This is a genomic window from Verrucosispora sp. NA02020, from assembly GCF_013364215.1.
Taxonomy (GTDB): Bacteria; Actinomycetota; Actinomycetes; order Mycobacteriales; family Micromonosporaceae; genus Micromonospora.
In genome coordinates, this window is the sequence record NZ_CP054923.1 from 455,105 (window position 1) to 570,447 (window position 115,343).

The window sequence follows — 115,343 nt, forward strand, 5'->3', positions numbered from 1 at the left end:
GCCCCGTCCGGCGGATCTGGAGTTCGTCCTGCCGGCCGGCGCGACGATGGTCTTCTACACCGACGGGTTGATCGAACGGCGGGACGCCACCATCGACGACGGACTGGCCGCCCTGTCGGTCAGTGCGTCCCGGGTGGACGACGACCTGGACCGCTTCTGCGAGCGCCTGCTCGTCGAACTCGCCCCGCACGAGATCCAGGACGACGTCGCCGTCGTCGCCCTCCGCCGCCGCTGAGGCGTCGATCTACCCCTGCTCGTCGTCGTCCGCCTGGCGTGGCTGGCGGTACCGGCGGATGTACTCCTCGACGTCAGCGCGTAGCCAGATCTTGCCGACCGACAGGACCTGGTACGGCTGCGGGAAGTTCGGATGCGCGGCGATCTGGCGGAAGCGGGATCGGCCTACACCGAGCATCGCCAGGATCTCGCCAGCGGCCACCAGAGGCCCTGGCCCACGGTCCTTGCCCATGCCAAGGAAGGTAGGCGCACGGTAGCCTGTCAATAGGGTCGCGCATGAGTGGGTACACCTTTGGGGGCGCGCCAATGTTGACAGGGGGGTCGGTGTTGGGTTGGGATCGGGGTAGGCCCCTCGGCTGCTGGAGGCCGAGCCCGGCGGCCGAGGGCTTGCCGCCCGTCCCACCCCCGGGAGGAGCCCCGAATGGCGCAACGGCACGCCCCCGTCAGACCCCTCTGGTTCTGTGCCGCCTGTGCGCACGGTTGGCCGTGTGCGCCGGCCCGAGTCGAGTTGGCGGCCGACTACGGTCCAGGTCGACTGCTCGCGCTGGACATGGCCGACCTGCTCACCGAGGCGACCGCCGACCTGACCCGGCTCGGAGCGCCACCCGAGCCGCTGTACTTCTACGTCCGGTTCCTCGGCTGGGTCCGCAATCCGCCCCGATGACCGCTCACGCCGCCGACCAAGACCCCCTGGCGGGCCTCCGTCGGCGGCGAGTGGCGACGCGGTCAGTGTCGCCGGGAAGATGGCCGAGCGCGATCCTGGTCGGCGTACGCGCCGGGGGAGACGCCGGTGACGGCGGTGAAGTCGCGGATCAGGTGTGCCTGGTCGCTGTAGCCGAGTTCGGCGGCGAGGGCGGCCCAGTCGGGTGTGTTGCCCGCCGCTCGCTCGATCGCCTCGTGCAGCCGGTAGCGGCGGATCATCCACGTCGGGCCGACACCGATCTGGCTGAGGAAGAGGCGTTGCAGTCGGCGGACTGAGAGACCGTTGTCGCGGGCGAACCCGTCGACCCGCCGTACGTTCCGGTCGGTCCGGATCGCCTCGGCCAGCCGCATCGCCTCGTCGGTGACCGGGGCGGGCCGGGGTTCCCAGCCGGTCAGAAGGTCGTCGAGGGCGCGGCAGCGGGCGGCATCCGTACCGGCGCAGATCGCCGGGCTCGGTGCGGCGGCCGGCGGCCAGTGGTCGGCCAAGTCCGCGAACGACCGGCGTCGGCCCGTCAACTCCACCATCGGGCGACGCCAGAACGGGTGGAAGCCGCCCGGCCGGAACTGGATACCGCAGACCTGCCCGGTGTCGGCGAGTGTGGTCGAGAAGAGGCTCAGGCCGGGCCCGGCCACCTCGGCGTGTTCCGGACCGTCACCCTCGCGTGCGAACACCACGTTGACCGCTGGGTGCGCCACTACCCGCTGCTCGAACGGCTCGGTCAGAGCCCAGTCGACGAGCCAGTAGTGCTCGACCCATGGGCGTAGCGGTGCGGCGGGCAGGTGCCGACGGAAGCGGACCCGTCGCATCAGCCCGGCCGGTTCGAGAATGCCCCGGCTGTCCCCGCGCAGCTGTCGCATTTCTTCAAGACCACCCTCATACGCTGCCCATATGGCGACTCAGACTAGCGATCTCCTGGCGCTGGCGGCGCCGCGTACGGTGGCGGTGGTGCGGGCGGTCCGGGACGACCAACTGCACCTGCCGACGCCCTGCCGGGACTACGCCGTCCGCGATCTGCTCAACCATCTGTACGACGTGGTGGTCGCCTTCCAGGCGCTCGCCGCCCGGGAGCAGGTGACCTTCGCCGCCAAGCCCGATCACCTGGGTCAGGGCTGGCGGGACCGGTTCGAGGCGGAGACCCGTCGACTGGTCGCGGCATGGTCGGACCCGGCCAGCGAGGAGGGTGTCTCGCCGGGGATGGGGATGCCGCAGCCCGTGGTCGGCGGCATGGCGCTGCTCGACCTCACCGTGCACGGTTGGGACCTGGCGGTCGCCACCGGCCAGCCGTACGAGGCGGCCCCGCAGACGGTACCGGTGTTGCGCGAGTTGGTCGCACAGCTCGGCGCGCAGGGCCGCCAGATGGGTGTCTTCGCCGAGGAAGTGACCGCTGGCCCCGCCCTGCCGGAGCTGTCCCGGCTACTTGGAGCGACCGGACGGGACTCGGCGTGGAGTGCTTGACGGCAGCTATTCGCTGAGTGAATAGTGGGCTGGTGTCCACGCCGCACGTTCTGCTCGGGCTGCTCGCCACCGGCACCATGCACGGATACGAGCTGAAGCGGGCGTACGACGAGCGGTTGCCGCAGGCCCGCCCGTTGGCGTTCGGGCAGGTCTACGCGACGATCAACCGGCTGCTCCGCGACGGTCTGGTGGTCCCGGCGGGGCAGGAACGCCTCGCCGGACCGGACCGCACCGCCTACGCGCTGACCGACGAGGGACGGGCGGCACTGGACCAGTGGCTGGGCAGCGTCGAGCCACCCATGCCGCACGTCAACAGCGCGCTGTTCGCCAAGGTGGTGGTGGCGCTCCTGGACGCCGACGCGGACCGGGCCCGGACATACCTCGTCGCGCAGCGGCGGGCCCACACCGATCGGCTGCGCGAGCTGACCGCGCTCAAAACGGCACCGGAGGCCACCGTCGACGACGTCGTGGCAGCCGACTACGCCATCGCCCATCTCGACGCCGACCTGCGCTGGCTGCGCACCACCCTGGAGCGGGTCGCCGACTGGCACCGGGAGGTGCACTCGTGACGCAACTTCAGGCACGCGCGCTGGTCAAGTCGTACGGGCCGACACCCGCACTGCGGGGCCTCACCCTCGACGTCGCCGAGGGCGAGATCGTCGCGGTGACCGGGCCGAGCGGCTGCGGCAAGTCGACCCTGCTGCACTGCCTGGCGGGCATCCTGCGGCCCGACGCCGGTGAGGTGACCTGGCGGGACCACCGCATCGACACCTGGTCCGAGGCGGCCCGGTCGCGCCTGCGGCGTACCGAGTTCGGAGTGTTGTTCCAGTTCGGTCAGCTCGTCCCGGAGCTGACCGCGGCGGAGAACGTCGCGCTTCCGCTGCTGCTCGCCGGCACGGGGCGGCGAGCAGCGCGGACGGCGGCGCTCACCTGGCTCGACCGGTTGGGCGTGGCGGACTGCGCCGACGTGCGGCCGGGCGAGATGTCCGGCGGGCAACAGCAGCGCTGCGCCACCGCACGAGCCCTCGTCACCGAGCCACGGGTGCTCTTCGCCGACGAGCCGACCGGGGCGCTGGACTCGCTCACCGGCGAGCAGGTGCTCACCACACTCGTCCGGCTCACCCGCGAGCAGGGCACGGCGGTGGTGCTGGTGACCCACGAGCCCAGGATCGCCGCGTACGCCGACCGCGAGATCGTGATGCGCGACGGCGTCATCGACCACACCGGTCTGGGGCTGGACGCGCCGCTGACCGGCGGCGCGCGGTGAGACCGGGGACGCTGGCCCGGCTGGCCCTGGCCGGCAACCGCACCGACGCCGCCCGGGTGGTCCTGACCGCGCTGAGCGCCACCCTGGCCGCCCTCGCCGGGCTGGCGGCGATGACCGTGCTGGCCATCGAGAAGCCACCGGGCCACGACTGGGAGCAGTCCCAGCAGTACGCGAACGCGCTGCTGCGCGAGCCGGGGCTGCGCGGCGGCACCGCCTTCGCGCTGCTGCTGCTGGCCGTACCCGTGCTGGCCCTGGCGGGGCAGAGTGCCCGGCTCGGCGCCCCGGCCCGGGACCGCCGCCTGGCCGCCCTGCGGTTGGCCGGCGCGACCCCGGGTCAGGTCACCCGGGTCGCGATGCTGGAGACCGGCCTCGCCGCGCTGGTCGGGACGCTTGTCGGCCTGGCGGTGTACCTCGGCGGGCGGGAACTGCTGCACCGCCCGGACGCCCAGGGTCAGCTCACCCTGCCCACCGACGTCCTGCCCTCGGTGCCGGCGATCGCGGCGGTGACGCTGGGGCTGCCGCTGCTCGCGGCGGTGGGCACCGCGTTGCTGCTGCGCCGGGTCGCCACCACACCGCTGGGCGTGTTCCGGCGGGCCGGTCGGACCCGGTCACCCCAACCCTGGCCGGCACTGTTCATCGGCGGTGGTGTGGTGGTGACCGCGTTGGCCGAGCCGCTGCGGGAGGCAGTCGAGGGCGTCGACACGGACTGGATCGCGATCCTGTTGGCCCTCGGTCTCCTCGCCGTCGTGACGGGGGTGGTGCTCGGGACCGGATGGCTGTCGCACGCCGCCGGGCGGCTGCTGCACCGCCTCGCCCGAGGTCCGGCGACGCTGCTGGCCGCGCGACGGCTGACCGACGACCCGTGGACCAGCAGCCGCACCTTCGCGGCGCTGCTGGCCAGCGTCCTCATCGGTGCCGGTGCGGCGGCGTTCCGGGCCTACTTCCAGCTCCGGCAACGGATCGAACAGGAGGAGAGCCTGGCCGCCGGATACGTCGGCGACGACCGGTCCTTCTATCTGAACACCATGGACCTGGTCGACCTGGCGGTCCTCGTGGCGGTCGTCATCGCCACGGCGGGCCTGCTGGTCACGCTGGTGGAGGGCATCGTCTCCCGCCGCCGGGCGTACGCCGCGCTGGTGGCCACCGGGGTGCCCCGGACCACCATCGGCACCTCGATCCTGGTCCAGGTGCTCGCGCCGGTGGTGCCCGCCGTGCTGCTCACGGTCGGCGTCGGGTACGCGATCGGGCGGCTGTTCACCGGCGACGTGGTCAGCGGCGGCTACACCCAGGAGGTGTGCCGGGCGCGCGCGGAACTGTGTGACGACCCGGCCACCCGCCCGCTGCACGTCGAACTCGTGCCGGTCGAGAGCGTGGTCCGCACGCCGGACGTACCCCTGGAGCAGCTCGCGCTGGTCGGCGGCGGTGCGCTGCTCGCGGTGCTGGTCACGGTCGGGCTGGGGCTGCTGTTCCTGCGGGCCAACACCGCGATGGAGGAACTACGAACCACCTGAGACGGCGTCCGCCATGGCCCAGGGCAGGCGCGCCCTGGGCCATGAGCGGCCGGTGGCCGGATGACGGGACGGTCAGGCGCGGCCGAGTCGGTCCAGGGTCCAGGCGTTGACGAACGCCTCCTCCCGCCAGGCGTCGTAGCGACCGCTGGGCCCGCCGTGGCCCGCCTCCATCTCGGTCTTGAGCAGGTATTCGCCCTGCGGCGCGACGGCCCGCAGCCGGGCGATCCACTTCGCCGGCTCGTGATAGAGCACCCGGGTGTCGTTGAGGCTGGTCATCGCCAGGATCGCGGGGTAGTCGCGGTCGGCCACGTTCTCGTACGGGGTGTACGACTTCATGTAGGCGTACACCTCCGGGTCGGCGAGCGGGTTGCCCCACTCCTCCCACTCGGTGACGGTCAACGGCAGCGACGGGTCGAGGATCGTGCTGAGCGCGTCCACGAACGGCACCTGCGCGACGATGGCGGTGAACGCGTCCGGCGCCAGGTTGGCCACCGCGCCCATCAGCAGCCCGCCAGCCGATCCGCCCCGGGCGAGCAGCCGGTCCGACGACGTCCAGCCCGCCTTGGCCAGGTGCCGGGCGCAGGCGACGAAATCGGTGAAGGTGTTCTTCTTGGCCAGCAGTTTGCCGTGTTCGTACCAGCTCCGGCCCAGCTCGCCGCCGCCCCGGATGTGGGCCACCGCGAAGATCACTCCACGGTCCAGCAGGGACAGCCGGCCGACCGAGAACCAGGGGTCCATGCTGGCCTCGTACGAGCCGTACCCGTAGATCACGCAGGGTGCGGAGCCGTCGCGGGGGGTGTCCCGGCGGCAGACCAGCGAGATCGGCACCTTGGTGCCGTCGTCGGCCAGCGCCCAGTCCCGGTGCTGCTCGTAGTCCTCTGGGCGGTACTCCCGCCCGTCCGGTCCGGGCAGCACCGGTCGCCGCCGCAGCAGCGTCATCTCGCGGGTCACCAGGTCGTAGTCGTACACCGAGTCCGGGGTGACCAGCGAGGTGTAGCGCAGGCGTACCCGCCCGGTGCGGTACTCCGGGTTCGAGTCCAGCCCGACCGTGTGCAGCAGCTCCGGGAACGCGATGTCGTGCCCGTCGCCGCCGCCGACCGGCAGCACCCGCAACCCGGTGAGCCCGTTGGCGCGCAGCGTCACGACCAGGTGGTCGGCGAAGGCGTCGACGGCCTCCAGCCGGGTGCCGGGGGAGTGCGCGATCAGCGGCACCCAGTCGCCCGGGGCGTCGGCCGAGGTGTACGCCAGCGCGAAGTCCTCCGCGCCGTCGTTGTGCAGGATCAGGAACCGGTGCCCGTGGTGTTCCACCGAGTACTCGACGCCCTGCCGGCGGGGGGCGATCACGGCCGGCTCGCCGGTGGGGTTGCCGGCCGGGATGACGCGTACCTCGCTGGTGAGCTTGCTGGCGATGTCGATCAGGATGAAGCGCTCCGAGCGGGTCAGCTCGACCCCGACCCAGAACCGCTCGTCGTCCTCGGAGTGCACCACCACGTCGTCGGCGGCGGCCGTACCGAGCACGTGCCGCCAGACCCGGTGCGGACGCCAGGCGTCGTCCACCGTCACGTAGAACAGCACCGAGGCGTCGGCGGCCCAGGCGGTGCCGTAGAAGGTGTCCGGGATCTCGTCGGGCAGCAGCTCGCCGGTGGTGAGGTCCTTGATCCGGAGGGTGAAGCGTTCCTTGCCGGAGAAGTCGGTCGAGTACGCCAGGAAGCGGCCGTCCGGGCTGACGTCGAAGGCGCCCAGCGAGAAGAAGTCGTGGCCCTCGGCGAGCAGGTTGCCGTCGAGCAGCACCTCCTCGCCCTCCAGCGGGGCACCGGCAGGGCTGATCGGCGGCGTGGTCTCGCCGTCACGGACCGCCCGACGGCAGTGCACGCCGTACTGCTTGCCCTCGACCGTCCGGGAGTAGTACCAGTGCCCGCCCTTGCGGGTCGGCACCGACAGGTCGGTCTCCTGGGTGCGCCGACGGATCTCCTCGAACAGTTCCGTGCGCAGGTCGGCGAGGTGCGCCGTACGTGATTCGGTCCAGGCGTTCTCGGCCTTGAGGTAGCCGATCGTCTCAGGGTCGTCCTTGGTGGCCAGCCAGGCGTACTCGTCGACGACGACGTCGCCGTGGTGGACGCGTTCGCTCGGCACCTGCCTGGCTACGGGTACGGGGGTCTCGGTGGTCACGGCGCCACGTTACCGGCAGGCCGGGCGTCTCGGGCGGCGCAAATGCCCACTTCGTCGTTCGAACACATGTACGATCGCTGCCATGGTGCCAGCGCGTTCCACCGGCGGGTCCGGTGCCCTCGACATCGCCCGTCGCCTTACCGACATCTGCGGCTCCCGCTTCGCCCGGTTCGCCGGCCCGGCCGACGAGGTGGCCGGGCGAGCGGCCCGCTGGGTCGCGGTGCCCGGCGGCGCCCACGCGGCGGCGGAGGTGCTGCGGCTCGCCGCGCGGCACGACCTGACGGTGGTGGCGCGCGGCGCCGGCACCAAGATCGATTGGGGTGCCGTGCCGGAACGGGTCGACATCATGCTCGACACCGGTCGGCTCGCCGGCATCGGTCACCAGCCGTCCGAGCGGGGCACCGCCGAGGTCGGTGCCGGCACGCCACTGCGCGCGGTGCAGGCCAGCCTGGAACGCACCGGTCAACGGCTCGCGCTCGACGCGCCCTCGCCCGGCGCCACGGTCGGCGGGGTGCTCGCCGCGGACGAGGCCGGTCCACTGCGCCACCGGCACGGCACCGCCTGCGACCAGCTCGTCGGCCTGCGCTACCTGGCCGCCGACGGTGACCTGGCCGAGGCCGGTGGCGGGGCTGCCGGGCTGGCCCAGGCCCGGCTGCTGTGCGGGTCGGAGGGCGCGCTCGGCGTGCTGGTCAGCGCCACCCTGCGGGTGCAGCCCCTGCCGGCCAGCCGGGTCTGGGTGACCCGCCCGGTGTGGACGCCGCTGGAGGTGCACGACCTGGTCCGGGCGGTGCTCGCCGCCCGGCTCGACCCGGCTGCCATCGAGGTGGACCTGCCGGCCGGCACGGGACCCCGGCCGAGGGACCGCCGGGCCGAGTCGATGGCGCGCCATCCGTCCATGACGGGGCGCCCGTCGACCGGCCCGGCGGGGGCCGGCTCGCTGGTGGTGCTGCTCGAAGGCGGGCCGTCCGACGTGGCGGAGCGCGCCGACCGGCTCCGGTCGATGCTCGGCTCCCGGGCCGTCGTCGCCCGATCGGCACCGTCCTGGTGGCGCAGCTACCCGTTCGCCCCCGGTGACACCGCGCTCCGGCTGGAGGTGCCGATCAGTGACCTGCACGCCGCCGTCTACGCGCTGCGGGACGCGGCCGGCTCGCCGGTGCCGGTCCGTGGCTCCGCCGGTCTCGGCGTGGTGCACGCCGCACTGCCCGGCACGATGGCACCCGACCGGGTGGCGTCGATCCTGGTCGCGGTGCGCGGCGTGCTGCTCGCCCGACAGGGGCGTTGCCTGGTGCTCTCCGCGCCGCCCGCCGTCCGGCGAGCCGTCGACCTGTGGGGCGAGCTGACCGGCGTGGCCCGGATGCGCGCCGTCAAGCAGCACCTCGACCCGGGTCACCGGCTGGCCCCAGGTCGCCTCCCCGGCGGCCTCTGAGCCACGCCGGCCGTGGCGCTGCGCAGCCCTGGGGAGACGAAGCGCAGCTCCGTCGGTCAGACCGCGTCGTTGCGCAGGACCAGGATGGCGATGTCGTCCCGGGGTGCCTCGACCGAGAAGTTGATCGCGGTGGCGCGCAGCCGGGCCGCCACCACGTCCGCCGAGTAGCCGGCGAGCGGCCCGGCGGCGTCCCGGAGCCGACCGGTGCCGAACAGTTCCCGGCCCCGGCGTCGCTCGGTCACGCCGTCGGTGTAGAAGACCAGGCAGTCGCCGGGATCGAGGGCGATGTCCAGGGTCGGCGAGGTGATCGTGTCGAGCAGGCCGAGCGCGGTGCCGCCGGTGCCGACGAACGCGGCCGGGCCACCGGACGCGCGCACCAGCACCGGCCGGTCGTGGCCGGCCAGGTGCAGCCCCACGTCGAGTTGCCCGTTCTCACCCTGCCCGACCGCCGCCAGCGCCAACGTGCAGTACCGTCCGGCACCCCGCTCGACGAGCGTCTCGTTGAGCCGGGACAGCACCTCGGGCAGCGGCTTGCCGTCCCCGGCCAGCACCCGGATCACGTCCCGGACCAGCCCGGTGACCGCAGCGGCCTGCACCCCCTTGCCGGAGACGTCGCCGATCACCACCAGCCAACGGCCGTCCGGCATCGGCACCACGTCGTAGAAGTCGCCGCCGACCTCGGCGTCGTCGCCGGTCGGCACGTACTCGGCGGCGAAGCCGATGCCCTCCACCACCGGAAGCACCGGTGGCAGCAGCGACTGCTGCAACGTCTGTGCCACCCGCCGACGCTCGGCGTGGATGCGGGCGTTCTCGATCGCCAGGGCGGCACGCCGGGCCACGTCCTCCAGCACCGCGATCTCGTCGGGATCGTGCCGGTGCCGCTGATGCCGGCCGACGGCCAGTGTGCCGAGGCGCTGACCTCGGGCGATCAGCGGCACGGCGAAGCCCTCCATCGGCGCGCCCAACGGCGTCTGGGTGCCGTTGCGACTCGCCTCGCGCAGCCGGGCCTGGACCGAGTCCGGTCCCGCCTCGCGCAGCGTCGCGTGCAGATGCGGCAGCATCGACTCGTCGGCGTGACTGGCCGCGGCCAGCTTGAGTCGACCCCACTCGTCGGTGGTGTGCACGGCACACCACTGACCGAGCCGGGGCACCACGAGCTGCGGGACGAGCGCCATCGTCAGCTCCACGTCCAGGGACTGGGCGAGCAGCTCGCTGGCCTCGGCGAGGAAGGTCAACCAGGCCTGTCGCCGGACGTCGGCGCGGCGCAGCCGGTCGTTCTCCAGGTGCAGCGACAGCCGCTCGGCGGTCAGCAGGGCCAACGGCCGGGCGTACGCGGTGGGGGCGGCGTCGAGTTCCAGCTCACCGGCGTACGGGCGGTGCACCGCCAGCGGCACCCGGAGCAGGTCGTTGCCGGGGCGGGGCTGTCGGCCGTACCGGGCGAGGACCTGTGGGCCGTGCCCGTCGCCCCGGTCCAGGCGCACCACCCCGCCGGCCGCGCCGACCATCTCCGCCACCCGGGTGAGCAGGCTGGTGGCGAAGTCCGGCAGCGGATCGTCCGCGTACGGGTCGGGGGTGGGCTGCATCAGGGCGCTCATCGCCCCGGCGCTCGGCACCGAGGAGTGGCCGCCGTCCGAACGGCCGATCGGCGGGGCGAAGTCGTCCGGGCGTCCGGGCTGCGGCCCGTCGCGCTCCAACCGGAACCACACGCCCTTGCCGCTGGGCAGGTAGGTGGTGCCCCAACGGCTCGCGAAGTGGTCGACCAGCAGCAGGCCGCGCCCGCGCTCGGCGACCTCGGTGATGTCGGTCTCCACGTTCCGCACGCCGACGGTCAGCTCGTCGACCGGCCCGGAGGCGAAGTCCGACACGGTCACGGTCAGCCCGGTCGAGTCGGCGCTGACCTCGATGTCGAGTTCGGTGCGGGCGTGCTCGACCGCGTTGGTGGAGAGCTCCGTGGTGAGCAGGAGCGCCTCGTTGAGAAGTTCGTCCAGGTTCGCCTCGGCAAGTACGGACCGGACGACGGCTCGCGCGGCGGCCGGCGTACGCCGATCGGCGGGCAGCCGGACCCGCCGGACGTGCTCCTCCGGGCCCCCGTCCGTCGTTGGCCCCACCGCCGCTGACACTCTCGTATCCTGCCCCGGCACCCGGCCCGTGCCAAGCCGATCACGGGTCGGGTCCGGAATACGGACGGCGGTGCGCCGTGGCGGTTTCGAGGTCACGGGGACAATGATGGGGTGGCCGGCGCGAGCCGGTGTACCCCGATGCGAGTGCGAGGAATGATGACCACGGCGAAACAGTCGGCGATCGCGGACACCTCCGCCGCCGACCACGAGGCGGTCCTCACCGAGCTGGCCGAGGCGCTGCGGCGGGTCCGCGGAGGCGATCTGAAGGTCAGGCTGCCCCGGCGTTCGGGCGCGGCCGGTGAGGTGGCCGACGCCTTCAACGACGTGGTGTCGCTCCAGGAGCGGCAGCATCTGGACCTGCGCCGGATCAGCCGCGTCGTGGGTCGCGACGGTCGGCTGACCGAACGCCTGGACGAGGAGGGGCTGGACGGCTCCTGGGCGGAGGGGCAGCGCGCGGTCAACTCGTTGATCGACGACCTGGGTCGGCCCACCACCGAGATCGCCCGGGTCATCGTGGCCGTCGCCGACGGCGACCTCTCCCAGCACATGGCGCTGGAGATCGACGGTCGCCCGCTGCGCGGCGAGTACCTGCGCATCGGCCGCACGGTCAACACCATGGTCGACCAGCTCTCGTCCTTCTCCAACGAGGTGACCCGGGTGGCCCGGGAGGTGGGCACCGAGGGCAAGCTCGGCGGTCAGGCCGACGTCCGCGGGGTGGCCGGCACCTGGAAGGACCTCACCGACTCGGTGAACACCATGGCCTCGAACCTGACCGGCCAGGTGCGGTCGATCTCCCAGGTCGCGACGGCGGTGGCGAAGGGCGACCTGTCGCAGAAGATCACGGTCAGCGCGCGCGGCGAGGTGGCGGCGCTGGCCGACACCATGAACTCTCTGACCGACACGCTGCGTCTCTTCGCCGAGCAGGTGACCCGGGTGGCCCGCGAGGTGGGCACCGAGGGCAAACTCGGCGGTCAGGCGGAGGTGCCCGGGGTGGCCGGCACCTGGAAGGACCTGACCGACAGCGTCAACTCGATGGCGTCGAACCTGACCGCCCAGGTCCGCAACATCGCCCAGGTCTCCACGGCGGTGGCCCGGGGTGACCTGTCGCAGAAGATCACGGTGGCCGCCCAGGGCGAGATCCTGGAACTCAAGGACACCGTGAACACGATGGTGGACCAGTTGTCGTCGTTCGCCGACGAGGTGACCCGGGTGGCCCGCGAGGTGGGCACCGAGGGCAAGCTCGGCGGTCAGGCCCAGGTGCGCGGTGTCTCCGGCACCTGGCGGGACCTGACCGAGAACGTCAACCAGCTCGCCGGCAACCTGACCAGCCAGGTGCGGAACATCTCCCAGGTGTCCACGGCGGTGGCCCGGGGTGACCTGTCGCAGAAGATCACGGTGGATGCCCGGGGCGAGATCCTGGAGTTGAAGTCGACGGTCAACACGATGGTGGACCAGCTCTCGTCCTTCGCCGACGAGGTCACGCGGGTGGCCCGCGAGGTCGGCAGCGAGGGCAAGCTCGGTGGTCAGGCGCAGGTCAAGGGCGTCTCGGGCACCTGGCGGGACCTGACCGAGAACGTCAACCAGCTCGCCTCGACCCTGACCACCCAGCTCCGTGCCATCGCCCGGGTCTCCACCTCGGTGACCCGAGGTGACCTGACCCAGCGGATCACCGTCGAGGCGCAGGGCGAGGTCGCCGAGCTCAAGGACAACATCAACCAGATGATCGTCACCCTGCGGGAGACCACCCACAAGAACGCGGAGCAGGGCTGGCTCGACTCCAACCTGGCCCGCATCGGTGGTCTGTTGCAGGGCCAGCGCGACCTCGGTGAGGTCTGCCGGATGATCATGCAGGAGGTGACCCCGCTGGTCGACGCGCAGCTCGGCGCGTTCTTCCTGGCGGACAACTCCGAAGGGGTGATGCGGCTGCGGTTGACCGCCTCGTACGGCTACGTCTCGCGGGGACACGACGTCACCTTCGGGCCCGGTGAGGGACTCGTCGGTCAGGCGGCGATCTCGCGGCGCACGATCCGGGTCGGCGCGGTGCCGGACGGCCGCATCACGCTCCGCTCCGGGCTCGCCGACACCCCGCCGGCCGACCTGGTCGTGCTGCCCGTCCTCTTCGAGGGCGAACTGCTCGGCGTGATCGAGTTCGCCACCGTCACCCCCTTCTCCGAACTGCACCTGGCGTTCCTGGAGCGGCTGGTCGCCACCATCGGCATCGCGGTCAACACCATCCAGGCGAACCGGCGAACCGAGGAGTTGCTGGCCCAGTCGCAGCGGCTGGCCCACGAGTTGCAGGAGCAGTCGGCGGAGTTGCAGCGCACCAACGCCGAGCTGGAGGAGAAGGCGACGCTGCTCTCCGAGCAGAAGGGCAACATCGAGACCAAGAACCGGGAGATCGAACTGGCCCGGCTCGGCCTGGAGGAGAAGGCGCAGCAGCTCACCCGGGCCTCGGCGTACAAGTCGGAGTTCCTGGCGAACATGAGCCACGAGCTGCGGACGCCGCTGAACTCGCTGCTGCTGCTGGCCCGGCTGCTCGCCGAGAACTCGGAGCAGAACCTCAGCCCGAAGCAGATCGAGTTCGCCCGGACCATCCACGGCGCCGGGTCCGACCTGCTCTCGTTGATCGACGACATTCTCGACCTGTCCAAGATCGAGGCGGGCCGGATGGACGTCGAGCCGACCGAGATCCAGTTCGCGGAGATCCGCAACTACGTGGAGCAGGCGTTCGCGCCGCAGGCCGACGAGAAGGGCCTGGACTTCCAGGTACGCGTCGGCAAGGACCTGCCGGCAGCGGTGGTCACCGACGCCCAGCGGCTCCAGCAGATCCTGCGCAACCTGCTCTCGAACGCGGTCAAGTTCACCGACAACGGCGCGGTGACGCTGCGCATCGCGCGTGCCCCGGAGCACGCGGTGTTCGACGTTCCGGCACTGACCAACGCCCGGCAGGTGCTCGCGTTCACGGTGATCGACACCGGCATCGGCATCTCCGACGACAAGCTGTCGCTCATCTTCGAGGCGTTCCAGCAGGCGGACGGCACCACCAGCCGTCGCTACGGCGGCACCGGTCTGGGGCTGTCGATCAGCCGGGACCTGGCCCGCCTGATCGGCGGCACGATCACCGTCACCTCGGCGCCGGGCCAGGGCTCGACGTTCACGCTGTACCTGCCCGACGTGCTGGCGCCGGACGCGGTGGTGGCGCCGTCGCCGCCGTCGCCACAGCGGGCAGGTCTGCCGTCGTCGCTGCTGATGCCGCCGGTGGAGCTGCTGCCGCAGCGGCCGGAGGCACCGAAGACCCGTCAGCTCGACGGTGCCACCGTGCTGATCGTCGACGACGACGTCCGCAACGTCTTCGCCCTGACCAGCGCGCTCGAACTGCACGGCATGACCGTCCTGTACGCCGACAACGGCACCGACGGGGTACGCCTGCTGGCGGAGCACCCGGAGGTGGACATCGTCCTGATGGACGCGATGATGCCCGACCAGGACGGGTACGAGACGACCCGGCAGATCCGCCGGAACCACCGCTTCGTGGACCTGCCGATCGTCTTCCTGACCGCCAAGGCGATGCCCGGTGACCGGGAGTCGGCGATCGCGGCCGGGGCCAGCGACTACATCACCAAGCCGGTCGACCTGGACGAGCTGATCGAACTCATGACCAGCTCCATCAGTGGCAGCCGCACCGAGGAGGGCTCGTGACGCAGGTGGCGAAGGCGCTGCTGGTCGATGACCGCAGGGAGAACCTGATGGCCCTGGAGGCGATCCTCCAGGGTCTGCCGGTGCAGACGGTCGCGGTGGAGAGCGGCGAGGCGGCGCTGAAGCAGTTGTTGGTGGACGACTTCGCGGTGATCCTGCTGGACGCCCAGATGCCGGACATGGACGGCTTCGAGACGGCGAGTCACATCAAGCGGCGGGAACGGACCCGGCACGTACCGATCATCTTCCTGACCGCCGCCGACCGCGACGCCCAACTGGCGCTGCGCGGCTACGCCGTCGGCGCGGTGGACTACCTGACCAAGCCCTTCGACCCCTGGGTGCTGCGGGCCAAGGTCTCGGTCTTCGTGGAGCTGTGGACGAAGACCCGGCAGTTGGCCGCGCAGTCCGAGATGGTGCGGGAGCGCGACGCCCAGTGGCGACTGCTGACCGACGCGGTCGACGAGGCGAGCACCCTGCTGCGGACCGCCGACAAGGACCCTGACGCCGTCTCGCAGGCGGTGGCCCTGCTGGAGCAGGCCCGCTGGGGCACCACCTCCTGACACCGCCCGGTCGTGACGTCGCCGTGGACTGCCGCCCGGTGGTCCACGACAGCGTCACGATCGACCCGGCGGCCCGTGATCGGGACCGGGGTGAGCGGTGTCTTAGCTGGTAGGGGCGTCGTTACGGATCATCAGGGCACTGCGCAGGCCCGTGATGTCGAGTACGCGTATCAGGAACTCGCCCACGTTGGTCAGCAGGAGCAGGCTCTGCGCGTGGCTGGCCTTGCGGCTGAGGACCACGAGCGTCCCCAACCCCTGCGAGTCGCAGAAGGTGACCCCGCCGAGATCGAGCACGATCCGGGGCGGGGGTTCGGTGAGCACTTCGTTGACGACGGTCGACAGCTGGGCGGCCGTGAGCATGTCGATCTCACCGGCCAGGCGAAGCACTGCTTCGTCACCAGTCCGGTGTACGGTGATGGACAGTTCGGCACGATCCACCGGGTCAGCCTAGCGCGATCTCGGGCACCCGGCCCGTCGAGGCGAACCGCCTCCGCCCAGCGTGCCGCAGGTGAGCCGGATAACCCTGAACTGGGGTGCCTGCCGATCCGCCGTCGGGCGCTGACACAATGGCGGCATCGTGACCGAGGTGTTTCCCGCCGGAACCGACCGCTATCCGGTCGACGCGCCGGCCTCAGAGGCCCTGTTCGACCGCGCCCGCGCCATCGTGCCGGGCGGGGTGAACTCCCCCGTGCGTGCCTTCCGAGCGGTCGGCGGCACCCCACGCTTCATGGTCCGTGGCGAGGGACCATGGCTCCACGACGCGGACGGGCGACGCTACGTCGACCTGGTCTGCTCCTGGGGCCCGCTGATCCTCGGCCACGCCCATCCCGAGGTGGTGGCGGCCGTGCAGGCCGCCGCCGCGCAGGGCACCAGCTTCGGCACGCCCACCCCGGGCGAGGTCGACCTGGCCGCCGAGATCGTCGCACGCACCCCGGTCGAGCAGGTCCGGCTGGTCAACTCGGGCACCGAGGCGACCATGTCGGCGATCCGGCTGGCCCGGGGCTACACCGGGCGCTCGAAGATCATCAAGTTCGCCGGCTGCTACCACGGGCACGTGGACGCGCTGCTGGCCGCCGCCGGCTCCGGCGTGGCCACCCTCGGCCTGCCCGACTCGCCCGGCGTCACCGGCGCGGCGGCCAGCGAGACCATCGTGCTGCCGTACAACGACCTCGCCGCGGTGCAGGAGGCGTTCGCCGCCGAGGGCGAGCACATCGCCGCCGTGATCACCGAGGCGGCGCCGGGCAACATGGGCGTGGTGGCGCCCCGGGACGACTTCAACGGCCAGTTGGCGGGGATCGCGCACGCGCACGGCGCGCTGCTCATCATCGACGAGGTGATGACCGGGTTCCGGGTCTCCCGCTCCGGCTGGCACGGCCTCGATCCGGTCGACGCGGACCTGTGGACGTACGGCAAGGTCATGGGTGGTGGGCTGCCCGCGGCGGCGTTCGGCGGGCGCACGGAGATCATGTCGCGACTGGCTCCGGCCGGTCCGGTCTACCAGGCCGGCACCCTCTCCGGTAACCCGCTGGCCTGCGCCGCCGGCCTGACCACGCTGCGGCTCGCCGACGAGGCGCTGTACCGCCGGCTGGACGACACCGCCGCCGTGGTGGGCAAGCTCGCCGGCGACGCGTTGGCCGCCGCCGGGGTCCCGCACCGGCTGTCGTACGCGGGCAACATGTTCTCGATCTTCTTCACGGACGCCGACGTGGTCGACTACGACAGCGCCCGCACCCAGCAGGTGCCCGCGTTCAAGGCGTTCTTCCACGCGATGCTCGCGGCCGGGGTCTACCTGCCGCCGAGCGCGTTCGAATCCTGGTTCGTGTCGGCGGCGATCGACGACGCCGCCCTGGAACAGATCGCCGCCGCCCTGCCGGTGGCGGCCAACGCGGCGGCAGCGACGACAGGGGTGTAGACCAATGAGCAAGACGGTGGTCCACGTGCTACGGCACGGAGAGGTGTACAACCCGGACGGCATCCTCTACGGCCGGCTGCCCGGGTTCCGCCTCAGTGAGCTCGGTGTCCAGATGGCCAAGGCCGCCGCGCAGGGGCTCGCCGAACGCGAGGTCGTGCACGTGGTCGCCAGCCCTCTGGAGCGCGCCCAACAGACCGCCGAACCGATCGCCGCGCAGTTCGGGCTCCCCGTCGGGGTCGACGAACGGCTCATCGAGAGCGCCAACTGGTTCGAGGGCAAGAAGGTCTCGCCCGGCGACGGCTCCTTCCGTGACCCGCGTAACTGGTGGGTGCTGCGGGACCCGGTGACCCCCTCCTGGGGTGAGGCGTACCGGGTGATCGCCGAGCGGATGTTCGCCGCGCTGCACGCGGCCCGGGTCGCCGCCGAGGGGCGGGAGGCCGTCCTGGTCTCGCACCAGCTCCCGATCTGGACGCTGCGTCGGCACGTCGAGCGCAAGCGGCTCTGGCACGACCCGCGCCGTCGGCAGTGCGGTCTGGCCTCGCTGACCACGTTCCACTTCGACGGCGCCAAGATCGTCGGGATCGGCTACTCCGAGCCGGCCGCGCACCTGGTGGCGATCTCGCCGACCGCGCGGACGGCCAAGGGGGCCTGAGATGCGTACCCGCAGGTGGGCCGTTGGTCTGCTCGCCGCTGTCACCGCGACGACGGTGCTGAGCGGCTGCACCGGCGGTGGCCGGGAGGCGGCCTGCGACAACACGGGCGGCATCGTGGAATGCGCCCCGGACCAACGGTCCGACGCGCCGCGCCTCGCCGGTGACCTGCTCGACGGCGGTTCCTACGACGTGACGCAGCAGCGGGGCCAGGTCGTCGTGGTCAACTTCTGGGGCTCCTGGTGCGCGCCGTGCCGGGCCGAGGCCGACGACCTGGAGAACACCTACCAGGCGACCAAGGACTCCGGGGTGACCTTCCTCGGCATCAACGTGCAGGACAGCCGGGACAAGGCGATCGCCTTCGAGGAGGGCTTCGGGATCAGCTACCCGAGCATCTTCGACCCGGGCAGCCGCCTCGCCCTCGACCTGGACATCCCGCCGAACACGATTCCCGCCACCGTAGTCCTGGACCGGGAGGGCCGGATCGCGACCGTGATCCGGGCGGCGGTACGCCAGGAGGGCCTGCAACCCATCGTCGAGCGGATCGCCGCAGAGTCGACCGCGGCGTCCGGCCCGCGCTGATGGGCGAGACCTTCGGTCAACTCGCCGTCTCGGGGCCACTGCTACTGGCGATCGGCGCGGCGGCGCTGGCGGGACTGGTCAGCTTCCTCTCCCCGTGCGTCCTGCCCCTGATGCCGGGCTACCTGTCGTACGTGACCGGCTTGGCCGGCGCCGACCTCGAGGGCCGAGATGAAAGGAAGGGCCCCCTACTAACGCCTGGTGTAGAGGAGGGGTCCCCTCCTAACACCTCCGGCGGGGGGACGGCGCTGCGGGAGCGCACCCGGGTCAGCCCGGCGGTCAAGGGGCGCGTACTCGCCGGGACGCTGCTCTTCATCGCCGGTTTCACCGTGGTGTTCACCGCCACCGCGATCCTGTTCAGCAGCATCGGCCGGGTCTTCTTCGACTACGAGCGGGCGCTGGAGATCGTCGTCGGCGCGTTGATCGTGGTGCTCGGGCTGGGCTACCTCGGGGCGCTGCCCGGCTTCCAACGCGAGTTCCGGATCAACCGTCTGCCCAACGCCGGCCTGCTCGGCGCACCCGTCCTCGGTGCCGTGTTCGCCCTGAGCTGGGTTCCCTGCACCGGCCCGACGCTGGCTGCGGTGCTCGGCATGGCCACCACCAGCGGGCAGACCGACCGCGCGGTCATCCTCGCGGTGGCGTACTGCCTCGGGCTGGGCATCCCGTTCATCGTCTTCGGGCTCGGCTTCAACCGACTGCTCGGGGTCTTCCGCACGATCCGGCGGCACAGCCGCTGGGTCACCCGGATCGGCGGCGTACTGCTGATCCTGATCGGGCTGGCCCTGCTCACCGGCGGTTGGACCAACGTCGTGATCTGGTTGCAGACCACCGTCGGGGTGGGCGATTTCGAGGTGAGCATCTGATGACCGCGGTGGACGACCGGCCCGCCACGCCAGCCCAGTCACCCCGGCGCCGCCCCCACGCGCTGCTCGCGCTGCTGCGCAACTCGTGGCGGCAGCTGACCAGCATGCGTACCGCGCTGGTGTTGCTCTTCCTGCTCGCGATCGCCGCGATCCCGGGTTCGGTGCTGCCGCAGCGTGGCGTCAACCCGGAGGACGTCCGGGACTTCTACACCGCGAACCCGCAACTCGCGCCGGTGCTGGATCGGATCGGCGCGTTCGAGGCGTTCAGCTCGGTCTGGTTCTCCGCGATCTATCTGCTGCTGTTCACCTCGCTGATCGGGTGCATCACGCCCCGGCTGCGCGATCACGTCCGGGCGATGCGGGCCAGGCCGCCGGCCGTACCGAAGCGGTTGGAGCGGTTGCCCCAGCACGCGGTGGTGCCGGCGCCCGCCGGTGGCGCGGCCGCGGTCGCCGAGACCCTGCGCCGCCGCCGGTGGCGGGTCGCGGTACGCGGCGACGAGATCTCCGCCGAGAAGGGCTACCTCAAGGAGACCGGCAACCTGATCTTCCACAGCGCGATGGTGCTGCTGCTGGTCGGTGTCGCGCTCGGTTCCTGGTACGGCTGGCACGGCAACCGGCTGCTCGTCTCCGGCCCGGACGGCGTCTTCTGCAACACCCGCCAGCAGTACGCCGAGGCGAAGCTCGGCCCGCGCGTCGGCGACGACCTGCCTCGGTTCTGCATGCAGCTCGACGAGTTCGAGGCCGAGTTCCTGCCGAGCGGCCAGCCCTCGCACTTCAACGCCAAGGTCACCGTGGACGAGGACGGCGGCGCACCCCGGGCGGCCGAGTTCTCGGTCAACTCGCCGCTGCGCCTCGACGGCGCGAACGTCTATCTGCTCGGCCACGGCTACGTGCCGCTGATCCGCTACACCGACCGGTTCGGCAACACCCAGACCAGTACGGTGCCGTTCCTCACTACCGGCGACATGGGTCTGACCAGCGAGGGCCTGGCGGCCTTCCCGGACGCCAACGTCGACCCGGCGACCGGCGAGCGGAATGCGGACCTCCAGATGGCCTTCTCCGGCCTGTACCTCCCGACCGCACCGCAGGAGCCCCCGTTCACCCGGTCCGAGTACCCGACGGAGCAGAATCCGCTGCTCGGGCTGATCGCGTACCGGGGCAACCTGGGCCTCGACGGCGGCATCCCCGGCTCGGTCTACCAGCTCGACCAGCGGCAGATCCGCAACGGCCGGCTCACCGAGGTCGGCTCCAAGGACCTGCGCAAGGGCGAGAGCTGGACGCTGGACGACGGCACCACGGTCGAGTTCGTGGGCACCGAGCGCTACATCGTGCTCTCCGTGCGGCACGATCCGGGCACGATGCTGCTGCTGGTCAGCTCCGTCGGGCTGGTGCTTGGGCTGATGGGCTCGCTCTTCGTCCGGCGACGCCGGATCTTCGTCCGGGTGCTGCCCGCCGGCTCCGGACCCAGCGGCTCCGAGCCCTCCGTGGCCGGGCTTCCTGGTGCCGCACCCCCCGACGGTGGATCTCCGACGGGCGGTAGTAGCTTGGTCGAGGTGGCTGGCCTGCCCCGGACCGAACATCCGGGGTTCGCCGCCGAGTTCAGCCAACTGGTCGCCGCGATCGGCGACGACCGGCGGACCGGCGAGGCCATCGACCCGGACGAGCGGGCCGGGGCGCGAGAAGGAGCCGAGTGATGTCCGCACTCTCCGACCAGGTGGTGTCGATCGCCACCCTGGTGTACCTGCTGGCGATGATCAGCCACGCGGTCGAGTACGCCCTCGGCAACTCGCGGGTCAAGGTGACGGCGCCCCCGTCCCGCGAACTGGTCGGCGCGGCGGTCGGCGGCGGTGCCGGGTCGGCGAACGCGGCGGGGGCCGGCAGCCTGACGGGTACGGTCGGCGCCGACGGCGTGGCCGGGACCGGCGGCGGTACGGTGACGCCCGCCGAACGCACTGCGAAGCGGGCCGCACTCGCCGGCTGGATCGCGGTGGCCCTGACCGGCGTGGGCGCGGCCCTGCACCTGGTCGGCCTGGTCACGCGTGGTATCGCCGCCGAGCGGATGCCCTGGGGCAACATGTACGAGTTCGTGCTCACGGTCTCGTTCATCGGGGTGGCCGCCTGGCTGGTGGTGCTCTGGAAGGTGCCGTCGCTGCGCCGCCTCGGGCTGTTCCTGACCCTGGTCATGGTGCTGCTGGTGGCCACCGCCGAGCTGGTGCTCTACACCCCGATCGTGCCGCTGGTGCCGGCGCTCAACTCGTACTGGTTCGTCGTGCACGTGTCGACCGTCGTCTTCGCCTCGGGACTGTTCCTGCTGGGCTCGGTGCCGGCCGCCACGTATCTGATGCGGGCCGGCTACGAACGCGGCAAGCGCAGCTTCCCGTACACGCTGGCGAAGAAGCTGCCGGCGGCGGCCAGCCTGGAACGCCTCACCTTCGTCCTGCACGCCTTCGCGTTCCCGCTCTTCACCTTCGCGGTGATCGCCGGTGCGATCTGGGCCGAGGCGGCCTGGGGTCGGCCGTGGGGCTGGGACCCGAAGGAGACCTGGTCGTTCATCTCCTGGGTGATCTACGCCGGTTACCTGCACGCCCGCGCGACGCCGAGCGTGAAGCGCAACGTGGCCGCCTGGCTGGCCATCCTGGGCTTCCTGACGGTGCTGATGAACCTCTTCGGCGTGAACATCTTCTTCGAGGGCCTGCACTCCTACGGCGGTCTGTGAGGACAGAACCCAGGATGTAGAACTACACTTCTTATAACTGTAGTTCTGCATTTTGGTGGTCCGGCATGAGGCTGTCGAAGCCTGTCGAGATCTTCGACCGCGACGCGGAATGGGCCGAGCTGACCCGTTTCGCGACCGACGTTCGCCCAGGTGCAACGCTCGGAGTCGTCAGCGGGCGCCGCCGCCAGGGCAAGACCCTGCTTCTGTACGAGTTGGCAAAGGCCACCCGCGGGTTCTACTTCGGGGCGACCGAGGCGACGCAGGCCGAGTCCCTTCGGCGACTCGGTGACGCTCTCGGCCGGTACGCCGGCAGCCCGGGCCCGGTGCAACTGTCGGACTGGCAGCATGCCGTTGACGCCCTGCTCGCCTTGGGCAAGGAGCGTGCCGTCACCGTGGTGATCGATGAGTTCCCCTACCTGGCCAGGGCCAGCCGGGATCTTCCGTCGATCATCCAGCACGCACTCACCCCTGGCCGACCTGAGCGCACCGGCTCACGTACCCGCCTTCTCCTGTGCGGATCGGCGCTCTCCTTCATGGGCGGTCTGTTGGCCGGCTCCGCACCGCTGCGGGGCCGGGCTGGGCTCGAACTGCCGATCGCGCCGCTGGACTACCGCGCCGCAGCGGAGTTCTGGGGTATCGGTGACCCGCGACTCGCCGTCCAGGTGTTCGCCATCGTGGGCGGCACGCCGGCCTACCGGCGGGAGTACGTCCAGGACGACGCGCCGGAGGGGCCTGACGACTTCGACGACTGGGTGGTGCGCGCCGTGCTGAATCCGGCCCGGCCACTCTTCCGCGAGGCGCGCTACCTGCTCGCCGAGGAACCGGATCTGCGCGACACCGCGCTCTACCATTCAGTGTTGGCTGCGGTCGCCGAGGGCAGCGCCACCCGGGGCGGCATCGCCGGTTTCACCGGGCGCAAAGCCACCGACTTGCAGCATCCGTTGACGGTCCTGGAAGACGCCGGGCTGCTCGTGCGGGAGCCTGACCCGCTGCGTAGCGGGCGTAGCCGGTACCGGATCGCCGAGCCGTTGATCACCTTCTACCAGGCTCTGATGCGTCCGGCATGGACCGCTCTGGAGCAGCGCCGTGGCGCGGACGTCTGGCGCCGATCCCAGCAGCGATACGCGAGCGCGGTGCTGGGCCCCGGCTTCGAGGAAATGGTCCGGCAGTGGACGCTGCGTTTCGTCGCCCCCGAAACGCTGGGTGGCATCGCCGCCGAAGTGCAGGCGGCGGTGCTGACGGACCCGGCGAGCCGGACGAGTCAGGAACTCGACCTGGTGGCGCTCGGGGAACTGCCGGCAGGTGACGGCCCACGACCATTGCTGGCCCTGGGGGAGGCCAAGTGGGGTCGTACGCTGGGCCGCCCAGATTTCGAACGGCTGGTCCGGGCACGTGAGCTGCTGCGGGGGCGGCCCGGTCTCGATCTGGATCACACGCGGTTGTTGCTCGCCAGCGCTGCGGGGTTCACCGACGAGCTGCGGCAGCTAGCCGTCAGCCGACCGGACGTGGTCCTGGTTGATGCCGCCCGGCTCTACTCCGGCGAGTGAACCGGCCGCCGGCCCTGGTCGGCGCCGTTGTCACCAGTCCCTGCCGAGGCGGCTCAGGGTCTCGTCGACGCGCAGCGTGATCTGGTAGGCGATCTCCGGCACGTCGGCCAGGTCGATGCGCTCGGCACGCATCTCCAGCTGCGCGTGCAGTTCCCGGGCGATCGCGTCGCGGAGACTGGTGAGCAGCGGCGACAACCCGTCCGGGTCACCGACGACGTACGCGTCCGACATGCGCCAATCCTGCCGTCCCCGACGCCCGCCGCCCCAGCACCTGTGAGATTTCCCGTCCGTGCTCTGCCTCCGCCGAGGAGATCTTGGACAATTTCCGTTATCTACGAACGGCAACTGTCCAAGATCTCAAACGTCGACGCGTCGGTGCCGGGACTGTTGCAGACCTCGGCGTACGCCCGCGCGTTGTTCCGCAGCGTCGGGCTCTACGACGAGGCGGAGGTGGAGCAGCGGGCGTCGGCCCGGCTGGAGCGGCAGGCGGTGCTGACCGGCGAGCGTCCGCCGCAGCTCGTCGCGGTGCTGGACGAACACGTGCTGCGTCGCCCGGTCGGCGGCCCGCTGGTGATGCGGGAGCAGTTGCGCCGGCTGGTCAAGCTGGCCACCGAACAGCCCCGGGTGCGGCTGCACGTGGTGCCCGCCTCGGTCGGCCCGTATCCAGGTGTCGCCGGGGCTCTCGTGCTGGCTACCCTTCCCGGTGGGGAGGACGTCGCCTACCTGGATGACCAACTCAAGGGTCAGGTCATCGACGACACCGAGGACGTGCTGGCGATCCGGGCGTCCTGGGAGGCGATCCAGGGTGAGGCGCTGCCGCCCCGGCAGTCGATCGAGTTGTTGACGGAGGTGGCGGAGCTGACCGGTGCCCGGTGGCGCACCAGCACCCGGAGCCGCACCAACGGTGGTGATTGCGTCGAGGTGGCCGACAACCTCCCCGGCGTGGTCGCCGTACGCGACAGCAAGGACCGGGACGGCGAGGTGCTGATCTTCGGCCCGGCCGCCTGGCGCGCGTTCGTGGCGCTGGCCCGCAATCGCTGACCTGCCGTCCATCGCCCCGTGGGCCGAATCGGCCACCGGCCGGCCCTGGCCGTGCGGGAGGGGTCAGACCGGTTCGTCGCGGTGGAGCAGGTCGTTGCGGACGGTGGGCGGGACGCGTAGCCGCTCATCCGCGCAGAGTCGCCGCAACTCGTCCGCGTGCCTGTCGGGATCGAGGGTCAGTCGGGCCAGCTCGTCGAAGAGCGTCATCCGCTCCTCGTCGATCGTCTCGTCCGGCTCGGGCATCGCACCCCAGCTGTCCCAGGGCAGCAGTTCCACCGTGCCCAGCGCAGCGGCGTCCCGCATCAGGTTGCCGGCGATCCACCACCAGCCGGCCTCGTCGGTCACGCTGAGACCGAAGGTGTCCGGGTCGGCTCGGCCGGCACGGCACCGCGTCCAGGCATCACCGGCGACCAGGAACCGGTCACGAGGAACGTCGGTGGTGTCGAAGTCGATGCCGAACATCTCCCGCTGGAGGTCGTCGAGCTGGGCGTCGACCATGATCCATCGGTGTTGCTCCGCGTCCCAGTACTCACCGACCCAGTGGTCCTCGTGCCGCCCGGCGTTCAGGTAGTCGCCGAAGCCGCAGCGGGCGCGGGCCGGCACACCACGGGCCCGCAGGACGGTGACCAACAGGACGGTGTAGTGCCGGCAGTTACCCGCCAACCGCTGCTCGGGCTGCCGTGGGACGTCCGGCGGCCGGTCGTCCCGGCCGACGATGCCGGCGAGCAGTTCCTCGGCGGGCCGCACGTGCACGCTGCTCCGGTCGGCGTCGGACAGGGTGACTCCGTACGCCCCGGCGATGTGCTCGTGGATCACCAGTCCCTGAAGGGTCCGGGCGATCCCCGCCGGGTCCGCCGGCACCGCGTCGAGGAGTCCGGCGTACGCCCCGGCGGAGGTCATCCGCCCCGGCCGCGCGTACCGGGAGAGAGTCGTCGATTCGTGGTACATCCGATCCATTTCTGCGATCAGCTCGAAAGGGCTCGACCAGGCAGAGGTGACCGGTCCGGGATGGGCGGGACAAGCCCCGGTCACCATCCCGAACCGGCCACGATCAGGACTGAATCTGGACGACGACCGTGACCTCGTCGTTGTCCCGGTCGTCGTCCCACCAGGAGGGGTACGGCCCGGGCATGTTGAGGCTCACCGCGCCGGCCGCACCACCCACGGAGGTGATCCGGACCCCGAAGTCGACCTGATAGGTCTCACCGGCGGCGAACACCGAGCCGGGCACCGCGCAGCGGTACCAGGAGGCGCCGAGTTGCGGCTCGCCGCCGTTCCAACCGTCCTCCGACTCGTAGAGCGCGAAACAGTGGTCGGGCACCGACTCCACGGTCACCCCGGCCGGCACCCTCAGATAGAACGGTGCCACCTCGCCCGCGCCGCTGCGGAAGTCGTCGAGGTCTCCCGCGCCGTTGTTCCGGACCCCGGCGCGCAGGATGGTCGAACCGCCGACCGGACCGACGACCGGCTCCGCCAGGGCGGCCAGGTCCAGGCTGTTCGGCACGTTGTCGACGTAGAAGGAAGCCCAGTTGTCGCCCGGGTCGATCTCGGGCGTCAGGGTGCGGGCCGCTGCGGACGTGGTCCGGCTGGGCCGCAGCCTCAGCTCGGTGCCGCCCTCCCGGCGCTGGTAGCCGAGTTGCGTCGGCAGCGCCGCAGCACCGGCCAGCGGCTCGACGAACTGGTCGAGGCTCTCCCCGGCGTAGGCAGAGCCGCCGATCTCGAACCCGAAGCCGCCGGAGACCTGCATCGTCGCTCCCGGGCGGACCCGTCCGTTCAGGTCGCAGACGACCGAGGTGCGGTGACCGGTGAGCGGGGCGTACCAGCAGTTGGACCAGGTCGACGGCGTCAACCCCGAGGAGAGGGTGAAGGTGATCCGGACTCCTCTGCTGATCCGGTTGCCGACGTTCGTGAGCCTGATCGGCGCGGACAACAGATCACCGACCGCAGCCGTGTCGACCCGTCCGTCGCCCAGGTTGACCAGGTCCGCGCCGTCACCGACGGACACCGTCGCCGTGGCGACGAAGGGGTCGGCGTTGTCGGCCACCGCTCGGTACGACACGGTGGCGCTGTCGCCCCCGGAGGCACCGGCCAGTGGCCGGAACAGCACCGGGATGCTGCCGACCTGGAGGCTCGAGTCCGGGTCGACGTCCGGTGGGAGCGGGCAGGTGACCTGGGTGCCCGTCGTGGCGCACCAGGCGGGAAACTCGGCGGAAGCCACGCCGAGCAGGCCGGTGAGGTCGACGACGACGCGTGGATTCACCGCGTCCTGGGCGTACACGTAGAGCGGCTTGGCCTTGCCGGGGGCGCCGGCTGCGCCGATCACGACATCGTCGAGCTGGGCCTGGAACCAACCGGACCCGGTCTCGGCCTGGGCCGGAGCACCGAGCGCCACGAGTGAGGCGGTGACCGCCAACACCACGGCGGCTCGTCCCACACGGGCGTGCGGGCGTCGCGCAGATCGCATGTGACTCCTTGCGTGGAGGGACCCGACGGCACGCCGACGCCACCGGCGGCGGGGCCGTTCGGGAACCATGAGCTTAGATGCGCGGCACGACACACGACGCCCCGTGCGACGTGATCTCCGCCCGAAAGCCGGCCCGGCTTGGCAGACGGGCCGGGCGGTGCGGGAGACTTGCTGCATGGCGGCTCGTGGGTTCCCGTACACCGATCTGAAGGACTTCCTGGCGGCGTTGGAGCGCGCGGGCGAGCTACGGCGCGTCGGCGTACCGGTCGATCCGGCGCTGGAGATCAGCGAGGTCGTCACGCGGACCGTGCGGGCGGACGGGCCGGCGCTGCTCTTCGAGCGGCCCACCCGGGGCGAGATGCCGGTGGCGATCAACCTCTTCGGCACCGAGAAGCGCACCGCGATGGCGCTCGGCGTCGAGTCGCTGGACGAGATCGGCAACCGGATCGGCGAGATGCTCAAGCCGGAACTGCCGATGGGCTTCTCCGGCATGATGGGCGGCCTGGGCAAGGTGATGCAGCTCAAGTCGATGCCGCCCAAGAAGGTCAAGACCGCCCCGTGCCAGCAGGTGGTCTACCGGGGCGACGACGTCGACCTGAACCGGCTGCCGGGGCTCCAGGTGTGGCCGGGCGACGGCGGCATCTTCCACAACTTCGGGCTGACCCACACCAAGCACCCGGAGTCCGGCAAGCGCAACCTCGGCCTGTACCGGCTCCAGCAGCACAGCCACAACACGCTCGGTATGCACTGGCAGATCCACAAGAACTCCACGGCGCACCACGCCGTGGCCGAGCGGCTGGGCCAACGGCTGCCGGTCGCCATCGCCATCGGCTGCGACCCGGTGGTCAGCTACGCGTCCAGCGCGCCGCTCCCCGCCGACATCGACGAGTACCTGTTCGCCGGGTTCCTGCGCGGCGAGCGGGTGGAGATGGTCGACTGCCTGACCGTCCCGTTGCAGGTGCCCGCGCACGCCCAGGTGGTGCTGGAGGGCTACCTGGAGCCGGGGGAGCGCCTGCCCGAGGGACCGTTCGGCGACCACACCGGCTTCTACACCCCGGTCGAGCCGTTCCCGGTGCTGCACGTCGAGGCGATGACCATGCAGCGTGACCCGGTCTACCACACGATCGTCACCTCGAAGCCGCCGCAGGAGGACCACGGTCTCGGCAAGGCCACCGAGCGGATCTTCGCGCCGCTGCTGCGCTTCCTCATCCCGGACATCGTCGACTACGACCTGCCGGCCGCCGGGGTCTTCCACAACTGCGCGATCGTGTCGATCCGCAAGCGGTATCCGAAGCACGCCCAGAAGGTGATGAACGCGATCTGGGGCGCGCACATGATGTCGCTGACCAAGCTGATCGTGATCGTGGACGAGGACTGCGACGTGCACGACTACCGCGAGGTGGCGTTCCGCGCCTTCGGCAACGTCGACTACGCCCGTGACCTGCTGCTCACCGAGGGGCCGGTGGACCACCTGGACCACGCCTCCTACCAGCAGTTCTGGGGCGGCAAGGCGGGCATCGACGCCACCCGCAAGCTGCCCACCGAGGGCTACACCCGGGGCTGGCCGGAGGAGATGACCATGTCGCCCGAGGTCGTCTCGCTGGTCGACAAGCGCTGGAAGGAGTACGGCATCTGATGGCGACCGCCGCCGTGGAGCCGGCCGAACGTCCCGGGCGCGTGAAGTCCTTCCTCAAGCTCGTGGCGATCGAGCACTCGGTGTTCGCGTTGCCGTTCGCGTACCTGTCGGCGTTGACCGCGATGCAGGTCAACGGTGGCCGGGTGCGCTGGCTCGACCTGCTGCTGATCACCGTGGCGATGGTCGGGGCACGGACGTTCGCGATGGCCGCGAACCGCATCCTGGATCGCCGGATCGACGCGCGGAACCCCCGTACCGCCAACCGGGAGCTGGTCACCGGCGCGGTGAGCCTGCGCACGGCCTGGACCGGCGCGGGTGTCGCCCTGGTGGTCTTCCTGGCCGCCGCCGCCCTGCTCAACCCGCTCTGTCTGGTGCTCGCGCCGCTGGCCGTGGTGCCGTTGGTGGTCTACCCGTACGGCAAGCGGTTCACCAACTGGCCGCACGCCATCCTGGCGCTCGCCCAGGCGGTCGGGCCGATCGGCGCCTGGCTGGCGGTCACCGGCACCTTCGCCGGCTCCGGACCGGCCTGGCTGCTCGGCGCGGCCGTCGGCCTGTGGATCGGCGGCTTCGACCTGATCTACGCCTGCCAGGACGCCGAGGTGGACCGCGAGATCGGGGTGCACAGCGTGCCGTCGCGGTACGGCCTGCGCTTCGCCCTGCACGCCTCCACGGTCTCGCACGTGGTGACGTTCGCCCTGTTCGGATGGTTCGGCGTGCTGGTCGGCTTCGGCTGGCTCTGGTGGATCGGTCTGCTGCTCACCGCCGTCGCCTTCGGCTACCAGCACCTGGTGGTCACGCCGACCGACCTGAGTCGGGTCAACCGGGCGTTCTTCACCGCCAACGGTTTCGTCGGCATCGCCCTGTTCGCCTTCGCCGTGCTCGACCTGGTCGTCCGGCTCGGCCTGCGCCCCTGAACCCACGTGTTAGGAAGGGACCCTTCATCTACCGGAGGCGTTAGTAAGGGGCCCTTCCTTACCCGCGTAGCGGGTGCTCTCCAGCGTCCAGTCGATGGTGCCGCGCAGGGCCCGGGACACCCCGTCGAGATGGGTGGTGACGGCCTCGTCCAGCGCCGGGCCGAACGACGGCACCCGGGACCGCTGGTCGACGAACTCTCGCATCGTCTCGTGCCAGCGCCGGGTCACCGACTCGATCGCGGCCTCCCGGGACAGCCGGTGTTCGGCGGCAGTCGCCAGCACCAGGTTGTGCCCTCCGGCGGTGGCCTCGTCGCGCTCCAGCGAGGCGAGGTCGTTGTACCAGGAGAGCAGGTCGTTGCCGAGGTCCCGGAACCGGCTCAGCGTCGGATGGTGGTAGACCGCGTCGGGCAGGGGCCGACCCGTGACGAACTCGCCCAGCGGATACGACACGTACGCGGCCGAGGTGGCGCGGCGCAGTTCGACGTACTCGGTGACGCCGGGCCGGTGGCCGTCGGCCTTGTTGGCCGCCTCCTGCCAGGTCCCGTCGAGATGGTGGGCGACCGCGTCGGCGAATCGTGCCCGCCAGGGGGCCGGCATCCGGCGGCGCGGCTCCCGCCACGCGGTCACCAGCAGCCGCCGCAACGGCCCGACCAGCCCGGTCTGCGGTGACCGGGTCTGCCCGCCCAACAACGCCAGTACGCCGTCGCGCAGTCCACGGATCTCGGTGAGGGTGAACTGGCCGGGCTTGTCACAGGCGTCGTCGACCAGGAAGAACCAGGTGAACAGCGCGGTGAGCACCCGCAGGTCGGGCTCGTCGGCGTCCGGGTAGAGCCGGCCGGCGTAGCGGGCGAAGCGGGCCCCGGCCAGGAGCCTGGCGGTCGCCGGGTCCACGGTCAGCCCGGTCCGGGGCAGCCAGTGGATCAACCACTCCTGCACGTCGTCCGCGTACGGTGACAGGCTGGACGGGATCGGACACGCGTCCCGCAGCGAGGGCAGGACGTCCCGACTCATCCCGATCCCTCCCCTGAGGTGCCGTACCGCATGCGGCACCAGGAGCATGCCAGGTCGCGAAGGTCCCCGCACGCCGATCGGACATCGGTGTCGTAACGCCCGCAGACCGCCGGATCAGGGCAGGTCCCGGGGGTACTGCACCGGCGTCGACGGTGACCAGGCAGGCTTGGGGGATGCGTGAACCATGGGTGGTCGGGGTCTCCGGGGCCTCCGGCACGCCGTACGCGGCCGCAGTCGTCCGCGGGCTGCTCGACGCCGGGGAGTCGGTGGACCTGATCGTCTCCCGGGCCGCCCGGCTGACCGTGCTGGACGAGACCGGCAGACCGTTCCGGGACGCCCACTGGGCCGACGACCTAAGTGCCTGGCTCGGTCGTGACCTGGACGGAGCGGACGTGCGGCACTGGCCCGCCGGTGACCTGGCGGCCGGGCCGAGCAGCGGCTCGTACCCGGTGCGTGGCATGGCGGTGGTGCCCGCGAGCACGGCCGCCTGCGCCGGCATCGCCATCGGCCTGTCCAAGGACCTGTTGCAGCGCGCCGCCGAGGTCAACCTCAAGGAGCGCCGACGGGTCGTGGTGGTGCCCCGGGAGACCCCGGTGACCCGTAGCCACCTGGAACACCTGATCGCGTTGCACGACGCCGGTGCGGTGGTGCTGCCGGCCAGTCCCGGCTTCTACGGCGCGGGAGCCGCGGCCACGGCGGCCCAACTCGTGGACTTCGTGGCCGGCAAGGTGCTCGACGCTCTCGGCGTACCGCACACCCTGTTCCGCAGGTGGGCGGGGAAGTTGAACGCGGACCGGACCTGACGACCGGTCCGCGTCCTGACCCGCACCACTCAGTACATGCCGGCGTTGGCCGGACCTGGGCCGGTCGAGGCGGCTGGGCCGTTGTTGCGTGGTCTGCCCATCTCGTCCGCCTCGTCCAGCATGCCCTCCCCTTCAAGCAGGGCCCGCACCTCGGATTCCCGAAACCGGCGGTGCCCTCCTGGAGTCCGGATACTGCCGATCCGGCCCGCTGCCGCCCATCGCGTGACAGTCTTCGGGTCAACCCGAAACAGCGCGGCGACCTCACCCGGTGTCAGCAGGCGATCTCCAGTGTCCACAGCCCCCTCCTCGCGTCGACGAAGCCCCCGGCTGAACACACTGCCCCCGGCCGGTGCGAGCCCAGAGCCGTCATGAGGGACGTATGGCAATTACAGCACCAGCGAACTGGCCTGTCCGCCAAACGCGAAAAACGCACTGAGTGAGAAGTTAGTAAATGGTAGCGGCGGCACGCCCTTCCGACCCTGGGTATGCGAACTGTCACCCACTGCCATGCCCAACCGACACCGGAGTCCCGGTGTCACACGCCGCCGACTAGGGTCACAGTCCGTGGACGCCATCGACCGCAGCCTCGTGGACCTGCTCCGGGGCAACGCCCGCCTGTCGTACGCCGAACTGGCCCGCCAGGTCGGCCTATCCGCGCCGGCAGTGCACGAACGGGTCGGCAAGTTGGAGTCCGGCGGGGTCATCCGGGCCTACCGGGCCGACGTCGAGCCGGAGGCCGTGGGGCTGGGCGTCACCGCCCTGATCGGCATCGTCGAGGACTCCGGCGCGGACACCGACGACGTGCTGGAGGCGTTCCGGGCGATACCGGAGATCGAGTCCTGCTACTTCATGGCCGGAGTCGAGTCCTTCCTGCTCAAGGCGCGGGTGAGCACCATCGTCGAGCTGGAGCGCCTGATCGTACGGCTGAACCGGACACCCGGGGTGGCCTCCACCCGGACCGGCATCGCCCTGTCGACCAAGTGGGAGAACCGGCCCCAGCCGGTGGCGCAGACCACGTCCTGAGCGGCTTGCTACCTTTCCGAGCGTGACTCATCTCGACCGGTGCGACGAAGCCTGCCGGCAGTGGGTGACCGAGGCGATCGCCGCCGTCGAGGCGGACGCCAACCGGTCCGCCGACACCCACCTGCTGCCCTTCCCGCTGCCCCGGTCGTGGGGGATCGACCTCTATCTCAAGGACGAGTCGGTGCACCCGACCGGCTCGCTCAAGCACCGGCTGGCCCGCTCGCTCTTCCTGTACGGGCTCTGCAACGGCCGGATCGGGCCGGAGACCACGATCGTCGAGGCGTCGTCGGGCTCCACGGCGGTCTCCGAGGCGTACTTCGCGCGGATGCTGGGGTTGCCGTTCATCGCGGTGATGCCCGCCTCGACGTCGCCGGAGAAGATCGCCCAGATCGAGTTCCAGGGCGGCCGGTGCCACCTGGTGCAGGACCCGGCCAAGGTGGTCATCGAGGCACGCTGGCTCGCCGAGGACTCCGGTGGGCATTACATGGACCAGTTCACCTACGCCGAACGGGCCACCGACTGGCGGGGCAACAACAACATCGCCGAGTCGATCTACGCGCAGCTCGCGCTGGAACGCCATCCCGTACCCGCCTGGGTGGTGGTCGGCGCCGGCACCGGCGGCACCAGCGCCACCATCGGCCGGTACGCCCGCTACCGGCGACTGCCCACCAAGCTCTGCGTCGTGGACCCGGAGAACTCCGCGTTCTATCCGGCCTGGCAGGCGGCCGACTGGTCGGTCCGCACCGGCCGGGGCTCGCGCATCGAGGGGATCGGTCGGCCGACCGTGGAGGCGTCGTTCCTGCCCGCCGTGGTGGACCGGATGGTGCAGGTGCCGGACGCCGCCTCCCTGGCCGCCATGCGGGCCGGGTCGGCCGTCCTCGGCCGACGGGTGGGCGGGTCGACCGGCACCAACCTGTGGGGCGCCTTCGGGCTGATCGCGGAGATGCGCGCCGCCGGGCAGACCGGCTCGGTGGTCACGCTGATCTGCGACGCCGGCGACCGGTACGCCGACACGTACTACGCCGACGAGTGGGTGGCCGCACAGGGCCTCGACCTGGCCCCGCACCTGGCGACCGTGCAACGCTTCCTGGCCGACGCTTCCTGGCCGGGCTGAACCGGCCGACGCGTCAGCGGGGCGTCGCGCGCTCCGCCAGTCCGGGGTAGTGCCGCACGTAGCCGTCGGGGTCCACGTCGACGTCGGCGCTGAAACCGTCGCTGGCGTACCGGAACCGGTGTGGGCCCAGCCCGGTGTAGACCTGCTCGGTGGGAAGCACCGTCAGGCTCGGCAGCAGCACCCAGGCCACGTCGATCCGGTGGGTGGTGTCGGCCGGCGCGGTGGTCAGGCCGAGCCGCCGCAACGGCAGCGTGTTGAACAGCGGCGAGCCGCCCAGGTCGACGTCGAGGGCGTCGGCCAGGCGGTCGGGATCCTCCAGGCCGGGCAGCCCGGCCGGAGCCCGCCCGGCGGCGGAGAGGACCGCGTCCAGGTCACCCTGCTCGGCGGCGGTCACCCGCCACCGTTCGGTCGCCCGTTCCAGGCGTACGCTCCGCCGCCACCCGGCGCCCTCAACCTCGACCTCCAGGCGGACACTGACCCACTCGGAGTCGGTGGCCACCTGGTAGCGGCAGGTGTAGGGCACCGGGTCGACGGCGATCTGGGTGCCGTACGCGGTCAGTCCGGATCCGTCGTCGACCACGGCGTGTTCGGCACCGGCCGTGTCGGACCGGGTCCACAGCAACGACTTCCGCATGGTCGACATGTTTCGGACGTTACGCCACCGCGCCCGGCCCGGCAGGCCATGCGCCGAACGACGATCAGTAGGTGTGTGCCCGGGGACGACCGGCCGACCCGCGCCGGTCCTCGCCCCGCACCTCCGAGCGCCCGCCCCGGTCGGCGCCGAACCGGCGCTCCCCGCGTGGCTGGTCGCCGTAGGATCGGTCACCGAAGCGACGCTCCCCGCGTGGCTGGTCGCTGTAGCTGCGGTCGCCGAAGCGGCGCTCGCCACGCGGCTGGTCGCCGAAGCGACGGTCCCCGCCCGGACGGTCGCCGAAGCGACGGTCGCCGCCGGGACGGTCACCGAAGCGACGCGGGCCTCCGGTCGGCCGACCGGGCCGACGCGGCTCCTCCCGCTCCTCGCGTACCGGCACCCCGCTCGGCTCGCGGGCTCCGGTCAGCTCGGCCAGGGCGGCGTCACCGACGCGTACCCGGGTCTGCTCCGGCTCCACACCGGCCTTCTCCATCATCGCCAGGGTGGTGCGGCGCTGCTTCGGCAGCACCAGGGTCGCCACCGCGCCCGCCTCGCCGGCCCGCGCGGTGCGCCCGGCCCGGTGCAGGTAGTCCTTCGGGTCCTTCGGCGGGTCGACGTGCAACACCAGCGAGACACCGTCAACGTGGATGCCCCGGGCCGCCACGTCGGTCGCCACCAACACGTTGGTCCGGCCCTCGCGGAACTCGGCCAGGGTGCGGGTACGCATCCGCTGGGTCTTGCCGCCGTGCAGCCCACCCGCGCGCACGCCGACCGCCGCGAGCTGCGTGACCAACCGGTCCACGCCGAGCTGCGTACGGGCGAAGACGATGGTCCGGCCGGACCGTGCCGCGATCGACGCGGTCACCGGGAACTTCTCCTGCGGCGGGATCAGCAGCATGTGATGGTCCATGGTGGAGACCGCAGCGGTCGCGGGCGCGGTGGAGTGGGTCACCGGGTCGGTCATGAACCGCTTGACCAACGCGTCCACGTCGGTGTCCAGGGTGGCCGAGAAGAGCAGACGCTGGGCGTTCGCAGGCGTCTTCGCCAGCAGCTCGGTGACCTCGGGCAGGAAGCCCATGTCGGCCATCTGGTCCGCTTCGTCGAGCACGGTGACCTGGACGTCGTCCAGGCGGCAGACGCCACGGTCGATCAGGTCGGCGAGCCGGCCCGGGGTGGCCACCACCACCTCGACACCCCGGCGCAGGGCGTCGATCTGACGGTCGTAGGGCACTCCGCCGACGGCGGTCTTCAGGAAGACGCCGACGGCCTTGCCCAGCGGCAGCAGCGCGTCGTTGACCTGCATGGCGAGTTCCCGGGTGGGCACCAGGACGAGGGCACGCGGCCGCATCGGGCGGGCCTGGCCACTCTCGGCGACCCGGGCCAGCAGCGGCAGCCCGAAGGCGAGCGTCTTGCCCGAGCCGGTCTGTCCCCGGCCGAGCACGTCGCGTCCGGCGAGGGCGTCCGGCACGGTCGCGCGCTGGATCTCGAAGGGTGTGGTGATGCCCTGCCGGGCGAGGGCGCGCACGAGCGGCTGGGGCAGCCCGAGTGCGCCGAAGTCGATCGACTGGTCGGGGCCGGCGGCGTCGGCCGGCAGATCGGTGGGAACGTCAGAGGCGGACAGGGGCATGCCAGAGGCAGCGGAGGTGGTCAAGAAATGCCTTTCGAGCGGGGCGCACCTTCGCGATGTCCCGCCACGGCACTGCGCCGCCGGATCCGTCCGCAAGAACGCCCATGGGCGCGCAGGAGCGCGCCAGGTCAGTGATCACCCACCAGTGTACGGCGAGTGTCGACCCCGCGCGGGGACCGGATGGGGGTAGTGGGCGGACTCACCCGCCGTTCACCCCGGCAGAGCGCCGGTCAGACCGCTCAGGGCGTCGTTCGTCAGCAGCACGATCAGCACGCTGAACGCCACCAGCAGGCCCAGCGCGACCGCCAGCACGATCGCCACCCGCAGGGTGTTCCCGGAACGCTCGGCCGGAGTGTCCGTCCAACCCTGCGCCAGAATGTGACCGGTGAGTGACCCGGAGTTCTCCTCGCCGACCGGGAAGGCCACGGTGTTGGCTCCCGACCCGCCCGCGTAGTAGGCGCTGAGATCGGACCCGCCGGGATGGTGCGTCGCCGATCCGGCCGTGCGGGAGCCGTCCGACCGGGGACCGGGACCCGCCGTTGCCCGTGGGTCGGCCGCCGCCGCTGTCTTTGGAACCGCCGCCGACGGCGGGCCCGGTCGGACCACCGGCCTGGTGGCGTCGGGGTCGTCCAGTGGCACTGGCCGGGTCCGGTCCTGGTCGGTGCCGGTAGGAGCCGTCGGCGGCTCGGCCGGAAGCAGCCCTGGCCGTACCGAGGGTCGGGGCGCGCCTGCCGGAGAGCCGGCGCTCGGCTCGTCCCGGCGCCCGCCCGGGTTGGTGGGTGGCGGCCAGACCGGCAGCGCCGGAGCGGGCACCACCGGTGGCGCCGACACCGGCGCGGCCGGTGCGGCGCTGGTGGGCGCTGCCGTGGTCGAGGCTGCCGTGGTCGGCGCGGCGGTGGGTGCGGTGGTGGTCGAGGCTGCCGTGACCGAGGCGAAGGTGGCCGGTGGCGGCGGGAACGGCGGCGCGGGCATCGGGCCGGGCGGCGGCGGTGGCGGCGGCACCGGCGGGCCGGGCGGCGGGGACGGCGGACCCGGCACCGGCGGTGCCGGCCGGGGCGCAGGCGGTGGCGCGGGCACCGGCCCCGGCGGGTACGGCCCGGGCGTCGGCGGTGCCGGCACCGGGACGGGTGGCGTCGGTGACGGCGGATTGGGTCCCGGCACCGGTGCGGGTGGCGTCGGTGCAGGCTCCGCCGGGGCCGGATCCGGCACCGGGTGGGGCTCCGGCGTCGTCGGCTGCGGTGGCTCGGCCGGTCGGTCGGGCTGGGTCGGTCGGCCGGGCTCGGACGACTCCGGGGTGACCGGCGCGGACCGGTAGACCCCGGCGGCCCGACCGCCACCACCGGCGGCTGCGGCCTCGTCCGCGCTCACCTGGCCCATGCCGGCGATCCGCACGCTGGCCCGTGCCGACGTGGGCGGCACCGGCTCCCGCTGCCCCGGCACACTGGTCATCCCGGCCCCGCTCACACCCGCGCTGCCGACGGCCCTGTTCATGCCCGTGCCGGCCGACGGCCGGTCAGCCTCGGGTGTCACCGGGGACCCGGCACGGTACGTGGTCCCGCCGCTCGTGGTGGCAGCGCCGGAGCCGGGTCCGCCGGTGGCCGGTGCGGCTGCTCCGGTGCCGACCGCCGCTGGACCTCCGGGGCCGGGTACGCGGGCCACTCCCGCCCTTCCGCGCGCCGGTGGCCGATCAGTGCCGCCCGGTGCCGCCGCTGACGGAGCGGGGACGTGGCCGGCCGTGCCGACCGGGTCCGGGGCGGCGACGGCCGCCGAACCGGAGGGGGACGACGTCGGCTCCGGAGCGGAAGACGTCGGCTCGGGTGTGGCCGGTGCGGGTCGCGGCGGGGAAGGCGTCGGCTCGGCGGCGGCCGGAGCAGGTTCGGCGGTCGCGGTCGGCGCGGCGGACGCAGGGTCGGCCGGCGTCGCCGGAACCTCGTGCTCGGTCATCCTCGTCCTCCGTGCCACGCTCGCACCCGGATCCGTCCCACCGGACCGGCAGTGCCTGTGTGACACCGTGCCACATCCCGACCGGAAGGCACACCCGTAGCCCACACAGTGTCCCGCGTGTACGCGTGGGACGGGTCGGAGATCGCCTCGGTGGGCCCCGTCCGGTCAGCGACCGCCGGTGGCGGACGGGGTGGCCGAGGTGCTCTCCTCGGGATCGCTGCTGCTCGCCGCCGTGGTCGGGGCGAGGCTGCTGCGCGTCGGGTCGAGGCTGCTGTTCTCCGTACTCGGGGTGGCCGTGGCCGTGGCCGACGGGCTCTCCGACGGCGAGCCCGTCGGCGACGGCGTCACCGACGGGGAGGGCGAGTCGGTCGGCTTCGGCGTGGGCGAGCCCGTCGGCGAGGGGGACGGCGACGTCGGTCGCGGAGTCGGCGTCGGCTTCGGGCTGGTGGTGGGCTTCGGGGTCGGCTTCGGCGTGGGCTTGGGTGCCGGCGGCTGCGACGGGGTGGGCGGAGTGGCGGGGGCGGGCACCGCACCGACCACCCGGGTCGCGGCGTAGAACCGGGACCAGCGCACCGTCGAGATCTTCACCACGTCGCCGGTGGTCGGTGCGTGGATCATCTTGCCGCCGCCGACGTACATGCCCATGTGGTGGACGGTCCGCCAACTGCTGCCGGAGGCGAAGAAGATCAGATCGCCGGGGAGCAGCGCGGTGCGCGGCACGGTGCGGGACCGGGTCGCGTAGTACTGGTCGCGGGCGACCCGCGGCAGTTTGTAGTACCCGGCCGACCGGTACGCCGACCAGACCAGGCCGGAGCAGTCGAACGAGTTCGGTCCGGTGGCACCCCAGACGTACGGGTCGCCGAGCTGACGCCGGGCGTACGCGAGGGCGGCCAGCGCGGTGGGGTGCGCGACCAGTCCGTCGGCCGACTGGTCGAGGTAGTCGGCACCGAGTTGCTGCTCGGCGGCCTCCTGCTGGCGGGCCAGCGTGATCAACTGCGCGGAGTTCTCCTCGCGCAGTTTGACCAGCTTGGCCTCTTCCTCACGCAGCGACTGCTGCGTGGCGGCGTACTGCTGCTGCACCCCGCGCAGCCGCTGATCGGCGGCGGCGTACGCCTGCGTGGCCACCTGCTCGTCGGCCCGCGCACGGCTGACCTGGCCGGCGGCCGGCCCGGTGGCGCCCTCGCTGCGCTCGCCCCGGTTGGCCCGGTGCAGTAGTTCCAGGTCCCGCAGGGTGGCCGCCCAGTCGCCGGGCGGCTGGGCGGCGTCGACCTTGATCGCCTCGGCGGCGACCTGGTCGGCACGCTGCTCGGCCTGCTGGACCGCGGCCCGGGCGAACTCCAGGGTGCGTCCGGCCGCGGTGTGCTGGGTCTCGGCCTCGGTGCGCTGCTGTTGCAGGTCGAGTAGTTGGGTGCCGAGTTCGCCGATCCGTGCCTCGACGGCGGTGATCTGGGCTTCGAGCGCGTTGCCGGCGGGGGTGACGGTCGGGGCGATCACGCCGGGGGTGCCGCCGGGCGGTGCGCCGGGCAGTTGGAGCTGACCGGCGACGGCCGGGCGGGAACCGCTGTCGGGCACCGTGGCCGGGACGCTCGGCTCGGCGTACGCGGGAGCGGCGAGGACGGCGCTGGCGACGGCGCTGAGCAGCGCGGACCAGAGCATCGGCCGCAGCACCGGCGAGACCAGCGGACTCCGTCGCCGTCGCCGCCGTCCGTCCGTGCTGTCGACCATCGGGCTCCCGTCCGGACCTGCTCCGCCGCGCCGGGGGTCGGACGCGGATGTGGGGACGCTACTGCCAGGTGTCGCCAGATCGCCTGGTGTCACCGGTGCGAGGTGTGGCGTGCCCCATCCTGTCTTACCTCACCTGCTGCGCGGTGTCGATGTTTGGACGGGTTAAAGGAAGCTGTGAGTTCGGGAGACGCTGGTCACCGAAGGACCACGGTGTGAGCAGCCCGGGTCTGCGACGTAGGCTCTGACTGCGGCCGGTAACGGTCGCGGACGCAGGGGAAAGGGACGGGCTTTCGATGGACGCCGGACTCAAGCGCGAGCTCGAAGCGAAGGTGTACGCCGGGGAGCGGCTGACCCGTGAGGACGGCATCGCGCTCTACTCCAGCGACGACCTGACCTGGTTGGGGCGACTGGCCCACCACGCGCGTACCGAGCGCAACGGCGAGCGGGTGATGTTCAACGTCAACCGGCACCTCAACCTGACCAACGTCTGCTCCGCCTCCTGCGCGTACTGCTCCTTCCAGCGCAAGCCGGGCGAGAAGGACGCGTACACGATGCGCATCGACGAGGCGGTCCGCAAGGCCAAGGAGATGGAGGACGAGCAGCTCACCGAGCTGCACATCGTCAACGGCCTGCACCCGACCCTGCCCTGGCGCTACTACCCGAAGGTGCTGCGCGAGCTGAAGGCCGCGCTGCCGAAGGTCAAGCTCAAGGCGTTCACCGCCACCGAGGTGCAGTGGTTCGAGAAGATCAGCGGGCTGACCGCCGACGCGATCCTGGACGAGCTGATGGAAGCCGGTCTGGAGTCGTTGACCGGTGGCGGTGCGGAGATCTTCGACTGGGAGGTCCGCCAGCACATCGTCGACCACGCCTGCCACTGGGAGGACTGGTCACGGATCCACCGCCTGGCGCACAGCAAGGGCATGAAGACGCCGTCGACCATGCTCTACGGCCACATCGAGGAGCCGAGGCACCGGGTCGACCACGTGCTGAGGCTGCGGGAGCTGCAGGACGAGACCAATGGCTTCGTGGTCTTCATCCCGCTGCGCTACCAGCACGACTTCGTCGACTCGGCGGACGGCAAGGTCCGTAATCGGATCCAGGCCCGCACCACGATGGCCTCGCCGGCCGAGTCGTTGAAGACCTTCGCGGTCTCCCGGCTGCTCTTCGACAACGTGCCGCACGTGAAGTGCTTCTGGGTGATGCACGGGCTCTCGGTGGCCCAGCTCTCGCTCAACTTCGGCGTCGACGACCTGGACGGCTCGGTCGTCGAATACAAGATCACGCACGACGCGGACTCATACGGGACGCCGAACACGATGCACCGGGACGACCTGCTGCACCTGATCTGGGACGCCGGCTTCCGTCCGGTCGAGCGGAACACCCGCTACGAGGTGGTCCGCGAGTACGACGCCGCGCCGAGCATGGCGGAGCGCCGGTCCGAGCCGCAGCAGGTCTGGGCCTGAGTCGACGCGTACCCTGGCACGACGATGAGCGAGCAACAGAGCGCGTTCCCCCGCCGGGACGACGACGGGCGCATCCGGTTCCTGGGTGACCTGCTCGGCGTCAGCCTGGGCGGAGTGGTCATCGGGATGCTGGTGCTGGTGCTCTTCGACACCGCCTTCGCCTGGTTCGGTGCCGGTGACTTCGGCCAGGCCAACGGGTGGCTGGCGGTGATCCTGGCCGTCTGGTTGTTCTGGGAGGACTTCCGGGCCTGGGAGTTCGGCGCGCCCCGGTTGGTGGCCGGGTTGGTGGCGCTGGCGATGGCGGTGGTCTCCGGTCTGCTGGTGGCAGGCGTGGTGACCGGGCTGCCGCCGCTGCTCTCCGGCGGCCTGGCGGCGGTGACGTTCACCGTCGTGTACGCGTTGGTCTGGTTCCCCGGCGTCCGTTGGCTGGTCGACCGGACGATCTGAGGTCGCCGTGCGGCGCGGCCGCACACAGGAGCTGAGAGACGCCGCCGCCCGGCGGAGAATGGAGTACGACGTGAGCGCGGCGGCCAAGTACACCCTCGGCCGGATCGGCCTGTTCGTGGTCGTGATGCTGGCCCTCTGGCCGGTCGACATGGACATCTTCCTCAAGCTGATCCTGGCGCTGCTGTTCTCCGCCGCGGTCTCCTTCTTCCTGCTCAAGGGCGTACGCGACCAGATGGCCGAGGAGATGGCCGCCGCCGCCGAGCGTCGCCGCTCGGAGAAGGAGCGGCTGCGGTCCGCCCTGGCCGGCGAGGACCAGGCCGAGGCCGACCCGGTCTCCGGCGGCCAGACCGACGGCGGATCGGCCGACCAGTCCGGCTCGTCCACCGAGCCGGGACGCGGCTCGTCCTCCTGACCTGCGGCGACGGGACCATGTCGTCGGCATGAGGATCCGACTGGGATGGGCCGTACAACGATCGATGTTGATATGACCATGTGACCGGTGGTGGGCTGTCCGCTGCCGGGCGGGGAACCCCCGCGCCTCCAGGAGGTTGTCCATGGCCTTCCGTTCGATCCCCGTCCGCCGTGCCCTGGCGCTCATCGTCGCCGCCGGGCTCGGCCTGCTCACCATCTCCGCACCACCGGTGTCCGCCGAACCGGCCCCGAACCGGGACGAGCAGCCGGCCGCCGTGCCCTACCGGGTTCTGGGTCCGAAGACGCTCGCCGACCGCAACGCGATCGCCGGCACCGGTGCCGCGATCGACTACTCCGAACACGGGGTGCTGCACGTCTCGGCCACCCGCGCCGAGGCCGCCGCGATCACCCGCCTCGGGTTCCGGCTGGAGGCGACCGCCGCCCTGCCCACCGATCGGGGCGCCACGGACGGGCAGGTCGGCGCGTTGGCCTTCCCGCCGGCCGACGCGAACTACCACGACTACGCGGAGATGACCGCCGTGGTCAACCAGGTCGTTGCGGACCACCCGTCGATCGCCCGCAAGGTCAGCATCGGCAGCTCGTACGAGGGCCGGGAGCTGGTGGCGGTGAAGATCTCCGACAACGTCGCCACCGACGAGAACGAGCCGGAGATCCTCTTCAACGCCCAGCAGCACGCCCGCGAGCACCTGACCGTCGAGATGGCGATCTACCTGCTCAACCTCTTCACCGACAACTACGGCTCCGACTCCCGGATCACCGGCCTGGTCAACAACCGGGAGATCTGGATCGTGCCGACCGTCAACCCCGACGGCAGCGAGTACGACATCGCCACCGGCTCCTACCGGTCCTGGCGGAAGAACCGCCAACCCAACAGCGGTTCGTCGTACGTCGGCACCGACCTGAACCGCAACTGGAGCTTCAACTTCGGGTGCTGCGGCGGCTCGTCCGGCTCCACCTCCTCGGACACCTACCGGGGCCCGTCGGCGTTCTCCGCTCCCGAGACGCAGGCGCTGCGCAACTTCGTCAACAGCCGGGTGGTCGGCGGGGTGCAGCAGATCAAGGCCAACATCGACTTCCACACCTACTCCGAGCTGGTGCTCTGGCCGTACGGCTACACGACCAGCAACACCGCCACCGGGATGAACGCCGACCAGTACAACACCTTCGCCACCATCGGCCAGCAGATGGCGGCGACCAACGGCTTCACCCCGCAGCAGTCCAGCGACCTGTACATCACCGACGGCAGCAGCATCGACTGGATGTGGGCGACGCACGGCATCTGGGCGTACACCTTCGAGCTGTATCCGGGCTCGGCCTCCGGCGGCGGCTTCTACCCGCCCGACGAGGTCATCCCGGCGCAGACCTCGCGCAACCGGGAGGCGGTGCTGATCCTCTCCGAGTACGCCGACTGCCCGTACCGGGCCATCGGCAAGCAGGCCCAGTACTGCGGCGGTGGCAGCGGGACCACGGTCTGGTCGGACACCTTCGAGACCGCGACCGGCTGGACGATCAACCCCAACGGCACCGACACGGCCACCTCGGGGCAGTGGGAGCGGGGGGCCGCGCAGGCCACCAACTCCAGCGGCGCCAAGCAGCTCACCCCGTTCGCCGGCAGCAACGACCTGGTCACCGGTCGGCTGGCCGGCAGTGCCGCCGGGGACTACGACGTGGACGGCGGCGTGACCAGCGCCCGGTCCCCGGCGGTCACGTTGCCGTCCAGCGGCACGTTGACGCTGTCGCTGGCCTGGTACCTGGCGCACGGCTCGAACTCGTCGTCGGCCGACTACCTGCGGGTCAGCGTGGTGCACAACGGCGGCACCACGGCGCTGCTCACCCAGGCCGGCGCGGCCAGCAACCGCAACGGCGCCTGGACCCAGGCCAACCTCAACCTCACCCCGTACGCCGGGCAGTCGGTCCGGATCCTGGTGGAGGCCGCCGACGCGTCGACGGCCAGCCTGGTCGAGGCGGCTGTGGACAACGTCACCATCACCGCCTCCTGAAAGCGGCGGGGCCCCGCCACACCCCCTCGCGCGGGGCCCCGTCCAGGGGCCAAACGGACAACAGTGAACTAGACGGGCTGCACGTGGCCGGGACCGTGACCTGCTCAGCGGGTCGCGGTCCCGCCGTGCGCTACCGTCGTACCGACCCGCCGCAGCGAAGCCGGTGCGAAACCGGCGCTGTCCCGCAACTGTGATGCCCCGAAGACGGGGACGAGTCAGGTCGCCTGGGGCGCGTCGCGATTCGCGCTCTCGAGGAAGGGCGCCTCGCGGACGGGCCGCTCCGGCTCCTGTCGGCGAAGCAGCACTCCTCGACCGACAGGAGGACCGATGTTCAGCCGTACCCCCCGGGTCTTCGCCGCCACTCTCGCGGTGGCCGCGCTCGCCCTCGGTGCCTGCGCCGAGACGAACAGCGAGACACCCCGCACCGGCGACAGCCGCAGTGGCGCCACCTTCCCCGTCACCGTCGGGTCGTTGACCCTGGATCAGCGTCCCGAGAAGATCGTCTCGCTCTCCGCGACGGCTACCGAGATGCTCTTCGCCATCGGTGCCGGGCCGCAGGTCACCGCCGTCGACGACCAGTCGAACCACCCGGCCGACGCGCCGAAGACGGACCTCTCCGGCTACCAGCCGAACGCCGAGGCCGTCGCCGCGAAGAACCCCGACCTGGTGGTGCTCAGCGACGACCGCAACAAGATCGTCGACCAGCTCACCACCCTCAAGATCCCGGTCTACCTGACCCCGGCGGCGCAGACCCTGGACGACTCGTACCGGCAGATCACCGAGCTGGGCACGCTCACCGGCAACGCCGACACGGCGACCGACGTGGTGCAGCGGATGAAGGACGACATCACCAAGATCGTCGCCGAGGTGCCGCAGCGGGTCCAGGCGCCCACCTACTTCCATGAGCTGGGGCCGGAGCTGTACACCGCCACCAGCAAGACCTTCATCGGCTCGATCTATGCCCTCGCCGGCCTGGAGAACATCGCCGACGCGGCGGACGCCGACGGCACGAACGGCGGCTACCCGCAGCTCTCCCAGGAAGTGATCGTCCAGGCCAACCCGGACTTCGTCTTCCTCTCCGACGTGAAGTGCTGCCAGCAGAGCGCCGCCACGGTCAAGGCGCGCAGCGGTTGGTCCGGCATCGAGGCGGTCAAGAGCGACCAGATCGTCGAGCTGGACGACGACGTCGCCTCGCGCTGGGGCCCGCGCGTGGTGGACCTGCTCCGGACCATCGTGGACGCCACCGCCAAGGTCACCGAGTGACCGACGTCGTCAGGCGTTAGCAGGGGACCCTTCCTATGCACCAGGCGTTAGCAAGGGACCCTTCCTTACCGGTCGTCGCCCGCCCGGCGGGCCTGCGGAAACGCTGGCTCGCCGTCGGCGTGCTCGCCGTCTTCGTCGCCCTGGTGGCGGGCGTCTCGCTCGGCCCGGTCAGCCTGCCGCCCGGCAGCGTCGCGATCGAACTGCTCAATCTGCTGCCCGGGGTACGCCTGGACAGCGGGCTGACCGAGCGCGAGATCGCCATCGTCACCGAGCTGCGGCTGCCCCGGGTGGTGCTGGGTCTGCTGGTCGGTGGACTGCTTGCCCTGGCCGGCGGCGCCTACCAGGGCGTGTTCCGCAACCCGCTGGCCGACCCGTACCTGCTCGGGGTGGCCGCCGGAGCGGGGCTCGCGGTCACCGTCGTCCTGACCCTCGGCACCGCGACCGGCGGTGCGCTCAGCGGGTTGCCGCTCACCATCCCGCTGGCCGCCTTCGTCGGCTCGCTCGGTGCGGTCGCCATGACGTACCTGCTCGGGGTGGCCGGTGGACGCAGCCGTTCGCCGGCCACCCTGATCCTGGCCGGGGTGGCCGTCTCCGCGTTCCTCTCCGCCGGTCAGACGTACCTGCTGCAACGCAACGCGGACAGCATCCAGGAGGTGTACTCCTGGCTGCTCGGGCGGCTGGCCACCGCCGGTTGGCACGACGTCCGGCTGGTGCTGCCGTACTTCCTGCTCACCAGCCTGGTCATCCTTCTGCACCGCCGGGAGTTGGACGTGCTCTCGGTGGGTGACGACGAGGCGGCCGGGCTCGGCCTGCACCCGCAACGCTCCCGGTACCTGCTGATCGCCGCCGCCTCGCTGGGCACCGCCGCCGCGGTGTCCGCCTCCGGCCTGATCGGCTTCGTCGGGATCATCGTGCCGCACACCGTACGGCTGCTCGCCGGATCGAGCTACCGGGTCATCCTGCCGCTGTCGTTGCTGTTCGGCGGCGCCTTCCTGGCCCTGACCGACGTGGCGGCCCGGACTGCCGCCGCCCCGCAGGAGATCCCGATCGGGGTGGTCACCGCGCTGCTCGGCGGTCCCTTCTTCGTGCTGATCCTGCGGACCGCCCGACGGGTGCTGACGTGACCGCGCCCGACGCGTCCGGTGCCGCCGCAGTGCGGGTGCGTGACCTGCGGATCAGCCTGGACGGCACGCCGATCCTGACCGGCGTCGACCTGACCGTCCGGCCCGGCGAGTGGGTCACCGTGATCGGACCCAACGGCGCCGGCAAGTCGACCCTGTTGCGGGCCGTCGGCGGCCTGCTCGCCGCGCCGGGCGCCGTCGACCTCTTCGGTACGCCGCTGAGCGCCCTGCGCCGCCGCGAACGGGCCCGGGTGGTGGCGACCGTGGCCCAGTCCCCGGTCGTACCGCCCGGAATGGCGGTGCTCGACTACGTGCTGCTCGGACGTACCCCGTACATCCCGCCGCTGGGCCGGGAGTCCGCCGCCGACATGGCCGTGGTGCACGAGGTGCTCGGTCGGCTGGACCTCGCCGGCTTCCAGGGTCGGGAACTGGCCACCCTCTCCGGCGGGGAGCGGCAGCGGGTCTTCCTGGCCCGCGCACTGGCACAGGGCGCCACCCTGCTGCTGCTCGACGAGCCGACCAGCGCGTTGGACATCGGTCACCAGCAGGAGGTGCTCGAACTCGTCGACCAGTTACGCCGGACGCACGGCCTGACCGTGCTGGCCACCATGCACGACCTCTCCATCGCGGGCGAGTACGCCGACCGCATGGTGCTGCTGGCCGACGGCCGGATCGTCGCCGAGGGCACCCCGACCGAGGTACTCACCGAGGAGATGCTCGCCCGCTACTACCGGGCCCACGTCACGGTCGTCCCCGGCCCCCACGGCCCCCTGGTCCTCCCCACCCGCCCCCGCTGATGGGTGGCGATGGGGTGGTCAGGAGGTCAGGGCGATGAGGGAGAAGAGGGCGCCGTGTGGGTCGCGCAGGGCGGTGACGCGGCCGGCGGGGATGTCCCGGGGCGGGACGAGGATGGTGCCGCCGAGTTCGGCGGCGCGGGCGGCGGTGGCGTCGGCGTCGGCGACCGAGAAGTAAAGCGTCCAGTACCCCGGTGAGTCGGCCGGAAACTCGGCGCCCAGCGGCGGCATCATCCCGGCCACCAGGCGGTCACCCAGCCGCCAGCCGGTGTAGGCGACCTGCCCCATCGGCTCCTCCTCGGGCTGCCACCCGAAGACCAGCTCGTAGAAGACCCGTGCCCCGTCCGGGTCGGGGGTGATCAGTTCGGTCCAGCACATCGCGCCCGGTACGTCGAAGACGTCGGCCCCGGCGAAGCTCATCGGCTGCCAGACGCTGAACGCGGCACCGGCGGGATCGCTGAACACGGCCATCCGACCCCGGTCGAACACCTCGAACGGCGGCACCACGACCTGCCCGCCGGCCCGCTCCACCCGGCCGACGACCAGGTCGGCGTCGTCGGTGGCGACGTACGTCGACCAGATCGGCACCTGGTCGGGTACGGCCGGCGGCCCCACGCCGGCCACCGGTCGCCCGCCGAGCAGGAAGACCGTGTAGCCGCCCGCCTCCGGTTCGGGGTCGACCCGACCGGTCCAGCCGAACAACTCGGGATAGAACCGTCGGGCCGCGTCCAGCCCCGGGGTGGCCAGATCGGCCCAGCAGGGGGTACCCGGTGGGACGCCGACCACGGGCCACCCCTCTCGGCTCGGGGCGCTCGCGGCTCGACCACCCTCACCGGCATCGTGGCACCGCCCGGCCGCCGCCCGAGCGAAACGGCCGGATCGTCAACTGAACCGGCGACCCTCGTCCCGTCGGTACGCCCACCCACCGATCGCGGCCAGCGCCACCACCCAGACCCCGAGCATGACCAGCGACAACGTGCTGACCGGGAAGTCGCCGACGACCGCCCACATCAACTCCACCGCCCCCCGGGTGGGCAGGAACGGCGCGACCGCCTCGATGAAGCCGGGCGCGTCACCGGGGGCGGAGAGCAGCCCACCGCCGAAGGCCATCGGGAAGAAGACGACCTGGGCCACCACGATCGCCGCCTTGCTCGGCAGTGAGTACCCGATGGCGAGCCCCAGCAGGGTGAACGGCACCGCGACCACCGCCACGGTGGCCAGCGCCAGCAGGAACCGGATCGGGGTGATCTCGGCTGCGGTCAACGTCGCGGCGATGACCAGCAGCGGGATCAACGACAGGTAGGTGACCAGCAGACCGGCCAGCACCCGGCCGGCGAAGCGTGGTCCCGGCCCGACGGGCAGGGTCCGGGTGTACGGGTCCCAGGGCTGTTGGCGATCCTCGGCGACCCCCATGCCGTACTGGAAGATGTTGGCGCTCATCACCGAGAAGGTGACCATCGAGGCGGTGGCGAAGGTGGCGCCGACCGGGTCGTCGCCGGCCCACGGCACCACGAAGAAGAGCATCGCGACGGCAGGGAAGAACGCGCTGCCGAAGAGCGCGATCGGGATGCGGACCGTCTCCAGCAGCTGGTAACGCGCGTGGGTCAGGGCGAGTGGCACGGCAGGCACTTCCTCAGACGGGGGTCGGCTCGGTCTCGGCGGTGGTGATGGCGAGGAACGCCTCCTCCAGCGAGGTGGGCCGTACCTCCAGATCGCGGAAGTCGACACCGCTGGTGACCAGGTCGCGGACGAGCTGGTCGGCGTCGGCGGTGAGCAGGTGCGTCCGGCCGTCGACGTGTTCGGTGCGGACCACTCCGGGCAGCGTCGGCAGCGCGTCGGTGGTCAGACTGACCCGGCGTACGCCGACCACGGCCCGGACCGCGTCGACGCTGTCGTCGGCGAGTACCCGGCCGTGCCCGATCACCACGATCCGGCGTGCCAGCGTCTCCACCTCTTCGAGGTAGTGGCTGCTCAGCAGCACCGTGCCGCCGTCGGCGTGGAAGGACCGGATGGCGTTCCAGAGGGTGTGCCGGGCCTCCACGTCGAGCCCGGTGGTCGGCTCGTCGAGCAACACCAGCCGGGGGCGGCCGACGAACGCCAGCGCCACGGCCAGCCGGCGTTTCTGTCCGCCGGACAACCCGCCGGTCTGCCGCTTGAGCTGGTCGGTGAGGCCGAACCGGTCGAGCAGTTCATCCCGGGGCACCGGGTCCGGGTAGTGGGCGGAGACGAAGTCGACCACCTCGCCGACGCGCAGGGTGGCGGGGAGCCCGGTCTCCTGCGGCGTCACGCCGATCCGTTGCCGGTTCGCCGCGTCCCGGGGGTCGCCGCCGAACAGCTCCACCCGGCCCGAGGTCGGCCGGCGCAGCCCCACCAGCAGGTTGAGCAGGGTGCTTTTGCCGGCGCCGTTCGGCCCGAGCAGGCCGACCAGTTCGCCCGCACGGACCTCCAGGTCGACCCGGTCCAGTGCGAGGACGTCGCCGTAGCGGCGACTGACCTGATCGGCGCGGGCGAGAATCACGGGGGGCTCCTTCCATGGTGCTCCGTGTACAACGGTCTATCGGGTCGGTGCCACCGCGCAATCAGCCGAGTGGTGCGGGCAGCGGCGCGACGTGCACCACCGAGAGCCGGGACACCGCCCGGGTGAGCACCACGTACAGGCGGTGCAGGCCGCGCGGTTCGGCCGCCACGATGGCCGCCGGTTCGGCGACGACCACGTGGTCGTACTCCAGGCCCTTGATCGTCGTGGCGGGCATGACGGAGATCCGCGTACCCGCCGTCGGTTCGTCGACGGTCGCCGTCTCGATCCCCGCCGCGGCCAGCGCCGCGCGTAGCCCGGCCACCGCGTCGTCGGCGGCGATCACCGCGATCGACCCCTCGTGCGCGAGCGCCGCGCGCACCTCGGCGACCGTCGCCTCGGACAGCTCGGTCACGGTACGCACCGCGAGCATGCCGTCGTGGCGCAGCGACTCGGCCGGCGGTACGTCGACGGCGAGCGCCGGCAGCAGCCGGTTGGCGAAGGCGAGCACCTCCGCCGGCACCCGGAAACCGACCGTCAACGGCACCACGACCGCGTCCGGCTTGCCCAGGTGGCGCAGGGTCTCCCGCCAGTCGGTGGCGGCCCACGGCGCGGTCGCCTGCGCCAGGTCGCCGAGGAGGGTGAGCGAGCCGTGCTCGCTGCGCCGGGCGATCACCCGGCACTGCATCGCGGAGAGGTCCTGGGCTTCGTCGATGACGACATGGCCGAAGCCGGTCGGCCGCTCGATCAGCCCGGCCGCCTCGTCGATCAGGACGGCGTCGGCGGCGGTCCACCGGGTGGCCTTCGGCGTACGGGCCCGCTTCCCGGCGGTGAGCAGGGCCTGCTCGTCAGGGGTGAGCAGTCCCTCGGCTGCCGCCGCGAGCCGGGCGGGATCACCGAGCAGGGCGTGCACCAGCCCTTCCGGGGTGAGCGCGGGCCAGACCGCGTCCAGGAAGGTGGTGACCGGCGTCGAGCGGCCCGTCCGGCGCAGCCAGGCGTCGCTGGGCGACTCCGCCCGCCGGGCCTCGGCCTGCCGTTGCAGCAGCCCGACGACCCGGGCGCGGATCCGTTCCCGCCCGACGGCGTACGGCAGTCCTTCCGCGCGCGTCTCGTGGACCAGCCGGTGCAGTGGCTCCAATCCGATCCGCCAGCGGTACGAGCCGTCGGAGACGGTCATCGCCTCGGTCGGCTCGCCCACGTACGCGTCGACGGCCCGGCGCAGCACCTCGGCCATCCGGGCGTCGTGCTTGATCCTCGCCACCTCCGGCGCTTCCATCGCGCGCACCGCCACCCGGTCGACCAGGTCCTCGACGGTGGCCTGCGCGACCTCCACCTCACCGAGGGCGGGCAGCACCGCCGCGATGTACCCGAGGAACGCCCGGTTCGGGCCGACGACCAGCACCTTCGACCGGCGCAGCCGCTCCCGGTGCAGATAGAGCAGGTACGCGGCGCGGTGCAACCCCACCGCCGTCTTCCCGGTGCCCGGCGCGCCCTGTACGCAGATCGAGTCGGCCAGGTCGGCGCGGACCAGCTCGTCCTGCTCCGGCTGGATGGTGGCGACGATGTCACGCATCGGCCCGATCCGGGGGCGTTCGATCTCGGCGGTCAGGATCCGGCTGGCGGTGCCGAGTTCCTCGCCCCGGTCGAGGTGCTCGTCCTCGAAGCTGGTCAGTACGCCGTCGCCGAAACCGAACCGGCGGCGGACCGCGAGCCCCTGCGGGTCGCGCGCGCTGGCCCGGTAGAACGACCGCGACACCGGGGCCCGCCAGTCCAGCACCAGCGGTTCGCCCTGCTCGTCGGTGACGTGCCGGCGGCCGACGTGGTAGCGCCGCCCGGCGTGCTCGGCATCGGCGTCGCCGAAGTCGAGGCGGCCGAAGAACAACGGCGTCCGCGGGTCGTCGGCGAGTTCGGCCACCCGCCGGGCGAGGTGCCGCCCGAGCTGTTCGGCGGTGTACGAGTCACCGGCCACCGTGTCGCCGGTGGCGAAGAGGGCCTCGGCGCGTTCCCGCATCCGGTGTAGTGCCGCGCGGGACCGGGTCAGGTGCGTCCGCTCGGCGGTCAGCTCGTCGTCGAGGCCGGACGGCGGTGGGTACGGGGTGTGTGGGGCGTGCAGGCTCATCCACGTGCTCCTTGACGGGGAGGAAGGCTGCCGCTCGCGTGTCCGACCACGGGTCGGCGCGGGACGTCCGCTCCGGTGCTACTCACCTCGGCCGTCAGGCGGAAACGAACAGCCTACACCCTGCCGGGCGGCCAGCAACCGATTTACCACCACCCCGAGCCGGGGCCGTGCAAGGAAGGGCCCCCTGCTAACGCCTGGTGTCGTACAGGGGACCCCTGCTTACATCAGGTGCGGGGTTGGCCACTTCCGGGGCGGCTCGCTGAGCCGATCGGGCGGTGCGGGGATACGGTCGGGGCATGGTCGAGCGCGTCGCCCGCCCCCGGGTCGGGCACATCCAGTTCCTCAACTGCCTGCCCATCTACTGGGGGCTGATGCGCTCGGGTGCGCTGCTCGACGTCGACCTGCACAAGGACTCGCCGGACCGGCTCAGCGCCGCGCTGGTCGCCGGTGACCTGGACATCGGGCCGATCACCCTGGTCGAGTACCTGCGGCACGCCGACGAACTGCTGCTCCTGCCGGACCTGGCGGTCGGCAGTGACGGCCCGGTGCTCTCGGTCAACCTGGTCAGCACCCGCCCGCTGGCCGACCTCGACGGGGCGCGGATCGCGCTCGGGTCCACCTCGCGGACCGGGGTGCTGCTCGCCCGGCTGCTGTTGCGCGAGCGGTACGGCGTCGACCCGGAGTACTTCCGCTGCCCGCCGGACCTGACCCAGATGCTGCTGGAGGCCGACGCCGCGGTGCTGATCGGTGACGTGGCCCTGCGGGCGATGTACGAAGCCCCCCGGCAGGGGCTGACCGTGACCGACCTGGGGCTCGCCTGGCGGGAGTGGACCGGCCTGCCGATGGTCTTCGCCGTCTGGGCGGTCCGCCGCGACTTCGCCGCCGCCCATCCCGGCCTGGTCAAGGAGGTCCACGAGGCGTTCCTGCGCTCGCGTGACCTGTGCCTGGCCGAGCTGGACCAGGTCGCCGAGTCGGCGGCCCGGTGGGAACCCTTCGACGCGGCCACCCTCGCCGAGTACTTCCGGGCCCTGGACTTCTCGCTCGGCGAGCGTCAGGTCGCCGGGTTCCGGGAGTTCGCCCGTCGGGCCGCCGAGATCGGCGAGACGCCCGCGTTGCCGGCCGGCGGACCGGCCTTCTTCACCCGCTGACTGCACCCCGAACCGGCGGCAGCGCGGCCGTCGAGCCCCCGCCGTGCGCCGCCGCCGGCGCTGCGGTCGGCTGCTGAGACCACCCGCGCACCCTCAGGTACGCGTCAGCAGGGCCTCGGTGATCTCCTGGCAGTTGTCCATGCCGTACTCGTAGCCCTTGGCGATGGGGTAGCGGAGCATCACGCCCATCGTCCAGGTGTCGCCGACCGCCAGGCAGTTGACGTGGATCTCCTGCTCCTGGGTGCGGTCCACCCAGCCGTTCTTGATGGCGATCCGCTTCGCCTCGTCGGCCGGGAACGCCTTGCGGATGCCGAAGTCGCCGGCACCGCGTACCAGGCGCATCTCCTTGAGCAGCCACTTGGTCCACTCGGGGCCGGCGGCCCGTCCGTCGGCGATGCAGTTGCCCAGCCGGGCGGTGTCGCGGGGAGACAGCTCGGTACGGCTCCACCCCAGGTCACTGGAGACCTTGCTGTCGGTCAGGTCACAGACGGACAGCAACCGCTTGATCGACGCGGCCCGCCCGATCTGGGTGTAGAGCTGCTCGGTGCGGGTGTTGTCGCTGTCCCGGATGATCCTGGTCAGGTCGTCGAGCTTCGCGTCGCTCGGCGTCTGTCCCGCGTTCGCGGTGCGGCGCAGGTAGTCGGCGACGACCCAGGACTTGATGAGCGAGGCGGTGGTGTTGGTCTCGTCCATGTTGTCCGAGCCGATGATCTCGCCGGAACGGCGGTCCAGCACGCTCCAGCCGTACCAGCCGTCGATGTCCAGGTCGAGCTGCTTCGCCGCGAACGGCAGCGGCTCGGGCTCCGGTGACGGGCTGGGCGAGGGCGACGGACGCGTGTGGCGGTCGGTGAGCGAGCCGTCGCGGGACACCGGCGGATCGGACCGGCCCCACTCGGCGGCGGCGCGGGACTCGAAGGGCGAGCCGGGGAGCAGGCGCAGGGAGACCAGGACCAGCCCGAGCAGTACGCAGGCGATCGCGATCAGCCGTAGCGGGGATGTTCCGCCCTCCCGGTCGCGCTTGCGGGCGGCCATCAGAGCTTTCCGACCGGCTGCTGCGGCACCTTGAGCGCACCGCCGGGCTGCGGGGTCACCAGTTGGGCGGCGACGCTGGCGCAGACGTCGGCCCCGTAGTCGAGCTTCTCGGCGATCGAATAGCGAAGCATGACGGCCAGACTCCACTTCTCGGTGACGGCGAGGCAGTTGACGTGCCAGTTGCGGTCGTAATAGAGGCGGGTCCAGCCGTTCTTCATGCCGACCGGGCCCTGACTGGTGATCGACTCAGGTAGGCCGTCGATGATGCCCCATCGGCCGCCGCCCCAACCCTTCTCCTCGTGCTGGTCCTTGTCGGCGGTGGTGCCGCGCACCTTGCTCATCTCGGAGAGCACCCATTCGGTCCACTTCGGGCCGGCTGCCCGGCCGTCGGCGATGCAGTCGCCGAGTCGGACCGCGTCGCGCGGGGACATCCTGGTGAAGCTCCACCAGCCCTCGTACCCCTTGACGTTGCCCCGCTTGGTGTCGGTGAGGTCGCAGATGCTGATCGCGCGCTTGATCACCGGGCCGGGTTGACCGCCGGCCGGCACCGCGTACGAGCCGCCGGCCATGCGGTAGATGTAGTTGGTCGACGAGTCATCGCTGTCCCGGATGGCCTTGCTGGCCGCCTTCTTCTGCGCGGCCGTCGGCTCCTCGTCGCCGAGTTGGCGCAGGTAGTCGGCGACGATCCAGGCCTTGATCATCGACTCGGTTGAGCTTGTCGCGGCCATGTTCTTCGAGCCGGAGATCTTGCCCGACTCGCGGTCCATCAGCGCCCACGAGAAGAACTCGCCCTCGAAGTTCACCGAGACCTTGCCTGCGGCGAGGGTCGGTGGCGGCGGTGGCGCGGGCGGCGGCGCCGCGACGCTCTCCTGGGCGGCGTTCGCCTCGTCGCCGGAGAGCCGGGCGTACGCGGCCGGCACCAGCATGACGCCGCCGAGTAGCACCGCCGTGACGGCGAACACCATGATCACGCGAGATCGCATGAGCGGGTGAGCTCCAGATGTCAGGGCCGGGGGGACCGGCTTGTTGCCAGGACTGACCGGTATGGATCGCTTGCGGAGGCGGGGGATGTGCCCCTGAAGGCAGGCGATCGTTCGGCACCGATCGGTGTGACCTGCGAAGTCTACGTCCGGATCTGCGTGACGCCAGGATCCGACACTGGCCAACTCGCGGGGAAGGCGGGATAAGAACCCGCTACGCGGCTGTTGCGAGGATTTGTGGCTCGTTTGTGACCCGTCTCACAGCGACGGACGCTACTCGTGGCGTGCGGCCGGTAACGCTCGGGCATCTCGTATTTCTATGACACCCCTCTGGTGCCGCTGGTCGCAAGCTGTAACACTGAGTCCATGTATGGCAATGACTTCCCGGGCGAGGACCCGCCCGGCGGCCTGCTCGGCGAGGTCGAGGCGGCGGAGGCCGCGCTGCGCGCCGCGGCGGAACAGGGACGGACGGCCGCCGAACCCGGCACCGACCTGGCGACGTACTTCACGGCCGTGGTCGAGGCCGACCAGAAGATCGAGCCGCGCGACTGGATGCCGGAGGCGTACCGGCGGACGCTGATCCGGCAGATCGCCCAGCACGCGCACTCCGAGATCATCGGCATGCAGCCGGAGGGCAACTGGATCAGCCGGGCGCCGTCGCTCAAGCGCAAGGCGATCCTGCTCGCCAAGGTGCAGGACGAGGCCGGTCACGGGCTCTACCTCTACGCCGCCGCCGAGACCCTCGGGGTGAGCCGGGACGAACTGGTCCAGCTCCTCCTCGACGGCCGGCAGAAGTACAGCTCGATCTTCAACTACCCGACTCTGACCTGGGCCGACGTCGGTGCCATCGGCTGGCTGGTGGACGGCGCGGCGATCGTCAACCAGGTGCCGTTGTGCCGCTGCTCCTACGGCCCGTACGCCCGCGCCATGATCCGGGTCTGCAAGGAGGAGTCGTTCCACCAGCGCCAGGGCTACGAGATCCTGCACGTGCTGGCACACGGCACCCCGGCCCAGCGGGCGATGGCGCAGGACGCGGTCGACCGCTGGTGGTATCCGTCGCTGGCCATGTTCGGCCCGCCGGACGGTGACTCCACCCACTCCGCCCAGTCGATGGCCTGGAAGATCAAGCGCTTCTCCAACGACGAGTTGCGGCAGCGCTTCGTGGACATGTGCGTCGGCCAGGCGGAGGCGCTCGGGCTCACCATTCCCGACCCGGACCTGCGCTGGAACGAGGAGCGCCAGGCGTACGACTACACCCAGCCCGACTACGCCGAGCTGATGCGGGTGATCAAGGGCAACGGGCCGTGCAACCGGCAGCGGATGGCGCACCGCCGCCAGGCGCACACCGACGGCGCATGGGTACGCGAGGCCGCCGAGGCGTACGCGGCGAAGCGGCGGACCAACGAGAAGGTGGCGGCGTGAGCGCGAGGAGTGAGCCGGTGTTGCGAGCCCCGCAGTCGCGAACCGAGGTGGCACCGTGAGCGCGAGGAGTGAGCCGATTCTGCGAGCCCCGCAGTCGCGAACCGAGGTGGCACCGTGAGCGCGAGGAGTGAGCCGATTCTGCGAGCCCCGCAGTCGCGAACCGAGGCAACACAGTGAGCGCGACGAGTGCTGGCAGGGAAACCTCGCCGCTCTGGGAGGTCTTCGTCCGGGCCCGACGGGGTCTGTCGCACACGCACGTGGGCAGCCTGCACGCGCCCGACGCCGAGTTGGCGCTGCGCAACGCCCGGGACCTCTACACCCGCCGTCAGGAGGGGGTGTCGATCTGGGTGGTGCCGGCCGGCGCGATCACCGCCTCCAGCCCCGACGAGAAGGACGCCTTCTTCGACCCGGCCGCCGACAAGGTCTACCGCCATCCCACCTTCTACGAGGTGCCGGACGGGGTGGCGCACCTGTGAACGGTCCCTTCGCCTTCACCCTGGCGCTCGGCGACGACGCGTTGATCGCGGCGCAGCGGCTCGCCGAGTGGACCACCCGCGCCCCGGAGATGGAGGAGGACATCGCGCTGGCCAACATCGCCCTCGACCAGCTCGGTGCGGCGCGGCTGCTGCTGACGTACGCGGGTGAGCTGGAGGGCGCGGGCCGCGACGAGGACGCGCTGGCGTACCTGCGCGACGACCGGGAGTTCCGCAACTGCCTGCTGGTCGAGCTGCCGAACGGCGACTTCGCGGTGACCATGGCGAAGCTGCTCGTGCTGTCGGCGTACCAGCTTCCGCTCTACACCGCGCTGGCCGGCTGCGCGGACGAGCGGCTGGCCGCGATCGGCGGCAAGGCCCGCAAGGAGTCCGCCTACCACCTGGACCACGCCGCGCTCTGGGTGAAGCGGCTCGGCGACGGCACCGCCGAGTCGCACCGGCGGATGCAGGCCGCCGTCGACCAGGTCTGGCCGTACGCCGACGAGCTGTTCACCCCCGGGCCGGATGCGCCGGTCGACCCGGCCACCCTGCGGGACGGATTCGACCGCACGGTCACCGGGGTGCTCGCCGAGGCGACCCTCACCGCGCCCGAGTCGGCCTGGGCGCCGGCCGGCGGGCGGGACGGCGTGCACACCGAACACCTGTCGTACCTGCTCGCCGAGATGCAGGTGCTGCACCGCGCCCACCCCGGGGCGCGCTGGTGAGCGCGGACGGACCGCCGCGATGACCGACCCGCGCACGGCCGTCGCGTCGGTGGTGGACCCCGAGATCCGGGTGGTCACCATCGACGACCTCGGCATCCTGCGGGCGGTCGAGGAGGATGCGGCCACCGGCCACGTCGTGGTGACCATCACCCCGACGTACACCGGCTGCCCGGCGATGGACGTCATCCGGGCCGACATCCGGCGGGCGTTGGCCGCCGCCGGACATCCGGACGCCGAGGTGCGTACGGTGCACAGTCCCGCCTGGAGCACCGACTGGATCAGCGATGCCGGCCGGGCCAAGCTGGCCGCCGCCGGCATCGCCCCACCGCAGGCGGCACCCCGCGACGGCGTGGTCCCGTTGACCCTCGCCGTGCGGTGCCCACGCTGCGGTTCACCGGAGACCGAGCAGCTCAGTCGCTTCGGCTCCACCGCGTGCAAGGCGCTGTGGCGCTGTCGCGCCTGTTCCGAACCCTTCGACCATGTGAAGGCGCTGTGACTGTCACCATCACCCGTCCGGTCCGCCGCCGCCCGGTGTTCCACCCGTTGCCCGTGGTCGCGGTGGACCGGCTCACCGCCGACGCCGTCGCGATCACCTTCGACGTACCCGAGGACCTGCGCGAGACCTTCGCCTTCCAGGCCGGCCAGCACCTCACCGTACGGCTGCCCACCGAGGGTGGGGGTGCCGGCCAGGACGTGCGCCGGTCGTACTCGATCTGCTCGATCCCGCAGGACCTGGCCCGGCACGGGCGGCTGCGGATCGGCGTGCGGGAGATCCCCGGCGGGGCGTTCTCGGCGTACGCCTGCGGGGTGCTGCGGCGCGGCGACACCGTCGAGGTGCTGCCGCCGCTGGGACACTTCGGCACCGCGTTCGACCCGGACCGGGTCCGTCGCTACGGCGCGGTGGTCGCCGGCTCCGGGATCACCCCGGTGCTGTCGCTGATCGCCACCGCCCTGGCCGTCGAGCCGGCCAGCACCTTCACCCTGGTGTACGGCAACCGCACGGCCAACTCGGTGATGTTCGCCGAGGAGTTGGCCGACCTGAAGGACCGCTACCCGACCCGGCTGCACCTGGTGCACGTGCTGTCCCGGGAGCAGACCGAGTCGCCGCTGCTCTCCGGGCGGATCGACGCCACGCGTCTGGGGTGGTTGCTGGACACCGTGGTGCCCGGTGGCGCGATCGAGGAGTGGTTCCTCTGCGGCCCGTACGGGCTCGTGGTGGACGCCAGGACGGTGCTCGTCGGGCGGGGCGTCGCCGAGTCGGCGGTGCACACGGAGCTGTTCCACGTCGACGCGCCACCGGAGCCGGTCCGCCGTCCGGGCGACGAGCCGGGCACCGGCACCGAGGTCACCATCCTGCTCGACGGCCGCTCGTCGCGCTTCACCATGCGCCGCGACGAGCGGGTCCTGGACGCGGCGTTGAAGGTCCGCAGCGAGTTGCCGTACGCCTGCAAGGGCGGCGTCTGCTCGACCTGCCGCGCGAAGGTGGTCTCCGGTCGGGTCGAGATGGCCCGCAACTACGCGCTTGAGCCTGACGAGGTGGCCGCCGGTTACGTGCTGACCTGCCAGTCCAGCCCGGTCACCGACACCGTCACCGTCGACTACGACGCCTGAGGCCACCCGCGTCACCCGCTCGGTCGGAAGATCGCCGACCGGGACCTGAACATGCGCGGGCTTCGCACCGTCTGTGTCGCCGAGGGATGAACGAGAGCATCGTCCGGTTCTCGATGGCTGGACCGACTTGGTCCGCTTTGGAGGAGCGCTGACGCGGCCATCCCGGCCAGTTCCGGCTTCACACTCAGAAAGGAAGCCATGCGCAAATTCACCTCGGTGGTGGTTGCCGCAGCCATGGCGTTCATCGCCATGGAGGCGGTCGTCGGTGCACCCGCCCGCGCCGCAGCCCCCCAGGAGTACGTGGCACTCGGCGACTCGTACGCCTCCGGCGTCGGGGCCTTCCCGTACGACTCGGCAAGTGGCGCATGTCTGCGCAGTCCGAGGAGCTACCCGAGGCTGCTGGCCTCCAGCGTCGGCGGGTACACGCTCAAGGACGTCACCTGCAGCGGTGCCACCATGGCCGACGTGCGCAGCAAGCAGCTCTCCGCGTTGAGCAGCAACACCGCGCTGGTCAGCATCACGGTGGGCGGCAACGACGCGCAGTTCTCCTCGGTGGCGACGGGCTGCCTCACCGAGAGCGAGTGGTACTGCGAGACCGCCACCATGTACTCCTCGTACTACGCCCGTAACCAGATGGTGGGCGAGCTCGCCGGCCTCTACGGCGAGATCAAGCGCCGGGCGCCCAAGGCGAAGGTGGTCGTGCTCGGCTACCCGAGGCTGGTCGCCCCGACCGGCTCCTGCGGCGCGATCAGCCCCAGTGCCGCCAAGCGCACCTTCATGAACGGCAACGCCGACGCGGTGGCCGAGGGCACCCGCGCGGCGGCGAGCCGGGCCGGCGTCACCTTCGTCGACATGCGTCCGGTCCTCGCCGGTTACGAGGCGTGCAGCCCCAGGCCGTTCATCCACGGCGTCAACCTGACCCGCCTCACCGAGACCTTCCACCCGAACGCGGAAGGGCACGCCGCGTACACCATGTTGCTGGCGGCGTACCGCTCCTGATCCGACCAGGTCGAGGCCCGACGGGGCCGTTCGTGTCCCGAGGGACGCGGGCGGCCCCGCCTCGTCGACGCACCCGAGAGATCTTGGTGCGACACCGCCCTTCCGGGGGCCGTTTCGTACCGAGATCCGCGCTGCGGCGGTGGGTGCTGGTCCTACCTTGGTCACAGGGTGGCCGGGCCTGGAGGTGGTCGGTGGGAGTCGCGACGTAGGCTCGGTGGCGTGACGACGAGCCGGGAGATCGACGACATCCTGCAGCGTGGCGCGGACGGTGGGCGGATCACGCCCGAGGAGGCGCTGCTGCTCTACACCGAGGCGCCCTTCCACGCGCTGGGCGAGGCCGCGGACGCGGTGCGCCGTCGGCGGTACCCGGACAACGTCGTCACCTACCTGATCGACCGCAACATCAACTACACCAACGTCTGCGTGACGGCGTGCAAGTTCTGCGCCTTCTATCGGGCTCCGAAGCACAAGGAGGGGTGGACCCACCCCACCGAGGAGATCCTGCGCCGCTGCGGCGAGGCGGTCGAGCTGGGCGCGACCCAGGTCATGCTCCAGGGCGGCCACCACCCGGACTACGGGGTGGAGTACTACGAGGAGTTGTTCTCCTCGGTCAAGAAGGCGTACCCGCAGCTCGCCATCCACTCGATCGGGCCGAGCGAGATCCTGCACATGGCGAAGGTCTCCGGCGTGAGCCTGGACGACGCCATCGCCCGGATCAAGGCCGCCGGGCTGGACTCGATCGCCGGTGCCGGTGCCGAGATGCTTCCGGAGCGCCCGCGCCGGGCGATCGCGCCGCTCAAGGAGTCGGGTGAGCGCTGGCTGGAGGTCATGGAGCTGGCGCACCGGCAGGGCGTCGAGTCGACCGCGACGATGATGATGGGCACCGGTGAGACGGCCGCCGAGCGGATCGAGCACCTGCGGATGATCCGCGACGTGCAGGACCGTACCCAGGGCTTCCGGTCGTTCATCCCGTGGACGTACCAGCCGGAGAACAACCACCTCAAGGGCCGGACCCAGGCGACCACGCTGGAGTACCTGCGCCTGGTGGCGGTGGCCCGGATCTTCTTCGAGACCGTGCCGCACCTGCAGGCGTCCTGGTTGACCACGGGCAAGGACGTGGGGCAGCTCGCGCTGCACATGGGCGTGGACGACCTGGGTTCGATCATGCTGGAGGAGAACGTCATCTCCTCGGCGGGTGCCCGGCACCGGTCCAACCTGCACGAGCTGATCGGGATGATCCGCTCCGCCGACCGGATCCCGGCGCAACGGGACACGCTCTACCAGCGGCTGGCCGTGCACCACACCCCCGCCGACGACCCCACCGACGAACGGGTGGTGTCGCACTTCTCGTCGATCGCGCTGCCCGGCGGCGGTGCCGGCCGCTCCCTGCCGCTGGTCGAGGCGAACTGACTCTCCCCGAGGTCACGGGCGGTTTCCGGGAAGGTCACGGTTCGCCAACGGTGTCGCTTCTCAGCTGATCATCCGAACGGCTCACCCCGCCCATCCATCCGGTTCGAAGCGCGACGCCGGAGCGGTGCGGGGTCGCGCTCCCCTGGGCAACAAGAGCCATCAATCCGGACAAACCTTAAATGGCGATTAGCTGAGCAGCCTGTGGCGGGTGTGAACCGGGGTGGCGCGGGTGATCCCTGAGCGCTAACGTCCCCGGCCGTACGCTTCACACCACTCCACGGGGGAGACCCTTCAATGATCTTCCGCACTCGCCGTGCCGCGAGCCTGGCCACGGCCGCACTGCTCGCCTCGGGCGCGGTCGCCGCGTTCGGCGCGCCGGCCCACGCGGCCGGCACCGAGACCGACCTGGCGATCACCTCGGCCGGCACCAAGGTCACCGACGGTGTCTGGGGCAAGGTCGCCTGGGCCAAGATCGCCAACCAGGGCAAGAACACCCCGAGCAAGGTCTCCCTCAGGGTCGACGCCTCCAAGGTGGACGAGAGCAAGCTCTGGTTCGTGACGTTCACCGAGGGTGGGTGCACCTTCGACAACGACCCGGACCCGAACCTGTTCGTCTGCGAGCTGGACAAGACCGAGATCCCCGGTCCCGGCGAGACCACCGAGCTGCCGCTCCTCCTGATCAAGCCCGGTGGAACGGCCACCGGGCCGTACAAGGCCCCGGTCACCATCACCGTCGAGTCGCCGGACGACACCGACGACAGCAACAACAGCGTCACCTTCGACGTCGAGGTGACCCCGGAGAGCGGCGTCGACCTGGGCGTGATCGTCCCGGACGTGAAGACCAGCTTTGACTTCGAGACCGTCAAAGAGGGCAAGAAGCTGCACCCCGGTGACACCGCCCTGGTCTACAGCGAGATCGCCAACCAGGGCGACATGGCCGCACGGGGACTCAAGCTGACCTACAAGCTGCCCGAGCACGTCAGCCTGGCCTTCCCGATCGACGGCTGCAAGACCGGCGCCGACCGCACCGTGGTCTGCGAGGACAAGGACTTCGTGCTCGAGCAGGACAGCGTACTGATCCTCCCGCTGCCGGTCGTGGTGGACGAGGACGTGAAGGCGCCGGTGGCCCTCAAGGGCGGCTCGCTGGAGGCCGTGGCGCACGGCGCGTTGAAGCCGGAAGCCCGGATCAGCAAGCAGGCGACCAAGCCCGACTTCGACCGGGCCGAGGTCCGGAAGATCGAGGAGTCCGAGTTCGTCGACATCGACCCGTCCGACAACAGCGACGACTTCGCCGTGATCGTGGCGGCCACCGGCAACGGTGGCGGCGGCGGTGGCCTGCCGGTCACCGGTGTGCAGGCGGGCGTGATCGGCGCCGTCGGCGCGGGTGTCGTGCTCGCCGGTGCGGCCATGTTCCTGGTGTCCCGTCGTCGCCGGGTGGTCCTGGTGGCTCCGGGCGACGAGAAGACCAATTCCTGAGGTAGTCCTCAATCGGCCCGCGCGGGCCGTTCACATAACGCACGGCAGTAGGGGCGGGATGGGCGACCATCCCGCCCCTACTGTCTCTGCGGTGGGCGCCGGTGACCCTGGGCGTGAAGGGTGCGAGGCCCGGCTGGCAGAGTGGAGGGGTGAGCACCCCGCAGGGCCAGCGCGCCAGCCTGGACAAGCAGCCGCACGAGGTCGCCGCGATGTTCGACGGGGTCGCGGCCCGCTACGACCTGACCAACACCGTCCTCTCCTTCGGGCAGGACCGGTTCTGGCGGCGGGCCACCCGGGCCGCGCTGGATCTGCGCCCCGGGGACCGGGTGCTGGACGTGGGCGCGGGCACCGGGGTCTCGACCGAAGAGCTGTCCCGTTCCGGGGCGTACGCGGTCGGCGCCGACCTGTCGTTGGGCATGCTCTATGCGGGCAAGCGGGTCCGTCCACAGGTGCCGCTGCTGGCCGGTGACGCCCTCCGGCTGCCCTTCGCCGATGCGAGTTTCGACGCGGTGACCATCTCCTTCGCGCTGCGCAACGTCAGCGACACCGATGCGGCGCTGCGCGAGCTGGCGCGGGTCACCCGGCCCGGCGGCCGGCTGGTGGTGTGCGAGTTCAGCACCCCGGTCAACCCGGCCTTCCGCACCGTCTACCTGTCGTACCTGATGCGGTCGTTGCCTGCGGTGGCGCGGACGGTGTCCAGCAACCCGGACGCCTACGTCTATCTCGCCGAGTCGATCCGGGCCTGGCCGGACCAGCCCGCGCTGGCCGCCCGGGTGGGCGCGGCCGGGTGGGGTGGGGTGGCGTGGCGGAACCTGAGCGGCGGCATCGTGGCGCTGCACCGCGCGATCCGCGACTGACCCGACTTGCACCATTTTCACCGCTATTTGGGCGAATAAGTCTGTTTGATATTGTCTGCCGCTTAGGCTGGCCCGCATGACGGATTCGCGCCACGTGGCCATCGATGATGCCGCCGAGCTGGTCGACCAGCTCAGGGATCTGGCCGGCGCGGATCCGGCGGACGTGCGTCAGGTGGTGTCCGAGGTGCTCGCCGCGCTGGACCGGGCTGCCGGCGGCGCGCTGCGGGAGCACCTGCCGGAGACGATCCGCGCAGGTCTGGACGCGACCGGCCCCCGCGCATAGGGCTGCTCCGATGCCTCGGACGGCATGAGCCCAGCGTCCGGGAGTTCCGTCAGTGTCCTGTTTCCGTGATGTTAGGTCGCCCTAACAAACCGAGCGTACGGCGGCGGTCATAGACTCGTCCCGACTGGCTTGTGAAGCATTTCACGAGCACCCGGGGAGGAGGCGCGAATGACCGCGGTGGAGAACGACGCCGACGTGATCGTCGTGGGCGCCGGCCCCGGTGGGTCGGCGACCGCATACCACCTGGCCCGGCACGGCGTACGCGTGCTGCTGCTGGAGAAGACCGAGTTCCCCCGGGAGAAGGTCTGTGGTGACGGGCTGACCCCGCGCGCGGTGCGGCAACTGATCCGGATGGGCGTGGACACCTCGCCCGAGGCCGGTTGGCTGCACAACCGAGGCCTGCGGGTGATCGGCGGCGGGGTCCGGCTCGAACTGGACTGGCCCGACCTGGCCAGCTTCCCGAACTACGGGCTGGTCCGCACCCGACTCGACTTCGACGACCTGCTCGTCCAGCGGGCGACGTCCGCCGGGGCGACGCTGCGGACCAACGTGAACGTGACCGGCCCGGTGCTCGACGACAACGGCCGGGTGATCGGCGTGGAGGCCGAGGACGGCCCGGACAAGGCCCCGGCCACCTTCCACGCGCCGCTGGTCGTCGCCGCGGACGGCGTCTCCGGCCGCTTCCCGCTCGCCCTCGGGCTGGCCAAGCGCGAGGACCGCCCGATCGGCGTGGCGGTACGCCGCTACTACCGCTCCGAGGCCCGGCACGACGACAACTACCTGGAGTCCTGGCTGGAGCTGCGGGCCAAGGGCACCGGTGCCCTGCTGCCCGGGTACGGCTGGATCTTCGGCCTCGGCGACGGCCGGGTCAACGTCGGCCTCGGCATTCTCAACTCCTCGTCGGCCTTCGGCAAGACCAACTACCGGCGGCTGCTCACCGACTGGCTGGCCAACACGCCACCGGAGTGGGGGATGACCGACGAGGCCAACGCCGAGGGCTCGATCCTCGGCGCGGCGTTGCCCATGGGCTTCAACCGGGTGCCGCACTACACCCGGGGGGTCATGCTTGTCGGTGACTCCGGCGGCATGGTCAACCCGTTCAACGGCGAGGGCATCGCGTACGCCATGGAGTCCGGTGAACTGGCCGCGGAGGTCGCGGTGCAGGCGCTGGCCCGTCCGGTCGGTGCCGAGCGCGAGCGGGCACTGATGGCGTACCCGCAGGAGTTGAAGACCCGGTTCGGCGGCTACTACCGGCTGGGTGGGGTCTTCGTGAAGCTGATCGGCCGGCCCGAGATCATGCGGGTGGCGACCAAGCACGGCATGCCCCACCCGACCCTCATGAGATTCGTGCTCAAGCTGCTGGCCAACCTCACCGACCCTCGTGGCGGTGACGCGATGGACCGGGTGATCAATGCGATGACCCGGGTCGCGCCCGCAGTGTAGGGGCGCGGACCAGGCAGATCGACCCCCCGCCGACGGTCGCCGGGTGGGATGTGAATAGTGTGAATTTCGCCAACGAACGCGGGCAGGGAAGGACGAGCAGGAGAAGAAGATGTCGCTCTCGCCTTACGTACCCATCATTGGGCTGTTCGCCCTCGCCGCGGCCTTCGCGCTGTTCTCCATAGGGGCTGCCCGGTTCGCCGGACCCCGGCGCTACAACAAGGCCAAGCTCGAAGCCTACGAATGTGGCATCGAGCCCAGCCCGCAGCCGATCGGCGGCAGCCGGTTCCCGGTCAAGTTCTATCTGACGGCGATGCTCTTCATCGTCTTCGACGTGGAAATGATCTTCCTTTACCCGTGGGCGGTCTCCTTCGACATGCTTCCGGTATTCGGATTCGTCGCCATGTTGATTTTCATCGGTGCGGTCTTCGTCGCGTACGCCTACGAGTGGCGGCGCGGCGGCCTGGACTGGGACTGAGGGAGGAACGGCAATGGGTATCGAGGAGAAACTTCCCGCCGGCGTCCTGCTCACCTCGGTGGAGAAGCTCGTCAACTGGTCGCGCAAGTCGTCGGTCTGGGGTGCCACCTTCGGCCTGGCCTGCTGCGCGATCGAGATGATGGCCGCCGGTGGTCCGCACTACGACATGGGCCGGTGGGGCATGGAGGTCTTCCGGGCCTCGCCCCGTCAGGCCGACCTGATGATCGTCGCCGGCCGGGTCAGCCAGAAGATGGCCCCGGTGCTGCGCCAGATCTACGACCAGATGGCCGAGCCCCGCTGGGTGCTCTCCATGGGCGTCTGCGCCAGCAGCGGCGGCATGTTCAACAACTACGCCATCGTGCAGGGCGTGGACCACGTCGTGCCGGTCGACATGTACCTCCCGGGCTGCCCGCCCCGGCCGGAGATGCTCATCGACGCGATCCTCAAGCTGCGCGAGAAGATCGGCCACGAGCCGCTCGGTCCGAACGGCCGCAAGATGCTGGCGGCCCGCGAGGCGCGCGGTGACGTGCCGGTGGTGCCGTACGGCTCGATGCCGTCGTCGTACCGCAACGACAAGGCCCGGCGGGCCGAGTGGACGAAGGCCGTCCGCGAGGGCCGCGAGGAGCAGTTGCGGATCGAGAACTGGATGAAGGCCCAGAACCACCTCCACCCGTACGGGGGGATCAAGTGACTGACGACAAGCGGACCGACGGTGTCGTACCGGTTCCGGTGACGCCGGCCGGGTCGACCAGCGGTGCACCCGCCGAGTTCCCGCCGGCCTCGCCCGCCGGTCGGGGCATGTTCGGCAACCAGGGCACCGGTGACGTCTCCGGCTTCGGCGGGCTGGTCCGCCCGCGCCCGCAGCTCGTGGACTCGCCCCGGCCGTTCGGTGGCTACTTCGACGAGGTGTACGACGCGCTGGAGGAGGCGTACCCGGCCTTCGGCGACGCGATCGAGAACGTGGTCGTCGACCGGGGTGAGCTGACCCTGCACATCCGCCCGGAGCGGATCGCCGAGGTCTGCCAGGTGATGCGGGACGACGCGGGGCTGCGCTTCGAGCTGCTCTCGTCGCTCTCCGGCGTGGACTACCTCGGTGCCGACGAGCGCCGGCTGCACGTGGTCTACCAGCTCACCTCGATGACCTATCGGCGACTGGTGCGGCTGGAGGTGGCCGTCTCCGCCGAGGAGCCGCATCTGCCCAGCGTCACCTCGGTCTACCCGACCGCGGACTGGCAGGAGCGGGAGGCGTACGACATGTTCGGCGTCGTCTTCGACGGCCACCCGGCGCTGACCCGGATCCTCATGCCGGACGACTGGGAGGGTCACCCGCAGCGGAAGGACTACCCCCTCGGCGGCGTGCCCGTGGAGTACAAGGGCGCCGAGATCCCGCCGCCCGACAAGCGGAGGTCGTACCAGTGAACGCGAGGAGTGCAGCGAAGCGGAGCCCCGCAGTCGCGAACGAAAGGTCGGCACTGTGAGCGCGTCCAACTACGCCACCGAGCGCGAGACCACCGAAGGTCGGGTCTTCACCGTCACCGGTGGGGACTGGGACGACCTCGTCTCGGGAGTCGACCCGATCAACGAGGGTCGGATCGTCGTCAACATGGGTCCGCAGCACCCGTCCACGCACGGGGTGCTGCGCCTGGTCCTGGAGCTGGAGGGCGAGACGGTCCGGGAGGCCCGCTCGGTCGTCGGCTACCTGCACACCGGTATCGAGAAGAACCTGGAATACCGCAACTGGGTCCAGGGCTCGACGTTCGTGACCCGGATGGACTACCTCTCGCCGATCTTCAACGAGACGGCGTACTCGCTCGCCGTGGAGAAGCTGCTCGGTATCACCGACGACATCACCGAGCGGGCCAACACCATCCGGGTGCTCATGATGGAGCTGAACCGGATCTCCTCGCACCTGGTCTGGGTCGCCACCACGGCGATGGAGCTGGGCGCGATCAACATGATGCTCTACGGCTTCCGGGAGCGCGAGTACATCCTGGAGATCTTCGAGCTCATCACCGGCCTGCGGATGAACCACGCGTACGTCCGGCCGGGCGGTGTCGCCCAGGACGTGCCGGACGAGGCGATTGTCAAGATCCGCGACTTCCTCAAGCTCCTGCCGAAGCGGCTCAAGGAGTACGAGGACCTGCTCTCCGGCCAGCCGATCTGGCTGGAGCGGACGAAGAACATCGCGGTGCTGGACGTGACCGGTTGTGTCGCGCTCGGCGTCACCGGGCCGGTGCTGCGCTCCGCCGGGCTGGCCTGGGACCTGCGCAAGACCATGCCGTACTGCGGTTACGAGGACTACGAGTTCGACGTGCCGACGCATCCCGACGGCGACGTCTGGGGCCGGTACCTGGTCCGGATGGCCGAGATGCGTGAGTCGCTCAAGATCGTCGAGCAGGCGCTGGACCGGCTCGAGCCGGGTCCGGTGATGGTCGCCGACAAGAAGATCGCGTGGCCGGCGCAACTGGCCATCGGTGTCGACGGCATGGGCAACTCCCTGGAGCACGTCGCCAAGATCATGGGGCAGTCGATGGAGTCCCTGATCCACCACTTCAAGCTGGTGACGGAGGGCTTCCGGGTGCCGCCGGGCCAGGTGTACGTCGGCATCGAGTCGCCGCGCGGCGAGCTGGGCGTGCACGCGGTCTCCGACGGTGGCACCCGGCCGTACCGGGTGCACTACCGCGAGCCGAGCTTCGTCAACCTCCAGGCACTGCCGGCGATGGCCGAGGGTGGCCTGATCGCCGACGTGATCGCCGGCGGTGCCTCGCTGGACCCCGTCATGGGAGGTTGTGACCGGTGAGCGCGAGGAGTGGGCTTGCAAGCCCCGCAGTCGCGAACGGAAGGCGGCGCTGATGACCACGACTGTTTTCACTGATGCGACGCGGGCTCGGGCGCGGGAGATCATCGCCCGTTACCCGGCCGACCGGTCCCGTTCGGCCCTGCTACCCCTGCTGCACCTGGTGCAGTCCGAGGAGGGTTACGTCTCCCCGGCCGGAGTGGCGTTCTGCGCCGAGGTGCTCGGCCTGAACAAGGCCCAGGTCGGCGCCGTGGCGAGCTTCTACACCATGTACAAGCGCCGCCCCACCGGTGACTGGCTGGTCAGCGTCTGCACCAACACCATGTGCAACGTCCTCGGCGGGCAGGAGGTCTACGACGCCCTCACCGAGCACCTGGGTGTCGGGCACGACGAGACCACCGAGGACGGCACGATCACCCTCGAACACGCCGAGTGCCTGGCCGCCTGCGACTACGGCCCGGTGATGACGGTCAACTACGACTTCTTCGACGGCGTCGACCCGCAGAGCGCGGTCGGTCTGGTCGACGAGCTGCGCGCCGGAGGGCGGCCCACGCCGAGCCGGGGCGCCCGCCTCTGCACGCTCAAGGAGATGGCGGTGCAGCTCGCCGGCTTCGCCGACGAGCGTGAGGGCGCGGTCGCCGACGGCGTACCGGGCGAGCCGAGCCTGCGTGGCCTGCGCCTGGCCGAGCAGCACGGCATCTCGGTGCCGGGCTTCGACCCGAACACCCCGATCCGCAGCGGCAAGGCCGGTGACAAGCCGGCCCCGGCCACCCCGGCCAAGGCCGCGCCGACCGGCACCACGGCGCCCGACGTACCCGCGCCGGACCGCAAGTCGCCGCAGGTGCGTACCGCCGAGACCCGGCAGCCGGACGCCCAGACGGCGGTGCCGGACGCCCCCGGCACAAAGGTGCCGGTCGACGGGTCGCCTCCGGCGTCGAGCGACGCCCGCGCGGCGGAGGCCGCCGGTGCGGCGGCCAACCCACCCGCCGGTGACGGCAAGCCTGCCGGCGACGACGCCGAGGCTCAGGAGCGCAACCTCAGCGAGGCGGAGTCGTCCGGCGGTGGCCAGGGCTCCGCGAACGACAAGGGGGCTCAGAAGTGACCACGCCTCGGCCGGAGATCCTGGCCAAGCTGACGCCGGTCCTCACCAAGCGCTGGCTGTCGCCGGACGCCTGGCGGATCGGCACCTACGAGAAGCTCGACGGGTACGCCGCACTGCGCAAGTCGCTCAAGGCGCACCCGGACGACCTGATCCAGCTCATCAAGGACTCCGGGCTGCGCGGTCGTGGCGGCGCGGGCTTCCCGACCGGCCTCAAGTGGGGCTTCATCCCGCAGGGCGACGGCAAGCCGCACTACCTCGTGGTCAACGCCGACGAGGGCGAGCCGGGCACCTGCAAGGACCTGCCGCTGATGACGCACGACCCGCACTCGCTGGTCGAGGGCGTGATCATCGCGTCGTACGCGATCCGGGCCAGCCGGGCCTACATCTACATCCGGGGCGAGGCCGTGCACGCGGCACGCCGGCTGCGCAACGCGGTGAACGAGGCGTACGCCAAGGGCTACCTCGGGCGCGACATCCTCGGGTCCGGTTTCGACCTGGACCTGGTGGTGCACTCGGGCGCCGGTGCGTACATCTGCGGCGAGGAGACGGCGCTGCTGGACTCGCTGGAGGGCTTCCGGGGCCAGCCCCGGCTGCGCCCGCCGTTCCCGGCGACCCACGGCCTGTACGCCAGCCCCACGGTGGTCAACAACGTCGGCACCATCTCCAGTGTGCCGTACATCGTGCTGGGCGGCGCCGAGTGGTGGAAGACCATGGGCACGGAGAAGTCCTCCGGACCGATGATCTATTCGCTCTCCGGCCGGATCGCCAACCCGGGTCAGTACGAGTGCTCGATGGGCATCACCCTGCGCGAGCTGCTGGAGCTGGCCGGTGGCATGCAGCCCGGGCACCACCTCAAGTTCTGGACCCCGGGTGGTTCGTCCACGCCGCTGCTCACCGCCGAGCACCTGGACGTGCCGCTGGACTTCGAGGGGGTGGCCGGCGCCGGATCGATCCTCGGCACCACGGCCACGCAGATCTTCTCGGACCAGGACTGCCCGGTCTACGCGACCTACCGCTGGCTGGAGTTCTATCACCACGAGTCGTGCGGCAAGTGCACCCCGTGCCGGGAGGGCAACTACTGGATGGTCCGGGTCTACCGGCGCATCCTGGCCGGTCAGGGCACCCACGACGACCTGGACACCCTGCTCGACACCTGCGACAACATCCTGGGCCGCTCGTTCTGCGGCCTGGGTGACGGTGCCACCAGCTCGGTGACGTCGTCCCTGAAGTACTTCAAGCAGGACTACCTCGACTACATCGAGGGACGGACCGCTCCGAAGTTGTCCGACAAGCAGTTGGTGGGAGCCCACTAATGACGGACGTTGCCAAGTCGACCGAGACGGTCACGCTGACCATCGACGGCGTCGAGGTCACCGCCCCGAAGGGGGCGCTGCTGATCCGCGTCGCCGAGCAGATCGGCACGGAGATCCCCCGCTTCTGCGACCACCCGCTGCTGGCACCGGCCGGTGCCTGCCGCCAGTGCCTCGTCGAGGTGGAGGGGCAGCGCAAGCCGGTCGCCTCCTGCACGCAGACGGTGGCCGAGGGCATGGTCGTCCGTACCCAGCTCAGCTCCCCGGTCGCCAAGAAGGCGCAGGAGGGGATCATGGAGCTGCTCCTGGTCAACCACCCCCTCGACTGCCCGATGTGTGACAAGGGCGGCGAGTGCCCGCTGCAGAACCAGGCGATGTCGACCGGCCGCACCGACTCGCGGTTCCACGAGCACAAGCGGGAGTACCCGAAGCCGCTGCCGATCAGCACCCAGGTGCTGCTCGACCGCGAGCGCTGCGTGCTCTGCCAGCGCTGCACCCGGTTCTCCGAGGAGATCGCCGGCGACAAGTTCATCGACCTGATGAACCGTTCGTCCGCCGAGGAGATCAACATCTACCGGGACGAGGAGTACGGCGAGGAGGGCGACGCAGGTGACGTGCCGTTCAACTCGTACTTCTCCGGCAACACCGTGCAGATCTGCCCGGTCGGCGCGCTGACCGGCACCCAGTACCGTTTCCGCGCCCGCCCGTTCGACCTGGTCTCCAGCCCGAGCGTCTGCGAGCACTGCTCGGCCGGTTGCGCCCAGCGCACCGACTGGCGTCGGGGCAAGGTGATGCGGCGGCTGGCCGGCGACGACCCGCAGGTCAACGAGGAGTGGAACTGCGACAAGGGCCGGTGGGGCTTCCAGTACGCCCGTGCCACCGACCGGTTGACCACTCCACTGGTCCGCGACGAGCGCACCGGTGAGCTGCGTGAGGCGTCCTGGAGCGAGGCGCTCAGCGTCGCCGCCGAGGGGCTGCGTGCGGCCCGGGACGGCGGTCAGGGCTCGGCGGTGCTCACCGGCGGTCGGCTGACCGTCGAGGACGCCTACGCGTACGCGAAGTTCGCCCGGATCGCGCTGCACACCAACGACATCGACTTCCGGGCCCGCCCGGCCTCCCGCGAGGAGGCCGACTTCCTGGCCAGCAACGTCGCGGGCAGCACCGACGTCACCTACACCGACGTCGAGAACGCTCCCGCCGTGGTGCTGGTCGGCCTGGAGCCGGAGGAGGAGTGCCCGATCCTCTTCCTGCGGATGCGCAAGGCGTACCTCAAGAACAAGCTCAAGGTGTACGCGATCGCGCCGTTCGCCACCCGCGGCCTGGAGAAGCTCGGTGCCAAGCTGGCCCGGGTGGTGCCGGGTGAGGAGGCCGGGGTGCTCGCCGAGCACGCCACGGTCGCCGAGGCGCTGAGCGCCCCGGGTGCGATCCTGATCGTCGGTGAGCGACTGGCCTCGGTGCCCGGCGGGCTCTCCGCCGCCGCCGAGGTGGCCGCGCGTACCGGTGCGAAGCTTGCCTGGGTGCCGCGACGCGCCGGGGACCGGGGCGCCGTCGACACCGGCTGCCTGCCCAACCTGCTGCCCGGTGGGCGGATCGTCACCGAGCCGACCGCGCGCGCTGAGCTGGGCGAGGCGTGGGACATCCCGGCCGGAGTGATCCCGAGCCAGGCCGGCCGGGACACCGACGGCATCCTCGCCGCCGCCGCCGAGGGCCGCCTCGGCGCACTGGTGGTGGCCGGCGTCGACCCGGCTGACCTGGCCGACCCGCGCCTGGCCGAGCAGGCCCTCGACGCGGTGCCGTTCCTGGTCAGCCTGGAGCTGCGCGCCAGCGCGGTGACCCGACGGGCGAACGTCGTCCTGCCGGTCGCCCCGGTGGTCGAGAAGGCCGGCAGCTTCCTGGACTGGGAGGGCCGGCTGCGTCCGTTCGACGCGGTCCTGACCACCGCCGCGATGACCGACGGCCGGGTGCTCGACGCGCTCGCCGCCCAGCTGGACGTGCGGCTGGGCACCGGAGACGTGCTCTCCGTGCGCCGCGAGCTGGGCAGCCTGCCGACGACCCGGGTGGGTCGTCCGGCCGCCCCGAGTGTCGCGCCGGGCACCGTCCGGGACCTCGCGCCCGGCGAGGCGGTCCTGGCGACCTGGCACCAACTGCTCGACCTGGGCAGCCTCATCGACGGTGACGAGCACCTGGGCGGCACCGCCCGCCCGCCGGTGGTCCGGCTGGGCAAGGGCAGCGCGGAGGCGCTCGGCATCGCCGACGGTGACCCGGTGACGGTGGGTACCGACCGTGGGGCGCTGACCCTGCCGGCGGCCATCACCGAGATGCCGGACGGCGTGGTCTGGCTGCCCACCAACTCGCCCGGCGCGACGGTACGGCGCAGCCTGGGCGCGACCTCCGGTTCGGTGGTCCGGGTCTCCGCACCCGGTACGGCCGAGCCGGTCGCCGCCGACGCGGCGGGTCGTTCGGGCCCGCTGCTCAACTCCTCCGGGGGTCACCAGTGAGTGCGAGGAGTGAACGAGCGGAGCGAGTGAGCCCCGCAGTCGGGAACGAAAGGTGGGCCCAGTGAGTCACTCGCTCCTCGCCCAGGCGCCGTCGCTGACCGACTTCGGTCACGACCCGTGGTGGCTGGTGCTTGGCAAGATCGTCTTTGCCTTCGTCGTCGCCCTGCTCGGCACGCTGCTGGGCGTCTGGTTCGAGCGGCGAGTGGTGGGGCGGATGGCGGTCCGGCCGGGCCCGAACCAGCTCGGCCCCTTCGGTCTGCTGCAGACGCTCGCCGACGGCCTGAAGATGGCCTTCAAGGAGGACATCCTCCCCAAGTCGGCAGACAAGGTCATCTACTTCTTCGCGCCGGCCATCTCGGTGATCTGCGCGGTGACCGCGCTGTCGGTGATCCCCTTCGGCCCGATGGTCAGCATCTTCGGCCACCAGACGCCGTTGCAGGTCACCGACGTGCCGGTGGCGGTGCTGGTGGTGCTCGCCTTCTCGTCGTTGGCGGTCTACGGCATCGTGCTGGCGGGCTGGGCCTCCGGCTCGACCTACCCGCTGCTCGGTGGTCTGCGGTCCACCGCCCAGCTCATCTCGTACGAGGTGTCGCTGGGGCTGTCCATCGTGGCGGTGTTCATGCTCGCCGGCACGATGTCCACCTCGGAGATCGTGGCCGCACAGGGCACCGGCACGCAGGTGAACCTCTTCGGCGTCGACGTCTGGGCGCCCGGCTGGTACGCGCTGCTGCTGTTCCCGAGCTTCATCGTCTTCTTCATCTCCATCGTCGGTGAGACGAACCGGCCGCCGTTCGACCTGCCGGAGGCGGAGTCGGAGCTGGTGGCGGGCTTCATGACCGAGTACAGCTCGCTGAAGTTCGCGCTGATCATGCTCAGCGAGTACGTGGCGATGGTGACCATGTCGGCCTTCACCGTCACCCTCTTCCTGGGCGGCTGGTACGCGCCGTGGCCGATCAGCCTCTGGTCGGGTGCCAACTCCGGTTGGTGGCCGCTGCTCTGGTTCTTCGGCAAGGTCATCCTGCTGGTGTTCGTCTTCGTCTGGCTGCGGGGCACGCTGCCCCGGCTCCGCTACGACCAGCTCATGCGCCTCGGCTGGAAGGTGCTGATCCCGGTCAGCCTGGTCTGGATCGTGGTCCTGGGCTGGTACCGCACCATCGGCGACTGGGACACCACGGGTCGCCTGTGGGCCATCGGTATCCCGGCCGGGATCGTGCTGCTCGCCGCGATGTTCTGGCCGAGCCGTAAGCCGCAGTCGAAGCCGACCGTCGCCGAGCAGGTCGAGAACCGGCCGCAGGGCAGCTTCCCGCTGCCGCCAATGGATCTGCAGGTACCCCCGAGCCCGCGTACCCGGCGCATGGTCGCCGAGCGGGAGCCGGCCAACGTTCCCGCCGGCCAGGACTCTGAGGAGGTGTGACGTGGGCGCGATCACCGGAACGTTCAAGGGCTTCGGGGTCACCTTCTCGCACATGTTCAAGAAGGTCGTCACCACCGACTACCCCTTCACCCCGCCGAAGCCGGCGCCGCGCTACCACGGCCGGCACATCCTCAACCGGCACCCGGACGGCCTGGAGAAGTGCATCGGCTGTGAGCTGTGCGCCTGGGCCTGCCCGGCGGACGCGATCTTCGTCGAGGGTGGCGACAACACCGACGAACAGCGTTTCTCGCCGGGTGAGCGGTACGCCAGCAACTACCAGATCAACTACGCCCGCTGCATCTTCTGCGGGCTCTGCATCGAGGCGTGCCCGACCCGCTCGTTGACCATGAGCAACGAGTACGAGCTGGCCCGGGACAACCGGCAGGACCTGATCTTCACCAAGGAGCAGCTGCTCGCGCCGCTGCTGCCGGGGATGGAGCAGCCGCCGCACCCGATGCGTCTGGGCGACAGCGAGAAGGACTACTACATCGGCAGCCTGACCAACCCGGGCACCTCGGCCGGCGCCGAGCGCTCGCCGATGGGGCCGGGGCACTACCAGGTCGACGAGCACCCGGGCGTCACCTTCCCCGGTGCCGAGCAGGCCGCCCAGCGGGCTGCGGCGGACAAGGGAGAGACGGCATGACCACCTCGACGGTGCTCGCCGCGGGTGCGGTCTCCGGCGGTGAGTCGGTGGCCTTCTGGATCCTCGCCCCGCTGGCGCTGGCTGGCGCGATCGGCATGGTCGCGGCCCGCAACGCGGTGCACTCGGCGCTCTGGCTGGTGCTGACCATGCTCAGCCTGGGCGTGTTCTATGTGCTCCAGGCCGGGCCGTTCATCGGCATGGTGCAGATCATCGTCTACACCGGCGCGATCATGATGCTCTTCCTGTTCGTGCTGATGCTGGTCGGGCGGGACGCCTCGGACTCACTGATCGAGGTGCTGCGGGGTCAGCGGATCGCGGCGATCGGGCTGGGCGTCGGCTTCGCCGCGCTGCTCGGCAGCGGGGTCTACCGGGCCACCCAGGACACCGTGGCGGTGGGTCTGGAGGAGGCCAACGCTGGCGGCAACGTGCAGGGCATCGCCCGGTTGCTCTTCACCGACTACATCTTCGCCTTCGAGCTGACCGCAGCGCTGCTGATCACCGCCACCATCGGCGGCATGATCCTGGCGCACATCGAGCGGCGCAAGGAGGACAAGCGCGACCAGGTGGCCACCATGAAGGCCCGCTTCGCGCCCGGCAACTACCCCGGTCCGAAGCCCGGCCCGGGTGTCTTCGCCACCTCCTCGTCGGTGGCCACTCCGGCGCGCCTGCCGGACGGCCGACTGAGCGACCGGAGCACGCCCGACATCCTTCCGGTGCGTGAGCTGGCCGCCGAGGAGACCACCCTGAAGGGCACTGAGAAGTGAGTGACTTCTTCTCCGTCGAACCGAACTACTACCTCGTCCTCGCCGCGGTGCTGTTCACCATCGGCGCGGCCGGGGTGCTGGTCCGGCGCAACGCGATCGTGCTGTTCATGTGCGTCGAGCTGATGCTCAACGCGGCCAACCTGGCGCTGGTCACCTTCAGCCGGATGAACGGTGACCTGAACGGCCAGATCATGGCGTTCTTCGTGATGGTGGTGGCGGCGGCCGAGGTCGTGGTCGGGTTGGCCATCATCATGGCGATCTTCCGCACCCGGCGCTCCGCCAGCGTCGACGACGCCAACCTGTTGAAGTACTAGAGGGGCCCACCGGTGGACGAAATTGTGACGTACGCCCAGGCTGCTCCGGCCGAGACCGTCTCGTACGCGACGGCCGACGGGCTGCTGAGCAGCGTCTGGCTGCTGGTGGCGATCCCGCTGGTCAGCGCGATGGTCCTGCTGCTGCTCGGCCGGCGCGCCGACCGGTGGGGGCACTGGCTCGGCGTGGCCGCCGTCGGTGCCGCCTTCCTGCTCGGCCTGACCTACTTCTTCAACCTGCGCGGGTTGGAGAACAAGTCCGTCGAACTCAGCCTCTGGGACTTCATCGCGGTCGGCAACCTCAACGTCGACTTCGGACTGCTCTTCGATCCGCTGGCCGGGGTCTTCGTCCTGCTGATCACCGGCGTGGGCTTCCTGATCCACCTGTACGCGGTCGAGTACATGGCGCACGACCCGGGTCGTCGGCGGTTCTTCGCCTACTTCAACCTGTTCGTCGCGGCCATGCTGCTGCTGGTCCTCGGCAACAACTACGTGATGCTCTACTTCGGCTGGGAGGGCGTCGGTCTGGCGTCGTACCTGCTGATCTCCTTCTGGAACACCAAGCCGGCCGCGGCCACCGCCGGCAAGAAGGCGTTCCTGATGAACCGGGTCGGCGACGCCGGTCTGGCCATCGCCATCTTCATCATGTTCGCCACCCTGGGCACCACCCAGTACGACGAGGTGTTCAACGGGGTCGGCGCACTGGCCGGCAGCACCGTGCTGGTGCTCGGCATCCTCCTGCTGCTCGGCGCGGCCGGCAAGTCCGGTCAGTTCCCGCTCCAGGCGTGGTTGCCGGACGCCATGGAGGGTCCGACCCCGGTGTCGGCGCTCATCCACGCCGCGACGATGGTCACCGCCGGTGTCTACCTGATCGCCCGGTCCAACATCATCTTCTCGGCCAACGCGACGCTGCAGTTGGTGGTGGTCAGCGTCGGTGCGCTGACGCTGCTGATCGGCGCGATCATCGGCTGCGCCAAGGACGACATCAAGCGGGTGCTGGCCTGGTCGACGGTGAGCCAGATCGGCTACATGTTCCTCGGTGTCGGCCTGGGCGGCGCCGCGTACGCGCTGGCCATCGTGCACCTGCTGGCGCACGGCTTCTTCAAGGCCAACATGTTCCTCGGTGCCGGCTCGGTCATGCACGGCATGAAGGACCAGGTGGACATCCGCCGCTTCGGCGGCATGTCGAAGTACATGAAGATCACCTGGCTCACCTTCGGGGCGGGCTGGCTGGCCATCATCGGCATGATCCCGTTCTCCGGCTACTTCTCGAAGGAGCCGATCATCGCCGCCGCCTTCGAGCGGGACGGCTGGACGGCCTGGCTGTTCGGCGGGGCCGCGGTGCTCGGTGCCGCGCTGACCGCGTTCTACATGACGCGGCTGTTCGTGCTGACCTTCCACGGGCCCAAGCGCTGGACCACGGACATCGAGCACCCGCACGAGTCCCCGCCGCTGATGACCATCCCGCTGATCCTGCTCGGCATCGGCTCGATCGGCGCGGGTTGGCTGCTGGCCACCTCCGTACCGGACTGGCTGACCGCCACCGCCGGTCTCGGCGCGGCCGAGGCGCACCACGACGCGGTGCTGCCGCACTGGGCGATCGTGGTGCTGTCGCTGGGCGTCACCGTGCTCGGTGCCGCGCTGGCCTGGTTCCTGTTCCGCAACGGCACGGCCAACGAGCCGCAGCCGGCCGGGGTGCTGGTCACCGCCGCCCGCAAGAACCTCTACACCGACGCGGTGAACGAGGCGGTCTTCGAGAAGCCCGGCATCTTCCTCACCCGGGCGCTCGTCTACCTGGACAACCGGGGCATCGACGGGCTGGTCAACGGGCTGGCAGCCGGTGTCGGCGGTGGCTCGGGTCGACTGCGGCGGCTGCAGACCGGCTTCGTCCGGTCGTACGCCACCTCGATCCTCGCCGGGGCGCTGCTGATCGTGGGCGCGTTCCTCGCCGTGCAGGCGGGGTGGTTCGCGTGATCGACCTCAAGAGGCCGACGGTCTCGCAGGCGGCCGTCGCCGGCGGACCGCGCATCGACGACGGAGGTAAGGCCGCATAATGTCCGACTTCCCGTTCCTCTCGGTGCTCACCGTGGCGCCGCTGGTCGGCGCAGTGGTGGTCGCCCTCCTGCCGCGCAGCCGGCCGACGCTGGCCAAGCAGGTCGCTCTCGGCTGGTCGCTGCTGGTGCTGGCGCTGTCCGTGGTCATGTGGGTGACCTGGCAGGTCGACGGCGACCGGTTCCAGTTCCGTGAGTCGTACCCGTGGATCCCGAACTGGGGCGTGAACTTCACGTTCGCCGCCGACGGCATCGCGCTGGTCATGCTGATGCTGATCGCGGTGCTGGTGCCGCTGGTGATCCTGGCCTCCTGGCACGACGCCGAGTCCTCGAAGCGCTCGGTGCCGGTCTACTTCGCGCTGCTGCTCGTCCTCGAATGCACGATGCTCGGTGTCTTCGCCGCCGCCGACGTCTTCCTGTTCTATGTGTTCTTCGAGGTCATGCTGGTGCCGATGTACTTCCTGATCGGCAGCTACGGCGGCCACCAGAGGCAGTACGCGGCGGTCAAGTTCTTCCTCTACTCCCTGGTCGGCGGTCTGTTCATGCTGGCCGCCGTGATCGGCCTCTGGGTGGTCGGCGGCAAGACCTTCGACTGGGTGGCGCTGTCGCAGGTGGACATCTCCACCGGTGCGGAACGCTGGCTGTTCCTCGGGTTCTTCGTCGCGTTCGCGATCAAGGCGCCGTTCTTCCCGTTCCACACCTGGCTGCCGGACGCCGGTGGCGCGGCCCCGGCCGGTGCCGCCGCGCTGCTGGTCGGCGTGCTGGACAAGGTCGGCACCTTCGGCATCATCCGGTACTGCCTGCCGCTGTTCCCGGACGCCGCCCAGTGGTTCGCGCCGTGGGCGCTGGGCCTCGCGGTGATCGGCATCATCTACGCCGCTCTGCTGGCGGTGGGGCAGAACGACCTCAAGCGACTGGTGTCGTACACGTCGATCGCGCACTTCGGCTTCATCGGCGTGGGTCTGTTCGCCTTCACCACCCAGGCCGGTACCGGTGCGGTGCTCTACATGGTGAACCACGGCCTCGCCACCGGCCTGCTCTTCCTGGTGGTCGGCATGCTGGTCGCGCGCCGGGGTTCGGCGCTCATCAGCGACTTCGGTGGTGCCGGCAAGCTGGTGCCGGTGCTGGCCGGGGTGCTGTTCTTCGCCGGTCTCGCCTCGCTGGCGCTGCCCGGCACCGCGCCGTTCGTCTCCGAGTTCCTGGTGCTGATCGGCACCTTCACGGTGAACAAGCCGGTCGCGGTGATCGCCACGCTGGGCATCATCCTGGCGGCGGCGTACGTGCTGTGGATGGTGCAGCGGACCACGCAGGGCACGCTCAATCCGGCGCTGACCCAGATCGACGCGATGAAGCGCGACCTCAACCTGCGCGAGAAGGTCGTGGTCGCCCCGCTGATCGCGCTGATCGTGCTGCTCGGCTTCTACCCGAAGCCGGTCACCGACGTGATCAACCCTGCGGTTCAGGCGACCATGGAGGACGTCGGCCGGACCGACCCGGCCCCGACGGCAGGCAACGTCCAGGAGGCCAGCCGGTGAGCGCGAGGAGTGAGCTCGCGAACTCCAGTCGCCCGCGCGAGGAGAGAGCGGAGCGAGCCCCGCAGTCGCGGGCACAAGACAGCGCAGTCGCGAACGAAAGGTTGACTCGGTGAACGAGTTCGTACTGCCGCCGATCGACTACGCGGCACTCGCGCCGATCCTGATCATGCTGGGCGCGGCGGTGCTGGGGGTGTTGGTCGAGGCCTTCGTGCCGCGTCGGCTGCGGCACCCCGTGCAGCTTCCGCTGGCCCTGGTGGCGGTGCTCGCCGCGCTGACCATGGTGGTGTTCAACTCCGACAAGCGGGTGATCACCATCGGGGTGATCGCGATCGACGGCCCCACGCTGTTCCTCCAGGGCGCGATCCTGGCCCTGGCCGGTGTGGCGCTGCTGCTGATGGGCGACCGGGCGGTGGAGCGGGGCGGGGCGTTCGTGGCCCAGGCCGCGATCACCGCCGACTCGCCGGACGACCGGCGGCAGGCGGCCAAGGCCGGTGGTGCCGGTGAGGTCTACCCGCTGACCACGTTCGCCATCGGCGGCATGCTGATCTTCGTGGCGGCGAACGACCTGCTGACCATGTTCATCGCGCTCGAGGTCTTCTCGCTGCCGCTCTACCTGCTCTGCGCGCTGGCTCGTCGTCGGCGGATCCTGAGCCAGGAAGCGGCGATGAAGTACTTCCTGCTCGGCGCGTACGCCTCGGCGTTCTTCCTGTTCGGTCTGGCGCTGCTCTACGGCTTCAGCGCCGGTCTGGGCGACCGTCAGGCGGGCGTGGACTTCGCCACCCTCAACGCCGCCGTGGCCAACTCGACGGCCAGCCCGGTGCTGCTCTTCGCCGGTATGGCCCTGGTCGCCATCGGCCTGCTGTTCAAGGCCGCCGCCGCGCCGTTCCACGTCTGGACGCCCGACGTCTACCAGGGGGCGCCCACTCCGGTGACCGGCTTCATGGCGGCCTGCACGAAGGTCGCCGCGTTCGGCGCCCTGCTGCGGGTGTTCCACGTCGCGTTCGAGGGCGCACGGTGGGACTTCACGCCGGTGCTCGGCACGGTGGCGGTGCTCACCATGCTGGTCGGCGCCGTGCTCGCGGTCACCCAGACCGACATCAAGCGGCTACTGGCGTACTCCTCCATCGCCAACGCCGGCTATCTGCTGGTCGGCGTGCTCTCCCCAGGACGTGACGGGCTCTCCGGCACGATGTTCTACCTGGTCGCGTACGGCTTCACCGTGCTGGCCGCGTTCGCCGTGGTGACCCTGGTCCGGGACGCCGACGGGGAGGCCACCCACCTGTCCCGCTGGGCCGGGCTGGGCCGCCGCTCGCCGGGGTACGCGTCGGTGTTCACCTTCATCCTGCTGGCCTTCGCGGGTATCCCGCTGACCAGCGGCTTCACCAGCAAGTTCGCCGTCTTCGCTCCGGCTCTCGACGGCGGTCAGGTGTGGCTGGTGATCGCCGGTGTGCTGACCAGCATGGTGCTGGCCTTCCCGTACCTGCGGGTCGTGGTGATGATGTGGCTCTCCGAGCCGGGCGACTCGACCCCGACCGTCACGGTGCCGGGCGCGATGACCTCGGCGGCGCTGGTGATCGGCGTACTCGCGACCCTGGTTCTCGGCGTCGCTCCGGCGCCGCTGCTCGACCTGGCCACCGGCGCTGCGGACTTCATCCGGTAGCGGCGTCACCTTCCGTTTCGGGGGCCGGTCCACTCTTGTGGACCGGCCCTCGCCGCGCCTCCCCGGTCCGCTGCAGGTAGAGCCCGTGTGGCATGGTGGAGGAGTGGTGATTAGGGGTGGCGAGCGTTCAGGTGGCACCGGCTCCGGTGGCCGCCGCAGCCGGCACGCGGGCCAGTTCGGCCCGCTCGGTCTGCATCTCGCCGACCCGCACACCGAGGCATCCGTGCTGGGGCTGCTCGACGCCATCGAGGTGGAGCTGCGGGCCAGCGTGGCCAGCGCCGACCCGTTCGTGACCGAGGCCGCCCGACACCTGGTGGAGGCGGGCGGGAAGCGCTTCCGGCCGCTTCTGGTGGCCCTGGGCGCACAGTTCGGCGACCCGGCTCGGCCGGAGGTCGTCTCGGCCGCCGTGGTGGTGGAGTTGACCCACCTGGCGACGCTCTACCACGACGACGTGATGGACGAGGCCGCGGTGCGTCGGGGAGCGCCGAGCGCCAACTCCCGTTGGACCAACTCGGTCGCCATCCTGGTGGGTGACTACCTCTTCGCGCGGGCCGCGGACGTCGCCGCCGATCTGGGCCCCGAGGCGGTACGCCTCCAGGCGCGCACCTTCGCCCGCCTGGTCCACGGCCAGATCGCCGAGACGGTCGGCCCCCGGGCGGACGCCGACCCGGTGCGGCACTACCTGGACGTGATCGCCGAGAAGACCGGTTCGCTGATCGCCACCAGTGCCCACTTCGGCGCGCTGTTCAGCGGCACCACCCCGGAGCACGTGTCGGCGCTGGCCGGGTACGGCGAGACCATCGGTGTCGCCTTCCAGCTCTCCGACGACCTGCTGGACATCGCCAGCGAGTCGGAGGAGTCCGGCAAGACGCCCGGCACCGACCTGCGGGAGGGTGTGCCGACGCTGCCGGTGCTCTACGCCCTCGCCTCCGACGACGCGGACGCCGCCTCGGTGCGGCTGCGGGAGATCCTGGCCACCGGCCCGCTGACCGACGACGCCCTGCACGCCGAGGCGCTCGGCCTGCTGCGGGAGAGCCCCGCGCTCAAGCGGGCCCGGGAGACGGTCCGCAGCTACGCCGAGGACGCGCGGGCCCGGCTCGCGCCGCTGCCGGACGTGCCGGCGCGTCGCGCCCTCGAATCGCTCTGCGACCACATCGCCGACCGCACCGGCTGATCACCTCTTCGCAGTGTCCCGCCGAGGACCGACGCCCTCGACCGGGTGTGCGGTCAGGCTGACGCGGGCCGGGACAGCAGCCGGGTGGCGGTGAGCATGAGCGCGGCCGCGGTGAGCATGGCGGCGGCTGCGGTGAGCCACATCACCGGGTAACCGGCGGCGGTGGCGAGCGACCCGAGGGCCAGCGGGCCGAGGCAGCCGCCCGCGTACACCCCGGTCTGGGTGATGGAGGTGGCGGCGGCCGGTGCCTGCGGGTGCAGCCGGACCACGGCGAAGTTCATCAGTCCGGGCCAGGACCAGCCCAGGCCGAAACCGAGCAGGACACCGGCGACGAGCGCCCCGGAGCCGGCCACCGCGAGCAGGCCGAGCCCCACCGCCCCGACCGCCAGCAGGCCGGCGATCACGGTGACGTGCCCGCCGTCGCGGCGGTCGGCGAGCCAACCGATCCCGATCCGCGCGACGACGCAGACCGCGCTGCCGAGGGTCAGCACGAGTCCGGCGAGGGCGGGTCCGTGACCCCGGTCCACGGAGGCGTCGACCAGGAAGGTGCCCAGCGCGCCCGCCGCGCTTGCCGCGAGCGTCGCGGCCACGCCGACCACGACCAGACCCACGGTCGCGTTCCCGGCGGGGCGGTTCGACCGATGGACGGGTTGCGGTCCGTGTGACGGGACGAGCGGCAGCGTGGCCAATGCGGCACCGGCGGCGGCCACGAACGCCCACCGCCAGCCGACGGTGAGCGCGAGTGTGGGTACGGCCGCGCCGGCCAGCAGGGTGGAGACCGGGATGGCCGCCTGTTTGACGCCGAACGACAGGCCCTGTCGTCGCGCCGGTACGTGCCGGGCCAGCAGCAGGTTGCTGGAGAGTTGGCCCAGCGCGTTCGCGGTGCCGGCCACGGCGAGCAGGACGAGCAGCATCGGGTACGAGCGGGCCAGCACGGCCACGGCGAGCAGCGAGCCGGCGGAGATCAGGATGCCCGTGCGGGCGACGACGCCACCGCCCCAGCGTTCCACCAGCGCACCGGAGGGGACCGAGGCGAGCGCACCGACGCCGAAGTAGATCGCCACGGCGATGCCCAGACCGGCCGGGTTGAAGCCCAACTCCTCGCGCATCTGCACGGCGAGCCCGCCGACCAGGAAGACGGGTAGGACGCAGGCGATGGTGACGGCCACGGCGGTGGAGGCGGCCCGGACGGGCCGGGTGACGGTCTCCGCAGCACGGGACGGGGCGGTGTGGGTCATGGTGGGGCCAACCTACGCCTGCCGCATTCCGGCAACGGAAAGTGCGGTCAGCGTCACATCGGGTATCCGACGAACGGTGATCCTCCACCCGATCAGGCGTTTCGCGCGGGGCTCCTTTTTCATATGGTGTAAGTCCCCGGTGGCGGAGGTGGTTGTGCGTGACCCCCTGGCGGAACCTTCGGACCTGATCCGAAGTGTCTCCCGCGCACTTCGAGTGCTCGAGTCGGTCGGTCGTGCCCCGCGCGGGCTGACGGTGAAACAGATTGCCCGGCGGTGCGAGCTGACCGTTGCCACGACCTACCACCTGGTCCGCACACTCGCGTACGAGGGGTACGTGATCCGCCGCGAGGACGGCACGTACATCGTGGGGCTGGAGGTGGCCGACCGCTACCGCGAACTGGTCGCCGCGTTCCGGGGCTCGCCCGCGGTGGGGGAGAACCTGCGTCGCGCGGCCATCGAGACCGGATGGAGCCACTACCTCGGCCGCTTCGTGGGCGGTCAGGTCGCCGTCACCGCCGTCGCGGAGGGGAACCGCTCGCCGTACCTGGAGGACCTCGTGCCCGGGTTCGACGAGGGCGCGCACGCGACCGCGCTCGGCAAGGCCCTGCTCGCCACGCTCACCGCCGAGCAGCGGCACCGCTACCTGCGGGAGTACGGCATGCGGCCGTTCACCAGCGCCACCCTGACCACCCCGGAGGCGTTCGAGGCCGACCTGGCGGCGGGCGAGCGGCGCGGGATGCAGCTCGAACTGGGTCAGTTCCGGCAGGGGGTGGCCTGCGCGGCCGTCCTGGTCACCCCGGACAAGGACATGGAACGGCGTACGGTGCTGGCGTGTGCGCTGCCGGCCAGCGAGATGATGACCTCCGCCCGGGTGGTCCGGACGAAGCTGATCACCACCGCCCGCGCGATCGCCGAGTGCCTCGCCACCGAGACCTGACCGGCGCCGACCGGTCCGCCCGGACCGGAACGGGGTGGGCTGCCGGAGCCGACCCGGCGAGACGGCCCCCTTCCTGGTGGGAAGAGGGCCGTCGGGAAGCGGCCGGCGCGGAGCCGGGGCGGGGTCAGCTACCGACCGGCCCGCCGTCCAGCCGCCAGGTCACCACCACGCCCGGTTTGGCGTAGTCGCCGTCCGGCCAGGTGGAGGCCGGGTTGTCGACCGAGGCACCGGTGACCTCGCCGGGGTGCTGCACGGCGACGAAGAGCGAGCGGTTGTCGCCGGTGATGAACGGCCCGCAGGTCTCCGCACCGCGCGGCACGGTGAGGAACTGCTTGAGGTGGCCCCGCTCCGGCCCTTCGGTCGGTGTGGCGAAGAGGCCGTCGTTGCTGCCCAGAGCGTTGCCGTCGGTGGAGATCCAGAGGTTGCCGGTGGCGTCGAAGGCCACGTTGTCCGGGCAGGAGATCGGCGACACCTTCGTCTTGTCGTACCCGGAGAAGTAGGTCGACGGGTCCGCCGGGTCACCGCAGACGATCGGCAGTGACCAGGTGAACGTCTCGGCGGTGTTGTCGCCCCGGTGCTCGACCAGTTCCAGGATCTGTCCGTGCCGGTTGGTGCTGCGCGGGTTGGCCTCGTCCGGCCCGGGGTTGCTGCCGACACCCCGGTTGGTGTTGTTGGTCAACGCCACGTAGACCTTGCCGGTGAGCAGGCTCGGCTCGACGTCCTCGGGCCGGTCCATCTTGGTCGCGCCGACCTTGTCACCGGCGAAGCGGGTGAAGGTGAGCACCTCGGCGGCGGTCATCCCGTCCACGAAGGAGCGGTTGCCGCTGACCAGCTTGATCCAGCGGCCCTTGCCGTCGAACGCGCCGTCCGAGGGCAGCCGTCCGGATCCGTCGATCTCGTCGGCGCTGGTCTGGTCGAGCCGGGCGACGTAGAGCGTGCCGGACTCCAGCAGCGTCAGGTTGTGCTTGCGGGCGACCCAGGAGTTGCCCTTCATGAACGTACGGTCCGAGACGAACTTGTACAGGTAGTCGAAGCGCTCGTCGTCGCCCATGTACGCGACCACGCGTCCGTTGCGGGCCACGATGACGTTCGCGCCCTCGTGCTTGAAGCGCCCCAGCGCGGTGTGCTTGCGGGGGCGACTGGTCGGGTCGTACGGGTCGATCTCCACGATCCAGCCGTGCCGGTTCGCCTCGTTCGGGTGTCTGGCCAGGTCGAAGCGGTCGGCGGCACGGTCCCACTTGCGGTTGCCGCTGGGGTGGCGGGTGGTGGTGTTGATGCCGTACCGGGCCAGCCGGGGCTTGTCCGCTGCCGGGGCGGCGTCACCGCCGACGAAGTACTGGTTGAAGTTCTCCTCACCGGAGAGCACCGTGCCCCACGGGGTCACCCCGCCCGCGCAGTTGTTCAGCGTGCCGACGACCGTACGCCCCCTGGGGTCGGCGGCGGTCTTCACGAACGCGGAGCCGGCGGCCGGACCGGTCAGCTCGAAGGTGCTGCTCAACGCGTCGACGCGCCGGTTGTACGGGCGGCGGCCCGAGGTGACCGCGCGCCACTGGCCGGTGCCGGCGACCCGCTCGATCTCCACCACCGACATGCCGTGTGCCGCCATCGACACCTTCACCTGCTCGACGGTGAGCGCGTCGAGGCTGGTGAAGCCGGGGAACATCAGGTCCTCGTTGGTGTACTCGTGGTTGACCACGAGCAGTGCCCGCCGACCGCCCTTGTCCAGCGGCAGCACACCGACGTAGTCGTTGTTGTACCCGAACTGGCGGGCCTGTGCGGCGGCGGTCTGCCGACGCAGGTCGAAGGCGGGCGCGCCGGGCAGCACCGGGTCACCCCAGCGGATGACGACGGCGTGGTCGTAGCCGTTCGGCACCACGAAGGTGTCCAGCGTGTTCGGCGGGATCGGCGAGAAGCTCAGCTCCCCGCTGCCGACACCCCGGCCGCCGGCGCTGAAGGTGGTGGCCTCGGGTACCACCGGGGAACCCGGCGTCGCGGCGGCGGTGCCACCACCGGCCAGCGCACCGGCGCCGCCGCCGAAGCCGAGCACCAGCGCGCCGACCGCCCCGGCGCGGACCAGTCCACGGCGGGAGACCTCGGCGTCGACCAGGTCGCCGAAGTAGGCGTTGTCGGAGGTGTTGGGCACCGGGTGGTCGCAGGCGTTGCCGCAGCGGTAGAGACAGGTCATGGCGTCGCGGCTGCCGTGGCGGGGAGTGCCCAGCAGCGGGAGCAGCCGGGGACGGTCGCTCATGGGAGGAGCCTCCTGAGGGTCACGCACGCCGGTGCCGCTCACCGACGGGTACCCGCCGGACGCTAGGAGGGCGTGGTGAGCGGTGGTCGGCGTCGATATGAACCAGCGATGAACTCCCCGTCGGGAATCCCAGGTCGCGCAGGTGGTGAACCGATCAGCGTGACCGCACGTATCCCTGGTCGTAACGCCGCGCCCGCTCGGTCGAGAGCGAGGAGAGGACCATCAGCGACCACGACGCCCACCTGCTGCGCGCCCTGCACGACGAGCATGCCGAGGCGCTGTACGCGCACGCGTTGCGGCTGGTCAACGGCGACCGGCAGCGCGCCGAGGACCTGGTGCAGGAGACGCTCCTGCGGGCCTGGCGGCACCCGGAGTCACTGGACCCCCGGCGCGGCTCGGTCCGCGCCTGGCTGTTCACCACCGCGCGCAACCTCGCCATCGACGCCTGGCGGCGACGGTCGACCCGGGTCGGCGAGGTCTACACCGACGAACTGCCCGAACCCAGCGAGGTCGTCGACGAGACGGAACGCGCCGTGGAGGCGTGGACCGTGGCGGAGGCGCTCAACCGGCTCAGCCCGTCCCACCGGGACGTCCTCGTCGAGTGTTTCTACCAGGGCCGTTCGGTGTCCGAGGCCGCCTCCCGGCTCGGCGTGCCACCGGGCACCGTGAAGTCCCGCACCCACTACGCGCTGCGCTCACTACGGTTGGTGCTGGCGGAGATGGGGGTGACCGGATGAGCCGTTGCGACTACGCCTTCGACGACGGCGCGTACGTGCTGGGTGCCCTCTCACCCGCCGACCGGGCCGCGTACGAACGTCACCTCGTCGGCTGCCCCGACTGCCAACAGTCGGTTTCCGAGATCGCCGTGCTCCCCGGCCTGCTCGGTCGGCTGGACCCGTCGAGCCTGGAGCAGTTCCTGCCGCCGCCGGAGAACCCCCGGGTGCCCGAGTTGCTCAACGCCGCGCGGGACCGCCGGCGTCGGGAGCGGCAGGCCAACCGGCTGCGGTACGCGGTCACCGGCCTCGCGGCGGCGGCGTTCGCCCTGCTGGTCGGCTTCGGCGTGGCGACGATGCTGCCGAGCGAGCAGCCGGGCCGGCCACCGCTGGCGCAGGTGCGTCTGGTCGCGATGGAGCCGGTGACCGGCTCGGCGCCGGTGCACGCCGAGATCGGCCTGCGGCACACCGACTGGGGTACCGAGGTGACCATGCACTGCGGGTACGACGAGCACACCGGCTACGGCAAGGCACACGCCTTCCGGCTGGTGGCGTACGGCCCGGACGGTGCGCAGGAACAGATCGGCTCGTGGCGTGCCGCGCCCGGCGACGACCTGCGGATCACCGGTGCGACCCGGTTCACCAACGCCGAACTGGTCCGGCTGGAGCTGATCCGCGCCGACGGCACCCCCGTCCTGGCCTACGACGTCCGCTGAGGCAGGAGGTCACGCCGGTCAGCGCGGGGCGGGTACCGCTGCCGCTGCGCCGACCTCGCTGTCCGGGCGCGAGCGACGGTTGCGCCGGGCGTTGCGGAGCGCGTCGGCGGTGAAGACGATCAGCGCGAGCCAGACCAGTCCGAAGCCGACCAGACGGGCCGGCGGCATCGGCTCGTGGAAGATCAGCACACCGCAGGCCAGTTGGATGATCGGCGCGACGTACTGGAGCATGCCCAGTGCGGTCAGCGGCAACCGGTTCGCGGCGCCCGCGAAGAGCAGCAGCGGGATGGCGGTCAACGCGCCGGCCAGCACCAGCAGCAGCGCGTGCCCGACCGAGACCCGGCCGAACGTGGCGTCACCGGTGGTCGCGAGCCAGCCGAGGAACACCAGCGCCGGCACGGCCAGCACGGCGGACTCGACGAAGAGGCCCTCTGCCGGGGGCAGCCCCAGCCGCTTCTTCACCAGGCTGTACCCGCCGAACGTGAAGGCCAGCGTCAGCGCGAGGTACGGCAACCGGCCGTAGTCGACGGTGAGGACGGCCACCGCCAGCGCACCGACGCCGAGCGCGGCCCACTGCGCCGGGCGCAGCCGCTCCCGCAGCACCAGGACGCCGAGCAGCACCACCACCAGCGGGTTGATGAAGTACCCGAGGGCGGTCTCCACCACCCGGTCGGAGTTCACGCCGTAGATGTAGGTGAACCAGTTCACCGCGATCAGGGCGGCGGCGGCACCGACCCCGGCCAGGGCGCGCGGCCGACGGAGCAGGGCACGCAGGAACCCGATGTTGCGCATCACGGCGAGCAGCAGGGCGACGAACACCACCGACCAGATGACCCGGTGGGCCAGGATCTCCAGCGGGCCGGTCGGGCGCAGCAGCTTGAAGTACAGCGGGAAGAACCCCCACAGCAGGTACGCGACCAGGCCGTAGAGGTATCCGAGGCGGAGCGGTGTCACGGGTTCACCGTAAGGGGCGGATCGCTCTGTTGATCCTTGCTGGTGAGCGGCGTCACGGTCGACTCACGGCGGTCGAACTCCATCCACCGGTCGGCGCGTACCCCGGTGAAGCCGAGCTTGGCGTACACCCCGTGCGCGTCGTTGGTCGCCAGCAGGATCCGGCGTACGCCAAGCTCGCCGAGGTGGTCGCGGACGCCGCCGGCCAGCCAGGTGCCCAACCCGTGCCCGCGTTCGGCCCGGTCCACGTAGACGTCGCAGAGATAGGCGAAGGTGGCCCGGTCCGTGATCACCCGGGCGACGGCGACCTGTCGGCCGTCCGGCGGGCGGTACACGCCGAACCCGAGCGAGCCGGCGAAGGCCGCAGCCACCGTCGCGCGGTCCCGCCCGAGCGCCCAGTACGCGTCGGTGGAGAGCCAGGTGTGCACCAGGTCCAGGTCGAGGAGATCGGGCGAGGTGCTGAGCGTGTAGCCGTCGGGACGGGTCCGGGTGAACACTCCCGGGACCCTAGTTGGCCCGGCGCTGCGGCGCGGCCCACTTACCCTTCGTCCGTCGGGCGGTCACCGTCGGTGGCGACGGTGACCGCCCGACGAGCGGTCGGTCGGGTGCCCGACGAGGTCGAGCCGCCCGGTCGCGGTCAGTCGCGGTCGAGGATGGCGCCGAGGATCCAGGTGACGATGCCGACGAAGAGCGCACCCAGCACGGCGGCGGGCCAGAAGCCGTCCACGTCGAAGGGCAGCCCCACCTGGTCGGCGATCCAGCCGGTGAGCAGGAACAGCAGACCGTTGACCACCAGTGCGATCAGGCCGAGGGTGAGCAGGTAGAAGCCGCACCCGACGGTCTTGATGATCGGCTGGAGCACCCCGTTCACCACGCCGAAGATGACCGCGACGAGGACCAGCGTCAACACCGTCTCACCGAGCGACTCGGTGTTCAGGGAGATGCCGGGGATGATCACAGTGGCCAGCCAGAAGGCCACCGCCGTGGCGCCGACCCGGATCAGGAGACCTTTCAGAAAATCCATGGCCGGCATGGTGTCATGGCCGGCGTACCGGCGAAACCCGCGAGATCAACTCCGGCCGAGTCGGAGAGGTGCTCCGATGAGGTGCGCCTCGATCGGCGTGACGGCCAGCAACGCCCAGCGTAGGGCCCGCCGGTTGACCACCGCCACCATGTCGGGCCGGCTGCGCGCCAACCACCGCGCGGCGTCGCCGAGGCCCAGCGCGCCGCCCGCGACCGCCGACTCGGCCCGACTCAACGGCGACAGCACCACCAGGTCGGCGCGGGCCAGCCCGTCCGCGTCGGCCGGGGTCAGCTCCTCACGTACCAGCAGGGTGGCCTGCCAGGCGGCACCCGGACGCGGGCCCGGCGGCGGTGGCGGCGCGTCCCGCACCACGAGCACCGGGGCGAGCGGGGTCGCGGCGGGACCCTCCGCCGGACGGTCCGGGGGCAGCAGCGGGATCGTCCGGCCGGGTACGCCGACACCGCGCGCGAAGGGTTCCCAGGCGTGTGGCCGGGTCGTCTGGACCACCACCCGGGCACCGAGCGCCATCGCCCGCACGGCGAGCAGTTGGGCGGTGGGCAGCCCGCCGACGAGCATCACCCGGGTGCTCTCCGGCCGGAACAGCCGGACGGTGACGGGTGCGCCGTGCCGGTTGGTGCCCAGCATCAACCCCGCCGAGCCGTACGGCAGCGTCGCCTCCGGGCCGTCCGCGCCGGGCGGTGTGGACGGGGTGCGGCGACGCGTGACCGGTCGACCCGGCCGCGCGAGCGGGAGCGTGTTGACGAAACCGTGCAGGTGGGCGCCGTCGGTGCGGAGGAGTACCCCACCGGCGGTCGCCACGACCTGCTCCAGTGCGCGGCAGGCGGCGGAGAGTTCGGCCGGCGTCGCCGTGCTCAGACGTACGGTCAGCTCGGTCCGGCCCGGTGCCTCCGTGTCGGCGTGCAGCGACACCGTGGTGGCGGTCACCGGCAGCGCGGACAGCCGGGACACCAGCCGGCCCACCGGTTCCGTCGGCCAGTGTCGCAGCGCGAAGGTGCTCTGGAGCAGCCCGCCGCACCGGACGCCGTGCCAGGTCTCCCGGGGCGTGCTGCCGTCGTGGTGCGCGAGTTCGGCGAGCATCCGCAGGGTCGCCTGGGTGCCGAGCGGACGCACGGACAGTGGCCGCAGCCGCCGCACCATCCGGCGTACGGTGCCGGCGAGCGCCCGCCGGAGCGCCTCCTCGGGCCAGCCCGCCACCCGCATCACCCGGACGGCCAGCACGGCGCGCTCCCCGCCGGCCAGCCGCCCACCGGTCAACTGCCGGTACGAGGTGGACACCGGTCCACCACCGGCCGCGACCGCCGGTGCCGCCGTGACGGTCAGCAGCAGTTGCACGCGGACCGGCGGCACGTCGGCGGCGCGGGTCGGCAGCAGCGCGGCGGGTGGCGGCAACGGGCGGGCACCCGCACCGAGCAGATCGGCGGCGTCGCCGACGTCGAGCAGGGCCACCAGGCCGTCCGGGTCGTCGACGGCGGCGGCCGGGAATCCGGCCACCTCGACGGGACGGACGACGGCGTCCGGGTCGACCAGGTCGAGCAGGGTCGTCGGGTGGCGCACCCGGCGACGGCGGACCAGGTAGCCCGTCCCGAGCCGGAGCCACTCGTGCAGCCACCGTCGCCGTGCCCGACCCCAGGCGCCGACCAGGAGGGCGCCGGCCAGCAGGACGGCGGTCGTCGTCGGCAGCGCGCCCAGACCCGGTGCGGCGACGAGCATCGCCGCCGCGACCTGTGTGGTGACGATCTGTCCGACCGTCGGTCGGTACGCCCGCCGCCGCACGCGCGGACTCCACTGTGGCCTGTCGTGACCGTCGTCGGTGCCGGACCGGGCATCGGCGGCACGGCGGGCGAGGGTGCCGGTGGTCGGCGCTGTGGCCCGTCGGTCGATCACACCCCGCGACGTCATCGACGCCCATCGTAGTAGCCCGCCTGCTGCCGCGTTGTCCACAGGGGAGCTAGCGGGGGTAGCAGAAACGCGATGGTGTCGCTACTGTCAGCGACGAGTTCTCGTTGGCCCGTCCCGCGTCGCGCACGCCCTCCGGCGGCGCGGGTGGTGTCGTCCATGGGCCAGCCACGATCGAGAGACGAGGTGACGTCGGGGTGTCCTCCCAGACCCAGGCAGAGGCCGCGGTGATGCAACAGACCGCGGCGAAGTTCGAGCAGACGGACCAGTCGTTGCAGTCGATGCTCAGTGGACTGCTGGCCCAGCTGGCGATTCTCCAGCAGGCCTGGCGCGGGGCGGGCGGCCGGTCGTTCGAGCAGGTCAAACAGCAGTGGGCGCAGGATCAGGCGAACCTGCAGCGGGCCCTTCGGGAGACCGCAGGGGCGATCCGCACCGCCGGCACGAAGTACGACGCGTCGGACACCGAGGCGGCCGGCCGGGTGTCCGCCACCAACCGCGGCGGCATCCAGCTGCCGCTCTAGCGCGTTCCACCGGGCTGGTCAGTTCCGATGACCAGGTCCCGGGTCACGACCGAGGGGGAAGACTACCGATGGAGAACGGTGTGCTGGTCGTCAACTTCGCCGCGCTGCACCAGGCCAGCGCGGACATCCAGCGGGCCCTGAACACGCTCGAATCGCAACTCGGTCAGCTGGAGCAGGACGCCGCTCCGCTGGTGGCGAGCTGGTCCGGCGAGGCGCAGCAGGCGTACGAGCAGCGGCAGGCCCGGTGGCGCAACGCCTCACAGGACCTCCAGACGATGCTGCGTGACATCAAGGTGGCGGTGGACGAGTCCGCGACCGACTATCTCGACACCGAGAAGCGCAACGCCGGTCTGTTCCAGTGACGGACGGCTGACGCCGGCCGCCTCGAACGCGGCGGTCGGCGTCAGCCACCGGTGGCCGCCGGACGGGCGGTCGACTCAGCGTGGATCGGCGGGCCGCCACCGCCGCCGGACCCCCTGGGGGACGAGGACGGCGGCCAGCACGATGACGGTCACCGTCAGCAGGCCGGCGACGGTGAGCACGGCCACCCGCTCCCGGGCGGCGGTCCGTCGGTCCTGCTGCGCCACCAGCGCCGGGTCCGGGCGCTCCGCGTCCAGCCCGCCCGCCGGTCTCGCGCCGGGCGTCGTGCCGTCCGCCTCGGTGACCGCCCGGTACGGATTGAGCACACCCGCGCCGTACCCCGCGTCGGGAGCCGGGTCGGTGGTCGCGATGATCCGCCCGGCCACCTCCGCAGCGCTCAGCTCCGGGCGGTACTGGCGCACCAGGGCGGCGGTCGCGGCCACGAAGGGCGCGGCGTAACTGGTCCCCTCGGCCCGGTGGTGGCCGCGTCCGGTCGCGGCGATCAGCACGTCGGTGCCGGGCGCTACCAGGTCGACGTAGGAGCCGGTCTGGGAGAACCCGGCCCGTGTCCCGTCGGCACCGATCGCGCCGACCCCGATCACCGACCCGTACGCGGCGGGGTAGGGGCGCGGGTCGCCCTCCCCGTGCAGGTTGCCGGCGGCGGCCACCACGATCACGTCCCGGGCCGCCGCGTAGGCGATCGCGGCACGGACCGTCGGTCGGTCGGCGTACAGCACCACCGACAGGTTGATCACGTCGGCGTCGTTGTCGACCGCCCAACGGATCGCCGTGGCGAACTCCTCCGGCGCGACCGTACGCCCCGCTCCCCGGCCGTCCACGACCTGCTGTTCGCTGACCCGCACCGGCAGGATCCGGGCGTTCGGCGCCAGACCGTGGAAGGCCACTCCGTCGTGCGGGGCGGCGGCGATGATGCTGGCCACGCCGGTGCCGTGGCCGACGCAGTCCCGGGTGCCGTCACCGCCGGGGTCGAGCAGGTCGAGGCCGTCGAGCACCCGGTCGGCGAGCTGCGGGTGGCGCCGATCCACGCCCGAGTCGACCACCGCGACGGTCACCCCGGACCCGTTCGCCAGCGGCGACAGCCGCGCCGGGGCGTACCGCTCCTGCGGCCAGGGCGCGGTGGCCACTGGTCGGGCCGGTGCCTGCGGTGCGGCGCAGTCCGGCCCATCCGGAGTCGCCGGCAACCCGGCCGTCGCGGGCCGTGCCGACGCAGCGGGTGCCGGGGTGACCGGCGCGGCCAGCAGGGTGGCGGCAGCCACACCCGCCAGGATCGGGAGCGGGACGTACCGGGACATCGACCGCCTCCGTATCGTGTCGACTCCGGAACGGGATGTTATCGCCCCTCGGTGAACCGGGCGGACCGGCGACGGCCTGGCATTGTGATCTTGTGGACACCTTGTAGGTTGTAGGCGATACCTATGGCTGTGCCCGGGAGGAGGGGTGGCCGTGACCGACTGGGCGCCGGCCACCGAGGCCGAGGCGGCGATGCGGGACGCGCTACGCGGCAACGACCAGCAGTTGTACTTCCGCATCCTGTCCCGGGTCGAGCTGCTGTTGCCGATCTCCGCCCAGCCCGTCCCGGGCCAGGTGCCGGCGGGCTGGGGCACCTGGACGACCGGTGGCCGCACGCACGTGTTGGCGTTCACCTCCGCCGAGGCGATGCGGTCCTGTCTCGGTGACCACGCCGGGCCGAGCCGACGCTCCGGGTACGCCGAACTGGCCGCCGGCTGGCCGAACCACGAGTGGTGGCTGGCGGTCAATCCCGGCCTGCCGATCGAGGGCTACCTGCCCGCCTGGTTCGTCTCCCAGTTGTCCCGTGGCGACGTCCGGCTGCCCGGGCGCACGGTCGGCGCCCGGGCCCGGTTGGAACGGGTGGAGGCGCTGAACCGCTCGCGCGAGGGGCGAGCGTCGCACGGCACCCCGCCCCCTGCGACCGGCACCGCACGGTCACCCGGCGTCGGTCCCGATCGTCCGGCACCCTCCTCGCCGCAGCCGGTGGCCCCGGCGGCCTTCCAGTTGCCCGAGTCACCGGTGGCGGCGCCCGGCACGGTGGCCGGTCCGCACCAGCAGCAGCCCGGCGGTGGATCGCCGGGTCGACCTGACCTCGGTCGGGGCGCACCCGTCCAGGATTCCGTGCCCCGTCAGGAGACTCTCGGGAGCCGGCTCAGCGCCGTCGGCGGTGGCCGGGTGGAGGGTCCGGTCGGCGCGCCGCCGAGTCGGCCGATGCCGACACCCGGCGAGGAACCGACGGTCGCCGGTCCCGGCTGGCCGGGTACCCCGGAACGCGCAGGCCCGGCCGGCAACGGCCCGCCCAGCAGCGGCCCGCCCACCAACGGCCGGCCCGCCGACACCGGCAGCGGCCAGACGCCCAGGCGGTCCTTCTTCGAGCCGTCGAACTCCCGTACCGGCCAGCGCGCCGACCGGCTGACCGACCGGGCGACCCCGCCGTCCCGGCTGGCTGCCCGTGGCGGGCAGCCGTTCCCCCGGCGCGGGACGGCCGCTGATCCGTCCGCCGAGGGGAAGACCCGCGCCTTCGACTTCACCGGCACCGAGTCGGGTGCCCGCCCCGAGTCCGGTGGCGAGCCGACCCAGCAATTGCCGTCACCCGGCGGTGCGACGCAGGAGCCGACCCGGCCACTGCGGGTCTCCCCGCCGAACGGTTGGACGGCACCGGGTGGTCTCGCCGACAGCGGCGACCCCACCGAGGCGTTGCCCCCTCGCGGGCCGGCGGAGCCCACGGAGGAGTTGTCGGCCGCGGAACCGGTCTCCGGCCCGCCCGCGACCCGCCGTGGCTTCACCCCGATCGTCATCGAGGGCACCATCATCGAGGCGCGCGACCTCAGCTCGGTCGACGACGCCCCATCCCGGCCGCAGGGGTTCGCCACCTTCGCCGGCGCCGAACCGACAGTGCGTGTCCCGCCGGTCGAGGCCGACCCCACCATGCGGGTCCCCGTGTCGGAGGCCGAGCCGACAGTGCGGGTCCCGGTCTCCGAGGCTGAGCCGACAGTGCAGGTTCCGTCGGTGCAGGCGGAACCGACTGCGCAGGTCCCGCTGGTGGAGGCCGAACCGACGACATGGGTGCCCACGGTCGGGGCCGAGCCGACCGCGCCGGTCCGGACCGTCGAGCCCGAGACGACGGCCTGGGTCCCGACGGTGGAGCCGGAGACGACGGCCTGGGTGCCGACGGTCGAGGCCGAGCCGACCGTTCAGGTGCCGTCTGACGAGCCCACCGCCCGGGTTCCGTCCACCGCGCCGGAGACGACGGCCTGGGTCCCGACGGTGGAGCCGGAGACGACGGCCTGGGTGCCGACGGTAGGGGCCGAACCGACCGTCGAGGTGCCGTCTGCCGAGGCGGAGCCGACGGTGCGTGTCCCGGTCCCGCAGGCGGCGCCGACCGCCTCGGTTCCGCTGGTGGAGGCCGATCCGACCACATGGGTGCCGACGGTGGCGGATCCGACCGGATGGATCCCGACGATCGGATCCGAGCCGACCGCCGACGTGCCGTCGGTCGAGGCCGAGCCGACCGCCGAAGTGCCGTTGACCGACGCCGAGCCGACCGTCGAGGTCCCGTCCGCCGGGTCCGAGCCGACCGCCGATCTGGTGCCGGCGGGTTCCGAACCGACCGCCGAGGTGCCGCCGGTCGAGGCGACTGCCGACGTTCCGCTGGTCGGGTCCGAGCAACAGACCGTGCCGCTCCGGGGGACGATCCCGGAGTCGGCCATCGAGACCGAGCTGATCACGCCTCCGGCCTCGCCGACGGTCGCTCGGGCCGAGGTCTCCGAGTCGGGCGACGGGTCCGAGCCGACGGTGCAGAGTCCCGCCGCGACCACCCCGGACGCGGCATCCGTCGCCACGCCGCCGGCGGCCGGTGCCGAGTTCACGCCGGCCAACGACGTCGAGGTGAACCTGCTGGAGGCGGCGGAGGCGGGCAGCACCGACACGTTCCTCTCCACGCTGCTGCTGGCCCGGGTCCTGATGCCGGTGGCGGCCGACTCCGTCACGGGTACCCGACCGGGCGACCCGGGCTTCGTCTGGCCCACCGTGCAACTGGACGGCCAGACCTTCGTGGTGGCGTACACCTCGCCGCAGCGGCTGAGCGACCACACCGATCCGGCCGCCGCCGAGACGCTCCAGGTCCGCTTCGTCCAGCTGATCCGCTGCTGGCCGGACACGTCGTGGTCGTTCGCGGTGAATCCCGGTACGCCGGTCGGCGCCAAGCTGCCCGGCGAGCAGATCGTCGGGCTGGCCAACTGGGCCGCCGAGCTGGGGCTCGGTGACGACCCGGAGCGGGAGACCGAGTCGTCGGCCGAGCCGACCGTCTCGTCCAAAGGCCCACGGGAGGCCGCACCGGTCGTCGACCCGGTGCGGCCGATCGTGATGCAGAAGGCGATCGCACCCAGCCAGCTCGGCTACTACCTGGAGCGTGGCTACGACCGGGTCTCCGGCTTCGTCCACCGGGCCGGCGAGCTGGCCCATCTCGACACCCCGGCGAAGTTGCACGGCGCGCTCGGCCTCGACCATCCCGAGTCGCCCTTCGCCGCCGACGCCGAGCAGATCTACGTGCTGCGGTGGCCGGCGTACCGGCCGAGCCTCTACCGGATCCCGTACGGCGGGCAGAACGAGGCCGCCATGCGGGCGATGGAGGGCTGGGTCATCGAGCGTCCGCCGTTCCGGGGCAACGGTTTCGCCCCCGGCGAGAGTTCCGACGTGGTGGCCGAGTTCAAGGTGGACAGCGTCCGGCTGCCGCACGGCGCCCAGCTGCTGCGGATCGGCGCGGACGGCACCGAACGTCTGGTCGCCGTGCTCGACACCGACACGCTCGCCTGGCGACAGGTCGGTGAGCGGTGATGCGCGACGGCTACGTGGCCCGCTGGCGTGGCCGGGAGTACCAGGCCAGCCCGGACGGCGGCGAGATCCGGCTCTACCGGCCGGAGGCGGCCGACGGCTTCGAGGAGGTCCGCGTCGGCCGCCACGTCCGGGTCGTCCCGGCCTCGGAGGTCGAGGAACTGGCGTACGTCCGGACGACCTGCACCTGGCAGGGGCAGCCGTTCATCGTGCTCGCCGTGCACGACGGGTGGCTGCGGGTCGAGTACACCGGTGGTCGGTGGCCGGTCGCCCAGGCGATGCGGCTGGAAGCCTTCGACTTCGGTGTCTACCAGGGCTGGGCGCCGGTCGGTGAGGTCACCGACGTCCGCGAACAGCGGATCTGAGCACCGGTCAGGACTTCGTCCAGCGCAGGACCTCGCCGAGCACCAGCTCCGGCGTCTCCAGGTGCGGGAAGTGCCCGACGTCGTCCAGCAGCCGCCACTCGTACGCCGCGCTGACATAACGCCCCGACCCCTGGGCGGTACGCGGCAAAGAGGCCACGTCCAGCGCGCCGTGCAGTTGCAGGGTGGGGGTGACCAGGGGGCGCTGCATCAGCTTGACGAACCGGTATCCGTGCAGCCGCAGCACCGACCGGAACGCCCAGCGGTAGCCCTCCAGCGCGCAGAACGCGGCCTGCGGAATCCGCATCGCCTCCCGGTAACGGTGGGCGTACCCGGCGAACTCCGGGCCGCTCACCCAGCGGGGTCCGCCCCAGCGGCGCAGGATCTCCTCCACCGCCCGCGCGTCGTCCCGGGTGAGGACGTGCTCGTAGCGGGGCATCTGGAACCTCAGCGCGGGTGTGGAGGCGGCGAACTGGCCCCGTGGGTCGGCGAAGATCCCGGCGCGCAGCCGCAGCGGGTGCGGTGCGCCGAGCACCACCAGCCGGCGGACCAGGTTGGGATGGAACGAGGCCACCGTCCAGGCGATCATGCCGCCGGCACCGGCACCGACCACGGTCGCCGACCGTTCACCCAGCGCGCGGATCAGGCCGGCCACGTCGGCGGCGAGGGTGTAGCCGTCGTACCCCCGGGGTGGTTTGTCGCTGGCGCCGTAGCCGCGCAGGTCGACGGCGACGGCGCGGAACCCGGCGTCGGCGACCGCCGGCAGCATCTGCTGCCAGGCCCACCAGTGCTCGGGGAAGCCGTGCAGGAAGAGCACCATCGGACCGGTGCCCGCCTCCACGACGTGGAACCGGCTGCCGTTGGCGCCGACGAACCGGTGCGTCCACGGTCCCTCGGTGAGGACGCAGGATTCGTCGATGGCATCGCCACGCTGCTCGGTCATGACCGACAGCCTATGACCTCGCCGCCGTCGGCCCCGGTGGGCCGACCGGACCACCGGCCCGGCAGGGGCGACGCCCCGGGCAGATGGCCTGCCCGGGGCGTCGTCGTGTCAGGTCGGCGGCTCAGGAGAACCGGACCTTGGTGTAGATGCCGTCCTGCTCCATCACCTTGATCTTGGTGCCGGTGGCCGGGAGCTTGACGCCGTGGTTGGGCAGCTCCGGGAACCAGTACTGCTTGGTGTCGTCGAACAGCGGCTGCGCGGCCTGACCCCGGATGTACTGGGGCTGGCTGTTGAGGTGCAGCGTGAACGAGTCGGCCTTCTTGAGGCTGAACGGCGCGTCGTAGACCTGGATCCGGGCCCGCCAGGGCTGACCCGTCAGGTTGTAGATCGGCCGGGGGCGGGAGTCGATGATCAGGTTCCGGCCCTCGCCCGGGTGTGCGAACGTGTCGTTGTCCGACCACCGGGTGTTCCAGTACGAGATCAGCAGTCCCTCCTGGTACGCGTAGTGGTCCACGAAGTCCGGCTTGGTGTTGGCGTACCCGAAGAAGTACGGACCGGTCTTGAGGTACTTGTCGTACGAGATGTACTGCCGGGTCCCGGCGATGTAGTAGTTCGGGAAGCTGCGGGTGTACGTCTCCTCGACCACCTCGAACCCGCCGGCCAGCGTCCAGCCGGTGGCACCGTCCTCGGCACCATCGACGAGGACCGTCTGCCCGTCGGCGGTCAGGGTGATCGCGTCACCGAAGAACCCGCCCTCGGCGACCGCCCCGTCCGTCTGGTAGCGCAGCCGGAACCCGACGGTGTTGCCGGCCACCGAGTCCAGCGGGACCTGCACGTCCACCCACTCGCCGTCGGTGCTGCCGTCCAGCGCGTACCGGCCGGGGGAGATCTCCTTGAACGGCCGACCGTCCGCGGTGCCGGGCTGCGGCGTCCAGGTCTGCCCGCCGTCGGTCGAGGTCTCGAAGAACAGGTAGTCGTAGTCCGCCTCGATGCTGTAGCGGCCCTTCAGCGAGACGCTTGCCGACGACGCCCCACTCAGGTCGAACGTCCTGGTCAGGGTGCTGTTCAGGTCGTCTGCGTTGCCGGAGAAGAACTGCTTGTCGCCCTCGAACGGCGCCCCGTTCTCGAACGTGTACTCCCGCTCGGGCAGCACCACCACGGCGGCCTGGGCCTCCTTGGTGTTGTACTCCTGTGGACCGAGCACCAGCGTGCGCTTCTGCCCGGCCACGATCACCTCGTAGTCGAGCCAGCCGAGCTGGAGCTTGTTCCACGCACCGAGGTCACCGCCGCGCTCGCCGATGCCGCCGTCGTTCTTGGCGCCGAGGCGGCTCTGGGCCATCAGGGTCCAGTGCTCGTTGTTGTTGTCGCCGCCGCTGATGACGTTGTAGTCGTCCGGCAGGCCGAGGTCGTGGGCGTACTCGTGGTAGAAGACGCTGCGACCCCCGTTCTCCGGCTGGATCGTGTAGTCACCGATCCAGATCCCGGTGTCGCCGATCTGGGTGCCGCCGGCCGGGAAGTTCGGCGGGCCGGTGCGTCCCTGGTCGGAGGCGTACGCGTACCAGCGGTGGCTCCAGATCGCGTCCTCGCCGTAGATCGGGTCACCGTCGGCCATGTCGCCACCGGCGTGCACGATCTGGAAGTGGTCGATGTAGCCGTCCGGCTCGTTGAAGTCGCCGTCGCCGTCGTAGTCGTACCGGTCCCACTGGTCCATCGCCCGCACGTCGGCGGCGATCTCCTCGTCGGTCCGTCCGGCCGCCTTCTGGTCGGCGACCCACTTGTTGGCGGCGTCGCGCACCAGCGCCCAGACGTTGTTGCAGACGATCCCGTCGCACGGGTAGCCGCTGGAACGTCCGTACCGGGCCTGGTTGTAGTTGACCTTCACCCAGTCGGTGACCACACCGTCGACGCTGTAGCGCCCGGAGGACTGGGCCTCGTAGTACTGCTTCACCGACTCGTCGCCGGGGCCGGTGCCGAAGTAGAGCTTCCGGAAGTGGTCGGCGTCGTAGTCCGGCTGCCAGACGGTGGAGTTGTCCACCCGGCGGTCCGGCTCCGGGATCTCGTTGTGCCCTGGTCCGTCGAACCGCGCCGGGCCGGGGGTGTCGGGGTCGGTGTCCTGGTCGGGGTAGTCCGGGTGCCGCTCGTTGCCGAACTCGGCGAGGATCACGAAGATCCGGTCGGTCTTCTCCCGCGACAGTTCGACGTACTGCTTCTCGGTCGGGCCCTTGCCGCCCTTGGTGGTCTTGGCGTTACGGCCGGCCTTGCCACCCTTGGTGGCCCGCTCGCCGACCTTGACCACCGTGCTGCCGTTGATCCGCTCCGCCTCGGCCCGGCCCGAGAGAACCTCGCTCAGACCCTGCTCACGCAGGGCGCGACGCTTGTCCTCCAGCGGGTTCGGCAGGTCGTGTTCGGCGTGGGCGGGCTCCGCGATCGACTGGGCGGACGCCGGCGCCGTGGCAGGCGCGGCGGCGGCGGAAGCGCCGACCGTCAATCCTGTCGCGGTCAGCGAGAGCCCGAGCAGACCCACTGCGACTTTCCGCACGTGGTACCTCCGGATTGAGGGAACCGGCCCGTCGGGGGTTGTGGACCGGTGAAATAGGCCCCTACGGATGGGGCCACTGGTGAACATAGGCACTCGTGGGGCCAAAGGGGAAGGGGTGTGCGTCGATTTTGTGGCACCGAGTTGTTGGCAGGCGTTTTCACTGTCACAGCCCTCGGCGGCGACCACCCGACGTCCGCGCAGGTCCGGACAGACATCGACGGGTGGCGGTCCGCGTCGGACCGCCACCCGTCGAGTGGTACGCCTATCCGTCAGTCCTCGTCGGACTTGCCCCCGCCCATGCCGGAGGCGATCAGGTCCATCACCGACGAATCCTGCAACGTGGTGACGTCGCCCAGCGACCGGTTCTCCGCCACGTCCCGCAGCAACCGACGCATGATCTTGCCGGAGCGGGTCTTCGGCAACTCCGGCACCAACATGATCTGTCGCGGCTTGGCGATCGGGCCGAGCGTCTTCGCCACGTGGTTGCGCAGGTCGGCGATGAGCTTCTCACCGGCGTCACCGGCGGTGTCGATGCTGCCGCGCGGGATCGCGAACGCCACGATCGCCTGCCCGGTCGTCGGGTCGGTGGCGCCGACCACCGCCGCCTCCGCCACCGACGGGTGCGACACCAGCGCCGACTCGACCTCGGTGGTGGAGATGTTGTGCCCGGAGACCAGCATGACGTCGTCCACCCGGCCGAGCAGCCAGAGGTGCCCGTCGTCGTCCCGCTTCGCCCCGTCACCGGCGAAGTAGACCCACGGGTCGTCGGCGTTGCCGCTCACCCCGGCGCCGAAGCGGGACCAGTACGTCTCGATGAACCGGTTGTCGTCGCCCCAGATGGTGCGCAGCATCGACGGCCACGGCTCGCGCAGCACCAGGTACCCGCCGCCGCCGTTCGGCACCGACTGGCCCTGGTCGTCCACCACGTCGGCGATGACGCCCGGCAGCGGCGTCATCGCCGAACCCGGCTTCGCGGCGGTCACCCCGGGCAGCGGCGAGATCATCATGGCGCCGGTCTCGGTCTGCCACCAGGTGTCCACGATGGGCAGTTCACCCCGTCCGACATGCTGCCTGTACCACATCCAGGCCTCGGGGTTGATCGGCTCACCGACGCTGCCGAGCAGCCGGAGCGTGGAGAGGCTGTACTCGGCGGGGATCTCGTCGCCCCACTTCATCATGGTGCGGATCAGCGTGGGTGCCGTGTAGAGGATCGTCACGCCGTACCTGTCGACGATCTCCCAGAAGCGGCCCTTGTGCGGGGTGTCCGGGGTGCCCTCGTACATGACCTGGCTGACGCCGTTGGAGAGCGGACCGTACACGATGTAGGAGTGGCCGGTCACCCAGCCGATGTCCGCCGTGCACCAGTAGACGTCGCTCTCCGGCTTCAGGTCGAAGACCGCGTGCGAGGTGTACGAGGTCTGGGTCAGGTATCCGCCGGTGGTGTGCAGGATGCCCTTCGGGCGGGCCGTGGTGCCGCTGGTGTAGAGGATGAACAGCGGGTGCTCGGCGTCGAACGGCTGCGCGGCGTGCTCGGTCGACGCCTGCTCCACCGTCTCGTGCCACCAGTGGTCCCGCTCCGACCAGCCGACCTGCTCGCCGGTCCGGCGTACCACCAGCACGTGCTCCACCGACGGGCAGTTCGCCACCGCGTCGTCCACGGTCGGCTTGAGCGCCGACGGCTTGCCCCGGCGGTACCCGCCGTCCGCGGTGATCACCACCTTGGCGGTGGCGTCCTGGATCCGGTTGGTCAGCGACTCGGCGGAGAAGCCACCGAAGACCACGCTGTGCGTCGCGCCGATCCGGGCGCAGGCCAGCATCGCGACCGCCGCCTCCGGGATCATCGGCAGATAGATCGCCACCCGGTCACCGGCGACCACCCCGAGGTCGGTGAGGGCGTTCGCCGCCTGGCACGTCATCCGGTGCAGGTCGGCGTAGGTGATGGTCCGGGTGTCGCCCGGCTCGCCCTCCCAGTGGATCGCCACCTTGTCGCCCCGGCCCGCCTCGACGTGCCGGTCCAGACAGTTGTACGCCACGTTGAGCTGCCCGCCGACGAACCACTTGGCGAACGGCGGATTCGACCAGTCCAGCACCTGGTCCCACTGCTTCGCCCAGGTCAGCCGCCCGGCCTGGCGCTCCCAGAAGGCCAGCCGGTCGTTCTCGGCCTCGACGTACGCGTCCGCGGTGACGTTGGCGGCGGCGGCGAGTTCGGCCGGCGGCGGGAACTGGCGCGTCTCGTTCAACAGATTGGCCAATGCCTCGCTCATGCGGTGACTCCTCGTCGCTCGGGGTGACCTGCCTCTCTCCCGGGCAGGTTAGCCGGGGTGGACGCGCCAGGCGACCGATCTCGTCCGCCCTAGTCGCCCAACGGCCTTCCCCACGCGCCGAGATGTAAGGAAGGGCACCTTATTAACGCCTCGTGCATAGGAAGGGTCCCTTCCTAACACCTGCGGCACAGCATCGACGCACCTGCGGCAACCCCGCCGCCGCCGACTCGTGCTCGACGCGGATCGCCGGGTCGATAGCGTGACAGGGTGACTGCCGACCCGCTCGCGCCGCTGCTCGACCTCGCCGACGTCGCCGACGCCGTCGCCCGCGCCCGCGCCCGCTTCGACCAGGCGCTCGGCCACCGCGCGTTACGCCGGCACGGCGGCCAGGTCGTGGCCGAGGTCGGCCTGCGGTCCGCGGTGGCCAGCGCCGGCCTGGAAGGCCGGCCGCACGACCGTGAGGTGGTACGCGCCGGCACCGTCACCGAACCGGTCCTCCAGGGCGCCCTGCGCGTCGCCGGTGCACTGCCCGGGCTGATCGACCTCTGGCCCCGAGCGCCCCGGCAGGTCCTCGCGAAGCTGCACGTACTCGCCGCCCGCGACATCGTCGACCAGCCCGACCTGGGCCGCCCGGTCGACGACCCGGTGGTGGCCGCCCGCCTCGACGCCCTGGCCGGGCTGGTGGCCGGCGGCACCCAGGTCACCCCGCTGGTGCTCGCCGCCGTGGTGCACGGGGAACTGCTGAACCTGCGCCCGTTCGCCGGCCCCTCCGGCGTCGTGGCCCGGGGCGCGGCCCGCCTGGTGCTGCTCGCCAGCGGCGCCGACCCGCGTGGCCTGCTGCCGGTCGACGTCGGGCACCGGGAACGCGAGCCGGAGTACGTCGGAGCGGCCGGAGCCTTCGCCACCGGGACACCCGACGGGCTCCGATCGTGGCTGCGCCACTACATGTCCGCCGTCGAGGTGGGCGCCGACCAGCTCACCGCCATCGGCGACGAGGTCCTGGCGGCTGCTTGACGAGGATGGCGGGCGGGGATCAGGCCGAGCTGCCGGCGCGGGTCCGGCGGTGCCGCCCGTACCAGGCGATGCCGATCGCCACCCCCACGCCCACGCCGAGCGCGGCTGCGGCGACCGGGACGCCCGGCCGCTCCCGCAGCCGCCGACCCAGCGGGATCGGGTGCCGGAACTCCAGCACCGGCCAGGCGTTCTCCACCGCGAGCTTGCGTAGCTGCCGGTCCGGGTTGACCACGCTCGGATGACCCACGCACTCCAACAACGGCCGATCCGTGTACGAGTCGGAGTAGGCGTACGAATCGGCCAGGTCGTACCCGCGCACCTCGGCCAGCTCGCCGACCGCCTCGACCTTGCTCGGACCGGCCGCGTAGAACTCGACCTCGCCGCTGTACCGCCCGTCCACCACACCCATCCGGGTGGCGATCACGTCGGTGACCCCGAGCAGCGCACCGATCGGGCGGACCATCTCCTCGCCGGAGGCGGAGACCAGCACGACGTCCCGCCCGGCCGCCTGGTGCTCCTCGATGAGGGCGGCGGCCTCGGCGTACACGTAGGGGTTGATCAGCTCGTGCAGTGTCTCCGCGACGATCTGGCGGACCTGCTCCACCTGCCAGCCCTTGCACAGGGTGGCGAGATAGTCCCTGGTTCTGGCCATGGTCTGCTCGTCGGTGCCGCCCAGCCGGAACATCAGCTGCGCGTACGCCGACTTGACCACGTCACGCCGGGTGATCAGCCCGTCCCGGTAGAACGGCCGACCGAACGCCAGGGCGCTCGACTTGGCGATGACGGTCTTGTCCAGATCGAAGAAAGCGGCACTTCGGCCCACGGCGCGAAAGTCTAGCCCGATGGTCTATCGTCGGCGGATGCCCGGGGGCCAAGGACCGTGCGGACCTGCGGGTCGGCCTCCCCGCTGCCTGCGAAGAGTGACTGCACTCACACTCTGCGAAAAGGAATCTGCGGGGAGTGGAGGCTACACCACTCGACGTACACAGGTCCGCTCAGGCAGACTTGTTGGCAGGACGAGTATTCACATCTCGTACAACCGGCAGACTCTCGGCGGTTGCACCCCCCGTAACCGCTGAGCGGGTTCGGCTCGACCCCCCCGGAGCCGAACCTCGACGACCCCCGTCTCCCCCCGACGGGGGTCGTCCCTTTCCCGTGGGAACGCTCCGCCCCAGTTCACAGGTCGTCTCCGATCTCGTCATCAGCCTCGTCCGGCGCGGTTTCTCCCGTCGGAGGCAGCAGAGAGGCAGCAGGGCCGTCGAAGGCCGCCAGGACCCGGGCGGCGTAGTCGTCCGGAGTGTGGGTGTAGCGGTTGAGCGTGGTCGACGCCTGCTCGTGGCCCATGACCCGCTGCACGAGGTTGATCGGCACGCCGTCGGTGACCAGCCAGGTGGCGTAGGCGTGCCGCAGATCGTGGAACCGCATCCCGCCAGCAGCTTTGGCCGCAACGTAGGCAACGGCTTCCCTCTCGGTGGTGAATTCGGCCGACCACTCGATGCCTTCCCGGTCGGGCCAGACGGCCCGGTACCGATGCGGGCCGGTGTCGACGACCTGACCGAGCAGGCCGGCGCGGACCAGCGAGGGCAGCCAGACGCGACGGCGGAAGTTCGACCGGCGCAACGGTCGGCCGACCCGGTCCCGGAAGACCAGCGTGCGCGGGTCCGGGTTGTCGGCGGCGGTGTGCAACTGACGCAGCGCGTCGACGAGGAAGCCGGGCAGCGGCACGGTCCGCACTCCGGCGCGACTCTTCGGGTACGGGCGCAGCACGATCCCGCCGTGCGTCTCCTCGGCGACCTGGACGACGCGCAGCGATGCCCGGTCGAGGTCGACTGACGACCAGGTGAGCCCGGCGCACTCGCCCCAGCGGAGCCCGGCCCCGGCGGCGGTGCAGACGATGGCCCGGTGACGGGATGGGACGGCCGGCAGCAGCTTGCCGAAGAAGTTCTCCCGGCTGATCGTGATCGGCTTGACCTCCCGCGTCCGGTCCCGGGGCAGCTTGACGCCCTCGGCGGGGTTGACCGCGATCAGCCGCGCCTGCACAGCGGTTCGCAGGATCATCGACAGCAGTTGGTAGCACTTGCCCACCGTGGCGGGAGCGAGGTCGCGTCCGAGCCCGGTCACCCACTCCTGCACCGACATGAAGTCGACCTTCCCGAGCGGCCAGTCACCCCACTTGGGCAAGACATGAGCCCGGAGCAGGGACACGGTCCGTTCCGTGGTGCGCGCTTCGACCGAGCGGGTGGCGAGCCACTGCTGAGCGAAGTCACCGACGCGGGTACGGCCGGCGTGCGGGTTGACGTAGGTGCCCCGATTGAGGCTGCCTTCCATCTCCACCAGGTAGGCACTGGCCTCCCGCTTCGTGCGGAAACTCTTCGACTTCTGCTGGCCGGCGGGGTCACGCCAGCAGGCGCGGAAGGTGCCGGCCGGAGTCTTGCGGACGAAGCCCATCAACGCCCCCGACCGTGCTCGGTGCCGGTGGCGGCGGGTCGCTCGGTGACGCCGTCCAGCCAAGCATGGAACCGGGTACGGGGAATCAGCCAGCGGCCCCCGAGGCGGGTTGCGGGGATGGTGCCGGCGCGCACGAGGGCGTACGTGCTGCCGAGCGAGATGCCCAGCAACTTGGCGACCTCCCGAACGGTGTAGGTGACCGGCGCGACGACGACCGCCCCGGAACGAGGGACGAGCCGAACGACCGGAGCCGGGCGGGCGGTGGTGCTCATGACGAGTGACCTCCTCAGGTCTGTCGGGTCAGGCGACAGCCGGCACAGCGCCGGCCGGGGTGGTGCCGAGTTCGTGGGCGAGTTCCTCGCGGCCGGCGGCTTGTCGCTCTCTGGCCATGGCGGCGGCGGTGTTGGCGAGGAGCGCGTCACCGGTGGTGTGCCAACCGGCACCGGCGAAGGTGAGGGTGCCGACGATCAGGGTGGTGTCGTCGTCGACGAGCGGGCCGCCGACGGCCGGGTGCCCGTGTTCCTCGCGCTGCCGGTGGGCACGGCGGGTGTCGCGCAGGAGCTGGAAGGTGACGGAGTACCGCCGGGCCTTGGTGAGGAAGTGGCCGCCGAAGCCGAGCATGTGCGCCCACCGGCGCAGTCGGGCGTACGGGTTGGCGGTAGCCGGTTTCGTCGATTCGGTGTCAAGGGCGGATTGACGTCGGGCGACGCAGACCGGGCAGGCGGCGTAGCGGGTGTGGGTGCCGCAGTCGGGGCACTCCCAGCGCGGGACGAAGCCGGGCCGGGGCCGGTGGTCGCGGGGCCGCTGGGACAGCGGTACGGGGGTGCCGGTGGGTCGGCCGAGTCGCCAGCAGGCGTCGATGAGGCGGGCGGTGTGGTCGCCGTCGGGGCCGGCGTGGTCCCCGATGGTGTCGGCGGTGAGGCGGGTGGAGCGGTGCCCGGTTACCTCGGTGCTCTTGGTGGCGTACTTGGCAAGGTAGCCGGCGACCATGCTGTCAGTGACCTCACCGTGGCCGGTGAGGGTGATGGGCCGGATGTCGAGCTGCTCGCCCCAGGCGATCGGCCAGCCGGCGGGCTGGTCGGGGTGGTCGGGGGTGGTGAAGGCGACCTGGGCGGCGGCGTGCCGGAGCGAGTCGACGAGGTCGTCAACGGTGAACGCGTCCGGCGGTGGGACGACGGCGGCCGGGTCGCCGGGGTCGACGCCGTCCAGGCGAACGAGGGCGTGGAAGTGGACCGCGCCGCGTGCTTGGAACTCTGCCGCTTTGCCGTGCGACAGCCGAACCGGTGGGACCGTCCGGATGTTGCCTGAGGCGGTGGTGACCTGGACGCGCGGGATGCCGCGGCGACGGGCAAGCTTGGCAAGGTGCCGTTCCGCGGCTTGTTTGGTGCGGTGCCACAGCTCGCCGGAGAACAGGTTCCAGACGACCTGGTGGTCATGGTCGTAGCAGTCCAGGCACAGCGGCTGACCGAGCGCGGCGTCACCGGGCTCGTGTCGTGCCCAGCAGACGGCGGGGCGGCCGTGTGGGCAGTGGCCGGCGGTGGGGTCGTCGGCGCGGCGAGCGTGGCAGGGGTCGGGGCGGCAGTCGCAGCGCTTGCGGTCCCGGCAGGTGTGCTTGCGGACCGCGCGGACGTGGACCGGCCCGAAGGATGGAGCGGTGAAGGTGGGGAACACGGCCGGGTGCTGGGTGACGGTGTCGGGGACACCCTTGCCACCGACGAGGCCGGCGCGCAGGAGCTGGTACGCGTCGCGTTGGTAGGTGCGGGCGCAGGAGGGGCAGACGGCGGCCCGCCGGTTGCCGCAGGCGGTGTAGATGACCGCGTCGGGCATACCGTCGGTGTGCCGCTGCTCGACGACGCGCCCGGTGCCAGGCTCGACGGTGAGGAGCTGGCCGGCGAGCCGGATCGGTCGGGTACAGCCACCGGCCGCGCGGACATGTTCGATCCAACCGAAGTAGTCCGGTCGGGTGGCGCGGGCGAAGGCAGCCCCGGCGGCGGTGTAGTCGTAGACGATGGTGTCGGCGTTCGAGCCCACCCCCCGGGCCGAAGCGCGGGGAGTGAGGTCCAGCGTCGAGGCCATCAGACCGCGATCCCGTTCGGGGCGCGGGTGGTGATGGTGCGTTCGGTGACGATGACCCGGCAGGCGCCGCACTGGCGCTTGGCCGGCTCGTGCCGACGGCACGGGATCAGGACGGTCTGTCCACCGCAGCGGACGGTGACCGGAGCCCGGCAGGGTCCGCCGGGAATGACGTCGACGATGGTGCGCCGGATGTCGTACGGGTGCCCCTCCGGGTGGACGGGGCAGGTGTGGACGATCTGTTCGATGTCGACGAGGTAGATGGTCATCGGGCACCACCGCTCAGGGTGGTCAGGAGTTGCCCGGCGGTGGCCGGGGCGATGTCGAGCCGGTCGGCCAGCTCGGCGGCGGTGATGGGTGACCCGGTGTTCTGCTCGTGCTGTGCTGCGGCGAACCTGGCCATGGGCAGGAGGTGGGTCGGCACCTCGACCGGCTCCGGCTCGGTGGCCGGGATGGTGGGCTGGATGGCCGGACGGGATTGCGGGTCGGTGGCGATGGCGGCCGGCGGTGCCGGTTCGGTGGTGACCTGCTCGGCAACCTGAGCCCGGATCGGTTCGGCCGGTTCGACAACCGGCGTGGTCGGGTTGTCGCCCTTGGCGGGCGCGAGGACGAGTTTCACCAGGGCCATGAAGGCCAGTGCTGGTACGGCCGAGAGCAGCCAGCCGGAGACGCCCGGCTTGGCGACCGCGAGTTGTGCGGCCAGGGAGAGGCCGGCGGCGGCGATGAGCAGGAACAGCGGGTAGCCGATGGGAGCACCGACCCGGCGTCGACGCCGAATGGTCAGCAGGCAGGCGATGGGGACGAGTTCGGAGATGACGGCGTTGGCCCAGCCGAACCACTCGCCCGTTCCCGCCGGGGAGTTGTCGAGGGTCCAGTCCTTGACGTGAGTGAACGAGGCGGCACCGGCGAATCCGGCGACGGTGAGCAGGATGAGGACCAGGACGACACCTTCGATTCGGGTGCCGGTGGTGGGCTGACGGTTCATCGCACACCGCCCATGTAGGCCATGGCGATGCCGATGAGCAGGATGACGGCGAAGGTGATCAGGACACCCATCAGTGGCCTCCGTGGCAGTCGAGGCAGCAGCCGTAGCGGTGCGGGATGTAGTAGGGCCGGACCAGGCCGCAGACGGCGCAGGTACGGCGGGCGCGTAGCGCCTTGCCGATGGCCTCCCGCTGGGCGGGGGTGGCGGTGCGCTTGGGCTTGGCCAGGTCGAGGCGGTAGAGGTAGGCGACGCGCTTGCCGCGCCGCCAGAAGATCTGGGCGACGGGGTCATGCCCGCCGGGACGCAGACCGGCAGCCCGAAGCTGCCGCAGGGTGGCGAGCCCGCTGGGTGCCATCCGATACGGATAGGTGGGAAAGCCGAAGCGAGTACCGGTCGGGTCGTAGAAGTTGGTCACGACCGGTCTCCCCAGCGTTGCTGGGCGGCTTGGCGCGAGATGCCGAGGCGTTGACCGATTTCGGCCCAGGAGTAGCCGAAGGCGCGGAGTCCGACGACGGCGTCGGTGATTGCCTCGTCGATGACGGCGGAGAGGGCGACCAGGTCGCGAAGGGCTTCGACGTCACCAGTTGCGACACGGCGACCGTGGGCGCGGATGATGCGACGTGCGAAGGCCGCGAATTCGTCGTTCTCGACGATGTCCCGGCGCTTCTGTCGCGGGACGTTGGGCGTCAAGGTGGGCTTGACGGTGGGCATCAGTTCTCGCCCCCGTCGGTGTGGAGGGAGTCCCAGTCGTCGGCGGCGGACTCAAGGGCCGTGATGACCTGCTCGGCAGTACGGCCGGGGTCGTCGTTCCAGGCATAGGGGGAGGTGTGTTCGTCGATGAGAAAACCGTCGTCGTCAACGGCGCAGATGGGCTCGTAGTCGTCGAGGTGGGTGGTGAAGACACCAACGGCGGTGCGGAACGCGACCTGGGTGCCGAAGTCGAGGCTGTAGAAGTGGTCGACGCGGTGGCCGGCGACGGCCATGCCGATCGCTCCGACAGCGCAGGCCGGCGGCGTAGGGCAGCCGGCGGGCGCGGTGGTGGGGTAGTAGGTGCCCTGGTGCCAGCCGTGCCGGCGCAGGTAGAGGGCGGCCATCCGGAGCAGGTCAGCAGGAGTGACCGTTCCGGTGGTAGGTGGGTTCTGGGTAGCCTTCATGGCAGCCACGTCCTTTCAGGAGGGCTTGGTGGGAGGTCGGCGGAACCGGTCTGCTTTCCAGGGCTTGAGCCGGTTCCGTCGGCCGATTAGCTGGCGCGCAGCCGCAGGTAGCGGCGGAAGCGGGTCGGGTCGCCGGGCACCTGTACGGGTGCCGAGGCGAAGACGAGGAGCCCACGATCGGTGGCCAGCGCCATGAGCGTGGCGAGTTCCTCGGGCGTACCGACCACGTGCCGGTCGACGTACTGGGTGGTCGGTGCCGGGGTACGACGGGTGCGGATGAGCTCTCGCAGGGTCATGCGGCGGTTCCCCAATCGAGTCGAGATCCGGTCGGTGCGGACGGGCGGGTGGGACGACGGGTCCAGGCGGCGTAGTCGGCGATGCCGGCGATCTGGGCGTCGGTCAGGTAGGCGACCTTGATGCGGCGCGGGATGCCGCCCTCGGCGATCAGGTACGCCGCGCCCTGGTTGGTGGGGGCGATGTCGGTGGCGGAGTAGCCCTGCTCGGCCCAGCCGTGACCGAGGACGATGTTTGAGCTGTTGGGAGTGGTGCAGCGGAACGCGGCGCGGTAGCCGAACAGGTCCCGCAGGCTGGTGGGGATGATGTCGAACGACGGTCGCTGGGTGGCGGCGACGACGGGGATGCCGGCGGCTCGACCCCGGGCGACCAGGTCCCGCAGGAGGGCGACGAACTCTTCCTGTTCCTGCTTGCCGCCGATGGTGGCGGAGTAGAAGGCGATCTCGTCGACCAGGACGGTGATGACGGAGAGTCCGTCGAGCGCGGTGACCTTGCGACGTCCGTGGGCGCGCAGCCAGGCGTAACGGTTGTTCATCACCTGCTGTAGGCGTCGGAGGACGTCGAGCGCGGCGGTGATGTCAGGGCCGATGAAGGCGTCGGCGCAGTCTTCCCACTGGCCGAGTTCGACGAGCTTGCCGTCGAGCAGGACAAGACGGGAGTCCGCCGAGAGAGCGGCGTGGGCCGCGATGGTGTTGAGTAGGCCGGACTTTCCTCCGCCGGGTTCACCGCCAGCGAGGAGGTTGCGGTAGGCCAGAGTGATGTAGACGGGCTGGCCGAACTCGTCGATGCCGACGAAGATCGGGTCGAACATCGACAGGCCAGGCCCCACCGGAATACCGGCGGTCGGGGCGGATGCCGTAGCCATGGGTGCCCTCCTTGGGCGTTGATGGGCGCGGGAAGCCATACGAAGGAGCCGGAGGGCTCCCCGCGTCCGGGATGGGTTGCGGGGTCAGATCCAGTCGGAGACGTCGTCGGCTTCCGACGACGGCGCAGGAGCCGGCTTGCTGCCGTTGGCCGACGTGGCGGCCGACTTCTTGGGCTGGATGGGCAGGGTGACCGTGGGTGCCTGGACGTCGGGCAGGTCCAGGGCGGTGGGGATGACCGGCGTCGGTCGGTCGGTGGCCGGAGCGTCGGGAGTGATGACCTCGGCCAGCGGGGACGTGACGGTTGCGGTGAGCACCTCACGGCGCTTGACGTCGAACCGCAGGTACGCGGCGTTTCCGTCGGAGGCGCGCTCGACCAGGACGGACGAGGCGTGGCAGGTGACGGCGATCTTGTCGAGGCGGCCTTCCAGGTCCGCCAGGGACAGGCCGGGCCGCAGGTAGACCCAGACCCGTTCGCCGACCGGGGTCGGCTTGGCCCAGAGGATCAGCGGGAGTGACCCCGACTGGTTGGCGATGATGAACTGCGCGAAGCAGACCCGCAGCCGGTGCCGCACGGCGAGGCACCACACCCAGGCGACGACTTGGCGTCGAACGGTGGGGATGGCGGCGGGAACGCCGAGGACGACCGCGACGACGGCCAGGGTGACGATGGTCGGGGTGTGGGTGGCGAGCTGCACCCACGCCGTCAGCAGAGCGACGGCAAGGACGATTTCGGGGGTCCACCACCACAGCAGCCGCAGGACCGGCCAGATGCGGACCAGGAGCCAGGCCAGCGCGCCGCACGGGACGCCGATGGCCGCGCCGATGAACAGCGCGATGATGGGGTGTACGTAGGAAGCGGCCACCACGGCACCGAGTACGCCGATGATGACCGCAGTGAGGATGAACGCCATGCGGGCGTTTCGGGCCGAGGACCGGTGAACCTTGGCCTCGATTACTGTCACGGTTCCGGTTGACTTCCGGCCGAACGAGCGGCGAGGGCTAGACTTGGACACGACACGTCCTCCCAAGCGATTGGGCTGGATGGGTTGGAGAGCACGGGGTCGGCAGGTGTAGGAGCCAGTACCGGCCCCGGGCTCGAAATCACTCAGGCCGCTTAGCGACCCTTGCGCCTACAAGCAGGCGATGAGCAGCGCGGATACCCACAGGCAAGCCGCGTGCAGAGACTGATCCGCCAGGTACATGCCGCAGATCGGGGCCTGCCGGTCGGCGAAATCCCGGCTACCGGTGAGGATGAGCAGCCAACGCACCGGCCAACGCCGGTCGAGGAATGCGTGTGAGACGGCGGAGAAGCCGACTCCGGCGATGAGCCCGACGACGGTGACGGGCAGACCAAGCGCGACGATGGCGACGGTCAACATGACCACCACCACGAGGTGATAGGCCACGACGTGGCCCAACAGGTGACGCCAGCCGTCCCAGCCGGGAGCGGCCTTGTGGGCGGCCTGCTTGTCGGACTGGCCGAAGACGTGGTCGGCCACCTGGTGGCCGGCGTAGAGAGTCGCCGCGACAACGGCGAAGACGATGGCGGAAACGAGCACGACAACCACTCCCAACGATTGTGGGTGAACGGGTTGGAATGGCAGGCGAGGTCGGCAGGTGTAGGAGCCAGTACCGACCCCGCGCCATATCGAGAGGGCAACCACGGGTTGCCAGGGCCGGGAGAATAGGAGCCAGAAACGCTCCCGGACCGAAGATGGATCAGTTCAGCGGACCGTCAGGCCGCTTCGTGCATCAGACACCAGAGGCTCACACAGCGCGGTGAGCGAAGAACTACTTAGCCGCCGAGTTACCAGCCTTCGGCTTC

Annotated in this window: 109 protein-coding genes and 1 riboswitch (2 of these 110 running past the window's edge); of the genes, 65 read left to right on the plus strand and 44 right to left on the minus strand. The window is 71.3% G+C overall.

Going from position 1 to position 115,343, the window contains the following annotated elements:
- Positions 1-235 carry the end of a SpoIIE family protein phosphatase gene (locus tag HUT12_RS02125; RefSeq protein ID WP_176092309.1) on the plus strand. The gene continues 1,301 nt to the left of window position 1, outside the view, so the window shows 235 of its 1,536 coding nt (coding positions 1,302-1,536); its start codon lies off the left edge, out of view; its stop codon occupies positions 233-235.
- Between the two features lie 9 nt (positions 236-244).
- On the opposite strand, the gene HUT12_RS02130 is transcribed toward HUT12_RS02125, so the two are convergent.
- Positions 245-466 (minus strand): AlpA family transcriptional regulator, encoded by a 222-nt coding sequence (locus HUT12_RS02130; protein WP_176092310.1) that lies wholly within the window; start codon positions 464-466, stop codon positions 245-247.
- A gap of 189 nt (positions 467-655) precedes the next feature.
- Here HUT12_RS02130 and HUT12_RS02135 point away from each other — a divergent pair, with 189 nt between their 5' ends.
- Complete coding sequence (locus HUT12_RS02135; protein WP_131054235.1) at positions 656-898, plus strand: flavin reductase; 243 nt, start codon at positions 656-658, stop codon at positions 896-898.
- A 62-nt stretch (positions 899-960) separates the two neighbouring features.
- On the opposite strand, the gene HUT12_RS02140 is transcribed toward HUT12_RS02135, so the two are convergent.
- Complete coding sequence (locus HUT12_RS02140) at positions 961-1,794, minus strand: helix-turn-helix domain-containing protein (protein WP_176092311.1); 834 nt, start codon at positions 1,792-1,794, stop codon at positions 961-963.
- 31 nt (positions 1,795-1,825) lie between these two features.
- Here HUT12_RS02140 and HUT12_RS02145 point away from each other — a divergent pair, with 31 nt between their 5' ends.
- Genes HUT12_RS02145 through HUT12_RS02160 form a run of 4 tightly spaced genes read left to right on the plus strand, consistent with a single transcriptional unit; the run spans position 1,826 to position 5,170 of the window.
- Positions 1,826-2,392 carry a TIGR03086 family metal-binding protein gene (locus HUT12_RS02145; RefSeq protein WP_176092312.1) on the plus strand — a complete coding sequence of 189 codons (567 nt, stop codon included), beginning with the start codon at positions 1,826-1,828 and terminating at the stop codon, positions 2,390-2,392.
- 32 nt (positions 2,393-2,424) lie between these two features.
- Positions 2,425-2,961: a PadR family transcriptional regulator gene (locus tag HUT12_RS02150; protein WP_176092313.1), complete on the plus strand. Its 537-nt coding sequence runs from the start codon at positions 2,425-2,427 to the stop codon at positions 2,959-2,961.
- Positions 2,958-3,659: an ABC transporter ATP-binding protein gene (locus tag HUT12_RS02155; protein ID WP_176092314.1), complete on the plus strand. Its 702-nt coding sequence runs from the start codon at positions 2,958-2,960 to the stop codon at positions 3,657-3,659. The genes HUT12_RS02150 and HUT12_RS02155 overlap by 4 nt, the downstream gene beginning before the upstream one ends.
- A complete protein-coding gene (locus tag HUT12_RS02160; RefSeq protein ID WP_176092315.1) occupies positions 3,656-5,170 on the plus strand; it encodes an ABC transporter permease in 1,515 nt (504 codons plus the stop codon). The genes HUT12_RS02155 and HUT12_RS02160 overlap by 4 nt, the downstream gene beginning before the upstream one ends.
- 72 nt (positions 5,171-5,242) lie before the next feature.
- Here HUT12_RS02160 and HUT12_RS02165 read toward each other — a convergent pair whose 3' ends face one another.
- Positions 5,243-7,339: a S9 family peptidase gene (locus HUT12_RS02165; protein WP_131054229.1), complete on the minus strand. Its 2,097-nt coding sequence runs from the start codon at positions 7,337-7,339 to the stop codon at positions 5,243-5,245.
- 82 nt (positions 7,340-7,421) lie between these two features.
- On the opposite strand from HUT12_RS02165, the gene HUT12_RS02170 reads away from it, so the two are divergent.
- Positions 7,422-8,765 carry an FAD-binding oxidoreductase gene (locus HUT12_RS02170; RefSeq protein ID WP_176092316.1) on the plus strand — a complete coding sequence of 448 codons (1,344 nt, stop codon included), beginning with the start codon at positions 7,422-7,424 and terminating at the stop codon, positions 8,763-8,765.
- Positions 8,766-8,821: 56 nt separating this feature from the next.
- Here the strand turns inward: HUT12_RS02170 and HUT12_RS02175 are convergent, their stop codons facing one another.
- Positions 8,822-10,885 carry a SpoIIE family protein phosphatase gene (locus tag HUT12_RS02175; RefSeq protein WP_131053683.1) on the minus strand — a complete coding sequence of 688 codons (2,064 nt, stop codon included), beginning with the start codon at positions 10,883-10,885 and terminating at the stop codon, positions 8,822-8,824.
- A gap of 156 nt (positions 10,886-11,041) precedes the next feature.
- Here HUT12_RS02175 and HUT12_RS02180 point away from each other — a divergent pair, with 156 nt between their 5' ends.
- Together HUT12_RS02180 and HUT12_RS02185 are read left to right on the plus strand one after the other, a co-directional pair.
- Positions 11,042-14,584 carry a HAMP domain-containing protein gene (locus HUT12_RS02180; protein ID WP_176092318.1) on the plus strand — a complete coding sequence of 1,181 codons (3,543 nt, stop codon included), beginning with the start codon at positions 11,042-11,044 and terminating at the stop codon, positions 14,582-14,584.
- Positions 14,581-15,141: a two-component system response regulator gene (locus tag HUT12_RS02185; protein WP_131053681.1), complete on the plus strand. Its 561-nt coding sequence runs from the start codon at positions 14,581-14,583 to the stop codon at positions 15,139-15,141. Before HUT12_RS02180 ends, HUT12_RS02185 begins: the two co-directional genes overlap by 4 nt.
- A 102-nt stretch (positions 15,142-15,243) precedes the next feature.
- Here the strand turns inward: HUT12_RS02185 and HUT12_RS02190 are convergent, their stop codons facing one another.
- Positions 15,244-15,579, minus strand: a complete 336-nt coding sequence (locus HUT12_RS02190; protein ID WP_131053680.1) for an STAS domain-containing protein — start codon at positions 15,577-15,579, stop codon at positions 15,244-15,246.
- A gap of 139 nt (positions 15,580-15,718) precedes the next feature.
- Here HUT12_RS02190 and hemL point away from each other — a divergent pair, with 139 nt between their 5' ends.
- The 7 genes from hemL (at position 15,719) to HUT12_RS02225 (ending at position 23,408) form a co-directional block, all read left to right on the plus strand.
- On the plus strand, positions 15,719-17,053 hold the full coding sequence (hemL, locus tag HUT12_RS02195) for a glutamate-1-semialdehyde 2,1-aminomutase (RefSeq protein ID WP_131053679.1): 1,335 nt from the start codon (positions 15,719-15,721) through the stop codon (positions 17,051-17,053).
- Positions 17,054-17,057: 4 nt separating this feature from the next.
- Entirely contained in the window at positions 17,058-17,705 is a 648-nt protein-coding gene (locus HUT12_RS02200; RefSeq protein WP_131053678.1) for a histidine phosphatase family protein, read from the plus strand.
- A 1-nt stretch (position 17,706) separates the two neighbouring features.
- Positions 17,707-18,285, plus strand: a complete 579-nt coding sequence (locus HUT12_RS02205) for a TlpA disulfide reductase family protein (protein ID WP_131053677.1) — start codon at positions 17,707-17,709, stop codon at positions 18,283-18,285.
- Entirely contained in the window at positions 18,285-19,145 is an 861-nt protein-coding gene (locus HUT12_RS02210; RefSeq protein ID WP_176092319.1) for a cytochrome c biogenesis CcdA family protein, read from the plus strand. Before HUT12_RS02205 ends, HUT12_RS02210 begins: the two co-directional genes overlap by 1 nt.
- A complete protein-coding gene (locus HUT12_RS02215; protein WP_176092320.1) occupies positions 19,145-20,839 on the plus strand; it encodes a cytochrome c biogenesis protein ResB in 1,695 nt (564 codons plus the stop codon). The genes HUT12_RS02210 and HUT12_RS02215 overlap by 1 nt, the downstream gene beginning before the upstream one ends.
- Positions 20,839-21,861, plus strand: a complete 1,023-nt coding sequence (ccsB, locus tag HUT12_RS02220) for a c-type cytochrome biogenesis protein CcsB (RefSeq protein ID WP_176092321.1) — start codon at positions 20,839-20,841, stop codon at positions 21,859-21,861. Before HUT12_RS02215 ends, ccsB begins: the two co-directional genes overlap by 1 nt.
- A 65-nt stretch (positions 21,862-21,926) precedes the next feature.
- On the plus strand, positions 21,927-23,408 hold the full coding sequence (locus HUT12_RS02225) for an ATP-binding protein (protein WP_217705938.1): 1,482 nt from the start codon (positions 21,927-21,929) through the stop codon (positions 23,406-23,408).
- Between the two features lie 30 nt (positions 23,409-23,438).
- Here the strand turns inward: HUT12_RS02225 and HUT12_RS02230 are convergent, their stop codons facing one another.
- Positions 23,439-23,639, minus strand: a complete 201-nt coding sequence (locus HUT12_RS02230; protein WP_131053182.1) for a hypothetical protein — start codon at positions 23,637-23,639, stop codon at positions 23,439-23,441.
- A 42-nt stretch (positions 23,640-23,681) separates the two neighbouring features.
- Here HUT12_RS02230 and HUT12_RS32540 point away from each other — a divergent pair, with 42 nt between their 5' ends.
- A complete protein-coding gene (locus HUT12_RS32540) occupies positions 23,682-24,449 on the plus strand; it encodes a DUF397 domain-containing protein (protein WP_303393473.1) in 768 nt (255 codons plus the stop codon).
- Positions 24,450-24,512: 63 nt separating this feature from the next.
- Here the strand turns inward: HUT12_RS32540 and HUT12_RS02240 are convergent, their stop codons facing one another.
- Positions 24,513-25,397 (minus strand): transglutaminase-like domain-containing protein, encoded by an 885-nt coding sequence (locus tag HUT12_RS02240; RefSeq protein ID WP_176092322.1) that lies wholly within the window; start codon positions 25,395-25,397, stop codon positions 24,513-24,515.
- Positions 25,398-25,500: 103 nt separating this feature from the next.
- Complete coding sequence (locus tag HUT12_RS02245) at positions 25,501-26,913, minus strand: hypothetical protein (protein ID WP_176092323.1); 1,413 nt, start codon at positions 26,911-26,913, stop codon at positions 25,501-25,503.
- A 175-nt stretch (positions 26,914-27,088) separates the two neighbouring features.
- On the opposite strand from HUT12_RS02245, the gene HUT12_RS02250 reads away from it, so the two are divergent.
- Together HUT12_RS02250 and mqnP are read left to right on the plus strand one after the other, a co-directional pair.
- A complete protein-coding gene (locus HUT12_RS02250) occupies positions 27,089-28,549 on the plus strand; it encodes a menaquinone biosynthesis decarboxylase (RefSeq protein ID WP_131053186.1) in 1,461 nt (486 codons plus the stop codon).
- Positions 28,549-29,463 (plus strand): menaquinone biosynthesis prenyltransferase MqnP, encoded by a 915-nt coding sequence (mqnP, locus tag HUT12_RS02255; protein WP_131053187.1) that lies wholly within the window; start codon positions 28,549-28,551, stop codon positions 29,461-29,463. The genes HUT12_RS02250 and mqnP overlap by 1 nt, the downstream gene beginning before the upstream one ends.
- 24 nt (positions 29,464-29,487) lie before the next feature.
- On the opposite strand, the gene HUT12_RS02260 is transcribed toward mqnP, so the two are convergent.
- Entirely contained in the window at positions 29,488-30,474 is a 987-nt protein-coding gene (locus HUT12_RS02260) for a terpene synthase family protein (RefSeq protein ID WP_176092324.1), read from the minus strand.
- Between the two features lie 173 nt (positions 30,475-30,647).
- Here HUT12_RS02260 and HUT12_RS02265 point away from each other — a divergent pair, with 173 nt between their 5' ends.
- The gene (locus HUT12_RS02265; protein WP_131053189.1) at positions 30,648-31,277 is read left to right on the plus strand and encodes a UbiX family flavin prenyltransferase; all 630 of its coding nucleotides are present in this window, start codon (positions 30,648-30,650) and stop codon (positions 31,275-31,277) included.
- A 29-nt stretch (positions 31,278-31,306) separates the two neighbouring features.
- Here the strand turns inward: HUT12_RS02265 and HUT12_RS02270 are convergent, their stop codons facing one another.
- Complete coding sequence (locus tag HUT12_RS02270; RefSeq protein WP_131053190.1) at positions 31,307-31,573, minus strand: BldC family transcriptional regulator; 267 nt, start codon at positions 31,571-31,573, stop codon at positions 31,307-31,309.
- 268 nt (positions 31,574-31,841) lie between these two features.
- Here HUT12_RS02270 and HUT12_RS02275 point away from each other — a divergent pair, with 268 nt between their 5' ends.
- Entirely contained in the window at positions 31,842-32,300 is a 459-nt protein-coding gene (locus HUT12_RS02275) for an Lrp/AsnC family transcriptional regulator (protein ID WP_131053191.1), read from the plus strand.
- Between the two features lie 22 nt (positions 32,301-32,322).
- Positions 32,323-33,414, plus strand: coding sequence for a PLP-dependent cysteine synthase family protein (locus tag HUT12_RS02280; RefSeq protein WP_131053192.1), 1,092 nt, complete (start codon positions 32,323-32,325; stop codon positions 33,412-33,414).
- Positions 33,415-33,427: 13 nt separating this feature from the next.
- Here HUT12_RS02280 and HUT12_RS02285 read toward each other — a convergent pair whose 3' ends face one another.
- From HUT12_RS02285 to HUT12_RS02295, 3 genes are all read right to left on the minus strand, one after another.
- Positions 33,428-34,048, minus strand: coding sequence for a putative glycolipid-binding domain-containing protein (locus HUT12_RS02285; protein WP_176095618.1), 621 nt, complete (start codon positions 34,046-34,048; stop codon positions 33,428-33,430).
- A gap of 64 nt (positions 34,049-34,112) precedes the next feature.
- Positions 34,113-35,672, minus strand: coding sequence for a DEAD/DEAH box helicase (locus HUT12_RS02290; protein WP_176092325.1), 1,560 nt, complete (start codon positions 35,670-35,672; stop codon positions 34,113-34,115).
- A 210-nt stretch (positions 35,673-35,882) separates the two neighbouring features.
- Positions 35,883-36,098 carry a hypothetical protein gene (locus HUT12_RS02295; protein ID WP_131053194.1) on the minus strand — a complete coding sequence of 72 codons (216 nt, stop codon included), beginning with the start codon at positions 36,096-36,098 and terminating at the stop codon, positions 35,883-35,885.
- Positions 36,099-36,333: 235 nt separating this feature from the next.
- Between HUT12_RS02295 and HUT12_RS02300 the strand changes: the two genes are divergently transcribed.
- Complete coding sequence (locus HUT12_RS02300) at positions 36,334-36,987, plus strand: hypothetical protein (RefSeq protein ID WP_176092326.1); 654 nt, start codon at positions 36,334-36,336, stop codon at positions 36,985-36,987.
- Between the two features lie 794 nt (positions 36,988-37,781).
- Here the strand turns inward: HUT12_RS02300 and HUT12_RS02305 are convergent.
- Positions 37,782-39,341 (minus strand): C40 family peptidase, encoded by a 1,560-nt coding sequence (locus HUT12_RS02305; RefSeq protein WP_176092327.1) that lies wholly within the window; start codon positions 39,339-39,341, stop codon positions 37,782-37,784.
- 293 nt (positions 39,342-39,634) lie between these two features.
- Between HUT12_RS02305 and mqnE the strand changes: the two genes are divergently transcribed.
- The 7 genes from mqnE to HUT12_RS02340 all read left to right on the plus strand — a co-directional run bounded on the left by mqnE (position 39,635) and on the right by HUT12_RS02340 (position 46,864).
- Complete coding sequence (mqnE, locus tag HUT12_RS02310; RefSeq protein ID WP_131053069.1) at positions 39,635-40,804, plus strand: aminofutalosine synthase MqnE; 1,170 nt, start codon at positions 39,635-39,637, stop codon at positions 40,802-40,804.
- Between the two features lie 24 nt (positions 40,805-40,828).
- A complete protein-coding gene (locus HUT12_RS02315; RefSeq protein ID WP_176092328.1) occupies positions 40,829-41,251 on the plus strand; it encodes a hypothetical protein in 423 nt (140 codons plus the stop codon).
- Positions 41,252-41,321: 70 nt separating this feature from the next.
- Positions 41,322-41,663, plus strand: a complete 342-nt coding sequence (locus HUT12_RS02320; protein ID WP_176092329.1) for a DUF4229 domain-containing protein — start codon at positions 41,322-41,324, stop codon at positions 41,661-41,663.
- A 142-nt stretch (positions 41,664-41,805) separates the two neighbouring features.
- Entirely contained in the window at positions 41,806-43,683 is a 1,878-nt protein-coding gene (locus HUT12_RS02325) for a M14 family zinc carboxypeptidase (protein WP_176092330.1), read from the plus strand.
- Positions 43,684-43,842: 159 nt separating this feature from the next.
- Positions 43,843-43,903, plus strand: a riboswitch (cobalamin riboswitch).
- 107 nt (positions 43,904-44,010) lie between these two features.
- Positions 44,011-44,946 (plus strand): ABC transporter substrate-binding protein, encoded by a 936-nt coding sequence (locus HUT12_RS02330; protein WP_131053073.1) that lies wholly within the window; start codon positions 44,011-44,013, stop codon positions 44,944-44,946.
- Between the two features lie 35 nt (positions 44,947-44,981).
- Positions 44,982-46,070, plus strand: coding sequence for an iron ABC transporter permease (locus tag HUT12_RS02335; protein WP_131053074.1), 1,089 nt, complete (start codon positions 44,982-44,984; stop codon positions 46,068-46,070).
- A gap of 29 nt (positions 46,071-46,099) precedes the next feature.
- The gene (locus HUT12_RS02340) at positions 46,100-46,864 is read left to right on the plus strand and encodes an ABC transporter ATP-binding protein (protein WP_176095619.1); all 765 of its coding nucleotides are present in this window, start codon (positions 46,100-46,102) and stop codon (positions 46,862-46,864) included.
- Between the two features lie 18 nt (positions 46,865-46,882).
- Here the strand turns inward: HUT12_RS02340 and HUT12_RS02345 are convergent, their stop codons facing one another.
- The 4 genes from HUT12_RS02345 to HUT12_RS02360 form a co-directional block, all read right to left on the minus strand.
- Positions 46,883-47,647 carry a VOC family protein gene (locus HUT12_RS02345; protein ID WP_176092331.1) on the minus strand — a complete coding sequence of 255 codons (765 nt, stop codon included), beginning with the start codon at positions 47,645-47,647 and terminating at the stop codon, positions 46,883-46,885.
- 96 nt (positions 47,648-47,743) lie between these two features.
- Positions 47,744-48,481: an ABC transporter permease gene (locus tag HUT12_RS02350; protein ID WP_176092332.1), complete on the minus strand. Its 738-nt coding sequence runs from the start codon at positions 48,479-48,481 to the stop codon at positions 47,744-47,746.
- Positions 48,482-48,494: 13 nt separating this feature from the next.
- Positions 48,495-49,379 (minus strand): ABC transporter ATP-binding protein, encoded by an 885-nt coding sequence (locus HUT12_RS02355; RefSeq protein ID WP_131055698.1) that lies wholly within the window; start codon positions 49,377-49,379, stop codon positions 48,495-48,497.
- Positions 49,380-49,440: 61 nt separating this feature from the next.
- On the minus strand, positions 49,441-51,495 hold the full coding sequence (locus HUT12_RS02360) for an AAA family ATPase (RefSeq protein ID WP_176092333.1): 2,055 nt from the start codon (positions 51,493-51,495) through the stop codon (positions 49,441-49,443).
- Between the two features lie 296 nt (positions 51,496-51,791).
- Here HUT12_RS02360 and HUT12_RS02365 point away from each other — a divergent pair, with 296 nt between their 5' ends.
- Positions 51,792-52,643: a menaquinone biosynthetic enzyme MqnA/MqnD family protein gene (locus HUT12_RS02365; RefSeq protein WP_176092334.1), complete on the plus strand. Its 852-nt coding sequence runs from the start codon at positions 51,792-51,794 to the stop codon at positions 52,641-52,643.
- A gap of 93 nt (positions 52,644-52,736) precedes the next feature.
- On the opposite strand, the gene HUT12_RS02370 is transcribed toward HUT12_RS02365, so the two are convergent.
- Together HUT12_RS02370 and HUT12_RS02375 are read right to left on the minus strand one after the other, a co-directional pair.
- Positions 52,737-53,675, minus strand: coding sequence for a serine hydrolase (locus HUT12_RS02370; protein WP_131054610.1), 939 nt, complete (start codon positions 53,673-53,675; stop codon positions 52,737-52,739).
- Positions 53,675-54,658, minus strand: coding sequence for a hypothetical protein (locus tag HUT12_RS02375; RefSeq protein WP_131054609.1), 984 nt, complete (start codon positions 54,656-54,658; stop codon positions 53,675-53,677). The genes HUT12_RS02370 and HUT12_RS02375 overlap by 1 nt, the downstream gene beginning before the upstream one ends.
- A gap of 363 nt (positions 54,659-55,021) precedes the next feature.
- On the opposite strand from HUT12_RS02375, the gene paaA reads away from it, so the two are divergent.
- From paaA to HUT12_RS02505, 26 genes are all read left to right on the plus strand, one after another.
- Entirely contained in the window at positions 55,022-56,077 is a 1,056-nt protein-coding gene (gene paaA / locus HUT12_RS02380) for a 1,2-phenylacetyl-CoA epoxidase subunit PaaA (RefSeq protein WP_131054608.1), read from the plus strand.
- A gap of 173 nt (positions 56,078-56,250) precedes the next feature.
- Positions 56,251-56,553, plus strand: a complete 303-nt coding sequence (gene paaB, locus HUT12_RS02385) for a 1,2-phenylacetyl-CoA epoxidase subunit PaaB (protein WP_131054607.1) — start codon at positions 56,251-56,253, stop codon at positions 56,551-56,553.
- Positions 56,550-57,275: a 1,2-phenylacetyl-CoA epoxidase subunit PaaC gene (gene paaC / locus HUT12_RS02390; RefSeq protein WP_131054606.1), complete on the plus strand. Its 726-nt coding sequence runs from the start codon at positions 56,550-56,552 to the stop codon at positions 57,273-57,275. Before paaB ends, paaC begins: the two co-directional genes overlap by 4 nt.
- Positions 57,276-57,294: 19 nt before the next feature.
- Positions 57,295-57,771, plus strand: a complete 477-nt coding sequence (gene paaD / locus HUT12_RS02395) for a 1,2-phenylacetyl-CoA epoxidase subunit PaaD (protein WP_176092335.1) — start codon at positions 57,295-57,297, stop codon at positions 57,769-57,771.
- Positions 57,768-58,886, plus strand: coding sequence for a 1,2-phenylacetyl-CoA epoxidase subunit PaaE (paaE, locus tag HUT12_RS02400; protein ID WP_176092336.1), 1,119 nt, complete (start codon positions 57,768-57,770; stop codon positions 58,884-58,886). Before paaD ends, paaE begins: the two co-directional genes overlap by 4 nt.
- Positions 58,887-59,084: 198 nt before the next feature.
- On the plus strand, positions 59,085-59,885 hold the full coding sequence (locus tag HUT12_RS02405) for an SGNH/GDSL hydrolase family protein (RefSeq protein ID WP_176092337.1): 801 nt from the start codon (positions 59,085-59,087) through the stop codon (positions 59,883-59,885).
- Between the two features lie 219 nt (positions 59,886-60,104).
- Positions 60,105-61,295 (plus strand): cyclic dehypoxanthinyl futalosine synthase, encoded by a 1,191-nt coding sequence (gene mqnC, locus HUT12_RS02410; protein WP_176092338.1) that lies wholly within the window; start codon positions 60,105-60,107, stop codon positions 61,293-61,295.
- A gap of 294 nt (positions 61,296-61,589) precedes the next feature.
- Entirely contained in the window at positions 61,590-62,771 is a 1,182-nt protein-coding gene (locus tag HUT12_RS02415; RefSeq protein WP_176092339.1) for an LPXTG cell wall anchor domain-containing protein, read from the plus strand.
- A gap of 149 nt (positions 62,772-62,920) precedes the next feature.
- Entirely contained in the window at positions 62,921-63,628 is a 708-nt protein-coding gene (locus HUT12_RS02420; RefSeq protein WP_176092340.1) for a demethylmenaquinone methyltransferase, read from the plus strand.
- A 76-nt stretch (positions 63,629-63,704) separates the two neighbouring features.
- Positions 63,705-63,911 (plus strand): hypothetical protein, encoded by a 207-nt coding sequence (locus HUT12_RS02425; RefSeq protein WP_131054082.1) that lies wholly within the window; start codon positions 63,705-63,707, stop codon positions 63,909-63,911.
- 168 nt (positions 63,912-64,079) lie between these two features.
- Entirely contained in the window at positions 64,080-65,354 is a 1,275-nt protein-coding gene (locus HUT12_RS02430; RefSeq protein ID WP_176092341.1) for a geranylgeranyl reductase family protein, read from the plus strand.
- 109 nt (positions 65,355-65,463) lie between these two features.
- Positions 65,464-65,829, plus strand: coding sequence for an NADH-quinone oxidoreductase subunit A (locus HUT12_RS02435; protein ID WP_117229653.1), 366 nt, complete (start codon positions 65,464-65,466; stop codon positions 65,827-65,829).
- Positions 65,830-65,842: 13 nt separating this feature from the next.
- Positions 65,843-66,520, plus strand: a complete 678-nt coding sequence (locus tag HUT12_RS02440) for an NADH-quinone oxidoreductase subunit B family protein (RefSeq protein WP_117229654.1) — start codon at positions 65,843-65,845, stop codon at positions 66,518-66,520.
- Positions 66,517-67,248 (plus strand): NADH-quinone oxidoreductase subunit C, encoded by a 732-nt coding sequence (locus HUT12_RS02445; protein ID WP_176092342.1) that lies wholly within the window; start codon positions 66,517-66,519, stop codon positions 67,246-67,248. The genes HUT12_RS02440 and HUT12_RS02445 overlap by 4 nt, the downstream gene beginning before the upstream one ends.
- Positions 67,249-67,303: 55 nt before the next feature.
- On the plus strand, positions 67,304-68,629 hold the full coding sequence (locus tag HUT12_RS02450; protein ID WP_131054079.1) for an NADH-quinone oxidoreductase subunit D: 1,326 nt from the start codon (positions 67,304-67,306) through the stop codon (positions 68,627-68,629).
- 52 nt (positions 68,630-68,681) lie between these two features.
- Positions 68,682-69,728, plus strand: coding sequence for an NADH-quinone oxidoreductase subunit NuoE (gene nuoE / locus HUT12_RS02455; RefSeq protein ID WP_131054078.1), 1,047 nt, complete (start codon positions 68,682-68,684; stop codon positions 69,726-69,728).
- The gene (gene nuoF, locus HUT12_RS02460) at positions 69,725-71,041 is read left to right on the plus strand and encodes an NADH-quinone oxidoreductase subunit NuoF (protein WP_176092343.1); all 1,317 of its coding nucleotides are present in this window, start codon (positions 69,725-69,727) and stop codon (positions 71,039-71,041) included. Before nuoE ends, nuoF begins: the two co-directional genes overlap by 4 nt.
- Entirely contained in the window at positions 71,041-73,536 is a 2,496-nt protein-coding gene (locus HUT12_RS02465; protein ID WP_176092344.1) for an NADH-quinone oxidoreductase subunit G, read from the plus strand. The genes nuoF and HUT12_RS02465 overlap by 1 nt, the downstream gene beginning before the upstream one ends.
- A 61-nt stretch (positions 73,537-73,597) precedes the next feature.
- Positions 73,598-74,950 (plus strand): NADH-quinone oxidoreductase subunit NuoH, encoded by a 1,353-nt coding sequence (gene nuoH, locus HUT12_RS02470; RefSeq protein WP_176092345.1) that lies wholly within the window; start codon positions 73,598-73,600, stop codon positions 74,948-74,950.
- Position 74,951: 1 nt separating this feature from the next.
- On the plus strand, positions 74,952-75,593 hold the full coding sequence (gene nuoI, locus HUT12_RS02475) for an NADH-quinone oxidoreductase subunit NuoI (protein ID WP_131054363.1): 642 nt from the start codon (positions 74,952-74,954) through the stop codon (positions 75,591-75,593).
- Entirely contained in the window at positions 75,590-76,357 is a 768-nt protein-coding gene (locus HUT12_RS02480) for an NADH-quinone oxidoreductase subunit J (RefSeq protein ID WP_131054362.1), read from the plus strand. The genes nuoI and HUT12_RS02480 overlap by 4 nt, the downstream gene beginning before the upstream one ends.
- Complete coding sequence (gene nuoK, locus HUT12_RS02485; RefSeq protein ID WP_013731028.1) at positions 76,354-76,671, plus strand: NADH-quinone oxidoreductase subunit NuoK; 318 nt, start codon at positions 76,354-76,356, stop codon at positions 76,669-76,671. The genes HUT12_RS02480 and nuoK overlap by 4 nt, the downstream gene beginning before the upstream one ends.
- Before the next feature lie 12 nt (positions 76,672-76,683).
- Positions 76,684-78,642 (plus strand): NADH-quinone oxidoreductase subunit L, encoded by a 1,959-nt coding sequence (nuoL, locus tag HUT12_RS02490; protein ID WP_176092346.1) that lies wholly within the window; start codon positions 76,684-76,686, stop codon positions 78,640-78,642.
- Positions 78,643-78,721: 79 nt separating this feature from the next.
- A complete protein-coding gene (locus tag HUT12_RS02495; RefSeq protein ID WP_131054360.1) occupies positions 78,722-80,254 on the plus strand; it encodes an NADH-quinone oxidoreductase subunit M in 1,533 nt (510 codons plus the stop codon).
- Positions 80,255-80,363: 109 nt separating this feature from the next.
- On the plus strand, positions 80,364-81,914 hold the full coding sequence (gene nuoN, locus HUT12_RS02500; RefSeq protein WP_131054359.1) for an NADH-quinone oxidoreductase subunit NuoN: 1,551 nt from the start codon (positions 80,364-80,366) through the stop codon (positions 81,912-81,914).
- Positions 81,915-82,023: 109 nt separating this feature from the next.
- Positions 82,024-83,088 (plus strand): polyprenyl synthetase family protein, encoded by a 1,065-nt coding sequence (locus HUT12_RS02505; RefSeq protein ID WP_254877018.1) that lies wholly within the window; start codon positions 82,024-82,026, stop codon positions 83,086-83,088.
- 53 nt (positions 83,089-83,141) lie between these two features.
- On the opposite strand, the gene HUT12_RS02510 is transcribed toward HUT12_RS02505, so the two are convergent.
- Positions 83,142-84,326: an MFS transporter gene (locus HUT12_RS02510; protein ID WP_176092348.1), complete on the minus strand. Its 1,185-nt coding sequence runs from the start codon at positions 84,324-84,326 to the stop codon at positions 83,142-83,144.
- Between the two features lie 154 nt (positions 84,327-84,480).
- On the opposite strand from HUT12_RS02510, the gene HUT12_RS02515 reads away from it, so the two are divergent.
- The gene (locus tag HUT12_RS02515; RefSeq protein WP_131056756.1) at positions 84,481-85,263 is read left to right on the plus strand and encodes an IclR family transcriptional regulator; all 783 of its coding nucleotides are present in this window, start codon (positions 84,481-84,483) and stop codon (positions 85,261-85,263) included.
- A 124-nt stretch (positions 85,264-85,387) separates the two neighbouring features.
- Here the strand turns inward: HUT12_RS02515 and HUT12_RS02520 are convergent, their stop codons facing one another.
- Complete coding sequence (locus HUT12_RS02520) at positions 85,388-87,511, minus strand: PhoX family phosphatase (RefSeq protein ID WP_176092349.1); 2,124 nt, start codon at positions 87,509-87,511, stop codon at positions 85,388-85,390.
- A gap of 242 nt (positions 87,512-87,753) precedes the next feature.
- Between HUT12_RS02520 and HUT12_RS02525 the strand changes: the two genes are divergently transcribed.
- Positions 87,754-88,248, plus strand: a complete 495-nt coding sequence (locus tag HUT12_RS02525; protein WP_233527450.1) for a sigma-70 family RNA polymerase sigma factor — start codon at positions 87,754-87,756, stop codon at positions 88,246-88,248.
- Positions 88,245-88,940: an anti-sigma factor gene (locus HUT12_RS02530; protein WP_131056992.1), complete on the plus strand. Its 696-nt coding sequence runs from the start codon at positions 88,245-88,247 to the stop codon at positions 88,938-88,940. The genes HUT12_RS02525 and HUT12_RS02530 overlap by 4 nt, the downstream gene beginning before the upstream one ends.
- An 18-nt stretch (positions 88,941-88,958) precedes the next feature.
- Here the strand turns inward: HUT12_RS02530 and rarD are convergent, their stop codons facing one another.
- The 4 genes from rarD to HUT12_RS02550 form a co-directional block, all read right to left on the minus strand.
- Positions 88,959-89,894 carry an EamA family transporter RarD gene (gene rarD, locus HUT12_RS02535; protein ID WP_131056991.1) on the minus strand — a complete coding sequence of 312 codons (936 nt, stop codon included), beginning with the start codon at positions 89,892-89,894 and terminating at the stop codon, positions 88,959-88,961.
- A complete protein-coding gene (locus HUT12_RS02540; RefSeq protein WP_176092350.1) occupies positions 89,891-90,388 on the minus strand; it encodes a GNAT family N-acetyltransferase in 498 nt (165 codons plus the stop codon). The genes rarD and HUT12_RS02540 overlap by 4 nt, the downstream gene beginning before the upstream one ends.
- Before the next feature lie 140 nt (positions 90,389-90,528).
- Positions 90,529-90,915 (minus strand): phage holin family protein, encoded by a 387-nt coding sequence (locus HUT12_RS02545; RefSeq protein ID WP_131056987.1) that lies wholly within the window; start codon positions 90,913-90,915, stop codon positions 90,529-90,531.
- Positions 90,916-90,960: 45 nt separating this feature from the next.
- On the minus strand, positions 90,961-92,835 hold the full coding sequence (locus HUT12_RS02550) for a type VII secretion protein EccE (protein WP_176092351.1): 1,875 nt from the start codon (positions 92,833-92,835) through the stop codon (positions 90,961-90,963).
- A 194-nt stretch (positions 92,836-93,029) separates the two neighbouring features.
- On the opposite strand from HUT12_RS02550, the gene HUT12_RS02555 reads away from it, so the two are divergent.
- A complete protein-coding gene (locus HUT12_RS02555; RefSeq protein WP_303393474.1) occupies positions 93,030-93,353 on the plus strand; it encodes a WXG100 family type VII secretion target in 324 nt (107 codons plus the stop codon).
- A gap of 68 nt (positions 93,354-93,421) precedes the next feature.
- The gene (locus tag HUT12_RS02560) at positions 93,422-93,715 is read left to right on the plus strand and encodes a WXG100 family type VII secretion target (protein WP_131053499.1); all 294 of its coding nucleotides are present in this window, start codon (positions 93,422-93,424) and stop codon (positions 93,713-93,715) included.
- A 75-nt stretch (positions 93,716-93,790) separates the two neighbouring features.
- Here the strand turns inward: HUT12_RS02560 and mycP are convergent, their stop codons facing one another.
- Complete coding sequence (mycP, locus tag HUT12_RS02565) at positions 93,791-95,026, minus strand: type VII secretion-associated serine protease mycosin (protein WP_176092352.1); 1,236 nt, start codon at positions 95,024-95,026, stop codon at positions 93,791-93,793.
- 151 nt (positions 95,027-95,177) lie between these two features.
- Here mycP and HUT12_RS02570 point away from each other — a divergent pair, with 151 nt between their 5' ends.
- Entirely contained in the window at positions 95,178-98,579 is a 3,402-nt protein-coding gene (locus HUT12_RS02570; protein ID WP_254876698.1) for an SseB family protein, read from the plus strand.
- A complete protein-coding gene (locus HUT12_RS02575) occupies positions 98,576-98,941 on the plus strand; it encodes a hypothetical protein (RefSeq protein WP_176092353.1) in 366 nt (121 codons plus the stop codon). The genes HUT12_RS02570 and HUT12_RS02575 overlap by 4 nt, the downstream gene beginning before the upstream one ends.
- A 7-nt stretch (positions 98,942-98,948) precedes the next feature.
- On the opposite strand, the gene HUT12_RS02580 is transcribed toward HUT12_RS02575, so the two are convergent.
- From HUT12_RS02580 to acs, 3 genes are all read right to left on the minus strand, one after another.
- Positions 98,949-99,881 carry an alpha/beta fold hydrolase gene (locus HUT12_RS02580; RefSeq protein WP_176092354.1) on the minus strand — a complete coding sequence of 311 codons (933 nt, stop codon included), beginning with the start codon at positions 99,879-99,881 and terminating at the stop codon, positions 98,949-98,951.
- Positions 99,882-100,002: 121 nt separating this feature from the next.
- Positions 100,003-102,405 (minus strand): immune inhibitor A domain-containing protein, encoded by a 2,403-nt coding sequence (locus HUT12_RS02585; RefSeq protein WP_131053506.1) that lies wholly within the window; start codon positions 102,403-102,405, stop codon positions 100,003-100,005.
- 284 nt (positions 102,406-102,689) lie between these two features.
- Positions 102,690-104,684: an acetate--CoA ligase gene (gene acs, locus HUT12_RS02590; protein ID WP_176092355.1), complete on the minus strand. Its 1,995-nt coding sequence runs from the start codon at positions 104,682-104,684 to the stop codon at positions 102,690-102,692.
- A 267-nt stretch (positions 104,685-104,951) separates the two neighbouring features.
- Here acs and HUT12_RS02595 point away from each other — a divergent pair, with 267 nt between their 5' ends.
- On the plus strand, positions 104,952-105,698 hold the full coding sequence (locus HUT12_RS02595; RefSeq protein WP_176092356.1) for an oxidoreductase: 747 nt from the start codon (positions 104,952-104,954) through the stop codon (positions 105,696-105,698).
- A 19-nt stretch (positions 105,699-105,717) separates the two neighbouring features.
- Here the strand turns inward: HUT12_RS02595 and HUT12_RS02600 are convergent, their stop codons facing one another.
- From HUT12_RS02600 to HUT12_RS02665, 14 genes are all read right to left on the minus strand, one after another.
- Positions 105,718-106,521 carry an HAD family phosphatase gene (locus tag HUT12_RS02600; protein WP_176092357.1) on the minus strand — a complete coding sequence of 268 codons (804 nt, stop codon included), beginning with the start codon at positions 106,519-106,521 and terminating at the stop codon, positions 105,718-105,720.
- A gap of 353 nt (positions 106,522-106,874) precedes the next feature.
- Positions 106,875-108,146, minus strand: a complete 1,272-nt coding sequence (locus tag HUT12_RS02605; RefSeq protein ID WP_254877019.1) for a site-specific integrase — start codon at positions 108,144-108,146, stop codon at positions 106,875-106,877.
- Positions 108,146-108,418 (minus strand): helix-turn-helix domain-containing protein, encoded by a 273-nt coding sequence (locus HUT12_RS02610; protein WP_111244776.1) that lies wholly within the window; start codon positions 108,416-108,418, stop codon positions 108,146-108,148. The genes HUT12_RS02605 and HUT12_RS02610 overlap by 1 nt, the downstream gene beginning before the upstream one ends.
- Positions 108,419-108,446: 28 nt before the next feature.
- Entirely contained in the window at positions 108,447-110,222 is a 1,776-nt protein-coding gene (locus tag HUT12_RS02615; RefSeq protein WP_176092358.1) for a replication initiator, read from the minus strand.
- Entirely contained in the window at positions 110,222-110,488 is a 267-nt protein-coding gene (locus HUT12_RS02620; protein ID WP_176092359.1) for a hypothetical protein, read from the minus strand. The genes HUT12_RS02615 and HUT12_RS02620 overlap by 1 nt, the downstream gene beginning before the upstream one ends.
- Positions 110,485-111,204 carry a hypothetical protein gene (locus tag HUT12_RS02625; RefSeq protein WP_176092360.1) on the minus strand — a complete coding sequence of 240 codons (720 nt, stop codon included), beginning with the start codon at positions 111,202-111,204 and terminating at the stop codon, positions 110,485-110,487. The genes HUT12_RS02620 and HUT12_RS02625 overlap by 4 nt, the downstream gene beginning before the upstream one ends.
- 70 nt (positions 111,205-111,274) lie before the next feature.
- Positions 111,275-111,619 (minus strand): RRQRL motif-containing zinc-binding protein, encoded by a 345-nt coding sequence (locus HUT12_RS02630; RefSeq protein ID WP_303393475.1) that lies wholly within the window; start codon positions 111,617-111,619, stop codon positions 111,275-111,277.
- Positions 111,616-111,915, minus strand: a complete 300-nt coding sequence (locus HUT12_RS02635) for a hypothetical protein (protein ID WP_111244781.1) — start codon at positions 111,913-111,915, stop codon at positions 111,616-111,618. The genes HUT12_RS02630 and HUT12_RS02635 overlap by 4 nt, the downstream gene beginning before the upstream one ends.
- Positions 111,915-112,358, minus strand: a complete 444-nt coding sequence (locus HUT12_RS02640; protein ID WP_176092361.1) for a DUF6197 family protein — start codon at positions 112,356-112,358, stop codon at positions 111,915-111,917. The genes HUT12_RS02635 and HUT12_RS02640 overlap by 1 nt, the downstream gene beginning before the upstream one ends.
- An 86-nt stretch (positions 112,359-112,444) precedes the next feature.
- Positions 112,445-112,654 (minus strand): hypothetical protein, encoded by a 210-nt coding sequence (locus tag HUT12_RS02645; protein WP_176092362.1) that lies wholly within the window; start codon positions 112,652-112,654, stop codon positions 112,445-112,447.
- Positions 112,651-113,517: an FtsK/SpoIIIE domain-containing protein gene (locus HUT12_RS02650; protein ID WP_111244784.1), complete on the minus strand. Its 867-nt coding sequence runs from the start codon at positions 113,515-113,517 to the stop codon at positions 112,651-112,653. The genes HUT12_RS02645 and HUT12_RS02650 overlap by 4 nt, the downstream gene beginning before the upstream one ends.
- Before the next feature lie 84 nt (positions 113,518-113,601).
- Positions 113,602-114,480: a hypothetical protein gene (locus HUT12_RS02655; RefSeq protein WP_176092363.1), complete on the minus strand. Its 879-nt coding sequence runs from the start codon at positions 114,478-114,480 to the stop codon at positions 113,602-113,604.
- A 168-nt stretch (positions 114,481-114,648) separates the two neighbouring features.
- Entirely contained in the window at positions 114,649-115,077 is a 429-nt protein-coding gene (locus tag HUT12_RS02660) for a DUF3307 domain-containing protein (RefSeq protein WP_176092364.1), read from the minus strand.
- 232 nt (positions 115,078-115,309) lie between these two features.
- Positions 115,310-115,343, minus strand: the final stretch of a protein-coding gene (locus HUT12_RS02665; RefSeq protein WP_111244787.1) for a hypothetical protein. The gene runs 287 nt beyond the window's last position; only the last 34 of its 321 coding nucleotides appear in the window; its start codon lies off the right edge, out of view — the gene reads right to left on this strand; the stop codon is at positions 115,310-115,312.

Coding starts and splice junctions, on each gene's coding strand:
- HUT12_RS02290 (WP_176092325.1), bottom strand. CDS start 35,672: ATGCCCCTGTCCGCCTCTGACGTTCCCACCGATCTGCCGGCCGACGCC.
- HUT12_RS02405 (WP_176092337.1), top strand. CDS start 59,085: ATGCGCAAATTCACCTCGGTGGTGGTTGCCGCAGCCATGGCGTTCATC.
- HUT12_RS02260 (WP_176092324.1), bottom strand. CDS start 30,474: ATGAGTCGGGACGTCCTGCCCTCGCTGCGGGACGCGTGTCCGATCCCG.
- paaA (WP_131054608.1), top strand. CDS start 55,022: ATGTATGGCAATGACTTCCCGGGCGAGGACCCGCCCGGCGGCCTGCTC.
- mqnP (WP_131053187.1), top strand. CDS start 28,549: ATGGCGACCGCCGCCGTGGAGCCGGCCGAACGTCCCGGGCGCGTGAAG.
- acs (WP_176092355.1), bottom strand. CDS start 104,684: ATGAGCGAGGCATTGGCCAATCTGTTGAACGAGACGCGCCAGTTCCCG.
- nuoE (WP_131054078.1), top strand. CDS start 68,682: ATGACCACGACTGTTTTCACTGATGCGACGCGGGCTCGGGCGCGGGAG.
- HUT12_RS02250 (WP_131053186.1), top strand. CDS start 27,089: ATGGCGGCTCGTGGGTTCCCGTACACCGATCTGAAGGACTTCCTGGCG.
- HUT12_RS02425 (WP_131054082.1), top strand. CDS start 63,705: ATGACGGATTCGCGCCACGTGGCCATCGATGATGCCGCCGAGCTGGTC.
- HUT12_RS02465 (WP_176092344.1), top strand. CDS start 71,041: ATGACGGACGTTGCCAAGTCGACCGAGACGGTCACGCTGACCATCGAC.
- HUT12_RS02510 (WP_176092348.1), bottom strand. CDS start 84,326: ATGACCCACACCGCCCCGTCCCGTGCTGCGGAGACCGTCACCCGGCCC.
- HUT12_RS02265 (WP_131053189.1), top strand. CDS start 30,648: ATGCGTGAACCATGGGTGGTCGGGGTCTCCGGGGCCTCCGGCACGCCG.
- HUT12_RS02315 (WP_176092328.1), top strand. CDS start 40,829: ATGAGCGAGCAACAGAGCGCGTTCCCCCGCCGGGACGACGACGGGCGC.
- mycP (WP_176092352.1), bottom strand. CDS start 95,026: ATGTCCCGGTACGTCCCGCTCCCGATCCTGGCGGGTGTGGCTGCCGCC.
- HUT12_RS02325 (WP_176092330.1), top strand. CDS start 41,806: ATGGCCTTCCGTTCGATCCCCGTCCGCCGTGCCCTGGCGCTCATCGTC.
- HUT12_RS02650 (WP_111244784.1), bottom strand. CDS start 113,517: ATGGCTACGGCATCCGCCCCGACCGCCGGTATTCCGGTGGGGCCTGGC.
- HUT12_RS02640 (WP_176092361.1), bottom strand. CDS start 112,358: ATGAAGGCTACCCAGAACCCACCTACCACCGGAACGGTCACTCCTGCT.
- mqnE (WP_131053069.1), top strand. CDS start 39,635: ATGGACGCCGGACTCAAGCGCGAGCTCGAAGCGAAGGTGTACGCCGGG.
- HUT12_RS02245 (WP_176092323.1), bottom strand. CDS start 26,913: ATGCGATCTGCGCGACGCCCGCACGCCCGTGTGGGACGAGCCGCCGTG.
- HUT12_RS02370 (WP_131054610.1), bottom strand. CDS start 53,675: ATGGCCGCCCGCAAGCGCGACCGGGAGGGCGGAACATCCCCGCTACGG.
- HUT12_RS02230 (WP_131053182.1), bottom strand. CDS start 23,639: ATGTCGGACGCGTACGTCGTCGGTGACCCGGACGGGTTGTCGCCGCTG.
- HUT12_RS02360 (WP_176092333.1), bottom strand. CDS start 51,495: ATGAGCCTGCACGCCCCACACACCCCGTACCCACCGCCGTCCGGCCTC.
- HUT12_RS02520 (WP_176092349.1), bottom strand. CDS start 87,511: ATGAGCGACCGTCCCCGGCTGCTCCCGCTGCTGGGCACTCCCCGCCAC.
- HUT12_RS02415 (WP_176092339.1), top strand. CDS start 61,590: ATGATCTTCCGCACTCGCCGTGCCGCGAGCCTGGCCACGGCCGCACTG.
- HUT12_RS02580 (WP_176092354.1), bottom strand. CDS start 99,881: ATGACCGAGCAGCGTGGCGATGCCATCGACGAATCCTGCGTCCTCACC.
- HUT12_RS02130 (WP_176092310.1), bottom strand. CDS start 466: ATGGGCAAGGACCGTGGGCCAGGGCCTCTGGTGGCCGCTGGCGAGATC.
- HUT12_RS02560 (WP_131053499.1), top strand. CDS start 93,422: ATGGAGAACGGTGTGCTGGTCGTCAACTTCGCCGCGCTGCACCAGGCC.
- HUT12_RS02145 (WP_176092312.1), top strand. CDS start 1,826: ATGGCGACTCAGACTAGCGATCTCCTGGCGCTGGCGGCGCCGCGTACG.
- HUT12_RS02305 (WP_176092327.1), bottom strand. CDS start 39,341: ATGGTCGACAGCACGGACGGACGGCGGCGACGGCGACGGAGTCCGCTG.
- paaD (WP_176092335.1), top strand. CDS start 57,295: ATGACCGACCCGCGCACGGCCGTCGCGTCGGTGGTGGACCCCGAGATC.
- HUT12_RS02620 (WP_176092359.1), bottom strand. CDS start 110,488: ATGACCATCTACCTCGTCGACATCGAACAGATCGTCCACACCTGCCCC.
- HUT12_RS02180 (WP_176092318.1), top strand. CDS start 11,042: ATGACCACGGCGAAACAGTCGGCGATCGCGGACACCTCCGCCGCCGAC.
- HUT12_RS02610 (WP_111244776.1), bottom strand. CDS start 108,418: ATGAGCACCACCGCCCGCCCGGCTCCGGTCGTTCGGCTCGTCCCTCGT.
- HUT12_RS02135 (WP_131054235.1), top strand. CDS start 656: ATGGCGCAACGGCACGCCCCCGTCAGACCCCTCTGGTTCTGTGCCGCC.
- HUT12_RS02210 (WP_176092319.1), top strand. CDS start 18,285: ATGGGCGAGACCTTCGGTCAACTCGCCGTCTCGGGGCCACTGCTACTG.
- ccsB (WP_176092321.1), top strand. CDS start 20,839: ATGTCCGCACTCTCCGACCAGGTGGTGTCGATCGCCACCCTGGTGTAC.
- HUT12_RS02645 (WP_176092362.1), bottom strand. CDS start 112,654: ATGACCCTGCGAGAGCTCATCCGCACCCGTCGTACCCCGGCACCGACC.
- HUT12_RS02205 (WP_131053677.1), top strand. CDS start 17,707: ATGCGTACCCGCAGGTGGGCCGTTGGTCTGCTCGCCGCTGTCACCGCG.
- HUT12_RS02545 (WP_131056987.1), bottom strand. CDS start 90,915: ATGGATTTTCTGAAAGGTCTCCTGATCCGGGTCGGCGCCACGGCGGTG.
- HUT12_RS02170 (WP_176092316.1), top strand. CDS start 7,422: ATGGTGCCAGCGCGTTCCACCGGCGGGTCCGGTGCCCTCGACATCGCC.
- HUT12_RS02435 (WP_117229653.1), top strand. CDS start 65,464: ATGTCGCTCTCGCCTTACGTACCCATCATTGGGCTGTTCGCCCTCGCC.
- HUT12_RS02550 (WP_176092351.1), bottom strand. CDS start 92,835: ATGACGTCGCGGGGTGTGATCGACCGACGGGCCACAGCGCCGACCACC.
- HUT12_RS02375 (WP_131054609.1), bottom strand. CDS start 54,658: ATGCGATCTCGCGTGATCATGGTGTTCGCCGTCACGGCGGTGCTACTC.
- HUT12_RS02625 (WP_176092360.1), bottom strand. CDS start 111,204: ATGAACCGTCAGCCCACCACCGGCACCCGAATCGAAGGTGTCGTCCTG.
- HUT12_RS02200 (WP_131053678.1), top strand. CDS start 17,058: ATGAGCAAGACGGTGGTCCACGTGCTACGGCACGGAGAGGTGTACAAC.
- HUT12_RS02605 (WP_254877019.1), bottom strand. CDS start 108,146: ATGGGCTTCGTCCGCAAGACTCCGGCCGGCACCTTCCGCGCCTGCTGG.
- HUT12_RS02240 (WP_176092322.1), bottom strand. CDS start 25,397: ATGTACCACGAATCGACGACTCTCTCCCGGTACGCGCGGCCGGGGCGG.
- HUT12_RS02365 (WP_176092334.1), top strand. CDS start 51,792: ATGGTCGAGCGCGTCGCCCGCCCCCGGGTCGGGCACATCCAGTTCCTC.
- HUT12_RS02495 (WP_131054360.1), top strand. CDS start 78,722: ATGTCCGACTTCCCGTTCCTCTCGGTGCTCACCGTGGCGCCGCTGGTC.
- HUT12_RS02635 (WP_111244781.1), bottom strand. CDS start 111,915: ATGCCCACCGTCAAGCCCACCTTGACGCCCAACGTCCCGCGACAGAAG.
- HUT12_RS02215 (WP_176092320.1), top strand. CDS start 19,145: ATGACCGCGGTGGACGACCGGCCCGCCACGCCAGCCCAGTCACCCCGG.
- HUT12_RS02480 (WP_131054362.1), top strand. CDS start 75,590: ATGACCACCTCGACGGTGCTCGCCGCGGGTGCGGTCTCCGGCGGTGAG.
- HUT12_RS02140 (WP_176092311.1), bottom strand. CDS start 1,794: ATGCGACAGCTGCGCGGGGACAGCCGGGGCATTCTCGAACCGGCCGGG.
- HUT12_RS02430 (WP_176092341.1), top strand. CDS start 64,080: ATGACCGCGGTGGAGAACGACGCCGACGTGATCGTCGTGGGCGCCGGC.
- HUT12_RS02225 (WP_217705938.1), top strand. CDS start 21,927: ATGAGGCTGTCGAAGCCTGTCGAGATCTTCGACCGCGACGCGGAATGG.
- HUT12_RS02440 (WP_117229654.1), top strand. CDS start 65,843: ATGGGTATCGAGGAGAAACTTCCCGCCGGCGTCCTGCTCACCTCGGTG.
- HUT12_RS02285 (WP_176095618.1), bottom strand. CDS start 34,048: ATGCGGAAGTCGTTGCTGTGGACCCGGTCCGACACGGCCGGTGCCGAA.
- HUT12_RS02335 (WP_131053074.1), top strand. CDS start 44,982: ATGCACCAGGCGTTAGCAAGGGACCCTTCCTTACCGGTCGTCGCCCGC.
- HUT12_RS02615 (WP_176092358.1), bottom strand. CDS start 110,222: ATGGCCTCGACGCTGGACCTCACTCCCCGCGCTTCGGCCCGGGGGGTG.
- HUT12_RS02330 (WP_131053073.1), top strand. CDS start 44,011: ATGTTCAGCCGTACCCCCCGGGTCTTCGCCGCCACTCTCGCGGTGGCC.
- HUT12_RS02530 (WP_131056992.1), top strand. CDS start 88,245: ATGAGCCGTTGCGACTACGCCTTCGACGACGGCGCGTACGTGCTGGGT.